Here is an 87,339-nt window from a genome sequence, read left to right as displayed (position 1 = left end):
TCGAAGATTGGATAGAAAAAAAAGCGACAGAAATCTTGAGTGGTAAAGCTTCACAAGTGGCCAAAGGGCTTGGTATCAGTGCGACAAAACGAAATTTGAGACAACGAGAGGCTATCGATAAGTGCATCAGTTATCTATTAAAAAACAAATCAAGGCTTGAATACGGTAAAGCCTTAGAGTTCGGATACCCAATAGCTAGCGGAGTAATCGAAGGAGCCTGCCGTCACTTGATTAATGACAGGCTAGATATAACTGGAGCTAGGTGGAGTCTAAAGGGTGCAGAGGCCATCTTAAAGCTACGGTCTTTGAGATCGAGTGGTGATCTTGAAAAATATTGGGAGTATCACAAACAGCAATCGAAACAGAGATTATATGAGTGTGATTAAACACGTCGGTGTAAAAGACCCACACCCAAAATCATTGATAACTGTAACCTTTGTCAGGTCTAAGATACTACTTTCTAAAGAAGATTTGAAACCACCTCTAGATGCAAGAGAATTCCATATATAAACTATCCAAAATTTCTTAATAAATAACTCATCTTTGATTTGACTTTCACCCAAACCGTTTAATTCAAAATCATCGCCTTCATTATCTCCCTCATAGTTTGTCACATTCAAAACAGTATAATTCAAATGTTTTTTTTGTGATTTTTCAACAAGTAAGGTGAAGATCGAATCAATTTGGAGAGCTTTGTAAAATGCTGTTTTTCCAGTTCCTTTATCGCCTAAAAGAAGAGTCTTTTCTGGAATAAAAAAATCTTCCATACAACGTCTTACATAAAAAAAGTTATCTAGATAATTAGAATCATAATTTATATTCTCAGCATACAAGTTGGGAAGGTTTTCTTCGAGAACCTGTAATATATCGTCTTTTATATCGTCTTTTATATCGAGTTTTGATTTATCATCTTCATCAAATATATTTTCTTCACCATTATCAATATTAGAGTCGTTCTCAGAAATAGTTGTAAAACTCTCAACAAACTTAAAAAATTTGGAGTATTGACTCGACTCTCCCTCACTGACAAAAAAATCATCTAAATCATCCAAGTCTTCATCAAACGTACCCAATGATTCGAGAATATTTTTTCGGTCAAAGTAAAACATATCAATATCTTGTTCAGATTGATCTTCTACAATACTCTTAAAACGCTTAAACCTTTTAGTTGGACTATAGCTTAATATCGATAATACGATGCATGCTGGAACAGATAATTTAGAAATAGTATGCACTACATTCTGAACACCGGGCAAATTTTGTGCGTCATCTCCTGAAAACGCTATTACTAAAGAAGATAACCGACTTAATGCACCAAAAATATTATTGAAACCCGTTCTTGAATCTACCAGAATCACATCAGGATTGAATGTAGACTGAACATTTTGAATTAATTTTGACAGAGAGGAAGTCAAGCTTGAGCTTTGTAAATCAACCCTTCCAAGACCTTCAAGATAAGATTCTAGGTCTCTTTGTTCTGAAAGAACATTTCCTGCGGACATAAGGTTGATTACCCCATTACCTGAATATGCTTTTTCTACATTATAAGTATAATCATTTAGTGAAGTATTCTCATCGAATAGCAAATCATTGAGGTACTCAACAACACCTGACTTGTTAGAGTTCAATTGAGAAGTATTAAAAAAATTGATAACACCAGGTGCTTCAAAATCACAATCTATAACAAAAACATTCTTACCTTGCCTTGCTAAATATGTCGCAGCCAATGCCATGGATGTCGTTCGCCCGACACCACCTTTATAACTATAGAAAGTGATCACATTGCAATTTTCAGGTTTTGAAATATTTGTAATATCTGAATCAAGCAAAGAATCTAAAGAGCGCCTTAAACCTAAATCTATCGAAGGAGAGTCAAAAATGTATTCAAACTCATTCTGGCTTTGATATTCTGAATAGAATTCGAAATCAACAGCATAATTACTTAAGAATATTTGTTCACATTGCAGGCCATCTCTATTTATTTTATTGAATTCACTTCTGAGAGATTCAACTGATGTAATCTCATCACTTACAATAGATACTTCAACATTATGGTTAATTGACAATTTAATCACAAACTTTCTGATTTTGTTAGATTTTTTCAGTTTTTTAAAAAAATCTTCCAATTTCTCAATATGATCTAAAGACTTTAACATTTTGCCCCTCATAACCGCGATATGTGCTTAAATGCACAAATTGCATAATCTAATAACTTAAATAAGTTAGTTTTTGTCAATCTTCCTTCAACGTCACTATTACAAGCAGAATACCAATACCTTACTTCTGCATCCCATGATTTGTATAGTAAAATAATATCTCGAGGTACCTGACTTCTATCATCTATAAGCTTTATTCCTGGGCTTTTCGAAATAAGATGGTCTTGGTACTTAGTAAAGCGATGAAATTTTATGTGTGATTTATAGCTCAGAGCAGCCGTATCAAGTTGTTGTACAGGTTTACCTCGCTCATAATTAATAACTTTATAAATTCCATACTTTATCGAACATTCAAATACGTAACCTGTTAGATAGTATAAATTTAGTAGCAGTTGTTTAGATGTTCCACTATCTGCACTCTTAGAGTCTAGCTCCTCTATACTATTTTTAATTACTTCACATGTAGTTAAATGCTTTCGTGCAGCATTTAAGTATTCTTTATACTCCATTGAAACTCTTACAACCCCACCTTTATTTATCAAGGCAATAATACTGCCAAAACTGCAAAAAGCCTACTTGGACTCGCTCAATATAAAAAATATTCTCGATATTCGATTTCTTAAAGTAAAAACCACAAACGGGTGAAAAATCATTGGAAATAAGCAGAGGTTTTGCGCAAATTTTGCGCCAGTTTTGCGCACTTTAATGTTCAGCCGTGCGATTAAACAGAAAAAACATATATAAATCAACAAGAAAATTGGTCGGTATGAGAGGATTCGAACCTCCGACCCCTGACACCCCATAATACGAACACTACAGATATTATTGCATTGTATTTAAACACTTTTTTATCTCTATAACAAGCGGGGAAAACTGGCAAATTGGGGATTTTAGGGATTATATTAAACAATGAGTTATGTGATGATCTCGCGCATTTTTGACACAATCTGACATAAACTGTCTGCCCCCTGACGTATTTTGACAGCGCTTAAGTAACTTGAATAGTTACTCAATACTCAAACAATGAATGTTTCCCTTCAAGATTGTTTACTGAGATACAGTTGAAAGAGTTTCTGCCCTGACGCTCAATCACTCATGCTTATAACTGATGTGTGGATGTAATATGTATACATTATGGGAAAATATTTGTTTGTAGAAAAGTAATCCTCTATAATTGTATTACTATGTATAACAATTGGTAGCAATATGAAGACAGAAATGCTGAGCACACGAATAGATCATGATACCAAATTAGCTTTTACTAACATTTGCGATGAAGTAGGTTTGAGTCCTTCTCAAGCAATAAAATTATTCGCTAAAGCAGTAATTAATTATGGAGGTATTCCCTTTGAGCTGCGTTCTAGAACTCCTAATTCAGAAACCCTTGCTGCAATTAAGGAGCTTGAAAGTGGTGCAGGAATAAAGGCTGATAACGTTCATGGATTATTCAAAGATCTTGGTATAAATGAGGCTTAAATGTACCATTTAGAGTATTCGAGTCAGTTTAAAAAAGACTTTAAAAAAGTAGCCAAACTAGCCATCCCTGATGTAATCGAAGTAGGACACATCATTACGTCATTACAAAAAAATAAAAAACTTGAAGCTAAATATGTAGATCATGCTTTATCTGGGAATTGGGCAAACTATAGAGATTGCCACATAAAGCCTGATTTAGTACTCATATACAAAATTGAGGATAGCACTCTGAAGTTGGCGAGGATTGGCTCCCACAGTGAACTTTTTCGTTAAACTCAAATTTAACTTTAACGGTACGAGAACATCTAACTAAAATTTTCTTTAAGCAGTTTCATCATATTACGCTTTGGCTTGAACTCTGTTTTGAGCTCTGAAATAAGCTCATGAAAAAGAGTATGATCTTTATTGGCCATTTTTTTCTTTAGCTGTTTAAGCAATTCAGTTGCATGTGCGTAAGCACCATTATTAGTCTCTGAAATGATTGGTCTTAAACTTCGATGATAAAGCTCAACCGCTTCTTTCGGGTGAGAAATAGTGATTATATCTGCAAGTTTTAATAAGTTTTCTTTCTTTGCTTGATGTTCTTTTACCCAAAGCCTTGCTTTATCTACTTGTTGCTGATCAAGATAAAACCCTAAAATTGCATCATATGAACTATATCTGAGTGAAGAGATATTTTTAAAATCATGCTTGGCATAATGTTCAACCAGTCGCTTCTCGATATTTGTCAGGTAATCATTATCACAATGCTGAGTTTCTAATTGGTTAAAAAGTTTCTGTAATTCTTTGTACTGCATGAAACTAGGTTCGGTATCAAAAAGTGTCCTGCCTAGTTTCCATGCCTTAGCATGCTCATTTAGCGCAATGTTAATTTCAATTTCTTGATTTGTGCAATCTCGTTGCTCTCTATCAAACTTTGCAGCTTGTTTTGCTTTAACCAGCCAATGCTCAGCTTCTAGTTCATCACCATTTTCTAAGCATATTTCACTGAGCTCAAGCCAATCTCTAAATTGGTTAGCCTTTATGAGTTTGAGTCTGCACTCTTCTCGCCAATCTTTTTTTTGCCTTGCTTGTTCAATCAACGGTCTAAGTATTGAAGTACTCACTGATGAGTTATTTTCACCCATTTGACGCTCAACTTCTTGAGCACATAATGATAAAAATTGCTTTCTCACCGCCGCAGAAAACTTAAACTCACCGGGTACTGATGGAAATAAGTCATGACCATGACTTTGGGTATGCTCCAATAACCAACTGGCTTTTTTGTTGATACTCCAGTCCAATTTACCAAAGAGATCGTGTAATTTTTTTGTAAGCGTTTCCTCAATTTCAATACGATGTCCGTATGAGTCATCAATTTCCTCAAGTACATGATCGAGGTGTTCTAAAGCATATAAGGATAACTTCCACTGTTTTTCTGCTTCTAAGCTATTGAGTCCTTCAAAAATTACTGAAAACTTTTCTTCAGCAAAAGAAAAATAGTCCGAAACATCACGGTAATCCCACAAGCTTTCTTCTGGTAGAGCGAGACGAATTAAACGTTTTAATTTGTCACTGGATACGGTGTTTTGGCTGGCACTCATTTTGAACAACCACTTTTGCCGTTCATTCGTATTTTCTGATAATTGCTGCCAAACAATCTCCAATAAATCACTGTGTGGCTTTTCGCTCAACCAAGTTTTAAGCTGTTCTAGCTCATTAATTTGACTTACTTCCTCATCGCTATTTAACTGGTTCACATACACTCCCAATGCCACACAATGCTTGCAAAGTTTCTGATACTCTGCCGCAGGGCAAGTGCACTGTCCTTCAATCTCATCGTCATGTTCATTAGCTATTAATGAGGTACGGTAGATAGAAGCCCCTCTTACCTCAGCCTCTACGCCATTTTCAACAAAAACGACACTATTGACGGCTCCAGATAGGACAATGTGTTCTGCTTTTTGATAGCGATCACTACCTGCTAATTTATATAAAAGATCATCATCAAACGTCATCGAAACTCAAAGAAAAATTCTGATTTGCTGGAAACGAAAAATACCAAAAAGTAAAGTGAAAAGCGAATCAAAATCTACACTTTTATTTGGTTCATCCCGCACTGGTTGCGGAAAAAGGTAACTTTAGTCGTTAAAAATATACTGTTTTACTAACATCATGAAAATAAATCATAAAAACAATATTTTTGAAGGTAACATTAAAAGTTAGATGATAGTCATAATATTACCTTTCTACCGATGAATGCCCCGCTTAATCCGATCGTTAAAGTCTATTCAATAATCATTTCTTGTTGCAAACCGTTGCATACCGTTGCAAAGGCATTTCTATTTTCTGTGAGTGCTTTACAGAATATTTCACGCATGTGATTTTCTATATACGTTTTATTTGCATGATGCTTTCAACGGATTTTAAGTGTCTTTCATTTAGCTCAAAGTTTGGAGTATGAAATGAAAGTGAACTCATTCGAACAAAGAAAAATACCAATCACTCATAACTTACGTGTACTTGGTGCCCGACTTTTTTTACTGCTGTTGTTATCACTTGCACCTGAACTCGCCTTTGCTAACCCAATTACCGAAGGAGTGGATTGGGTGATGGATTTATTGACCAGCGGTATCGCTCGCAGTGCAGCGGTGATTGGGATTGCCATTCTGGGGTATCTCGCTTGGTTTGGCCGTATTACTGGCGAAACTTGCGGCAAGTATATCGCTGGGATCGTGTTGGTTTTCGGTGGCGGCACCATTGTCGACCTTATCATTAGCGCCGTGTCGTAGGGAGTTACCATGATTAATCAGAGAACTCATCAAGATCCGCTGTTTGTAGCCGTCACTCGTCCAGCCATGAAATGGGGCGTGACCTTAGATGGCATCATCATCGCTGCTGGTTTGGTTGCCATTTTGATGATCGCGACTAAAAATCCACTAACGTTACTGCTGTATCTGCCACTTCACGCCGTGATGTATGGCTTGTGTTTGCGTGATCCTCGCAGTTTTAGGCTACTCAAACTTTGGTTTAACACCAAAGCCAAGTCGCTTGCTTGGCGTCATTTTGGGAAATCGACGGCCTGCCCCGTTATCAATACTCGCAGCCCACAGTATCAAACCGGCAGTTGGAGGATGACAGCATGAGTACCAATTTAGTCCGCCAGTTATGGCAAAAAGAAAACACCGTTGCTGAGTTCATTCCTTATCAAACCTTGTGCGATCTCAACACATTAAAAACTCACAATGGCGAATACTTGCAAGTCATTAAGCTGCAAGGGATTGCTCACGAAACCCAAGATGCTGAGCAAATCCAACTTTGGAAAGAGCAACTAAACCTTACGCTACGCAACATTGCCAGCCCAAACGTGTGTTTGTGGTCACACATCATTCGTCGTGAACATAAAGTCTTTCCTGATGGTGAGTTTAACGTCGAGTTTGACCGTAAGTTAAATCAGAAATATGCCGCTAAAGTGTGCCAAAACCAGTTGCTGATTAATGAGTTGTACCTAACGGTTATTTATTCTGATGGCATTAATGAACCACTCAACCTATTCAAGAAAACCCTGACACAAGAGCAACGGATTGCTCAGCAACAAAAGGCCATTCATGCACTTGATGAAGTGGTGGCTACGGTTAGCTCTGCCCTCTCTGAATACCAGCCGCAGCTGTTAACCACTTATTTTAAAGATGGTCACTTTTATTCAGAAGTGCTGACCCTGTTAGATTTTCTGGTGAACGGCGAGTGGCAACAGCGAGTGTGCCCAACTGTTGATGTATCAATGGCACTGCCAAGGGTTCGGCCATTTTTCGTGCAAGATACCATTGCGTTAAAGGGCGTTATTGATACTCAGTACGGTGCGTGTTTGAGCATTGCCGAATACCCTGAAAGTACGGAAGCAGGGCTGCTCAACGCATTACTGTCTGCGCCGTTCAGCTTTGTACTGACCCAAAGTTTTAAGTTTTTATCTAAACCCATCGCAACACAACTATTGATGCGACAACAAAACCGTTTAGTCACTACGGGCGATTTAGCCCAATCACAAGTTGCAGCCATTGATGATGCGCTCGATGATTTAACCTCAAATCGAGTGGTGTACGGTGAGCATCATTTGGTGCTGACCATTCTCTCCAAATCCGTAGATTCACTTAACCATCATATTGCCAACGTGAAATCAGAAATGGCCGAGCTTGCCATTATTCCGACTAGGGAAAATACAGCGCTTGCAGCCGCTTATTGGTCACAATTGCCAACCAACAGTCGATACTGCCCTCGCCCAGCGCCGATATCCTCTCGCAACTTTGCTGGCTTTTGCAGTTTTCATAATTATCCAACGGGTCATATTGATGGCAATCAATGGGGCTGTGCCGTGACCTTATTTAAAGGCGCTTCAGATTCACCTTATTACTTTAATTTTCATGAGCACAACACGCCAAAGCCACCGCTACTGCTCACAACCAAACCTTCCGCCATTAACTTAACCACAAAGGAGGACAATCAATGTGCTGATATTAAGGAAACCTTGCTCAAGGATGAGCACCATGCTTTAGGCAATACCTTAATCATTGGCGCTTCTGGCAGCGGTAAAACTGTGCTGCAAGGCTTTTTAATTTCCCAAAGTAAAAAGTTTCAGCCAACACAAATCATCTTTGATAAAGATCGCGGTTTAGAAGTTTACGTTCGTACCTGTCGGGGCCTTTATCTGCCGTTACAAATGGGTAAACCTACAGGTTTTAATCCGTTTCATCTTGAAGATAATGCTGCCAATCGTCTGTTCTTAACTCAGCTGATTGGCAAGTTAGTCGGTGGTGAGTTGACTCACCTTCAACAACAAGAGTTGGCCAATGCTGTCGCTGGCGTAATGGCATTAGATAAACCACTACGTCGATTAAGTCGTTGTTTGGAATTTCTCGACCCTGTTGATGACACGGGCTGCTCAGCCAAATTGCAAAAATGGTGTGATGGTGGTGAACTCGCTTGGGTGTTGGATAATAAAATTGATGAATTGGATGTCACTCATCAGCAACTTCTGGCTTTTGATGTCACTGAGTTTTTAGATAACCCAGAAATTCGAACACCGATTGTGATGTATTTATTTCATCGCATTGAAAAGCTGATTGATGGTCGTAGATTGCAAATCATCATGGATGAGTTTTGGAAGTTATTGCTGGATGATTACTTTGAAGACTTAGCCAACAACAAACAAAAGGTCATTAGAAAGCAGAACGGCATTATGGTTTATGCCACGCAATCCGCTAAAGATGTACTCAAATCCCCAATTGCTCATACACTGATTGAGCAATGCGCCACCTTCATTTTTATGCCCAACCCCAAAGCCAGACGAGAAGATTACATCGATGGTTTTAACCTTACTGAGTCTGAATTCGACATCATCAAGACTCAACTTCAGCCTAACTCCCGTCAATTTTTGGTGAAGCAAGGCCACGAAAGCTCAGTGAACACTTTGGATTTAGAAGGCATGGACGAAGAGCTTGCCGTCATTTCAGGTACCACTAATAAAGTGAACCTAATGCACCAATTGGTTGAGCAAGTGGGCAGCGAACCTAGAGACTGGCTACCACTTTATTATGACGCACTTGCCAGTAAGCGAGGTGAAGCATGAATAGGCGAGTTCAGATAATAGTGTGCCTGTTGCTGACACAAGTATTACAGCCACAATCAGCTTTGGCCTTCCCCGTAATTGATGCCGCTAATTTGCAGCAAAACATCATACAAGTGAAACATCTACTTGAGGAAATCAATACCTTAAAGCAGCAGGTTAAGACGGCTAAGTCTCAGCTTAATAGCATCAACGGAATTCGTCATATGTCAGGCGTAATTGATTCGGTGTATGACATGAGCGTTAAAGTCGACCCAAATCTGACATTAAAGCAAAACGGCTTACATGATAGTGAATGGCTCAAGTTAGGCGGTGATGTTGCGGGACTGTATGACCAAGTAAATCGGTATCGAGGCCGTTGGTTTGGACAGACTCAAGTATCACTGCAACAGACACAAGCCCGCTACAACCAATTGATGCAGCTCATTCGAAAAATAGACAATGCACCACAACAAAAAGACATCGAAGACTTACAAGCTCGCATTAATGCCGAAGGTGTAATGCTGGAAAATGAACAAGCCAAACTGCAACTTCTCAATGCTCAAGCTGAAGCCAGTAATGCGTTAACACAACAACGCATTACTCAAATGGCGATTGAGTCGGCGGGTGAACTACACCCAATACAAATCAACTATTAAATACTTAGTCTGCTGTCATACCCATGAAAATGGGTATCCAGAGACTTTGATGTAAACAAATAAAGGCACTAGATTACCGACATACAAAACTGTCGTTATTACCATTTCCCGCTAAAGGCATGCGGGAATAACCATCAAAAACCAAGGACGGGTACAACACAGTGAGCAGTACCCATGAAACTACAAAATCTAACCATTATCGCCATCGGCTCATTAGCCTTAACCGCTTGCTTTGACAGTAAGCATACTGCGCCTTCCGCAATTTCAGCACCTACCGTCGACTGGTACTTAAAGCACAATGCGGAGTTAGACAGCACATTAGCTCGCTGCAGTGATAATCCAGCTCAATATCGTAATCATCCTGATTGCATAAATGCGCTGCAAGCGGCCAATCAGCGCAGTGCGGGCGAGTTGCATCCGCTGCATATCGATGTCGATAAATTGCCGAAACATCACGGCTGGAATTAATCGAGGTTTTCATCATGTCGGCGCAAAGTAACTTATATCAAAGCATTTTCCACATGGTCGACCATGCGCTGAGCAGTTATGTGCAACAAGGCTCGCAGCGTTTGATTGATTTTTTATTGCCGCTGTTCAGCAGCCTAATGATTATCTGGATTGCGATTTGGGGTTACTCAATGATGATGGGCAAAAGTGAGGCGCCATTACAAGAAGGCTTTTTTCGTATCATTCGAGTCGGCTTTATTTTGGCCTTGGGGTTAACCGCCAGTCGATACAATCAAACGGTAGTGACCTTCCTATCTGACACACCACAAACACTTGCATCGCTAGTCACTGGTAGCCCAAGCCAAGATGCCGCTGGGTTATTAGATAGACTGTTCACGCAGATATTTTCCCTTGCTGATACCTCATGGCGTCAAGGTGGCGTGATGAATGGTAATTTCGGCATGTATTTCTTAGCGATTGCGGTGGTGCTGATTGGCAGCTGTCTTACTTTATTGGTGGCATTTTTTATTTTGCTCAGCAAAGTGATGGTCAGCATCCTATTAGCTATCGGTCCGGCGTTCTTTGTGTTGCTGCTGTTTCAAGCGACACAGCGATTCTTCGAAAGTTGGCTCGGTATGGTCATCAACTTTGGCTTTGTTCTGCTGCTTGGTGTGGCGTCTGGTCAATTAATGACGACAGTAGCGGCTGATTATCTGCATCAAATTTCCAGTAACCATTCCACCGTATCAACCCTAAGCGACAGCTCCATGCTTTGCATTGTGCTCGGCCTGTGCATTTTGGTGATGAAACAAATCCCCGCTATGGCGGCAGCACTGGGTGGAGGCGTAGCGATTGCCGCTAATGGCGCCATTGCTCACAGCTTGCACGCACTCAGGCCAACCACACTTCGTAATCAATATCGAAATATGCGCCGTGACATCAATTATGCAGGTCAAGCTTTGGGGATTCCGCTCAAGCCTGTTGGTGCAAGTTATCACGCCTATCAACAACGCTTTGGTGGCAACACCATCAGCGGGAGAAACCAGGAATGAAAAATCTTATCTGCGTTTGTTTTGTCTTGTTATTGACTCACTGCGCCAGTGCGCCGAAACCGCCTCATTGCAGAGATGATGGCAAAGAACTCAAGCCTGTGAACTCTGATTTAGTAAAAACTGAACTTGTAAAAGTCGATGTTGATGCGCCTATTCACGCAAAAGCTAGGGAGCATCATGACTGATATGTTACCCGATACGCTCGACAGGCCGATACCTGAAAAACAGTTCATTAAGCAGTATTTCAAAGAAGCCAGAGGTTGGGATGCCGAGCTAAGCAGTCGCATCAAACGCTCTGAGCAAAGAGCGTGGCGCTGTGTGGGATTACTCGCAGTCATTGCTCTGCTGCAAGGGGTTGGATTGGTTGCTCTGTTACCGCTGAAATCCATTGAGCCGTTTGTGATCCGAGTCGATAACAACACAGGTTTAGTCGATGTGGTATCAACTCTAGCCAGTCACGGCCAAATCAAAGTAAAAGCACAGGAAGTGATGGATAAGTACTGGCTCACTCAGTATCTCCGTCATCGTGAAAGTTACCAATGGGAAGCTCGTGCTTATGACCGAAACCTTATCGGCATTATGTCCAGTGAAACCGTGCAGTTGGATTATGCTGCCCAAACTAATCCCAAAACCAATCCAACAGCTCCAATAAATCAATACGGCCAAAGCGCTCAAGTTCGAGTGCATATTCAGGCCATCAGCTTTATTGGTGATGAAACCATTAATGGTGAGCAACATAAAACCGCACTCATTCGCTACAACAAACAAATCAAACGTCTTGGAGAACACCACCCGCTCACTCATTGGGTAGCAACTCTCACTTTTGTGTATCGCAATTCACCCATGAAGCTCGAAGACAGACGTTTAAACCCTTTAGGTTTTCAAGTGTTGAGTTACCGCAATGACCAAGCCACGGGAGGGGAATAGATGTTTGAGTTTAAACTTCCTATCTCGTCATTCCTGCGAAAGCAGGAATTTAGCGACTTTGCTTTTAAAGATAAAAGCCATTGGATACCCATTATTATGGGTATGACGGCTCTACTCATATCAATAAATACCCTCGCCCTTGAAACTCCACATACTGGCAAACTCGATAAACGAGTGCGCCACATCAATTATCAGAGTGAACAAGTAGTGAAACTGGTCGGCCATTATGGTTTTTCGACTGACATTGCTTTTGCTCAAGGTGAGCGCATCAAACAAATTGCCATGGGTGACAGTGATGCATGGTCGGTTACCCCTGTTGCTAATCATATTTTTATCAAGCCAAAAGACAAAGGCGCTATCACTAATATGACGGTACTCACGGCTTACACCAAAGGGAGTCGTGTTTATAACTTTGAACTTTCGGCACATTGGTCGCAACACGACGCACACCCTTTTCCTAACGATATGATGTTTGCCATTGATTTTCGTTACCCTGCTGAGCAAAAGCTTGCCAACGTCGAACTTCATGAAAAACAATTACTGCAGCAACAACTGAACAGAACTCAAGCGCCAAAAGTGGCCAACCAAGCTTACTTCTATAAAGGTGATGACAGCATTGCGCCAACCAAAGCCTTTGATGATGGCCGCTTTACCTACCTGACCTTTAATCGCAAGCAAGACCTACCTGCGATTTACATTGTCAACTCAGATAACAGCGAAAGCTTAGTCAACTCTAACGTTAACCCCAATTATCCCGACACCATCATCATTGAACGTGTAGTTAAGCAATTGGTGTTGCGCCAAGGCAACCGTGTCGCTTGTGTGTTCAATATAGATTTTGCCACAGAACAATCTGCAGATTATCAAACCAGCAATATTCCTCATGTGGTGCGCCACGTAATTAAAAAAGGAGGAAAGAGTGATGAATAACAATGAAACACCACCTCTTGAAACTCAAGCGGTACCTGAACTTACCACTCGCCAAAGTCGAGGACTGAGCTTGTCGAAACCGATGATGATTGTGGCTTGCTTGGTCGTGGTTTTACTTCTTGTGCTGGTTAATGGCGGTTTTAGTCACGGTAAAGCCCAGCAAACTCAAGTCAGCAATAAAGAAATTGGTAATCACTTAGGCCAGCCTCCCGCTTTACCTAAGCCTTCAAATGACCAAAACCGTACAGAGGATAAATCGGATAATACAAACTCAGGCTTGATCCATACAGGGTTCACCGATTTAGCCGCCACACCATCAACTCCGCAATACACTTCAGTGAATCAACGCAAACAATGGACACCTGAACAACGTAAACAGTTTGATGATGTGTTGGTCATTAACCGCAATTCACAACTCAACCATCAAACCGAAGCCAATCATCAACACGCTGACATTAGCAGCCATTCAGACTCACCGAACGCTCTAGCGACACAGCTTCAAGCCACCAAAGTCAAAGGCAGTGTGGCCAGTCGTATTGTCGATCCAAATCTGTTCATCACCAAAGGGGCGTTTCTCGATTGCATTTTAGAAACAGCAATAAATTCCGATGTACCGGGCATGACTCGTTGCCAACTGAGCCGAGATATCTACTCCACCAACGGCAAAGTATTGTTGCTTGAAAAAGGCAGCCACATTGTCGGCCAATACCAAAGTGGTTTGCAGCAAGGGGTGGCACGCATTTTTGTATTGTGGGATCGAATTGAAACACCCAATGGTGTGATCATCGATTTAGATTCACCGGGCACCGATACCCTTGGCCGCAGCGGCCACAGTGGTTTTGTTGATGGCCATTTCAACCAGCGTTTTGGTAGTGCCATTTTATTGAGCTTGATTGGTGATGCCGGAGAGTACGCTAAGAACCAAGCCAATGGCGGTGATAAAAATCAGATCCAGTTTGGTGACACCATCGGCAGCAGTAAAAATCTGGCGTCTATTGCGTTAAATGATGCTATCCGCATCAAACCTACCCTACTCAAAAATCAAGGTGAGCACATCAATGTGTTTGTCGCTCGCGATTTGGATTTCAGGAGTGTCTATGACTTGCAGCTTAGCCGTTAATAATCCGATATTAACCTCCAAAGACGACTGCCGTGCTGTAGCCCTGCTTGAGCACCTTAAATTGCTCACGCCATTGTTAGCCCAAGATGGCGTGACTGAATTGGTGATCAACCAGCCTTGTCAGGTACTCACGGAAAGCGCACAAGGTTGGCAACAAGTGACGGATGACGCCATCACGCTGGAATACTGCCAGCGCTTAGCGAAGTTAATCGCCACTTATTCAGGGCAAAAGCTCGATGCTACGCACCCGATTTTATCGGCCACCTTACCATCAGGTGAGCGAGTACAAATTTGCATTCCACCTGTGATTTTAATTGGCCGTATCAGCTTTACCATTCGCAAGCCGTCAACGGTCAACTTCACCTTAGACAATTATCAACAACAAGGTTATTTCAAAACATCCAATACCGATGAACTCAGCAACAATGACGTTGAAAGGCCGCTGCTAGAACTCAAACAACAAGGCTTAATGGCAGAGTTTTTAAAGCAAGCCATTGCGCTTCGAAAAAACATCATTGTTTCAGGGGCAACAGGCTCAGGCAAAACCACGTTCTTTCGGTCTTTGCTGAATTATGTTCCAGCCAGTGAACGCCTCGTCAGTATCGAAAATGTCGATGAGTTGCAGTTGTATCGCAGTCATCCCAACAGCGTCAGCTTGTTCTACTCCGCAGGTAATCAAGGCATAGCGCCTGTCACTCAAAAACAGCTTTTAGAATCCAGCTTACGCATGAAGCCTGATCGAGTGTTTGTTGCAGAGCTTATTCGAGGTGATGAAGCTTTTTATTTTATGCGCAACATCAACTCAGGCCACCCCGGTAGCATGACCACCATGCATGCTGGTAGCGCCAAACTTGCCATTGAGCAATTAGTGCTGCTGATGAAAGAAAGTCAGGCAGGCTCTTCCTTATCCCGTGATGACATCAAACAACTGCTACACCTTTGTGTCGATATTATCGTGCAATTAAAAGTGGTAGACGGTCGACGTTTTGTTAGTGAGGTGTATTTCAACGATAGAACGACGCAAGGGCAATGCCGATGAACTCAAAACCACTGCCCCTCAAGTTTTACCTCATTATCGCTATGGCTGGCGTAGTGCTCAGTCTTTGGCTCAGTGGTGCTATTTATTTGTACTTTGCTCATCTTGATTATCACAACGCCACCCCGTTAACTGTATTTCGTTACGGCTACTTTTATGGTCACACTAAACAAACTCAATTCTGGCTAGGCTTATCAGTACTGCTTGGGTTTGTGCCTGTTGGTTTGCCGTTAATTCTTAAATTCAAACCCAAGAAACCCGCTTTATATGGTGAGGCTCGATTTGCCACCCAAAAACAAATCAAACAAGCGGGATTATTGAATCCATCTGGCATCATCGTTGGTAAACAACAAGGTCTACTGCAACAACAATATTTACAGTTTGCAGGACAGCAACATGTATTGATGTCGGCACCCACTCGCAGCGGGAAAGGTGTTGGAGTTGTGGTACCCAATCTACTCAGTTGGCAAGATTCCATTGTGGTGCTGGACATCAAGCAAGAGAATTGGAACATCAGTGCCGGCTTTCGTCGTGCTCATGGTCAGCAATGTTTTCTGTTGAACCTTGCGCCACGGGATTATCAAAGCCACCGCTGGAACCCGCTGCATTACATCTCATTAGACTCAAGTTTTCGTATTAACGACATTCAGAAAATTGGGCAAATGTTGTTCCCCAATATCGATAATGAATCTCCTATCTGGCAAGCTTCTGCTCGTTCATTATGGCTTGGCTTAGTGCTGTTTTTGCTGGAAACACCGCCGTTGTCCGTCACCATGGGCGAAGTGCTGCGCCAGTTGAATAAAGGCGATGCGCATCTTATCGAACTGATTAATCAACGGATGCAAAGCGAGCATCCTTTATCAGGTCAATGCCATGCGTCACTGAGAGATTACTTAGAAACACCTGAACGAACAAGAGGCTCAATTCGTAAAAGTTTCACTTCCGCCTTAGAGCTGTTTTATAACCCAGTGATTGATGCTGTTACTGCCAATAACGATTTTGATTTACGCCAGTTGAGAATGAAAAAACTGTCGATTTATGTAGGCGTCACGCCCGATGATTTACAACGGCTAGCACCGCTTATTAATTTATTCTTCCAGCAGCTCATCGACTTAAATACCCGTGAACTGCCCGAGCATAACCCAAACCTCAAACACCAAGTTTTGTTATTAATGGATGAGTTCGCCGCCATCGGTAAGGTCGATATTCTCAGTAAAGGGATCAGTTACATTGCAGGTTATGGCTTGCGTTTGCTCACCATTATTCAATCTCCATCACAACTTCGGGAAATATACGGTCATGATGGCGCTGAAACCCTCATTGAAAATCATGCACTGCAAGTCGTCTTTGCGCCTAAAAATCCCAAAGTCGCTCGTGAAATATCGGAGGTTTTGGGCACCAACACCATTAAGCAACGCAGCCACGGCAGGCAACTCACTGGCAAAGGTGGACGCAGCGAAAACACCAGTGATCACAGCCGAGCGTTAATGTTGCCGCAAGAAATCATGCGCCTTGGACAACAACAAGCGATATTACTGTTAGAGCATTGCCCACCCGTTAAGTGTCGCAAAATCCGCTGGTTTCAAGACAAAGCATTCATGCAACGTGGAAACGGCCGAGAGCAGCAACTATGGCCAACGCCCAATATTCCTAAAGTCAGTGTGAAAAACCCAATTGCTGTCGCAAGTTCGCCAATCAAATTGGCCAATGATGATGCGAGCGAGTCTGTAGCTGAACCCAAACACAAGCCGGGGATTCAGCCACAAGCTAAAACCAAAATTAAGGCCACACCAGCAGCAACCGTTACCCCAAATACCGTTGATGAATCTCAAATTGATGCTTTCGTTGATGACTACCTGAAAAACTTGCCCGTGGAGAACGCTAAATGAATGATGACACCACACTTGAGCAACCGATTTTTCTCGCCATTCCTTATGACCAAAAGGAGCAAGCAAGAAAAGCCATTGGGCAATTAACCGATGGACGCAGTGCATTGAGTTACGATGCTCAGCAAGGTTTGTGGTTAGCCAAAGCTGGCACACCACACTCTAGAATTGAACCTTGGCTACCTAAACCTGAACAATTTGATACACCGACACATCAAGATCCCAGCATGGAGTTAACTCAAGTATTAGAAGCTGCGGGTTTTATTCTGCCTGAAGCCCCTTTGTTTGATGGTCAAAAACATCGGGTTGCGACTCAAGATGATAAACGAGGCCAAAAAAGTGCGGTGTATTGCGCTTACAGTGACGGCCACCCTGCTGGCTGGTATCAAGATCACAGAACTCACAGCGAACCACAAAAATGGGCAGCCAGCTTTACTCACAGTGATCCACTGGCCAAACTCCACATTAAAGCACATCAAGCGAACCGCAGAGCACGACGAGAAATCGAAACCACGAAACGCTACCAAAATTACGCCAAGCGTTGCAGCCAAGCTTTTAAACTCATGCCACCCGCCAACATTGACCATCCCTATTTGATGAAAAAGAACGTGCAGGTATTTCCTGATGTCAGGCAAGACAAAAAAGGCCGTTTGGTGATCCCATTAATGGATGAAAACCACAAGGTGCATTCGTTACAACGGATCAGCCTCAATGGTTTTAAATGCTTGAAGAAAGGCGCACAGAAAACAGATCACTTCTTTGTTGTTGGCTACAAACCGTTAAAAGATGGAGAGCCGATTTTATACGCTGAAGGTTATGCCACAGCCGCCAGCATTGCTGAAGCAACTAATCGCAGCGTAGTGATGACCGTTGATGCGGGCAATATGCCCAAGGTTGCAGAAAAGCTTAAAGCGCATTATCCCAACAGCCATCATCTTTTTTTGGCTGATGATGACCGCAACAATAAAGTGAATAAAGGCATCGAAAAAGCGCAACAAGCCGCCAACCTAACCCGTGGTACTTGGCTTTGCCCTAACTTTATTCAAGAGCAGATTGAAGTCGGACTTACCGACTTTAACGATTTACACATGAGCAGCGGTTTAGGTGTCGTCCAGCGTCAAATTGAATATAAATTGCAATCTTGTTGTCCAACTCAAGCAGAAAAACCAAGGGCGATAGAGTACAACGTCATTGAGCCTGAAGCTGAAAACATACCAAGCTTCACCAAAACAAAAGCTGCGAACCAGCAGCTTAACGATCAGTTTAAGCCGCTCACTAAATTGGCGAGCAGCAAAGCGGTTGATGATAAAGTTTCAGCAACAAAGAAAGTCACAGCTCAACAACCTAAATCACCATTATTTCCTGAGCATATCAACCAACATTATCTTGCCGTTGATAATAAATATTACTTCAGCAATCGCCCGAAAACTCTGGCCTTTATCGATAAAGGCAACAAGCTGCAGACCAAACTCAGTCATGCGCAAGTGATTGGTGATTTATTGAGTATTGCCAAGCAACGCAACTGGCAAGAAATTCGATTATCTGGCACTAAAGCTTTCAAACAACAAGCATGGCTTAACGCATCCGTTCAAGGTATGCGAGTGCGTGGTTATCGCCCGAATGAAGATGAAATTAAACAGCTCAATGCACTAAAAATGAAGGAGGGTTCAAAGTCTGCGATGCCACAAGAAGCAACACCGATAAACCAAATTGAATCAGTTATCGATGACAATAAAAAATCATTAGATAAAACTTCTGTACTGCAATCCGCACAAGAATTTTGCAAAGCCTTACCCGTTGAAGCTCAGCAACGCTTTTTAGATAAAGTAAAAACGAAACTGGAAATTTTTTTTAAGCCCAGCACTCAACTACCGAGTCAATCACCAAAGCAAGTGAATCCTTCAAATACAACTCAACACTCAATTTATCAAATCAAGGAGCCGCAACATGAACAATCAATTGAACACTGAACCACAACCACAGGCCAGCCCAAGCGAATTAGATGAAAAGCTATTTCAGTTAAACATTCTCGGCTCAGTCATTGAAGTCACCGAATCCGAAGCTGATGAACTCGGCGCATTTGAAGAGGATGCTCTGAGCGAAGACGAAGCATTAGCAGCTACCGAACAATTCACCGACAATGAGGAATAATGCATGGCTGAGACAAAACAAAAGACACCGTATCATGAACAAATCGCCAATAAACTCATTGAGCAATTAAAAGCAGGCACTGCACCGTGGCAAAAACCTTGGCAACCGGGTGAGCCAAGAATGCCACACAACCCAATAAGCGGTACAAGATACAAAGGCTCCAATGCTATTTGGCTAGCCATGCAATGCCGTGACGATCCCCGTTGGATGACTTACAAACAAGCCAACTCAATTGATGCCCAAATCCGTAAAGGTCAACACGGCACTATGGTTCAATACTGGAAGCTGTTTGATAAGGTCGACAAAAAAGATGCTAACGGTAAAAAGATACTAGGCGCTGATGGCAAGCCGATTAAGGTCAATGTCAAACTGGATAAGCCAAGAGTGTTCAGCTCAGTGGTGTTCAACGCTGAACAAATCGATGGCTTACCAGAGCGTGAAAACCACACACTACCCGACTGGCAACGCCATGAGCGTGCTGAAAAAATCCTGCAAAACTCAGGCGTACCCATTCGTCATGACCAATACGACAATGCCTTTTACTGCCCTTCTACTGATGACATACATCTACCCGCCAGACACCAGTTCGACAGTGACGACAAATATTATGCCACCGTACTTCACGAACTTGGCCACAGCACTGGCCATTCAAGCAGACTCAACAGAGACATGACTGGCCGCTTCGGAGATGAATCCTACGCTAAAGAAGAATTACGGGCTGAAATCGGCTCATTGATGCTCGGTGATGAACTGCAAATCGGCCATGAATTTGGTCAACATGCTGCCTACGTCGAACATTGGATTAAAGTGCTGCAAGATGACCCGAAAGAGATTTTACGGGCATCGAGGGATGCAGAAAAAATTCAGGAGTTTGTAATGAAACTAGAGCATGATAATCAAAACAAAAAGTTACTGGTTAATTCTAGTCTGAATGAATCTTCTATAAAATTGCGTACTTCAACAAGCCAAGAATTCGAATTTGCTTAAAATAATTATGGCTAGAACTAATCGCACGATTTAATCATTTCAATCTTTTAGTGCGATAAGCTATAATCAAACTGTTATCAATAAATGGAACATGAAGATGCATACACTAACAGCTAATGATGCAAAGCGAAACTTTGGTGAGTTACTTATGAGTGCCCAACGTGAACCAGTAAAGATCAGTAAAAACAGCAAAGATACTGTTGTCGTTATGTCTATTAAAGACTACGAAGATCTTGAGTCCATGAAAGCAGAATATCTGAAACATTGCTTCGAATCAGCAAAAGAAGATCTCTCAAAAGGCAATGTTGTTGATGGTCATAACTTCTTAAACAGCCTATAAAAATCTCATGCCAAACAAACAATATAAACTGAGTAAACTCGCTCAGGCACACTTACAAAAAATTAAAAGCTACACCATTGATAATTTTTCCGAGCTTCAATGGCATAAATATAAAGAAATCCTTCTATCTGGGTTCCAAATGCTTGCTGAAAATCCAGAATTAGGAAAATCTTGTGATGACATTTACGCCAACGGGTTCTATTTTCCTGTTGGAAAGCATATGGCATATTTCATCAAAGAAGACGGCTTTATTTTAATTGTTGCAGTCTTAGGCCAATCACAGTTACCGCAAAAGCATTTGAAGTAAAAACGTACCAACAAACATATAGCCTTCTCACTCACTTCTTGACAGTTTTGAGTTATAACTCAATTTCGATTACTTTAGCTAATATCGAATAATCATATAGTAAATAGATATGAACAAGCCACACCAACGGATTGGAGCAAAATCTAATACCCACGTAGGCAAGGATTTTGAAATCGCTGCACAAAAGTTTTTTGTGAAGAATGGTCTTAATTTAGAAAGAAATATCAAAATTCCTTTAGGAGTTTCAAGTTACCAAAAAGAGCATGCCTTTGATTTAGGCTGCGAAGATAAAGAAGTGATTGTTGAATGCAAGTCCCATCGCTGGACTTCACCAAATTACAATATGCCTAGTGCTAAGTTAACGGTTTGGAATGAGGCAATGTATTACTTTCATTTATCTCCAAACCACTATAGAAAAATCATGTTCGTTTTACGGGATTTCAACCCTAAGCGGCGAGAAACCCTTGCTGAATATTACCTTAGAACCCGTAAAAATCTAATACCTGAAGGTGTGGAGTTTTGGGAGTATGACGATACTCAGCAAACAGCAAAACGGTTGCTTTAGCTAGAACTGAGTACCGTCTAGAATAAAAAACCTAAATCTTTCCTCCCACCCCTTTAAACTTCTCAACAAAAGCAGAGATTTTTTGAAAAACGCTTTGTTTCTTAGTTTTGTATTTAGGGTTAAGAGGGCTCATTTTAGGTAAAGCTGAATTCAGCTCAGTACCGTTTTCACTGGCATATTCACGTTTTAGTGATACAGCAATATAGCGTTTAGCCGCTTCTTCATTTAATTGTTCAGAATCAATAATGTCATCAGCTTCACGTTTTTGCTCGGCTTGTGCGAACTTGTAAAACGCATCGATAATACTGGCTATATCATCAAACTCATCCAAATTTGTTTGATTGATAAAATCAACAATCAAGCTTTCTTTTGCTCGGTTTCCAAGGCTACTTCTAATCAGGCGCCGTATTTCTTCAACTAAGTCTTCTTTGCTTTTCTTCTTCTTGTTGTTAACGAAAATCAACTCAAGAATGTAATCCAAATTAATCTCTTGCGATTTAAGTAAATCGACCTCAAAAACGATGTCATCCCAGTCGACTTCTGGCTCATTTTTGCCCTTACCCATGCCTTTATCATCACCATTGCCTTCTTTCTGACGGCGTAACCATTCACGGGTGTCATTGTAAGTGGAACGATAATCCTGAATAGCTCGTTCACTTGGCATTTCAACTTGTTGCATTTCTGCAATATCATCATCGCTCAAATAGTATTTAGCTTTGAATTCTTCAACGGCTTTTTCATCATCCGTATCAAGATCTTTTGAAGCTTTTAGCGCAGAGAACTCATCATAGTTCTGTAGAATGTTTTCCGCTCTCAGGTATTCACCAAACAACTTGGCAAAGTCCTTCTTGTCTTGTTCTTTAACAATTTCTTCAGGGTTAGGGAAACGTTCCCGCAGCTCATTAACAATATCAACAAAACCACGACGAGCTTTATTTGCTTCCTTATCGTTAAAACCTTCCATATATTCTTTGTAGCTTTTTTCCAGCACCACGTTTTTGGTATTTTTATCACCAAAAAGTGTGATGGAATCAATGGTGGCTTGCTCTAAATCTCGGAAAGTAACAATGTTGCCAAAGGTTTTGGTGGCGTCATAAATACGATTTGTACGTGAGTAGGCTTGCATTAAGCCGTGATAGCGCAAGTTTTTATCAACAAATAACGTATTCAGTGTTGGCGCATCGAATCCGGTTAAAAACATTCCAACAACAATAAGCAAATCGATGTCTTGCTTTTTCACTCGCTGAGCAAGATCACGGTAATAGTTCTGAAAACCATTGCTGTCCACGCCAAAGTTGGTTTTGAACATACCGTTATAATCAGCAATAGCCTTATTCAAGAACTCTTTTGCCGAACTGTTCATCGCAGAGACTTCAAAGCTTTCATCTTCAATATCGCCAATAGCATCTTGCTCTTCATTGGCTGCAAAAGAGAAGATAGTGGCAACTCTCAATGGTTTTTTAGCGTCTGCCTGCAAGTTCGAGAACATTTCATAATAAGCTTTAGCCGCATCCACACTGCTTACCGCAAACATAGCATTAAAGCCTTTGGCTCCCATAAAAGCACGATGCGTCTTTTGATTAAAGTTATCTAAAATATACTGGGATATCCCACGAATTCGCTCTGGATGCAAAAACGCTTTTTTAATCTCAGCAGCTTTCAGTTTCTTCTCGTCTTGTTCGGTTTCAATATCTTTAAACTTAGGGCGAACATCGTTGTAATCCACCTTAAACTTAAGCACTTTTTCATCACGAATGGCATCAGTGATCACATAGGTGTGAAGCTGTTGACCAAATACCGTGCCTGTTGTTTCTGCACCAAGGGCGTTATCGGGGAAGATTGGTGTGCCCGTAAAACCAAACTGATAATATTTTTTAAACTTTTTTGTCAGGTTCTTTTGCGCTTCACCAAACTGGCTGCGGTGACATTCATCAAAAATGAACACCACTTGCTTATTGTAGATAGGCAGATGGCTTTCACTCTTAATCAAGTGATTGAGCTTTTGAATCGTAGTCACAACAATTTTGTTGTCATCTTTATCAAGGTTGCGTTTAAGTCCAGCCGTACTGTCTGAACCATTAACACTATCAGGAGAAAAGCGCTGGTATTCTTTCATGGTTTGAAAATCGAGATCTTTACGATCAACCACAAAGAAAACTTTATCAACAAATTCCAAATCAGTGGCCATTCGTGCGGCTTTAAAACTGGTCAAAGTTTTACCTGAACCTGTGGTATGCCATATATAACCGCCACTTTCAGTGCTGCTCCAGCTTTTGCTGTTGAAGGCACTTTTCACCTTCCACAAAATGCGTTCAGTCGCTGCGATTTGATAAGGGCGCATCACTAACAGCGTATTACTGATATCAAATACTGAATAACGCAAAATTACTTTAAGCAAGGTTTCTTTTTGAAAGAAGGTAGCCGTAAAATCTTTTAAATCTTTAATCAAGTTATTGTCTGACTTCGCCCAATTCATAGTGAAGTCAAAACTGTTTTTATTGCGTTTTGTAGTGTTGGCAAAATAACGAGTGTCTGTGCCATTGGAGATAACAAACAACTGCAAAAACTTGTATAAAGAGGTTTCAGCGTTAAAACTCTCTTTACTGTAACGGTGGATTTGATTAAACGCTTCTTTAATGGCTACGCCACGCTTTTTTAGCTCAACCTGCACCAATGGCAAACCATTAATTAAAATCGTCACATCATAGCGATTCGCATGACTGCCTGTTTGAGAAAACTGCTTGATTACCTGCAATTTATTGCGGGCAATCATTTTCTTATCGAACAAGTAAATATTCTCGATATGACCATCATCAAACACAAAATCGTAAATATAATCACTGTGAACCTTACGAGTTTTATCAAGGATGTTATCGCTTGGCGTATTTAAGTATTGCTCTTGAAAACGAATCCACTCTGCATCTGTAAACTTAGTTTTATTGAGAGCTTGCAGTTGAACACGAACATTTGCCATCATCGCATCTGGCGATATTATCTTAGGTTCAAAATCATAGCCTTGGTTTACCAAATCCTGAATCAGTTCACGCTCTAAATCGGCTTCAGTTTGATAATTCTCTTTAACCTGCCACTCCTTGGTGTACTTATCAAGGACGATAAAATTCTTAGATTCTGCAATGGTTTTATAATCAGGCATTTTGAGCTCCTTGCAGCTTGAAACCATAGTTGTTCAGTAAATGCTCTAGCAGAAATTTGACAGTTTGCTTTTCTTCTGGTCTTAGGTATGACGACTGAGCATTTGCCAAATTATCATGGCTAGAAAATTGAATGATTCTATTCAGATAGGCTTGTTTATTTTCTTCATTATCACCCGGCAATAATTCTGACCATTGAGGGAAACCTAGGAAGCTAGCAGTTTTCTCATAGAGATTTCGAATCAATAAAAAATCTGTCCTTTGAATATTATTTTCTTTAATTGCTAGTTCCAACTTTTTCTTCAAATCTAGGTGATAAAAAAAACTGGTATTTGAGTCACCTTTTTTTTCAGTCAATGAAACTGAGTTACCTTCAAAAGACTCTAATAGATAACAAGATTTTGATTTTAATTCATTATGGAGGCAATTATAAAAAGTAGTATCATGAGTTGAAATAATGAACTTGAGACTTGATGTAGACTTTCTGATTAAAGAAGCTAAATCAACAGCAAGTTGCATTAAATGATTTTCATCTAAAGAGCTTACAGGATCGTCAATAAAAACATATTGAAGCTGATTAAACTGTGCGGTTTCTCTTTTATGAGGTTTGGTTACATTAAGAACATCAACTACCTCGGCAAGCAAACTATAAAAAATACTCCAAATAAAGTTACTTTCTTCGCCTTTTGATATCTTTATATTTTCCTCAGCCTCTTCGTTACCACGCTCGAATGAAAAGTTTACTTCAGAAAACGCAGGAACCGTTACTAGCTCATGATTACTATTAGTGTGAGTGTATTCCTCATTGAAATGCGGAGTAAGCTTAGGATTGGTATACCGTTGGAAATGGCCAATGACATTTTGATCTTGCCCTTGTTCCTCAAGCACCCATTTAGTAAAAGCATTAGGATGTATTTTCAGCTTACGAGTTTCATCACCATCTAAATCGTTATCCCAGTAAAAGAGGTCTTCCGTAAACGCATTGTAATAGAGAATGTTTTTACGAGATAACTCTGAATGTTCGGTATTTTCGCCATCGTCACCCTCTATTTCAGAAGCAAGCAGAGCTTTAAAAGCTCTAGACAATCGAGTTTTTCCGGTACCATTAAAGGCATAGATTAACTGAGCTTTTTTGGGATTGTTTTTTAGTTCTTGTGCAATTTCCGTCAGCGACTGGCTCATTTTATACTTCTACTTCTACTTCTTGTGGTTTTGGGACTGTGAATAATAAATCACGGTAATATTCGTATTGTTTTTGGCGTAGTTCGATTTCACGAGGGAGAGCTTTCAAAAGTTCGTCGAACTTATCGAGGATACGGACAATTCGCTTTTGATCAGCTATAGGTGGTATCGGTATTTCAACCTTTTTGAGAGAATCCACGGTTAAAGACACATTTGCGCCACCTCTCATCAAGGGGACTAGCAGTACATCTTTTTTATCAAAGAGATAATACCTTAGAAATTTTGCTGATAAAACTCCACTGTCGTTTGGGATGATTGCACACAAAATATTACCAAGAGCAAATTGACCCTCTTGAAAATATATCCGATCTATACTTGCTATCCCATGTCCCCTTGATGATATTAATGGTACACATACAGCAGCACAGTCAAATTGATATTCAGAAGATGACTGCCTTTCTTCAGTTGTGGCAACAAGTGGATATTTACCTGGTGTTGCTTTTTTAATTGGCGTTGAACCTTTTTTGATATCACAGCACTCTCCAATTTTTAAATACTGAGTCGATTCTGTAAATTTAAACATTTCAAACTGATAGTGACTATACTGCTTTTTGCGCATATTAAATTCGGCTTTCAGCGCAGTAGTCAGCTCGGTAAACGTATCTAAAATTCGCACTATCTCAGCTTGGATTTCCAATGATTTTTTGGGGTTATCTGGGCATGGGATAGGGATTTTTATGCTATTGAGACTCTTTTTGTTTAACTTTGGCTGTGCAGCACCAGAAATATATGCAGTTAAATCAATACTATTTAGGAATATTTCGACAAATCGACGTTCTTCATAGGTTTTGAATTTTAATACATGGGCATGGTTGTTCACCCAACTTTTGCCACTTATACTAAATGCAATAGGTGTATTCCTAGCGATCAAATTTGCTCCATCTTCTGACACAAGTAAATAATCGCCGTCAAAAATATACTCTTTAACATAGTCAACAATACCAGACGCCCCATAATATGGAATATTTCCTGACTCCCTCAAGCCGCTTTTTATTGGCTTCCTCATTGAATCACAGTTTTCAGCTAACTCACCCAGCATCACAGATTCAACCTCAACACCATCCAACAATTTTTCAATAAAATGTAAATGGCTCATGCTGAAGCCTCGCTGGCTGGCTTTGGCTCACCTTCAATCTCTGAAACAATGGCATCAATATCTATTCTAAGTTGGTCAATTTTGGCGACTGTGGTTTTTATATCGCTGTTCAGCTGCGTAATATCTACGATTACTCGGGTATCTTTAGCTTCAACATAACTGCTGACTGACAAGTTGTACTCATTGGTTGCAATAGCATCAAGGTCAACAGAATGTGTAAAGTGATCAAGGTTTTCTTTGCTGGCGAATACCTTCATGATTTGCTGTATGTGGCCAGGATTTTCCTCGTCTTCGTCGTCTGTCAGTACGTTGTTATTGGTTTCTTTTTTAAACAAGCCGCTGGCATCAATAAACTGCGTTTTGGTATCTGATTTGTGTTTTGACAGCACCAAGATATTGACCGCAATCGTAGTGCCAAAAAACAAGTTTGGAGCAAGGGAAATCACGGTTTCAACATAGTTGTTATCGATAAGATATTTACGGATCTTTTGCTCAGCACCGCCTCGGTAAAAAATACCGGGGAAGCAAACTATTGCTGCACGCCCTTTACTGGATAGATAGCTGAGAGCGTGTAACACAAAGGCAAAATCCGCCTTTGATTTAGGTGCCAGCACGCCTGCTGGCGCAAAGCGTTCATCGTTAATTAAGGTTGGGTCACCGCTGCCAATCCATTTAACTGAGTATGGAGGGTTAGAAACAATGGCATCAAACGGTTTATCATCACCAAAATGTGGTTCGATTAAGGTATCACCCAACTGAATATTAAACTTGTCGTAATTGATGTTATGCAAAAACATGTTCATACGGGCTAAGTTATAGGTAGTATGGTTAAGTTCTTGCCCAAAAAAACCGTCTTCAATAATGTGCGCATCAAAGTGTTTTTTGGCTTGCAGTAGAAGTGAACCAGAACCTGCTGCAGGGTCGTAAATTTTATTTACGCTAGTTTGCCCGTGCATGGCAAGTTGAGCGATTAATTTTGAAACATGTTGCGGAGTAAAAAATTCGCCTCCTGACTTACCAGCATTTGCTGCATAGTTAGAAATTAAGAACTCATAAGCATCACCAAACAAATCAATTTGGTTATCTTCAAAGTTGCCGAAGTTAAGTTTTTCAACGCCTTTTAAAACGGCTGCTAATCGTGTGTTTTTACCTTCAACCGTATGGCCAAGACGATTACTGGTTGTATCAAAGTCTGCAAATAAGCCTTTAATGTCTTGTTCAGAAGCGTAACCATTTGCTGAGTTTTCAATCGCTGCAAAAGCAGCCGCAAGATCAGTGTTCAAATTTTCATTTTTATTGGCTTTGCTGGCGACATTACTAAATAGCTGGCTTGGGTAAATAAAATAGCCTTTGGTTTTAATGGCGTCGTCTTTAGCAAACTCAATATTTTCATCACTATCGGCCATTGCTGCATAGTCGACACTTTTGTCACCACCGGTAATGTAATTGATGAAGTTTTCACTGATAAAGCGATAAAACAGCGAGCCAAGCACATACTGCTTGAAATCCCAACCATCTACTGATCCACGAACATCGTTGGCGATAGCCCAGATTTGGCGTTGCAGTTCAGCACGTTGTTGAGCACTTGTCATTATTAAATCCTATGAAATTACTGAGTAACTATTGGTAAAAATATAACAGGCATTATAACGAGCAAAATCAAGCTGGGCTAACTCAACTTGATAAACATGACCACATTATTTGATATTGCACGTAAGGTGCTCATTATATGAGTCAATCTAGTCTATGTGGACTCAATAATATAGTATTGTGATTTGTGTAAATAGTGATAAAAGAATAAGGACATTATCTTGACTCAATCTCTACAAACCTTTCGCCGTGCAATCGGGGACGCAGCTGAGCTATTTCAGTGTTATGAGAATATGAATGCTGTACCTGAGCAAACACCACCTAATAGCCTAAAAAAAGCCAGCTTGGTTCTTGCGCTTACTGCATGGGAAACTTACGTTGAGGATGTAGCAACTGAACTTTTCCAAAATAAGTTCAGTATTCTAAAAGGTTCTACAGTGGGCAACTTTGTTGAAAAGCAGTTTAGGGACAAACTAAAGCAATTCAATACGCCTAATTCAACTAAGACACAAATGCTATTCAGAGAATTCTTCGGTTTTGATGTTACTGAACATTGGACACTACAGCATTACATTCCCAAAACAGCAAAACTCAACTGGACGATTTTATCAAGTTGAGAGGAGAAGCCGTGCATCGTGCAGTCGTGGACATTAACCAACCAGATGTAATTAAAAAAGGCGAGCTTAAAAAGTGTATCCGCTTTTTTGAAAATTTAGCGAAAGTAACGGATAACGCCCTAGAAAAATACAATTCAGGAAATGTGTAATTTGTCTGAACAGTTATTTTATTTACGTTAAAGAGCTGTTTTATCACCAACTAGGTAGGTTACCAGTCAAGAGTGTAATTAATCTGAAGCGATGATTTATCTGTGTATGTTTACTCATAAACTTTGAACAATATGAGTGAATACAATGAAATTAGCAGAATTTTTTATAGGCTTACCCTTACTTTTTTGTTTCGTAACATTGATAAAATTTGTTCGCGAAAACTGGCACACTATCGTTGATTTTCTGATGACTTTGTTGACTTTGGTAGGGTGGTCAATATTGGGTATCTCTATTTTATTGACTGTAATGTTGATAGTAGCTGACTTAAAAAACTGATTTTGGTCTTTGGACGTTTTCCACTGACTTTTAAAATACTCAAAAAATAATAAGGACATAAGCATGTCGTTTTCCCTAAATGTGGAAATGCTTGAAACGCATAACCTAAAGCAAAATTTTGAAAATAATTGGTTTGAGAAACAAGTTACAGCTTTTAAGGCTAAAAATGCTCAACTGGTTGATACAGAAAACCAATTAGAAGAATTTGAACCTTCCATTGAACAAGTTGAAGAATTTATCAAAAGCGGCAACCAACTCCAAGCTGCAATTTTTCTTAGTGAAATGGATGACCTTCAATATGAAAAACTAGACGGTTTATCCGGCTTTGAATATGCCATTGCGGTTGAGCTTCCCGAAATAGTATTTGCTTTATTAGCACTTGAAAGGAGTCAAGTTTTTTACAAAAATTCTGCTTTACCGTTTGCAGTGGCGATGAATTCTCCGCTTTGCTTTAATTTGTTACTTCTTTCTAAACAATTTGATGTCAATACCGATTGCTTTATCGAGTCCGAATATATCGATCTTGCAGGATTTTGTGGCTTTCATCACTACGGTAAAAGTTTTATCCCCCATATTTGGCTACAGAAGCCTGAATATCACGCATCACACCGGTTTTTAGATATTGATTGGGAGTTAGGTTTTGGTGAATATGACGCCCCTATAATGTATCACGCTTATCAAAACGATAATTATGAAATGATGAATCGTCTTGTTGGGTTAGGAGCAGAAATAAACCCGAGTTTGACCAGTGGAGACTGCGCTAATTTATTTCACCAAATGCTATGGGATTGGCAGGATGATAACCCTGATACGCATAAAGGATTAGAGTGGTTTGCTAAGTTTAGTGATTTTTTAACTTGTGATATTGGAAGTGAATCTCCAGCTTCACTCTTTGTTCTTAACCGTGAGGGTACATCAACAACACAAGCGGAATTATTTGATTTTGGCATCCAATATGAAATTGAGTCAGATAAGCAAGAGTTACGTGATGAACGAATAGAATTACAAGATAATTTATCAGACTTGCATAGAAAATTAGGTTCGTTCGAAAAGGAATTATTCGAAGTTGCTGATAAACGTGTGTTAAGGCAATCTTCATCAGTCTCGATTTATGCAGATCTTCAGAGGCTAAAAAAGGTAAGTGTTAATCAATCAATTACCGATATTCAAGTCTCTGTAAATAAAGATGACTTCACATTGGCTGTATGGAAAGATAAAAGTGCTTTCCCTGTTTCAGCTTCATTTCCTATCAAATTGATTCATCAATATTTAGATTCAGAATTTTCTCAGCTCTTGAGCATTAATCCAGATGAGTTATCGCCACTCCAACTACTGGCTCTTTGTTTGCATGTTAAGCCAGAAATTTGGCTCTCATTTAACTTAATATTTCAGGAAAAACAAACTGTAGTTTTTGATTCTATTAAAGGTTGTGGGATCAGTGATGCCTCAGATTGGAGACTTTTACAAAAGATGTACAGCCACTCATCTGTTGATGACCCATGCTCTTACACATTTGACAGAGAAATCTTAAAGTACAATGAACTGTTCTTATTCTTAATTGAATCGGGGATACTTTCAGCAGATAGTAACTATTTATATAACTTCAATAAAAGCAATAAGACGCCTGTTTCATTAAATCTTGCTGAGGTATCAAGTCCACACTTAATTAAGGTAAGTGCCGCTGTTGATGAAGAAAAACTTCATGAAGTTTCAGTACTTATAGGCCACAAAGAAGCACTAGATACTTCAGAAACTCCTGCACCTGATTTAATTCGAGAGCTATTGGATGTATTCCAACATGCAGCACCGTTTGCTAAAGCCTGTAATGACTGTAAAGGCATAAAGCCATTTTTTGAGTTAGCTGATGGCGTTGAGTGTATGGTATGTATCAACAATGAAATGGAGTTTTAGTCTCAATTTGGTGTTTACGTTAAGAGTGAGAGAATGATTAAACAAAACGCAAAATGGAATGAACGATTACGCAAAAAGTTATTTATCGATGAATACAGTGTCTTTGGGCAAGAGTTCGGTCTCAAACTTGTCGCAGATCCATTAGAACAAGACAAATTTGTGGACGACTTGTGTGAGCTATTAGGTGATATGGATATGTATTGCTCTGGCGGCTTATGGTAACGGGCAAGATGCAAGCTTTTTAGTTTGCTGCCATGGCCGTTACGATCTACCAAGTGAAAAACAGGTGCAAAGCATCAAAGGCTTATTAGATCAACATTCGGCTATTATTGAGTTTGGAGACTTTAAACCAATAAATTTACATTACCCTGATAGCCAAAGGTTTTAAAACTATGGACAGTTTATTAGTCAATCTACGTAAATATCGACCGAGAGAAAATACTGATCCTTTAGAAAACTTCGTCACTGAAGCTTTTGCTTGGGTGCTAAGAAATAATTCAAGTTGTCTTTCTGCTTTTACAAAACTGTTAAATGAGAAGTTAAACCTTAGTTTAGATATTGAATCGCAGCCCTCTGTCATATCAACACAAGAAAACTTTGATGGTGTATATCCAGATATGCTGATCCAATATGATGACTTCGCATTAGTTTTTGAGCATAAGGTGAACTCTTACCTTCATACCAATCAGCTACAGAATTATCGTGATAAGTCTAAAAGTCATAATGGCTTTAACGACTGCAAGTTGGTACTGATCACTCGTTCAAGAAAACAGCATGAACAGAAACCAGATTTGAGCTTATGTTGGTATGAGATTTATCAGTATTTCCAAACAAACTTAAGTGAAGATGAAAAAGAAAATAGTTGGGCGATTAAAGAGCTGTTTGCTCTATTTAAAAAGGAAGGGCTTGTGCCAGCAAAACCAGTAAATATTTCAGTGATGAATCAGTATTTTTCTGCTTTGAAGATAGCTAACCAGATGGAAAACTTGATTAATGAAGCCAAGTTAGAAGACTGGTATTTAGTTAGAGAGTGTGGCTTTCTACATAATGCTAAAAAGCAGCGATGGGGAAGAATTGGTTTAGAGTTTGGCACTCAAGATAGCCAAGGAAAAAGGCGTTGGTCACCGGGGATTTTTTGTGGATTTATCGTTGATGGTAACGATCACCGAGTTTGTTCGATTATTGAAGATGAACCACTAACAACTTTGATCATTGAATTTAATGATGATGCCCAAGAAAAGCTAGGTATTAGCGCAAAGGGAATTTCTAACCCTGAGTTACATAATCAGCTAGTCAGTGATATTAAAAGCATGTTATTAGTTAAAGACTTTGGCTGGCAGGTGATTGATACTCTTCAGCATAAGACCATTAAGTTTAATAAATGGCGTCCAGTTATGCTTATGTGTCCAACTTCTAAATTCTTTGATGATTGCACTTCAGCTGATGATCAAAGAATTAACTTCTACAAGCAATTTAATGAATTATCCAAAGCAATTTACGAATTAGAATCTTTTAAAACGATATGTGAACAGCTTCAAGAATAGACAAACAAATTATGATTCAATTTTTCAGGCAGTTATAATGTTTAGAGATTAACTATTTCATCTAGATGCTTAATTTTTCTGAATCTTTATCCATCTGTATTACAGTAATTTTTTACTCAAAAGAATCACAAATCAATGCGTAATAAATCTGAAGTTACTTTTTTCCCATGTATATTGATAATCAAATTATATGGAGTTGTAGAATGAAAAAAATATACTATCAACAAAATCAAGATTTCGAAATCGTAGGAACACCAAAAGAACAGCAAGGCTTTGCTCTCTACTTCAAAGCGTTTATGCAAGATGCTTTCATTCCACGACCAATCGGTCTTCTTTCTACTAATAAAAAACCATTTTTTGCATATGTTGAAGACAGCAAAAGTGTAACTATTGACGTGGAGGGAACATTAATAGAGCTTTCACCTATGCAACAAGGAGTCATAGGTACATATCGTTATGCTATTTTTATGAAGAATAATCAGATGTTAGATTCTCTTGATAAAGGCGTAAATTCAATTTTAACCGATTCTCAGATAAACTTTTTACTTCCCAAAGCCAAAAATCTACTATTCGACTTTCGCACATTTGCAAGAAAACAGCGTATAGAATACTAAATTTGTCCAAGACTGTATATCAAAAGAGACTCATTAATGACGTATTAAATTGGTTTGGTTGCATACAATTTTGGTACTGATAACTTGGGTCTCAATGCTCAACTACATTTAAGTCATTTGCTGAAAGAGCTGAAACATGCTGACTTATTTTCTTTAAACCCGATGAAGCCTCTGCTGCTATACCAACCCTCTCAAGCTCAACGGCAAACTGCTCATGCCATACTTGCGGTAAGCCTTTTCTTACATGAAAGCGCTTTCCATCAAAGCCAAGGTTTTTAATGGTGAGGTGAACGTGCGGGCTGTCTGTGTCGGTATGCAATGCAAACACATACTGGTAATTGTCAGCGAAGGTCTTTTTAGCAAATTCTCTTACTGATTGTTTTACCGCTTTTGGTTCAGTCCCGTCAGGCATTGAGAATATGAGGTGCGTGCTGTGGCGGGTTCGTTTACGTTGTTGAAAGTCTGATTCGTTCCAGTCTTTGGCCAGTTGTTGAACTGCATTTTGTTCTTGGTAAATCAACCCTGTTTCGTCTTCTAGTTCGAGTTTTCCGTTGCGGCTGATGTAGTCGAAGTGGTTTGCGGTGTGGGCGTTGTTGTAACCAAAACCACTGACTTTAACCATGACTTCAGGTGCACGTTTTGTGTAGTGGTTGCTGTTCTTAATTCGGTTGGATTTAGTTTTAACATCACCGTTGAGTAAACCAGAAATTGAGTCGTTTAACAGTCTGCTCATTAATACTCCTTAAAAGCTAACATTAAGAAGGCGCTGGATACCCGCTTTCGCTGACATGACGAAATAACATCATTCTTCTTGCTCTAACTCCCAACGTTTGCAGTTTTTGTTGATAAGGTCATTAATCATGGCCTTGTGCTGTTCAAATTTACCATCAAGTACTTCTATCATTTCTCTGGTGAATTTGTCGCTGTAGCGATAATCGATATTGAGCACTCGGGCGATTTGATTGAGGTTACGGCCTACTGCGGCAAGTTGTCGGTTGGATTCTCTCAAAGCGTGAATTTCATCACCTGTTAATACTGGCTCTCTATTTAAATTAGCCATAATAGAGGCTCTAACCCAGTTACTTTGGGAAACGTATCCTTCTGCGACAGCTTGTTGTTGAACTTTTTGCAGACAATGCTTAGTTAACCTTACTGACACTCTATCTGTTTTCAGTTCATTTATTTCGTTATCAATTCCTGCTTCTGGTGTGACCTTATTTATCATCATCCGCAGCATATTCGATTGGCTAATGCCACTGTCCTGGCAAAACTGCTGCCATTTAAGTTTTTCATTTATTGATAAGCGTGTTTTAACAACACTTTCATCCATACTGTACTCCTATAATCAGCGAGGATTAGTCAGTTCTTTATTTCACTTTTTCGGCTAAATTTCAAGCAATGGATTATCATTTTCGAGGTGAAACTTTCTGTGGTACCAAATGCAGACAAAGTTGGTACCAAACGTCACCAGCTTTGGTACCAGTTGTCACCAGCTTGCGAATCCTGCATTAGTAAATTAAGTGGTGTATTTCATTTTTAGCAGTGCTTTTACTGTTTAAGATCAAAAATCATAAATCACACCAAATACGGCTAAAATCAACAGTCTCAAACCGATGGCAAGAATCTTTCATGTGTTAAAAATCACGAATTGTGATAATTTGTCTCGACAAACGAGTACAGAAGTTAAATTTTACTATTTTTTGAGTATTTATCAGTTTCGCCTACTCTTTAACTTGTTAAAGTAATAATAGATTTAAGGCTATTTCTTTATGGATACACTTGCAGAACGGCTCGATTATGTCATGAAAGAAGCAGGAGTAAATCAGTCTGAGCTTGCTGTTAGTGTTGGTATCAGACAGCAAGCTATCAGTCGTATGCTCACTGGCGTTACTAAAAACTCTCGCTACTTTCTGCCTATCTGTAATGAGTTAAACATCAGTCCGAAATGGTTGATGGAAGGTATTGGCGACATTTATTCAAGAGATCTCAAATCCAAAGCAGTTATTCGTAATGTGCCATTATTAACATTCAAGCAAGCTATCAACTGGCCACAGAACAAAGAGCAAATTACTGATGATTTAATTGATGCTTGGTGGGAAGTATCAAGCACTAATGTTGGTGAAGATGGATATGCTATTAAGGTTCGTGGTGACAGTATGGAAGGCCAAGGTCATCGCTGCATATCTGAGGGATGCATCTTAATTGTCGAGTCTACATCAGAATATGAGTCCGGTGACTTAGTGATTGCTAAACTGCCAACGTCATCTTCGGCCTGCTTTAAACAGATTGTCGATGAAGCTGATGCAACCTATTTAAAATCCTTTAACCCAAACTATCCTCTTATCAAATTTGAAAATGGTGAAGTTTTAGGTGTCGTTAGACAAGCAATTTACGAATACTATTGATCTGTCAGTTAGCATATCGTGAGACATATTTTATTCTTCAATATCTGCTGAGCACGCCTAACTGTTTGCTTTTCAGAGTAGAATGGTTCAATTATTATCTGTTTTGACTCTAACTGCTTTATTCTTGATGAGTTAAGTACAAACCAATCAGTGAAGTAAATGCCATCTATTACTCGCCATTCACAACCTTGGTGATCTTCAATCTTTATGTTGTGTAATAGATCTGCGGCGATATAGGTTAAGACTTCAAAGAATCCGTCAAACTCACCTTCCTCCCCTTGCCCATCTGAACATTCATAACGCTTAATTGCTTGAGTTAAACAAACCTCAAATAGTGGCACATCGAAAATTCGAATGGTATCAGAAAGGTAATATGCAAAAGTTTTAAGATGAATTTCTGCCTCTGGGGATTTGATTAAAAACTGAGTGAATGTAGGCGAAAAACTTGGGTGTGTTGCTAACCAGCCGTTTATCATTTCATAAACGCTTCTGGTTGATGGTTTTAACTGGATAAGTTGTGTCATAGACCACCTCGTTATTTCAATTCAATAACGAATCCATTCAATTTGTCCTATTAATTCGCTGCATCTCAATCAAGGAATGACCTCGCCATAATGCAGCAAGGTATATTCGACTGTTACTTTTGCGAAAGCAGGAGCCTAGTGACTTTTTTCCCTAAAAGTCACTGGATACCTGTTTTCACTAGTATGGCGACTATTATCTCGACTAAAATGTAATTCGTTAAAAAAATATCTATAAATCAAACTGTTTGACCATCTCAACATAAACAAAGATTCATTATCCGTTGCTTGACGAATTGGAATGCTAACTTTTAAGCTGCTTCACATAAGCAAAGGTACTAAAAACCATTAATAATCTTTTGATTACTGGGGTGAATTTTCTTTGTTATCCATACTAAGCAATGAAGCCGTTAAATTCATGTTAGTTAAATTTGTAACAAATATTAAGACTATTAAAGGAATAAGACTCTTAACAAAAACAAGGTAATAGTTGTGACGACATCGAATTTCAAAGTAGATCTACACCCGAACAACATCACCTTCAAAAAAGCCTTTGCCATCGTTTTTTTACCTTTCGCCGCCGCCTTTATACTAAGTTGTCTATTTAGAACCATGAATGCTGTTTTAGTCCCGACTCTGGTACGTTTAACGCAGGCTTCGCCCTCTGAACTTGGGATATTAAATGCGACTTACTTTCTCGCTTATGCTCTATTTCAAATACCGTTAGGCACATTACTCGATAATTATGGTGCGAAAAGAATACAGTCTTTGCTATTTCTCATTGCCGGCTCTGGACTGGTGTTATCAGGGTTGAGTGATCAAATCGGTACGATAGCAATTGGCCACGCTTTACTTGGTGTAGGGATGTCAGGTGGATTAATGGCAGCATTTAAAATGATTGTTCAGTGGTTCCCAAGCGAGAAAATACCAATGCTGAATGGAATAATGATGACGTTTGGCGGGATTGGAATACTGTTATCAGCAACGCCAACTGAGTATCTGGTAACTCAGTTTGGATGGCAAGATTTGAACATTTGCTTTGGGTTATTGGCAATTATTACTGCACTGATCATTTATGCAGTTGTTCCCGAAACAAAAACTGCGACAGTAAACTCCAATTTTTCAGATCAGCTGAATGGCATTGCAACCATATTTAAGTCTAGGTACTTTTGGACTATTGCACTTATTACCACAAGTGTTTTACCAAGTTTCATGGCAGTACACGGCTTATGGATTGAAAACTGGCTACAAGCTGTTTCAAACAAACCGCAAAGCACGATTGATAATTACTTAGTTTTGATGGCCATTGCGATGACAGTGAGTCTTTTATCAACTGGCTATATCGCAAAAATAGCAAAGCATTATAAAAAGCCACTGGAGAATATACTGGCTTTGTTGGTTGTCGTTTATATTGTTATTGAACTTGTTATTATCATTGCTCATGGTCGTAATGATTGGGTGTGGTGGATTTTATTAAGCTTGATCTCACAAATCTTTAATTTGTCGTATGCGGTATTAACTCAACACTTCCAAAAGACACATTCTGGTAGAGCAAACACCGCATTGAATGTTGTAGTATTTACCTCAGTTTTTTTAATTCAATACCTGATTGGGTTGATTGTCACTGTCTCAAGTCAGTACTTTTCTGTAGCAACAAGCTATAAAATCAGCTTTATATTACCAGTATTAATTCAAGTGATCTTTTTTTACTTATTTTTGTTCTTACGGAAAAAGAGCACTTGTAAAAACTGTTTTTAGAACTCAATATCTGCAAAATTGATAAAATTAAAAATTATTTTCTTATCAGTATGCTGCGGCATCTTCTTTTAAATATTTCAAATAATGCTAACTCGTAAATGCCCCTAAATGAGTCAGCAACGAACACTCACTACAATACTATTTCTAATGTTTACTCGTTAAAAGTCATGTTCTTTGGAACGACTATTTTATGACAAAGCAGACCTAATGATTAACTTTTATAGTGGTTCGTGCTATAAATTTGCTTCAAGTGCTGATGTAGTGAAAATCACCATTTGTTAACTGACTTAAACCAGTCATCTTTCGTCAAGATAATATATTCTTTTGTGACATTAGCGGTGATTTAACCTGAAGTTACTTTCTGAAGTGCATACAAGATACGTTATGGTAAATGCCGTGAAATTACTGGCCTTGGATAATGCGTAAGCGTGTTTACACCAATACAAAAATCAAGGTATTATTTTAAAGTTATAAAACATATTAAAATAATAAGTTATGCGCAATCTTAGATTGAATGTCAATCCGTATCAATGAGCATGATTAAAATGTTTTGAGTTACAAGCAAGGAGGTCGCATGCCGATCAAGAAAACAGGAAGTTTCGATTTATCAGCAGGAATATTAGGTACAACCAAAGCTAAACTTGCTGAATTTCTAACTGAAGATGAAGTTTCAAGAACTGAAATAATTATTAACGATGGCAAGTTAAGTTTTAATGCTGACAATTCAATTTTAGATAAAATTACAGCAGAATTCGGAAAACCTCGAGAAAGGAACTAATTAATAAATGTCCAAACCTTCTAATAATAAAAATTTTGTAGTTAATGGCTCACAGATCAACAAAAATACACCTCTAGAAACTCAAGCGATCTTAGCTAAATATCAATTTTTTTACTCAACTATGGGGTTATTCTTAGGGCTTTCAGCCATTATCGGTGGAATATATCTCTTTATTCAAGGAGTGAGTGGTTCATCTGATTGGTATGTTAATTTTTTAGGTGCGGAGTCTAAAATAGCTCAAGCGGCTCCTGGTGTTATTTTATTTATTGTTGGTTTATTCATGGTATTTGTAACTCGATATAAATACAAACACATTGTAGCCAAGTAACTCATAACAATTAAGGGTAATATGAGATTTTTAAAATTAGTTGCAGTGTTTTTTCTGCTTACAGGTTGTGTTGCAACAGCACCAACTTCAGTTGAAAATGCTTCAAGTCAAATTGAAGTTGAGCATGATAAGTTTAACGGAACAACTTGGATTAGAACTCCATTGTATTTAAGTCGTCAGGGATTTACTGATACATTTCCAGTCAAACTAATGTATAGAGCTAACTATAAAAAAGGTCGTTTGGAATTTATACAATTATATGTAACTGCTACAAATGTAGAATGGGGTTTTTACCATTCAGCAAACGACCAAAATGGTAACTCTCTGAATTTTGTCAACGTCGACAATGTTGTGGGCTCAGCAGCTGGGATGGTTACAACAGTTGAACATTTTGGTCTTGATATATCTAAGAATTATCTTGCTAAAATGGCAAATGAAAATTGGCAAATAAAAGTATACGGTAAGCGTAAACGAGGTGTATTTATTGTCCCGCAGGCTGTTTCTTTAGCCTTTTTCGAAAAGCTAAACTGCTTTGAAAGTAAGAAGTGCTAATAATATAAGCGCGTTAAGTGGGAGCTATCGCAAACCTATTTACCATAACCGCCGTTGTACGAATTTCTGTTGTAAGCCCAAATTTAAATTTTTAGGGCTAGTCGAGGCTCACAGTAATTTGATGTTCATAATTTGGTTTTAGAGATACTTTTTCTAATGCAATCTATTGATTATTAACTGAAACTGAAACTCGTTTTTGTCCAAATTCGAGTCAGCAGTCGCTGGTTAGGAATGGAAAAAATCTATAAATCAGTAAATTAACCATGATATTCGGATAATATTTCGCTAATGATTTTCCAAAATTCGCCAGCCTGCTCCAACATTGGCCAATGTCCTGCTTCTTTAATTATTACTCGCTCGTACTCAGCCTTTTTTAAATGCTCTAACTCCAGCCTAGACATCGTGTACTCACCATGAATATATAACTTCTGACACTTCAAACTTTTATATAGCAAATCAATGTGATTAGCTGCCAACAGTTCAGTAGATGATTTAGCCCAATCATGAATGATATTGGGGTCTGACCTTTTAATATTTTCAAGATAGCGCTTCACAAAAGCGTTAGACTCTGCTCCAGTCTTTAATCGAGAACACATGTATTCAACAAACTTCACGGAATCATCAAATTCACTAGCTTTTGTTAGTGATCGGGCATCACGATCATCTTCAACCAGCATTCCTTCTACATTTAAGAACAAAACAACATTATCTAGCTTTGCCGTTAGAATGGTCGCAATTGTTGCTCCCAGAGAATGACCAAGGATTATTAATGGTCGCCCTGATGAATAGACTGAAATCAATTGTTCCAGCAGTGTAACGATGTTATTTAAGTCGAAATATTTTTCTTCAAAACGGCTTTTTCCGAATCCTGGAAGATCAGGGATGAACACATTGCATTGTTTAGCTATTGATGTATCAAATATTCCCTTTAAGCTATCACTGCATTCGGTAAAGCCATGAATTAGCCATATGTCTGTATTAGCATTATGGTTTTCCAAGTAGACAATATTTGTGCCTGTATTTTCATCAAGCATCTCCGATGGCATACCGGTTCCCTCATGTTCTTTAAACATCACTGTGACTCTCAATTTCTTTGATTTTTAACATCTGATTAGCCCCTTTTGTAAAGTGATAATCAACTTCAACAATGTTATAATTTACGGGCAGCTCATCAAGTGCTTTCAGGACGAGCTTTAACTGCTTTGGTGTTTGTCTATCATTACCAATAAGTGGGAAGATTCTTACCTCTTTTGCCACTCGAACCAATTCAAGTATCGAATTGATGTGAAAGTCTGCCGATAAAATTTCAGAATATAAAAATAAGAAGTTTCCGCATAATGCGATATCAAAGCTATTATCGTCAAATGGCAGTTTTGGTAAACTGGCATTAATGTATTTTCCACTGTTTCTTTGTGTTGAATAGTCATTCAAGAAGGTTTTTGATGCGCTGAGTCTTTGAGTTTTAAGCTTTTGTGGAGAGCTAAAGTAATCCCAGTTAAAGTCATTCACAGAATTTAATATTTTGGGGTAAATTAATTCGCAAGAAGTGCTGACTTTCTCACCAATTGCATCAGGTTGTAGTCTGTACAGAGGATCGCAAGATGTTACATCTAGCCCTTGTGATTTAGCAGTTACATTGAATGATGATGCGCCGTCAGCACAACCCAAAATCTTCTTACTGAGATCTTCCTTTTTCAATGAGAACATTCTTTGATATTCATCAAATGAACGACTCCAAATTAACACATGTTCTAATACAAAAGGCATAGAATTTATCTCGCTGTAACTCGTTACAAAGCAGGCTTGTCGAGCTGTATTGATGGGACTGTTAAGTTATCGAATATAAAATCAATAAAGCATCTCATTCGCTTGGGTAAATTCTTGTTTGCGTAAGGATGAATAAGGTAAATTGAATTTGTGATGGTTTTGTATTGGCTCAAAACTGGCACTAATAAACCTGCGTTAATTTCATCTGCAACAATAAATGTTGGCGCATAAATCAAAGAAACTCCGCTCAAAGCAAGGTGTTTGACGAACAGAGCGTTATTGGTAAATATATTGGTTTTTACTGGGATATTGTACCCTTCATTACCGTCAAAAAATGTCCAAACTCTTTCGTCAGGTTGAATGCCATGATGGCAGTCTAAGCAATTGTGTTTTGAAAGATCTTTAAGGTCTGTTGGTATTCCATTACGTTGCAAATATGATTTACTGGCACAGACTGTATAATCATGAGTAAGGACTAACCTTGATATAGCCGAAGAATCTTCTAATCGACCACATCTAAAAGCAATGTCATATTCATCGATTGGTGGCAGTGCTCCAAGTGCGCCATCAAGTGTTATCTCAACTTCAACATCGCTGTACTCTTGTAAAAACTTCTCCAACAAGCCAGATAAAATTATATTACTGAAATTTTGTAATGCAGATATTTTTATCTTTCCTTTGGGGTTACTGTGAACATCTATAACCTGCTCACAAACTGAGCTTAGCTCTAGCTGCATATTAGCGCATTGGCGGTAAAGAATTTCACCAGCCTCAGTTAGAGCTAATGTTCGCGTTGTTCTCTTTAAAAGCTTTACTCCTAATGAAGCCTCTAACTGAGAAATACGTTTGCTCACAGCGCCAGCTGTCTTTTCATTTTTATCTGCTGCTGCCGTAAAGCTTTTGTACTTAACAACATCAACAAAAAGCATTATGTCATTTACTGGAAGCATGGGTACTCCAACCTGCGGGACGATTGCATTGGGAAAAGCTTACTCGCATTAATAAAGTTTATTAGCCCTAATCGTGAGCGACCCTAATAAACTTAATCCAGCAAATAGCATCAAATAGTAGGCTGGCATCAAAGGATTATTGGTTATTTTTATAATATATGTGGCAATGAGTGGGGTGGTTCCACCAAGCGCAGCAATAGCAACGTTATAGGTAAGCCCTACGCCTGTATATCGGACTTTGGAGGGAAATAATTCGGCAAGCATTGCCCCATAACTCGATGCTACTAATGAAAATGAAACACCAAGAATAATGAGTGACAAAAATACCGCATATTGTGATCCATTGAGCAACGCATTAAATGATGGGTAGGATAAAACTAACAACAAAAATGAACCGATAACAACCAACTTTTTTCTACCCAAATAGTCTGAAAGGTAGCCAAATAACAGCATGAACAATGAAAACAGACCTAAATTTACCGTGTTAAACAATTGAATGTGTGAGGTTGTCAGTGAATGGCTAACTCTAAAATTCGTCAGATATGTCGGCATATAGACAAAGAGTAAAAACATACTCACAGCACTCAAGCATAGAATCGATACTGCTTGAATAAACTGCAATAAATAGTTCTTAACTAGAAATAATGATGGAATGTACCCTTCTTCTTGTTTAACTGATGTTGTTTTGAATAAAGGAGTCTCTGACAAATTTTTCCGTAAATTTGCGCCAAACACACCTAATATAGCTCCGATAAGAAACGCCACTCGCCAACCCCATTGGGTAAATTCTTCTGTTGTTAGCACTTGATGAAGTAAAGCAATGATGCCTTGACCAAACAAGGTAGCCAAGCTGAGTGCAAAGAAGATTAATACAATCGCCCTACCACGCTTGTTCGTGCCAACATGTTCAAAGGTAAAAGTGATTGCACCGGGGATTTCCCCACCCATTGCAATCCCTTGTACCACTCTGAGTAAAACTAAAAAAACGGGGGCTAAAACACCAATCTGTTGATAATTAGGTAATATTGCAATCAGTAAAGACGGAATTGCCATTAAAATTATCGAAAAATAGAATGCGTTCTTTCTTCCTCGTAAATCACCGTAGTGACTAAATATCAAACCACCTATTGGTCTAGCGAGATATCCCACGGTAAATGCACCAAACAATCCTAATAGCGAGTTTATATGTTCTGTTGCAGGGAAAAATTGCGGGCTAATTGTATTTGCAAGAAAGGCAAAGATCATAAAATCGTAAAACTCTAATGCTCCACCAAGCGCAGAGATACCAACGACTTTGAGTTCTGTGATTTTGAATTTACGTGTTTTCACAATAGCAAGCTCATTGATATTACTTCACTTTCAAGTTGAGTAGTTCGGCATATTGTATTGAGTTTTTTGGAGTACATAGCTTGCGAAAATACCATAAAGCCAAAACCAGAAATATATCCAGTTAATTCAGCTTTATACAAAATGTACAATGTTAAAAAACAAAAAACACTAATAACCTTAATGCCTTACTCTTATTCACTGTTAGTGCTAAGGCTAATTTCTACAACCTTAACGTGAGCTGTCTCAAACTCATTCTCTTTACAGTAAATCAAGGATTTCACCCGCTTTTGCGGAAATGAAGCTGTTTCTGGTAAAAGTTAACTTTACAAACAAATCGGTGTCATGTACTCATATAAAAATCATAAATACAATTTAACTTGTATTAAGTTGTAAAAGGTGATTTTTATGAGTGAAGATTTATCAGATGCAGCAAAACAAGTCTGGTTCACCAGTCATCAACTGTGTAGGTTGCTTGGAATTAATAGAACCACATTCTGGAGGTGGAGAAAGCACAGATATTTTCCAGAGCCAGACATAACAATCGTTGGACAAGATCGATACGATATTAGAAAAATCAAAGTCTTTTTACAAAGTAAATTGTAGAGAGCTCTATTTCAAGCTTAACGATGGAGTGTCTGTATGTATCCAGAGTTACAAAAAGAAGTGCTTAGACGGTTACCTCCAGATTATGATTTTAAAAGTCAAACCGCCGATTACTTGCAACAAGGGCTATGCCCCAGTTGTGGTAAACGAGAGTTGTACACGCATAGGCACGCCCCTTGGATTCTCCGTTGCGGACGCTTAAACAAATGCGGTCATGAGATCCATATCAAACAAGTTTACCCTGAGCTTTTCAACTCTTGGAGTGAGCGTTTCCCTGCTACCATTCAAACTAATTCTGATTCAAGCAACACTAATACTGCAGATGCTTACCTAAAGTACGCCCGAGGTTTTGATCTCAAGTTAATCAAAGACTGGTATCAACAAGGCGCTTACTACTGCTCTAAACGTAATATTCATTCAGCCACGATAAAGTTCACGCTTGTAAATGGCTCAACTTGGGAGCGCTTGATTGATAATCCTGAACGCTTCGGTTCAATGAAAGCCAATTTCAAAGGGAAATATAAAGGATATTGGTGGCAACCACCCAATTTTACAATTGCTAAAGTCATTGATGCGTGCGAACTGTGGCTGACCGAAGGAATATTTGATGCTATCTCCCTACTACAGATAGGTATTCAAGCCGTGAGTGTCATGAGCTGCAACAACTTTCCTAGTCAATTGTTATCTGACTTAGAGTCAAAGTGTTTTGCTAAAAAAAAGCCTACATTGATATTTGCATTTGATACAGGTACAGCAGGAGAATTAAAAACTCAACAATTCGTTACAAAGGCTAGAGAGCTTGGCTGGCAAGCAACAGCAGCGCAGCCTCCTAAATCAACATTAAAGTTAGACTGGAACGAGCTACTTACTAGAGAACGACTGACCACCGAGCACCTTGAAAAATACCGATATCTCGGGAAACTACTTGTCGCAAATTCAGCAACTGAGAAAGCAATACTTATTTACAATAGACAAGGACAAACCGAGTTCCCATTTGAATTTAATCATTGCCTATACTGGTTCTCAATAGACGTAAATAACAGCAGAAAAATTGCAGAAAGAATCGCCGATGAACGTTCTTGCAATTGCAGTGATCAAATTGTAGTCGACCAAGCAATTAAAGAGTCTTCTAAGGTAAAGCTATTATGTAAGTGTTTCCCACAAGCTTTGTACGCACGGAAAGTCCACTCATCGGAAGATAAAAGTTATTACTTCAAGATAGATTATCCACACCAAAATTATGTCACCAAGGCAACGTTTACGGGCAGTAATTTAAGTTCAAGTTATGAGTTTAAACGACGTTTACTCAGCATTACTGGTGCTGTATACCGAGGTAATACAACACAACTAGACCGACTAATCGAACAGCAGCTTTACAATATAAAACAAGTCTTGGCATTGGACTTTATTGGTTACAGTGTTGATCATCAATGCTACATATTCAATCAGCTGGCCGTTAAACAAGGCAGACTATATCAAATCAATGAAGAGGATTTTTTTGATATTGCTTCATTGAGTATTAAATCTCTACTGCCAATCAAAATAGATATTAATCAAGAGCTTAAAAGTATGGATGAGACTTGGTTCGACAAACTATGGCAAGCCTTTGGCATTAAGGGCATGGTCGCCCTGCTCTTCTGGTTTGGCAGTCTGTTTGCTGAGCAAATTCGGCTAATCCAAAAAACGTTTTTGTTTTTAGAGATCACAGGTGAGCCCGGTGGCGGTAAAACCACATTAATTGAGTTTATGTGGAAGTGTTGTGGTCGTATAGAATATGAAGGCTTTGACCCTAATCGTTCTTCGCCTTCAGCAAGAGAAAGAATCCTTGCTCAAGTCGGTAATCTACCTGTTGTTCTTAGTGAAGCTGATAGAGTATCAAACCGTGATCCTAAGCAGGCTAGGTTCGATTGGGAAGATCTAAAAATGCTCTATAACGGTCGTGCGACTGGTTATAAAGGTGTAATGAGCCATGACAACCAGACACGAGAACCCAAGTTTCGAGGTTCAATTTTAATTGAACAAAATGAAGATGTGGTGGCCACCTCTCCCATTTTACAACGCATTGTTAAACTGGTTATCGATCCCAAACATCATACTAATGATAGCCTTATAGCTGCTGAATGGCTTGAGTCAGTTGATATGGAGGATGTATCTGGCTTTATTTTGAAATCCATTTTGAATGAAAAAAATATCATGCAAATACTCAAAGATAAAATGCCGCAATACATGAGAGACATTAAGCAAAAACAAAATATCCGTATCAATCGCATTGCTAAAAACCATGCTCAACTTTGTGCGCTCATGGACGCACTTGCAGACACGTTTTCAGTGACGCAAAGCAAGTCTGAAGAAATCAAAGATGCGCTATATAAAATGGCATCGCAACGCCAAACCGCAACCAGTAAAGATAATTCGTTATTAGAAACCTTTTGGGATGTATATGATTTTTTAGAAATGGAAGAAGTAGCCTCTGTTAATCATTCTAGAGATCCCAAACTCATTGCTATCAGTCTTAACCAGTTTGCCGAGGTAGCCGCATCACGTAAGCAAAAACTTCCTGAATTAAATGATTTGAGACGTCAACTAAAACTTGGCAAAACACACCGTTATATTGGTCAAAAAACAGTGAACAGTGCCGTTCATGCACGCCTAAACAAATCATTCCCTACGATGAAAAAGGCAGCTTGTGTTAAGTGCTGGATTTTTAAGAAAGGAGAACGTAAATGAACGATAAACTTATGAAAGCTTCACTTTGGGCAAGACGAGAGTTTGATGTTGATTCAACTCCAAGCCCAAAAACTATCCGCAGCTGGATAAAATCTGGCATTATAGAAGGCCGCTTTATTGATGGTAAAGCCTACGTTTTCACACAAGAGAAAGCAGGGTTAGCACCAAGTATTTCCAAAAGTGTTGGTGAATTATTGAGGGCATAATGGCTGACGTTCGCAAAAGCAAACATACCAAGTCATTACCAGAGCATTTGTATTTCGATGCTCGACGAGGCAACTATCGGATAAAACTTGTCGATGGTCGCTATAAAGATTTAGGTAAAGACAGAGAAGAAGCGATTTCGATAACCAAAGAATACAATCGAATCGCTAGACCTAAAATTGCTGCTTCTGTCGAGAAACTGTTACGTATTGATGAACAAGGCACCGATACTTGTTTCGGGTTTCATATCCATTCACTACTGAAACGGATTTTAGAAGAAGAAAGACCATCAGAAGAATATAAAAAAACACTAGAAAAAGATGCTCAAAGGGCTAAACAATTTTTTATAAATGTGCCTGCTTGTGAGATTGGGCTGCATCACGTCAATAATTACCTTGCAGAGTTTCACTCTGATGTCAGCGCCAATGTGCAAAACAGAAAAGTTGCTTGGCTAAAAAAACTGTTCTCTTATGCCATTGATGAAAGCTTAATGATGGTTAATCCAGCCACACTAAAAAAACGTAAAAGAAAAGAAGAAAAGAAACGTCAAAGGCTTAAATTAGATTGGTATCAAAAAATTCATGCTGTAGCACCATTATGGTTACAAACGGCTATGGACTTAAGCTTACAGACAACTCATGCAAGGTTAGAAATATCTCGCATTCGGTATCAGATAAAAAAGCCCACCTCAAAAACCTGTGGCTGTTTTTGGTTTAAAACACCAGAAATCTCTGCTCAAGGTAAAACTTACGGCACGCTCTATATTCATAGGCAAAAAGTCGCCCATAAAGAAGCCTCTCATGTTGCCATCCCCATCGGTGAAACATTAAAACAAATTATTGACCGGAGCCGAGATAACTTAGTCAGTAATTTTGCAGTACACCGTCTACCAGAACGATGCAATGATAAACTGGGTAAGGATGTCACTCACCTAACCCAAGTCGCCCCAAACTATATTAGCCGAGCATTTTCAAAATTACGTGATGAAGTTGGCTGCTGTGATCACTTAGAGTTCTCGCAACGCCCTACATTCCATGAGATAAGAGCACTCGCCGCCCATTTATTTGATACTCAAGGTATCGATCCACAATCTCGTATGGCACACACTGACGCCAAGAGCACCAAAATCTACACGGAAAATCACATTGATTGGGTTAAAGTCCCCTACGCAGAGATCAAATTCAAGTAATTAAATACTTCCTGATATAATGCATGAGTTGAGTTATTTTAAAGGTAATCTACAACCTTTTTATAACCGCAAAGATTACCTTCTAACATGAAAGCAAAGTCAAAGCTTAACAATGAATTAGAGAAGTTTTGACTCTGTAATAACCAAGGTTACCTTTTTCCGCAAGTGATGCGGGATGTGTGCTCACACTTTATAAGAGCTTTTACCTGCTATCTCACTTTTGGACAGGAACAATTTAGAGCTAAGGCACTAAAGGTGAGCGTTTGGATTAGGATATTTAGGTCACCAGATATGCTAATTAGGTGCATTTAGCACTAAGCCAGCCATTCACTTAATTTAGTAGCTGTGTTTGTATGCTGATCGTATACCATCCATAAAGATTTTGGTTCACCTTTCATTTTTCCCCACACTATATGCCTATACAACCCCAAATACTCTTGCTGCGCCCAAGACTGTTCATAATTGAATGTTGCCGCCGGCAATAAAGCTACATTATTAGTTGATAAACTTTCATCACCTATACCAAGCTCCCACGGAACCCACTTTGAATCCTTACTGTTTGTAGTAACAAATACTATAAGTTTACGGCTGACTTTAATTTGATTTTTCAATATTGCAGCTGTTTCAGGGTTTGGATTATCAGGGAGCCTATTATCTCCTAAATCACAATATACGGATGCCCCGTGAGATTCTAAAAGGTTAATTACTCCGGGTAAATACTCAGCATCTTTTGATGAATGAGACAAGAACGTATCTTTGTTACTCTTTGCTGAAGAATTGGATTTAAGTACGGCCCTTTCATTAAGCGTTAACTTATCATTAAACCTTTTAAGATCTTCAAATGTTGTAAAATCTACCATGTGACTCTTATAACTCCTAACCAATGGCTACTGTTTTTGTGACAAAGATTAAGACAGCAATAGATACGTAAAAACCCCAAACTGAAAAGGACTTTAAAGACTCCCATTGTAAGTATGAAAGATTCCCTTTGGGTGCAACACTATATAAATCAGTCTCCGTAAGAACTTTAGAGTGAAGCTTTGAAATAAAGTCGTTATATGAGTTTCTAAATGCTTTCTCTAAAGCCAAGTAATACGCATCTAAAGCGGCAAAAACTATTGTAGGTAACATAGCAATATATGCATACTCAGGCTTTCCTTTATCTGCAACAATAACAAGAACTGCTGAGACTAAAGTTACACACCATGCTTTGCTAGAAGAACTATTTACTGCCATACGTTGAATCACATTTTGTAATATGCCCAAATGGGTTTGTATAGATGGTGATGCAGAATCAATCTTTACGACTGGATCTTCCATATTTAATTTGCCTTATTAGATATAGCGTGACTAATCCAATTGGACATGTTTTCTGCTATATCACCATATGCATTGATAGAGCTAGGATCATAGCAAGGAACATAGTCTGACATTTTTTTACCATTTGCGAATTTAATCTGATCAAACGGATTTTTACCTTTACGACTAGTACCATTTCTAGGGCATTTAATATTGTGTATATGAATCCCTAAAATAGCTTTCCCATCATTCCATGCTTTAATTATTTCGTGTTCAACCCAAGGTCTGCCAGCTGTTTCGCTACCGATCAAAACTATGATGCATCGTTTGTATTTCATGTTTTGATCTATCCAATTTTCTACAGATTTTTTACCTGTTCGCTTTAATGTTTCCCATTCATTTGGTGTGGTTGGCGCATTTCCTTCAATCGAACCAATATTTCTTATTTGTTGAACTCTCATAACATCATTTCCAAAATGAAAGCTATAAAAAACAGGTGTTTTTGCCATTTTTTTGTCCTTGTTATTTGATGATATTCCAGTTAAACCACCGATTATACTACCTCCGACAATCCCTCCTATACCTGGAAATATTAAATTTCCGGCAATGGCTCCAACGACTACTGGAATTGCAGTTTTGACGGTGAAGTTATCGGTATCCTTATTAAATTCTTTTTTCGGTGCCTTTAATTTACTCACTGCTTAAATAAAACTCCATATGCACCTATCTAGGGAATCCTCAGAAAATTGCTTTTACAAACCATGGCTAGACACGCATGGTGCTGTTTGAACTAATCAATTTCGCCAAAAATAACACCATGCGCGACATTACAATACTACATCAATCTCTGGGTTCGCAATGCCCTACGATTCACAAAAAACGCTTTAGTTCTCTTATGGTTGCCATAAAATCATTACTAGATGGCAATCAACTCTCATTAACACAGCTAAGTCGTAACATCTCTGGCAATGTCGCAGCAAAACATAGTATCAAAAGAATGGACCGCGTACTCGGTAATCACCATCTCAATAATGACAGAATGGCTCTATATCGATGGCATGCGCAGCACCTTTGTGCCGCTAATCCTATGCCTATTATTCTTGTCGAGTGGGCAGATGTTCGTGAACAATTAAGACTAATGACTTTGCGCGCTTTCATCAGTGTCAAGGCCGAAGCGTGACCCTTTATGAACGCACATTTCTACTTGAAGATTACAATGCCCCGCGCAGCCACAACCGCTTTCTAGAGGAATTGGCAACCATTTTACCAGGGCATTGCTGTCTTTTAATAATGACTGATGCGGGCTACCAGAATACTTGGTTTACTCAAGTTGCCGAGTGTAGTGGTCAACAAAAACTGGCCATGCTCTTAGAGCTTTCCCAATACAATCGCTCGGACTCATTTAGGCTCTTTGTTCTAGAAGCTCATCACCAACGGTTGGTCAAAATTATCCTGCTACTTATGAGTTTTTTATTCGTCATCGTTTACATTCTACTAGTTTAATTTACAGTGCCTAGAAAGAAGTAGGATCAGGATAGACTTATGCCAGGAAAAACTAAAAGGAAATTTGTGAGCGAAACCATTAAGTACAAGAAGTGTTACCGAGCGCCAATTCTTAAAGTTATGACAACAATGCCATACGAATACGACCCTGAAGCTTTGTTGCAGAAGTTTCAGAAGTTTTATCCCAAGAAGTGGAAGGAGTTAAATGAACGCTACAAACAGTACCAAGGTCTCGACGAATTTTTAGTCAGATGTGGAAAAAAGCGAAGATATAAACACCTAAGTCCTCCAAATTTTTTCAAAAACCTGCCAATTGTTAAAAGTGTATGTTCTGTTAAATACAAACAGCAGCGACAAGCTACTTTCAACGAAGAGTCTATTGCAAAGGCGGAGGAGAGCATGACAAATACCATTAATTTACTCCAACCTTCCCCCCTTCTAATGCAAGAGGTAGACCCTTATTACTTAGAGGTTTACATTGCTGCATATCACAAACGCGGTTCAACACACAGTGAAAAGCTTGAAATCATAAGCGAGTTGCGAAAATTTAATACAGAAAGAACGCAACTATTCTTCCAAAAATTGAATAGCTCCGAAAGAAATAATCACATTAGAAATATCGCATTTAAACATCTACAAGAACTAAGTGCTTTTGTTCGCAAATGTAAAGGGTTTAAAGGTAAGAAAAAACAATACCACTTGGAAAAAGTCAATTTTGAAGTATCACCCCAGGACCTAGCCAACCTCCTTAGTTCAAATAGCTTACAGAGTACGAAAACCTTTGATTGTTTTGTATCACATAGCTATAAAGATAGTCTGCTAATTAGTGACTTGAAAAAACAACTGAACAAGCATGACATTCATATTTACTATGATTGGAGTAGCGATAGTGACTTTTTAAAACGAGAGCTTACGAGTGAATTCACCAAAATTGTGCTTAAAGAAAGAATCAAACAATCGCATAGATTTCTCTTCGTCCAGACCAATAATTCTGTGTCTGAAAGACTCGAAGTTAAGTCTCTTTGGGTACAAATGGAACTAGATTACGCCGTTGAAATTGGTAAAGAAATACACTGCTTAAATTTGACTGAATTTCCACCTCTTTTTAGTGCGCTAGAACTTCAAAACGATAACACAGAGCTAACTAAAAGTTCTGTAAGCTTCATTAAAACTTCTATCAAATAAAATGGTAGCTCTACACGCACTCAGTCTTGTACCAAGACTATCTATTAAAGAAGGGGCTGTTCTCCGATTCATCCATTTGTCTCGCCAACTAGTAATGGGGCAGGAATGTGCCAGTCGATTATGCTGGCACAGGTTTGGACATAAATGATTTAGGTGGACTGCTTTAAATTAGCTACTCCAGACTAGAAAAAATTAAGCAGTGGCCAATACCCCATTATAACTTATGTCTCTGTACATCTCTCTTTTAAAGTAACATGTCGAAGTCTAGTATGTTTTTGCTGGAAATCTCAAGTTAACATTCTTTTCAGTTCCAATAGTATATGCTGGAATATTAAAAATAAGGTTTGAAGTATCTAACGCTCTATCTCCTCTAAATTTAAATATAACCACTTCTTGAGGATATATTTTCCTATCTTCACTGGCATACAGTCTGAAGTGATTTCCATACTGGTCATTAAGCGTCAATCCGTTAACCACGAAAACACATTCAGTTCCTCCAAATTTTGTATCCACCAAAGTACATTTGGTGAAATTAGTTTTTAATATTTTATTTTTTTGTATATTTTTTATTGATATAAATAAAGTGGAGTTAGTATAGTCTATTAACTTAATGACAATCTTACTGTCTTTGTACACTGTTCCTTTATTTGCTAGATAGCTAGCTCGTCTGTTCTTTACTTTATCACTCGCAATTTGCTTCTGTTTAATTTCTGCATTTTTACGCTTTAAAACTATTTGTTGGTACTCCTCACCTTTATTCACTTCAGTGATTAGGTTTGGTATCGTCACATTTATGAGCCCTTTAAACACTTCAACCTCAAAGGCTAATTGTTTAGATACCGATTTACTTCTATAGCTGTTATTAAAAGTACACTCAGCATCCTTTATGGCCTTAATTTCTCTTTCTTTCGACTTTATTGTTTTTTCTGCTAATTCAGTTGCATATAGCAATTTTTTTCGCGCTTCACTAGGGTTTCGCCCTGTTGTTTCCAGCTCATTTTTTGCGCCAGTCCTGTAGTTTTCAACCTTGGCGAAGGTAGTTCTGTTGTATTTATTACTAAGTTGAAGTATTGCAGTCCCTGTATATGGTTTTTCTATTGTTGGTATTACTTTATCGAAATCATTCCAGTAAACCCCAGGTCCAATTTCTTCCTGAAAGCGTTTAATTAATGCCTCAGTTTCTTTCGTGTTTTTGTTATTTATACAGCTTGGTATATTTGAAGTCGGTTTTGGTATATTTGGTGTCGGTTTTGGTTTTTGTACACAGGCACTAAGCGACAATGATACCAAAAGAATTAAAATAATCGTTTTATTCATAAAAATCTTTATCTCACGTAAGTTATCTGTATAAACGAGCCTATCTTAACAAGGGCATCAGTTATAAACACTATCACTAATCACATAATAAACCTCAAACTTATACACAAAAGACAAGACGAGCACCGGATCAGGACCTAAAAGACCGGAATTACACCCAACCTACTCCCATACTAATGCTGCCACCGGTAACCTACATCTCAATACCAGCAAAACTAACAATCTTCAAAGTACAGGACGGTGTTGGATCTGTTGGGAATGAATGAGGTTGCATTGCGCACAGATTCTGCATGCCAAAGGACAAGATATGGACCAGAGCTTAGAGAACCCCACATATTTTTGTGTTAAATAATTCCGAAAGTACTGCGATAAATACTGTGGTTTTTAAGGTAACGATAAAAGTTTTCCATTAATGGTAGCGCCCATTCTTCTTTCATCGTCGGTAAAAGCTCATAATAGATGCAGCCTTGGCGAAATAAAGAGTAGCTTCTTGTCTTTGTTGTATTGGCTTTAATTGTCTTTTCTAAATCAGCATCTTCACTGTGTTTGGGTACTAGAACCGTGCAAGCTATTACAAATCCGATTTTAAAATTTTGTATGGTTTGATTTAGATTTTGGAAGATTTATTGTGAAAACATTTCTTTGAAATTTAAATCCCAATGTTTCTTCTAAAGTTCTTGGATATGGAGTTACAGCGATAAGACCTGAATTTAGTTCAATAATTTTTTTGGCCATATACATGCCGAGACCATCACCTGCTTTTCCTATTTTAGTGGGAAGATTACCAGACACTCCCTCAAAAAATATTTGTTCTATTTCATTTTCTTTTATTTCTGTACTAATCATATCCATTGAAATTTGTGTGTATATACCATTACTACCTATATCAACGTTTAAAATAGAATCAGTTTTAATAAACTTAGCTGCATTTTCAATTATATGATACAAGGCAACATGAACTGATTCGTAATCAAAATAAGCCATATTCGTACTCTCGTCACCAACAACAACCTCCACATTCTTATCGGTAAAATCAGAGAAAAATAGATAAAACATATTCATTAATACTTTGTGAATATTATGCGTTCTTCTTTGCAATTCTGGATTAGTAACAAATAGTTTTTTAAATACTGAAAACTCTACCTTCATAGATGCGTTATTTTTAGCAATCCTCAACAATGTAATTGCTGTTTCTTTAGGTTCTTTTTTGACAATATTTTCAGCGAAGGATATTTGTTTTTTCATATTTAGACTAACCCCATCCTGAGGGATTAATGAGTATATTTCTTGAATGTTATGGGCATTAATAGTAGTTAAATTATGAATTAGTCGGCTTGTGTTTTTATTTATTGATTTATTAGCACTATCAATTATTTCATCTATTGAGTCCGTAGAGTTTAAAATTACATTTAATTGGGTTCTAAACTTTTGTGAACTCTTTAAAAAGTCTTTATTTGAACTGAATCCATAAACTGTAAATGAATCATTTCTTAAAACACCAGCTCTTATACCTACATCACCAACTTTCTGAGATTGAGAGGCTACGTCTTTTATTAAAGTAACTTCATAAGGTAATAAACCACAAAAAATCACTTTTCCTTTAGAGTTTTGAATTCTATAACGGACAGTCATAAATTAAGACTCTCCTCCAATAGTAAAATCTTCAACAAGTCGTTGGAATTCGTAAGGATCTGCATTTTTTGCTAAGAATGAATCAGCTTCCCTTAAGGCTTTGTGAAATCTGTCACCTTGAGTTTCAGCAGAATATATTACTACTTTTTTCTTTGGATATTTTTGTTTTACAGCAAGAGCTAAACCTAATCCTTCATCATTAAAGCCCATCGCTAACCCAACGCCCTGAACATCAATAAATAAAATTGATGCATTAATAACATCTTGCTCATCTAATGCTTCACAGTCCTTAATTAATTTTGTGTGAACCCATCCGCTTCTAATTAATATTTTTGAAACCTTGAAACGCATATCATCATCGATAAATAAGATCCTAGTTTCATTTTTAAAATCATCTAATGTTTTGTTTTTTACTGGCTCAGCATTGAGTTCTTTTTTATTATTTAGTGCTTTATACTCAGTGGAGGATTCATTAGCTGGCTTAAAATAAGCCTTAATTCTTTCAAAGAAAAAAATTATACAACCTAAAAAGGTTACACCGATTCCACTAAATAACCACTCTGCATTTTCTACTACCCAATCCATATATTTTTCCATTTTATAAAAATAGGCCAACTTAAAAAGCCCAAACAGTATTTGTCCTAGTTGACTGCCTAGCTACTTATTGAGCACCTACCCAGCACAGTAATAGACCACTATGTTGTAGGCACCTCAGAAAATTCAATGATACTCTACAATAAGCTACCCATATTACTGCGGAATCGATATACATACCAGAATGATGTACGTTTTCACCATTGATGTTACAGGCGCACTTGTTCATCAGAAAATCAAAGACTCGCGAGAAGAACTTATTGAATTATTGATTCTGACAACCATTGTAGAGCTAATGATCTAACTTGGTTTGGGGCAATTCCGAGTTTGCAGAAAAACCAAGTTATACCACTTACATTCTTTCAACTGCTCAAAATTAAGAATATACATTCACTTTTAAGGACTAAAAGGCATTTTTGATTGTAAGAGAAAAGGAAGGATTGGTGCTACAAAAGCGTGCTACATCTGGGTGAGGCGTCGCGCTAATCTCGCGCAAATCTCGCGCATCTAATTATTTTAGCGTGCGATAAAAGTTGAAAAAGCTTTATATATCAACAAGAAAATTGGTCGGTATGAGAGGATTCGAACCTCCGACCCCTGACACCCCATGACAGTGCGCTACCGGACTGCGCTACATACCGACAATAATGACTCAATCACTTCCAATAAAGAGGAAAACTTGAACTAGATCACAGCTAACTCTAACAACTGAATTTTATTTCATCAAGTCGTTTAAATTACTAGCTAAAGCGACGTTCAAAAAACAAGCAAACAAACTACAAACAAAACGATGCTTAAATTACATCTTTTGCTTCATATTTAACCATTTTGTCATCTTAAATTAATTTTAGAGTAATCATTCTGATCTAAAGTTTTCAAACTTCACTTTTAATCAAAATTAATCAAACTTTAAATACAATATTTATATACATAAACTTAACAAATTTGAATTTTTAGTCACTTTTTTAGCTTGTTTTTGTGTGATGCAGTTCACATACACCTACTTTTATTTACTTGATAATCACATAAGTTATTACATATAACGAATAATAATTTATAGGGGTTATAATGATTTTTGGTAACAAGTTACAATTAAAAACTAAAACTGCAATTGCATTAGCAGTGGCTGCATCACTTGGTTTAACAGCTTGTAACAGTGATGATAATGACAAGAAAGATCATAAGGATCAGATAAAACTACGCGTGATGGAAACATCTGATCTTCACACCAACATAATGGATTATAACTATTACAAAGATGCTGAAGACCAAACAATTGGGCTTGCTCGTGTAGCCAGTATTGTTCACAACGCACGTGCCGAAGTAAACAACTCTGTTCTTGTAGACAACGGCGATCTTCTTCAAGGCAGTCCAATGGGCGACTACATGGCTGATGAGTTCAAAAAGAACAACAATGAACTGCAAGGTACTCACCCAGCCTACAAAGCCATGAATCTACTCGATTATGATGTAGGTAACATTGGTAATCATGAATTTAATTTCGGACTTGAATTTTTAGATCAGTCTATTGCTGGAGCTAACTTCCCTTACATCAATTCAAACGTTATTTGTGATACAGATTGTGGTAAAGACGATTTAGACCAATATGATCATCGTTTCACTCCATATTTAATCAAAGAAAAGACCGTCGTTGATACTGATGGTGACGAGCACACAATTAAAATTGGCTATATTGGTTTTGTTCCTCCACAAATCATGCTTTGGGATGCCAAAAACTTAAATGGTCGTGTTACCGCAAACAGTATCATTGATTCAGCAAAGATATTTGTTCCAAAAATGAAAGCTGAAGGCGCCGACATCATTGTTGCGATCCCTCATTCTGGCATCGGTAACCCTGATGACAAAAACCCTGATATGGAAAATGCAGTATACAAACTGACTCAAGTTGATGGAATCGACGCTGTAATGTTCGGTCACAGCCACCAAGTATTCCCTAGTGATAAATATGCTGATTTAGAAAACGCTGACGTCGAAAAAGGCACTATTAACGGTACTGCATCAGTAATGCCAGGCCGTTGGGGTGATAACTTAGGTATCATCGATTTAGTGATTGAGAAAGATGGAGAGTCTTGGAAAGTTGTAGACTCTCAAAGCAGCACACGTGCTATTTTCGATGCAAGTGAGAAATCTCCTCTTGTCGATGCAGATAAAGATATCCATGATGCAGTGGAATTGGAACACAAAGGCACCAGAGAATACGTTAACGCTCCAATTGGTAAAGCTTCTGCAAACATGTATAGCTTCTTATCAATGGCACAAGATGACCCTACGGTTCAAATCGTAGCAGATGCTCAAATGTGGTATGCCCAAGATAAATTACCTGCAGACCTAAAAGAACTACCAATCTTATCTGCTGCTGCACCGTTTAAGGCTGGTGGTCGTTACTCTGATAGTGATTCAGATCAATATGTACAAGTTGATAAAGGCGATTTAGCGATTAAAGATGCCGCTGACTTGTATTTGTATCCAAATACAATGGTAGCTCTGAAAATTACTGGTGCAGAACTGAAAGAATGGCTGGAATGTAGTGTAAACCAATTCAATCAAATTGATCCTTCAAAATCAGAAATTCAGCAACTGATCAATCGTGATGGTCACCCTACTTATAACTTTGATAGCATCGACGGTGTAACTTATAAAGTTGATGTGACTAAGCCAAGTAACTATGACCGCGATTGTGTAGTTCAAAATGTTGATGGTGGCAGCCAAAGAATCATCGATCTTGAATACAAAGATCAGCCAGTAGTAGCTGACCAAGAATTTGTTGTTATCACCAATAATTACCGTGGGTTTGGTGGTAAATTTGCTGGCACTGGTGAAGACCATATTGTTCATGATTTTGCTGTTGAAAACCGTCAAGTACTAACTGACTATATTAAAGAGAAATCTGAATTCGATCCTAAGACTGGTGAGTCAGCAAAAGAAATTAATACTGAAGCAAACTACAACTGGAACTTCAAAAACATTGAATCTTCTGTAGAGCTAAATATTACTTTTGAAACTCAAGATAGCGAGAAGGCACATAGCTTTGTTGAAGCTAATAAACAACGTGCAATGAAAAAACTTGAGATTGAAGACAGTGTTCCTGGTTTTGCGATTTACAGTATCGATATGACTCAAGAGTTAGAAGATTAAATAAAATAATAATCTCGTACCCTGCCAAGCCCTCTTGATTGAGGGCTTTTTCGTTTAAAAAAGCCATCCATTTATGCTTTAGCAAGACAATGTGAGACACCATGATTATTTTTACTCATCGCTTTTAAAACAGCATCAGCTTCTTTAGCAAGCGTTTGCATGTTGCTTAACATTGTTTTAAGTTGTTTCGCAGAAAAATGAACAGGTGAACTGGAATTCATCGATACAGAGTTTTCATTTTATACATCACTAAAATCACCGATATTTGTACCACTTGTACCTGCGGTAATCACTTTAGATTGCTTTCCTAGAAGTTGATCTAACTCATTCATAAAACTGGCCTTATCTTTTTTGTAGTGACCACCAGTTTTATTGTCTGCAGTTTTACCCATGCTTTAAATGTCTGAGCGGTTGCCAAACTGAGCATGGCCATTACTGTCATATCGATATGAGGTAAGCATTCACCAGAGGGGTATTGACAATCTCAAACTCCCGTTTATTGGCATTTATAACTACAAGCTTGCCATTGTTTTGTGACACAAGTACCACCCCGCAAGTAAGTTTCACTGTTTATTTGAAAAGTCAATACGGGGCTGGTCAATGGTTACGATATGAGCGCCAGCATTATTTTTTTACGAGATTAGGGTCATTGACATAAATCGCACTTGGTAGAGGTTTTGTTGTATAAATTGGGATAGAAGACATTTGAGACTCCTCCTAGTTAATTTTCTTCTATTTAAAGATACTTAATCGGTGAGTTCATTGCTTTTAGTTCTATATAACTTACCCCACAGTTAGTCTACCCACTAAAAAGCCCGCTATATCAGCAGGCTTAATTTCATGTGTTTTGAAAGGTACTACTTATTGATTTCTCAACGCTTCAATACGCTTTTCAAGTGGTGGGTGACTCATGAAGAACTCAGCGGCTGAGCGCTTACCATTAATACCAAGAGCTGACATTTGTGCTGGCATTGCATTACTTTCAGGTCCTTGACGTAAACGCTCTAATGCTGCGATCATTTTGTTTGCACCAACCAGTTTGGCTGCACCTGCATCCGCACGGTATTCGCGAATACGTGAAAAGTAATGAACAATAGTCGAGGCTAAAATACCAAGAATCATATCCAGAACAAATACGACAGCCATGTAGGCAAACACGCCCATACCTTCGCCCTCTTCATCATTGCTTGATACAAATGTATCAATTGCTCTTGCAATTGCGCGTGCCGCAAAGATAACAAAGGTATTCACTACACCCTGAATAAGCGTTAATGTGACCATATCACCATTGGCAACATGACTCACTTCATGAGCTAAAACGGCTTCAACTTCATCACGACTCATACCATGTAAAAGGCCTGTGCTTACCGCAACAAGTGAATTATTCTTACTCGGTCCAGTTGCAAAAGCATTTAATTCAGGAGAATGATAAACAGCAACTTCTGGCATTTTAATACCAGCTTGCTCTGCCTGACGAGCAACCGTTTCCACTAACCATTTTTCATCACTATCTCTCGGGTTAGTAATTACTTCACAACCCATTGTTTTTTTTGCCATCCATTTTGAAATTTTTAAGCTCACGAATGAACCACCAAATCCAATCAAGGCCGCAAACACTAACAAACCGCTCATTGTCGATGGGTTAACACCTAAAATCGACATAATTAACGATGCAACTAACAGTACAGCAATATTGGTTGCTATTAACAAAAACACACGCTTCATCGGGTACTCCTAAAGCAAAACCGTGTCAAATTCACATATCTAAGAAGACATAATATGTCTGTTTTTTGAGATTTCAAGGGTAAACCAGCAAATACCTTACTGATGGTTTAAATAACCACCAGTCACTACAACAAAATTGCGATATTACGCTATTCCGTTTTCAACAAGCTTTGATACACTGGATTCAATTAAAAATATTGGAAAATCAAATGTCAATCAATGCTCTACTTCTTAGCAGCTCGCGTGAAGGTTCAACTCCATACCTCAGCCACGCATTGCCGCTCATTAAACCATTTACCAAGACCGCTAAGAAATGGGTCTTCATCCCTTTTGCCGGTGTCAGTTTTAGTTACGATAAATACCTTGAAATTGTTGCTGCTGCTCTCTCTGACCTGAATATTGAGATCACCAGCATTCATCAACACAAAGACCCTAAAAAAGCCTTAATCGAGGCTGAAGGTGTAATGATTGGCGGCGGCAATACTTTCCACCTATTGCATGAGCTTTACAAATATGACTTAGTTTCTCTTTTAAAAGAGCGAGTTAATGACGGCATGCTTTACATTGGCTGGAGTGCGGGTTCTAACATTACTGGTAAAAGTATTCGAACAACTAATGATATGCCAATTATCGAACCTCCTTCTTTTGCTGCGTTAGGGATTCTGCCATTCCAGCTAAACCCGCATTACACTAATTACCAAGCTCCAGGTCATAATGGAGAAACCAGAGCTCAAAGATTACTCGAATTTACCAAGGTTGACCCTGAAACTCCTGTTGTAGGGATCCAAGAAGGATCAGCACTACTTCGTCAGGGAGATAAACTTACATTAGTTGGAGAGAAGGAAGCATTCTTATTCAGTGGCACTCAACAAGAAATCACCATTCCAATGAATAGCGATTTGTCACATCTGTTGTAATAAGACTTTTATATCTAGATAATCGGCGGCAGTTTTAGCCGCCGAACTTTTTAAATGTGGAACAAACCCTAAAAACGGAGACTTCATCATTAATTTCAGGCTTTCAAGGTTTTCACTTTGAACATCCATATTTTCGTCAACACCATTCGCCACCCAACCAGCAATCTTTAACCCATCATTAATAATTGCTTCTTGTGTGAGCATTGCATGGTTTAAACAGCCTAATTTCATTCCAACAACCAAAATTACTGGCCATTCCAGTTCAGAAATAACATCTGATAAAAACTCAGTGTCATTTAAAGGTAAACGCCAGCCACCAGCACCTTCAACTAAAGTAAAATCAGCATATTTCAACATATCTTGGTTGATATACTGCTTCACGACGTTTTTCGATAGTTCAAAACCAACTTGTTTTGCAGCAATATGGGGGGCTATAGCTGGCAAAAAACTAATTGGGTTTACAACTGAATACGGCAATTCTTTCGTTGAATGAGCCATCAAAGATAACGCATCACTGTTTCTTAAACCTTGCTCTGTCTGCACACATCCTGAGGCAATAGGTTTGAAACCGATAACCGTTTTAGCCTCACCAATTGCCTGATAATGTTCAGCAACCGCAGCTAAAAGGGCTGAGCTCACAAAGGTTTTACCGCTATCCGTATCAGTCCCTGACACGAAATAATGTTTAGGTTGAAAGGTTTTGATACTAGACATTGCAGTAAGAGACATAGCTACCCCAGTTTTTTGGCTTTAATTTGGACAATGTTATAGGTCAAAGGTAAACCTTTATCGGTTCTTAAAAGTTCAGCTTGTTCAACAAGCCGGAACCAGTGTTTTTTACCTTTTAAAGATTGATTTTGATGGTTCTGTTCTACAGCTTTAATGGCTGAAGCGCCAACACCTTTGATTGAATACAATAACGACTTTAAGTCATCAAAATAAATAATCTCACGACGAACTTGGCACTCAAGCTCGCTCCAGAAGTTATTTTCAAAAGCGGCCTGAAACTCACTAACCGTATTAAATTGATTAGCCTTCAGACCAAGTTTAGATAACTCAGGCAAACTATTAGCGGCTACCAGTGATATGGCTACTTCACCTTCGGGTTTAAGTATGCGATGAAGCTCAGCAGTCACGGCAGAAAAATCATCACACCATTGCAACGCTAAATTGGAAATCACGGAGTCAACGCTTTCACCCTGCAAAGGTAATTTAGCTGCGTCGCCATTTATCGCTTTATAGTCAGGAAAATTTGTCTGTAATTCTTTGAGCATACCTAGTGCAATATCTACACACACGACATTTTTTGCAGCAGTGTTGTAATGAGTACCTGGGCCAGCACCAAGATCCAAGATCTGACCAGAGAGCTCAATGGCATTTTTAAGCTTATTAGAACATCGATCCTGCAGCTCACTGTATTTTCGGTAATGTTTGGATGCTTTAGAGAAAGTATCGCCAATTACATTCGTGTCTCGATTAAACACTTTAATTTGCTGTAGACACCTTTCAGCCAGCATAATGACCTCCAGATTTACATAAATTGAGTTGTTCTAAGACATTTGAAAGAGCAGTAACACAGGACTCTATTTGCAACTGACTATGGGAAGCCGTAATCGTAATTCTCAGTCTATCCGTTCCTTTTGGTACGGTAGGTGTTCTAATTGCACCGCACCAAACACCATGCGATTTCAGTTCGTCGGCAACTTGCAAAGTAGATTTAGGATCACCAATTACAACACCTTGAATAGGTGTTTCTGAATCCATTAACTGAATACCTCTACTTTTCGCTAGTTCTCTGAACTGTTTAATATTGTTTTGAAGTTTATTATTGAGCTGCGTATCAGTACATACTTTTTTTACTGCGGCTAGTGCAATTGCCGCATTTAATGGCGATAACCCTGTTGAGTAAATATAATCTCTTGAATGATTAACTAAATAATCGATAAGCATCTGAGAACCTAAAACCGCAGCACCTTGGCAACCCAAAGCTTTACCAAAAGTCACTATTTGCACGTTTGCTATTTTTGAAGTCACCGCAGAATTTTGATTCAGCACACCAAACCCATGAGCATCATCAACTATCAAAGCAACGTCATATTTGTTACAAAGTTCGGATAGTTTACTAAGCGGTGCTTTATCTCCGTCCATACTAAAAACAGATTCTGTGATCAATGCAGTTACTTCAGAAGCACTGAGCCATTTTTCAACCTGGGCGATATGGTTGTGAACAAACCGCTTAAAACGGACAGCAGAGTGACGTAACCCATCAATGATTGAAGCGTGGACGAGTTTATCTGCGATAACATAATCATTCTCATCCAGAAGCCCCGTAATCAAACCATGATTTGCACTAAAGCCAGAGCTAAATAAAATAGCGGCTTCATGCCCTGTTACCTTACAAAGCTCTTGTTCAAGTTCCCTATGAATATCTTGATATCCAGTGACAATTGGGGACGCACCACTTCCAACAGCAAGCGTATGCGAAGCAGAACCCAATGCTTCGGCTTCATTATAGTGAGACGCTAATCCTAGATAATCATTACTGCTGAAATTGATGTATCGCTTGTTATCAACAGTAATGGTGCCATCAGAGCTTTGCTGGCTACACTCAACAACGTTACGCTGTCTGAGCAAAGATTGTTCAGCTAAAGATGCAAGCTTACTCTCAATTTTGTTGTGCAACAATTGAGGCATAAATTACAACGCACTCGCATCGTAAAACTGTGAAGTTGCTTTGCTGTGTTGAGCCGATGCTTTATCGATCATTTTCGATTCTTGTTCAATTTTAGCCGCAACACCTTGCTCAGGTTTTAGACCTAAACGTCTGAATAAACTCATATCATCATTTTCTTCAGGGTTTGGCGTAGTCAACAATTTACAACCATAGAAGATCGAATTTGCACCAGCAAAGAAACACATAGCTTGCAGTTCGTCAGTCATGTTTTCACGACCTGCTGATAAACGAACACGAGATTTCGGCATGATGATGCGAGCAACTGCAATGGTGCGGACAAATTCAATTGGGTCTAAGTCATCGATTTTCTCAAATGGTGTACCGGCCACTTTTACCAACATATTGATGGGTACAGATTCTGGGTGTTTCTCTAAATTAGCCAGTTGATGCAGTAATCCTGCTCTGTCTTTGGCCTCTTCACCCATCCCCACAATACCACCAGAGCAGACTTTCATACCTGATGCACGAACATTGCTTAAGGTATCAATACGGTTTTGGTATGTACGAGTGGTAATAACGTCACCATAATATTCTGGTGAAGTATCAAGATTGTGATTGTAATAATCTAAGCCTGCATCCGCAAGTTCACTGGCTTGATCTGGCGACAGCATACCTAAAGTCATGCATGTTTCCATGCCCATTGATTTAACCTCTCTGACCATTTTGGTCAGATAAGGCATATCACGCTCCTTTGGGTTACGCCAAGCGGCACCCATACAAAAGCGCGTTGCACCCGCCGATTGAGCACTTTTCGCTTCGGTTAAAACGGTTTCCATTGCAAGCAAACGTTCTTTTTCTAGGCCAGTATCGTAACGTGCACTTTGTGGGCAGTACTTACAATCTTCAGGGCAAGCACCTGTTTTGATCGATAACAGGCGACTGATTTGAACTTCATTTGGATCAAAATGTTCTCTATGAATCGTATGAGCTTTAAAAAGCAGGTCATTCATAGGAAGCTCGAATAACGCCTCAATTTCAGACTTTGTCCAGTCGTTACGGCATTGGAGCTGCGACATAATTTATCCTTTAATTTCAATAAAACTTTGGCTAGGATAGCCACACACAGAGCACTGTCAACGCCAACCAGTTTATTAGTTTTACAGGTGATTAAAATATGAGCATAAGTAAAGCATTGCAAGAAGATAGTTTAGATTATGCGTTCGATGAACAGCACATCTGGCATCCTTACACTTCAATGACACACCCTTTCCCGATGATAGGAATAAAGTCTGCCGATGGATGTGAACTCATTACTGAAGATGGAAAGCGCCTTGTTGATGGAACAAGCTCGTGGTGGTCATGTGTTCATGGTTACAATCACCCAGTTTTAATCTCTGCAATTGAAAAGCAACTTCACCAGCTTCCTCATGTTATGTTTGGTGGCATTACTCACGAACCCGCTATAGAACTCGCCAAAAAACTTGTAAAAATAACCTGCCCAGAACTGACAAAGGTCTTCCTCGCCGACTCAGGTTCTATTGCTGTAGAAGTGGCTATGAAAATGGCATTGCAATACTGGCAAGGCAAAAACAACCCAAACAAACAAAAGATTGCCACAATTAAGCGTGGGTATCACGGAGATACATTTGCAGCTATGAGTGTGTGTGATCCAGATAATGGTATGCACACGATGTTTGGTACATCCGTGGTTAAACAAGTTTTTGCGCCTTCTCCGACCTCTGCATTTGATGATTCAAATGTTGAATCAGATTTAGCAAATTTGAGAGCAACTTTTGAAACACATCATCACCAACTTGCTGCGTTTATTATTGAACCAATTATGCAAGGCGCTGGGGGCATGTATTTTTATAGTCCCGAGTACTTAAAAGGTGTTCGTGTATTGTGCGATGAATTCAATATTCTGTTAATTCTTGATGAAATAGCGACAGGTTTTGGACGCCTTGGGAAATTGTTCGCTTACGAGTTTGCCGATATTGCACCAGACTTAATGTGCATAGGCAAAGCGTTAACAGGTGGTTACATTAGCTTAGCTGCCACAATGTGTAGCGATAATGTTGCGCAAGGTATTTCAGATTCCCCCGCTGGCGTATTCATGCACGGGCCGACGTTTATGGGTAACCCTTTGGCCTGCGCCGCAGCAAATGCTAGCTTAGAGCTCATTGCAAAAAATGATTGGCAACAGCAAATTCCTGCTATTGAGATGCAAATGCAGCAAGAGCTTAAAGGAATTGAAAAACTAGACGCAGTGAACGACGTCAGAGTACTTGGAGCCGTTGCTGTTATCGAAATTGACCGCTCGCTAAATGCTGCTCAGTTACAGCCATTGTTTACTGAACAAGGCGTGTGGATTAGGGTGTTTGGTCATGTAATTTATATTATGCCACCTTATAGTATTTCATCACAGCAGCTTACTAAGCTCACTACTGCGATGAAATCTGTGGCGAAGTTTTTAAATCAATCAGAAAATCAAACCGAATCTACTTTTTTAAGTCACGGTTAAGCGAACTCTTCTTGCTCACTCAGAATCTGTTCAACTAATTTGGGAACAGATTCAGTGGCACAACCTTCATATTGTTTGTCAAAAGCCCCTGAATAGCATGGATTAAGGTTTACATCGATTGTTTTTGCGCCAAATGCTTTAGCTAATCGAACAAAACCAGCCGCAGGATAGACGGTTCCAGATGTGCCAATCGCAATAAACACATCGCATTCAGTTAATGCTCGTTCAATATGTCCCATTCCGAGTGGCATCTCGCCAAACCATACAATATGTGGTCTTAAACGATTCCCAGGAACACAGCAATGACATTTATTTTCAGCGGAAAAATCGCCTTGCATATAAAAACTTTGATGTGTGGCAGGACAGCGAGCTTTTCTCAATTCACCGTGCATGTGGAGTACTTGCTTGTGCCCGGCACGCTCATGAAGATCATCAACATTCTGAGTAATGAGGAACAAACGCCCTTCATGCTGTTGCTCTAGTTGAGCGATAGCAAAATGAGCAGCATTAGGTTCTGTATTTGAATAATCGAGCTGAGCCCGCCTTTCATTATAAAAGGCTTCGACTAACTCTGGGTTTCGATCGTAAGCTTCTGGTGTTGCAACTTCTTCGACAGCATGTTGCTCCCATAAGCCTTCTTGTGAGCGAAATGTCTTTAAGCCTGATGCAGCAGATATACCGGCACCAGTGAGTACTACGATATTGGCATTGCGGTAATTTTTCATGGCGTTCCTTCTTATCACCGTACAACCTTGGTGAAATATGTTGTTATCCTTAACGCTTAATGGCTCTAACTTTTGCATACTATCATGTTGTTAATATGACAAAAAACCTCATATAAAGTATGCTTAATCCGTTGAATTAGTAGTCAAATTATCAGTTTTGTTCAAAAAAACAACTGTTTTTACTTAACAAAGTTACTTTAAAGGTTTATGTTTTAATATTCTGTCTTTATAATAATTTTTTTACCATGGATGAACCGTAAGGTTCTGCAATCAAGAGATTAGCGATGACAGATGGAAATCAAGCACTAAAAAAAGCCGGCTTAAAAGTCACTCTACCACGAGTCAAAATCCTAGAGTTGATGCAAGAACCTGAATGCCAACATATCAGTGCAGAAGACTTATACAAACGTTTACTAGAAATCGGCGAAGAAATCGGTTTAGCAACTGTTTACAGGGTATTAAACCAATTCGATGATGCAGGCATTGTTACAAGACATCATTTTGAAAGTGGTAAAGCTGTATTTGAGCTTTCAACGCAACATCACCACGATCACTTAGTTTGCCTAAGCTGCGGTAAAGTTATCGAATTCACTGATGATGTCATTGAAAGGCGTCAAATCGAAATTGCAGAAAAACACAATATCAAACTGACCAACCACAGTTTATATCTCTATGGTCACAGCACTGGTGAAGAATGTAATCACGGTGACTAACTTATTTTTTGCGGTAATACAGCCAGCGTTAGCTGGCTTTTTTATTCATGTTTTCAATGTTCCGGTGATATACACTTACCGAGTACCCCATGAACATCGTTTTCTCTCTGAGTGTTAAACCTGACTTTTTGGCCACACTCTCAGAGCCTAAATTGCCCTCTAAGATCAGCGCAATCACTTCCTCAATGCCATATTTAGGTAATAGTGGCAAAATGGCATTCGCAGCTTCACTTGCGATTCCTTTTCCCCAATACTCAGGAAAATAGCGATAACCAATTTCAATTTCATTGAGCTCTTCAATAAATTTAGGCCCACAAAACCCAATGACTTTTTTATCTTGCTTGTGATAAACCGCCCAACGCCCGTATCCGTATCTCGCATAATTTTCGAGCACAACAGTATTAAAAAGATCCTCAGCTTGTTCCCGAGATTGAAACGGTTCAGTAGGTATATAAGTTAATATCTGAGGGTCTCGATTCATTTCAAATAGTGCATCAATATCTTGCTCATTAAACTCTCGAATAATGAGCCTTTCTGTCTCAATGATCATTATATTCCCTTCCATAGGGGTGAAAACTTAAAACCAAGTAGGTTATGTATTTGTTTTTAAATCAAAATAACACGAACAACCAAAAAGAGTAACTTAAAGCAGATAATATTGTTGAGATCACAACGGCATTGGCTGTTTTAGTTTCTTGCGCATCAAGCTCTTTTGCAACGAAAAAGGCATTCACGCCTACTGGCGCTGCCGCAAGTAATACGACCACTTGCAATGCGACATCAGATAGATCAAATACATATCTTCCAAGTGTGTAAACCATTGCAGGTAAGACAATGACTTTGATTACAGATAAAATGGATGCTTCTCTCAAACTCCCTTTCAACTGCAAATGAAATAAATTAGCCCCAAGAACAAAGATAGCCCCAGCGATTGCCGGCTCTGAAAGCAGTTTTACGCTTACCATTAAAATATCAGGAATGGGTAAGTGCAAGAGATTCACAATAAGCCCAATGGTCAGGCTTGAAATAACAGGGTTAATCAAAACCGTCTTAACTGTCTTCTTGATGGCTTTAATGTCTCCAGCTAACAGGTACGTCAGCGTGAACAACATAACACTATGAAATGTAATAATAATAAAGACTAAATCAACACTCGACTTACCAACTGCATAAATGACTATCGGAAGCCCTATGAGGATAGTGTTTGAATAGGTGGCAGTCAAAGCCATGACAGCAGCTTGTTTAAGGCTCTGTCGTTTACATCTATACGTGAAGGCAACTGCGACAAAAAGTAGTAGTGCTGAAATATAAAAACTTTGCATCACCGAAAGTGATTGCATCACATCAAGCTTGGCTGTTGCCATTCCACTGAAAAGCAAACAAGGGATACACAGATAAAAAATGAATTTTGAAATTGCAGCGATCTGCTCTTTAGAGAAAAAAGCTTTTCTTGACGAATAGTATCCAACAAATAACACCAGCAAAATGGGTGTAAGGACATTAAAAATAATCATGAATTCCAGCGATGTTTAAACATAAATCAGCTAAACAAAAAGGCAGACTACAAGCCTGCCCTTCATTAAAATCAGCCTACTTAAAATGGCTTGTTCTTTTCAGCTAAGCGATTGAATACTGCGTTCACTGACATAGAAACACCTTTAGCCAGTTTGTCAGATAGCTTTTTCTTTGTTTGGTACTGAACTTTATACACAGTACCTTTTTGAGCCAGCTTCATTAATAAGTCATCACTGGTACCGATTACATCTACTAACCCTAAATCAATAGCCTGTTGTCCATACCAGTGCTCACCCGTAGCCACTTTATCAAGCTCCAACTGTGGACGATACTTACTTACGAAGTCTTTGAACAATACGTGAGTTTCTTCAAGCTCTTCTTGGAACTTTTGACGACCTTCATCCGTGTTTTCACCGAACACCGTTAAAGTGCGTTTAAAGTCACCTGCCGTATGTTGTTCATAGTCAATATCATGCTTTTTCAGTAGACGACTAAAGTTAGGCAGCTGAGCGACAACACCAATAGAGCCAATGATCGAAAATGGTGCAGCATGAATTTCATCCGCCACACAAGCCATCATATAACCGCCACTTGCAGCGACTTTATCTACACACACTGTGAGCTTAACTCCAGCTTGGCGAATACGATCAAGTTGACTTGAAGCCAAGCCATACCCGTGCACCATTCCACCGCCACTCTCGACAGTAACCACAACCTCATCAGTTTTATCTGCTATAGCAAGAATAGCGGTTACTTCTTCTCTTAGAGAGCTCACTTCATGGGCATCAATACTTCCTTTAAAGTGAATAACAAAGGTTTTAGGCTCAGTCTTATCTTCAGCTTTTTCTTTCGCTTTCTTTTCTGCTTTTAACGATTTTTCGTAAGCTTTATATTCTTTTTTACTTAAGAATTCATGTTTTAAGTGATGTACAAGCTCTTTAAACTCTTCAGATAAGTTAGTTATCTTGAGTTCACCTCTTTCAGGCTTATGCTTTGCTGTCGATGTAACAACAATAATAATGGCAATTAAAGCCACAACTAATGTCACCGCTTTTGCGAAAAATAAACCATATTCAAATAAAAATTCCAAAAGAGCTCCGTAAATTATTTCAGTTAATAAATTAAAACGACAAATAAGGGTAATTTTGAAGAGGAAATGCCAAAAAGGCAATACAAAGAAAAAATGGCGTAAATACGCCATTTTTGTCTTTAAGCTTTCAATTGCTTATTCACTTGGGCAAGTTTGAATCAAACCGTCTTTTGCTGTTTCAATTTCAGGTTGACCTTTACCCGCAGACGAGGCAAAAACAGAAGCCATTGCCTGCATATCTTCTGTAACCAACACAGCAGTATCACTGTCTAAACCCGTTGCTGCTGAAGGGTCAATGAACGATGAATGTTGTCCTTTTAAGAATCTGACTGCACCAGAACCTTGCACTGGTGTACCAGCAACAGGTGACGCACACGGAATTCCTAATGCATCAATTAACGGTTCTGTACCTGCAATAGGGTAGCCTTGAAGTGGTAAAACCTCGCCTCCTCCGATTGGCAGTCCATTAAATCGATTAGGCAGAACTTGATCTGATGGATTTGAGCCACCTTGATCTTTATCACCAACAATTTCAACCAAATGAACAGACACATGTTTATTTACATCTTCAGAAGAATTTAAATCTTTAATGATAGTGGCAAAGTTTACAGGATCAATCGCATCAATTGCGGTTTGAACTGCAAACCCAAATGGAGGAATAAACTGTTGATATACTTTCCTAACAACTTGAGCATATCCTTGAGGGTTATCATTCGGATCGATTCCTTGGGCTTTAGCTGCGGCTTTAGCTTGTGCTTGGAAAATCGGAGTTTCCGTTATCGACTTAAACAAAGCTGGACCGAAGTTTGCCGAACCAGCAAAGGCTCCTGCTAAGGAGCCTGCAGGCGACATAAGAGACACACCTTTAATTTGGTATGGATTTTGAGCCACTGGCTGCCCACTAGCATCAACAAAGCCACTATTTGCTAAAGCGGTGAAACTAGTAGAAATCATTGCACCTAAACTCAAACCAGCAACGGTCACCTGATCGGTATTAAACACACCTTCTTTTAGCAAACCAGCGTCAGCTTTAGCATACCATTCTGGATTCGCTGTGAGTAAGTTCTTAGAGATTTCAGGAATTAATAGCCTTAATGCTATCTGATCCATTGCCGCTTGACGGAAGTTTGAACGAATGGTCAATGGGCTCTGAATCCTAACAAAGTTGAGTACATCACCTTTTGCATAAGTTGCTAGATTTAAACCCAAACGACCCAGTGAATCATCACCTTCTGTAGCTGTAACATCATACGGGCCAGAATCTGCAACTCTAAAAGAACGTTCACCATGTAGCGGCATATCAATTGATATAGTCGCTACAGGGGTTTTATCTTGAACTTGTAGTCCTTGTAACTTTAGGAGACCTGCTAAGGAAGCTGGGAAATTAGCTGCAAAAGTGCCTGCATAGGCTAAACTCGTTTGTCTTACTGTGCCTATACCATGCATACCAATAGATACTTGATACCCTGTATCAGGTATCTCATACCTTAAAGGATTATCTGGTTCTCCATTATCAATTGGGTTATTGATATCTCTAGGAATAGTAATTTGAACATCAACGGTTTCATAAACAGGCACTACTATTCCTTCTGCATTGAGTTTAGTTTGCAATGCAGGTAACGGATTATAACGAGTTAATAGCTTGTATGGGTCAACAGGAGAACCATCTGGTAGGGTAAAATGTCTACCAACCAATAAGCTTGGATTACTCAGTGCATCTTGTGGGTTTACCCCTTGATCGCTAGCTTGCTTTAAAAAATCAGCTTGAGGTAGCGTACCTGATTGAACAGCTGAAAGAACTGCTAATGGGCTATCTCCAGCAGCTTTCCAACGTCCGTCTATATCAAATGTTTTGCCATCTGCTTTTAAACACTTAGTAGAAGAACATGCGCTGTAGATTGGCAATTTAATTTTTGCATGGTACAACAAAGCATCGCTTAGTATTTGATATTGAATACTATCTTCAGAATCGGGCCCAAGATTTACAATATCAGCTGCACTTTTTTGCTTACCATTTTCGTCTAATACAGGCTCAACGTATTTCGGTGTGGTTCCGTCTAAGGTACCGAGTTGTACTAACTGAGGAGCATAAAGTCCAAACTTAGTGTCATCTCGATGACCATTTGGGAAACCCTGAGCATAATCAGCAGCCATTTTGGCCTTTGCTATATCCAACACATTAGAAATTGATTGTGTGGTAAACATACTTGAGTAAATCACCGTTTGAGGATCTACACCATTGTTTTCAAGGCCTTCGTCATAACTATGAACCGCCGCCTGCAAAGCTTGTTGATCCGGTGAAGGTAAACTTGCATCTGATTTTAGGACGTTAAATGTTGCTGAAGCAGCAATGGGTCTGTCATAAGTATCTAATACTTTATTGGTGATAGCGTATAAATAAGATTGGTTCTGCTTAAGAGGTTTTAAAGGAACAATAACAATCTGATTACCAACAACTTGCGTAGTAAAATCTACCCCATATTTTAGTTCTTGTTCTACTCGGCAAATTAACAGTGAATCATTTGGGTTTGTAGTTGCACACTGTTTGTCAAAAGCAAGTGGACCTCGCTTCTGAACCGCAAATAACCTTACTGTCCCATCTTGAGTGACAGATTGAGGCAGAATACCTAAATCTGTTACGGGATTCTGCTGACTATCATATTTAGGAAAGTTAACAGGGATCGTAATCGACTCTGTTGTAGACCAACCATCAAGCGCACCAATAGAAAAATTAGGATCCGTTAAGTTTTCCGGAGTTTTATCAGGAATACTTAAACTGCCGTCTTTTGTGCCACTAAATAAGATATCACTTGGTAATGGAATTGCCGTGTCTGTCGCACTTGGATCAGGCTGAAATGCTAAATGTGCTTGTGGGACTGTTGGCACTGCATCGTCTTTATGATCATTTGAACTTTTACCGCCACAAGCGGTCAGACCTAACGTCGACGCAATTACCACGCTCAATAAGAGTCTTTTCATCTTTTTTTCCTCAAATCTTGTTGGAACGATTTTGTTTTCCCCAAAAACAAGTCATAATACGTAAATGTAAATATTGTGACTGAATAGAACATTTAAATGTCCTTTTATGATCCACAACTTAACCTATAAATGTGATCTAAGCCATAAATTTGTGATTCATAATTAATCAAGGTTAGTCAATTATTAAGTCAACCGTTTAAAACGCTAGCATCCGTTTCCCTAAAGCGTACAATAGACGGGCATTTATAAAATTTGGAGGTAATAGCTCATGTTAGAGTTTGAAGCGGAAAAAAATTGCTTAGCAGGCAAAACGATTTTAGTTACTGGAGCAGGAGCAGGTATCGGTAAAGTCGCCGCTTTAAAATACGCAGAGTATGGGGCTACAGTAATTTTACTAGGCAAAACAGTAAAAAAGCTTGAAGCAACTTATGATGCTATCGAACAAGCAGGTTACCCAAAACCAGCCATTATCCCTCTCGATATGAAGGGTGCGACAGAGCAAAACTATAAAGATATGGCTGACACTATCGAGCAACAATTCAGTAAGCTTGATGGTTTACTCCATAACGCCAGTGTCCTTGGTGTGCTTGGTCCTTTCGAACACATTGATATCGATTCTTTGCAAGATATCATGAAGGTAAATGTCACCTCACAAGTTATGATGACTAAAGCACTACTGCCTGTTATTCGCAAAGCTGAATCGGCTTCGATTGCGTTTACTTCAAGTGGTGTAGGTCGTACAGGAAGAGCTTACTGGGGCCCTTACGCAATATCGAAATTCGCAACTGAAGGCATGATGGAAGTACTGGCTGACGAATGCGATGGTACTCAAGTTAGAGTTAATTCAATTAACCCAGGTGCTACACGTACGGAAATGCGTGCCAAGGCTTATCCTGGGGAAGACCCATTAACGCTAAAAACACCTGAAGATTTAATGCCAACTTATCTATATGTAATGGCTGATATTTCAGTTAATGTAAATGGTCAAAAATTAAACGCCCAATAAGCCATTATTATCAATAAAAGGAGCAATTAAGCTCCTTTTATTGATAATAATTAATCTATCGTTAATCTAGAATTAATCTCTTTTGCGCGTATTCTTAGCTTTTGATTTAGAAACAACTTTATTTTTTCTAACCGCTCTTCTGATTTTTGCACTTTTCACTTTATTACGTGATTGGCTGTGCTTATCAGTACCTAAGAAAGTACGATTCTCAAGTTCTAAACCTGCAAGTTGACGCAAATAGTTGACCTGTTCTAATGGCAACTCAACCCAACCGCCTCTTGGCAATGTTTTTGGTAATTCAACCATACCGTAACGAACACGAATAAGACGGCTGACTTGAACCTCTTGAGACTCCCATAAACGTCTAACTTCACGATTACGGCCTTCTTTAAGCGTTACATGCCACCAAGTATTAATGCCTTCACCACCTGCTGCTTTGATTTTGTCAAAACTAGCAAGACCATCTTCCAGCATGACGCCAGTACGAAGCTTTTGAATATTACCGTCTGTGACTTCACCAAAAGTTCTAACCGCATACTCACGTTCAACCTCGTTTGATGGATGCATCAAGCGGTTTGCTAAATCACCGTCAGAAGTAAACAGCAATAAACCAGAGGTATTAATATCTAATCGGCCTACCGCAACCCAACGTCCATCACGAACTTTTGGCAAACGGTCAAACACGGTTGGACGTCCTTCCGGATCTTTGCGACTACAAATTTCACCTTCAGGTTTATGATAAGCCAACACACGACAAACGACGTCTTCAGCGGACTTCAACGATACTAAACGACCATCAAGACGGACTTGGGCTTGAGCCTCGACTCTATCACCGATGGTTGCAATTTCTCCGTCTATACTAACTCGACCTGCAGCAATCCATGCCTCCATCTCACGACGGGAGCCATGACCTGCACGGGCCAAGACTTTCTGCAATTTTTCACTCATTAGTAGACTCTTTTATAGTTTCTAGCGTTGTTTGTGTATTACCAAACAATGCCTGTAATGCTTCAGGATCAGATAGTGGAGGTAACTCTGTCAAACTATTGAGTCCGAAATAACTTAAAAACGCCTTTGTTGTCACATAAAGCGCAGGTCTTCCAGGAACTTCTTTATGACCGATAACTTTAATCCAGTCTCTATCTGTAAGTGTTTTTATTATGTGACTACTCACAGCCACCCCTCTAACTAACTCGATATCCCCCCGAGTCACAGGTTGCTGATACGCAATAACCGATAATGTTTCAAGCGTTGCCCGAGAATATTTCGGTGCCTTTTCTTGCCATAGAGTCTGCAATAAAGGACTTAAAAATTCAGCAGTTTGAAATCGATAACCACCGGCGACATTCACTAACTGAATACCTCGCTCTTGATAATCAATTTCCAGTTCTTCGATAGTTTTCAGCACCGTCTGCCGTGATACATCATAATCTGCCAGAACAGATTCTTTCAATTGCGAGATGGATTGAGGCTTTCCTGCGATAAATAAGCTTGCTTCGATAAGTTGTTTCAATTGCAGAGCATTTATTTTCATCAATTAGCCTTAACATAAATGATTGAAAGTGGCTCGGCTTGTACTAACTCAACAAGCATTTCTTTCACTAGTTCCATTAGAGCAAGAAAACTCACAACAACACCCGCTTTTCCTTCTTCAACAGCAAATAACTCCTGAAACGGTGTGTAAGAATCTGCATTTAGTTTTTCTAAAATTTGCACCATGCGTTCTCGTGTCGAAAGCACTTCCTTCTGAACATGATGATGTTCATAGGCTTCAACACGTTGTAAAACAGCAGTAAACGCTTGGGCTAGTTCAGCCAGTGAAACATCAGGAGGTACAATTTCAGTTTTAGCCTCACCTGCTACACTCACTTGTCCAACATGAAAATCACGCTCTAATCGAGGTAAATTATCAATGTCAGCAGAAGCATTTTTAATTGTTTCATACGCTTTTAACTGACGAATCAACAATGCCCTTGGATCTTCCTCGCTATCACCTTCCAATTCAGGTTTAGGGAGCAACAACCGAGACTTGATTTCGGCCAATGTTGCCGCCATCACCAAATAATCAGCTGCAAGCTCTATTCGAGCATCTGTAAGCATTTCAATATATTCAAGATATTGAGAGGTTATTTGATGAATAGATAGATCCACAACATCTAACTTCTGTTTGCGGATCAAATATAAAAGAAGATCGAGAGGTCCTTCAAATGCTTCGAGAAATACTTCTAATGCTTCTGGCGGAATGTACAAATCCGCAGGAATATCACTGTAAGCCTGACCCCGAACAACTGCTAGCGGTAAACTTTGCTGAGCAACTTGCATTAGAGCCTTTCTCCTCTTCGAAATTCCAGCCGACGATTATAAACAAGTTCATTACTCAAAGATAGACGTATCGCCAGCACCTTCGCGGACGATATCAAAGCTTCCTTCAGACATATCAACCACTGTTGTTGGGTTTTCACCCAAATAGCCACCATGAATAATTAAGTCAACTTGATGCTCTAATAAATCGCGCACTTCTTCAGGATCTGATTCTGCGTATTCAGCATTCGGCATAACCAGACTGGTTGACATTAATGGTGCTTCCAGCTCTTCCAACAGTGCCAATGCAATAATGTTTTGAGGCACACGAATACCGATGGTCTTCTTTTTAGTTGATTGCAGTCTTTTAGGTACTTCTTTCGTCGCTTTAAAAATAAAAGTGTAAGGTCCAGGAGTACAAGATTTAAGTAGGCGGTATGCTTGGTTATCAACTCGAGCGTATGTCGCTAACTCTGATAAATCACGACACATCAATGAAAAATGATGATCGTGCTCAATTCTACGAATGCGAGTAATTTGAGTCATGGCATTTTTATCGCCAATCAAACAACCCAATGCATAACCCGAATCAGTGGGATATACGATAACACCACCCTGCTTCAAAATATTGACCGCTTGGCTGATTAGTCTCGCTTGAGGATTTTCCTCGTGAACATAAAAAAACTGGCTCATTGTAGGGGTTCTGCCTTAATTTCTTTTTTCCAATTCTGTGATTCCCAAACCCAGTTGACGCCTTTAGGTCTAAATAGATTCTTACCTAATTCGAGCCAGCCGCCGGGAAAATGAAAGTCGCTTCCTAATGAAGCGTAGAGCTCATTTTGATGACTTAAAGCAATCAAGTTACTGCGTTCATTAATAGACTGCTGTCCCAGCACGACTTCTATAGCGTCACCATTGGCTTCTTTAAATTCTCGAACCAACTTTTTCAACCATTTTGATGAAAACTTATAACCACTAGGATGTGCCAATACCGCTTGGCCACCAGCCTGATGGATAATAGCAACAGCTTCTGGAATACTTTTCCAATTATTCGGTACATAACCTGTTTTGCCTCGGGTCATGTATTTTTTGAAAACACTATTTCTACACTTAGCATAGTCATTTTTGACTAACCAGCTCGCATAATGACCTCGGCTTAGGGCGGCGCCATTAGCAAAAGACTTTGCACCTTCATAAGCTCCGATTACACCAGCCTTTTCGAGTCGTCGTCCAATTTCCGCGGCACGTTCTTCACGAAGTACTCTTTGTGTCTTTAAATACTCGTCTAGTTGTGGGTTTTCAATATCAACATTTAACCCAACGACGTGAATGTCGTGACTTTCCCATCGGCAAGAGATTTCTACACCATTAATCAGAGTTAAAGGTGTGTCTTTTTTATTATTGTATTCATGAGCCTCAAACAAGCCCTGAACGGTATCGTGATCGGTGATCGCCAACACATCAACATTTCTAGTTAATGCTCTATCAATAATTTCAGAAGGGGTAAGTTGTCCATCCGAAGCAGTTGTATGGCAATGGAGATCGATTAAAGTGGATTCTTCATTCATGTGAGTATTGTAACTGAATTAAAATTAAAAAGGGCAACTTCAGCTGATCCCAAAGATATATACCATTATGATACCTGAAGATGCTCGATTTCAGCGAGAATGCATTTTCAGGTATCATGGGTATAAGTAAACCAAAACAACGAATAGAGACTGTAGATAGAAAACAGCCCCAAATGATCTAAATTTCGATTATTCTTTTTACTGCCTTTCATCATTGATGTTTGTTTATAACTACTGCTTGACATTTTTACTAAACTGATGTCTTCTATATAGCAATATTTTTGAGTACAAATGGCTAATTAAATAAAAATGAAATTACGCAGCACATTCCAAAACATCAACTGGTGGTGGTACTTCCCTCTTTCGCGGGTGGTGTGAAGCTATGTACTCAAAATAAAATGAGACAGATTCAACAAAAAAGCCCGCATGATGCGGGCTTTTTTGTTGCCTGAAAAGAATTCATTAGTTAGCAAGTCTAGGGTCTGCTTATCTTTCAGGATTAAATTTTGTGCTATTTGAGCATTTATCTGTTCAAGGCGTGAGCAGTGAAGCTTAGTCATCTAAGTGAGCTGGGCACAACACAGAACAATGAATGCTCAATAGCATCGAAGACAGCGTAAATTGGTCATTTCTACTACGTTAGAGCTTGATTATTTGGAATAACCAAATTATCGCTGCAAAAACAATCACGAAAGATAAACAGACCCTAATTGATATTAAAAATCAAACGGCGTAGGAAGAAAGGTAATGGGACAAATATCAGCAGTATCAACTTCGAAAACGAGTATTCGTTATTTCGATGATCCGCTCAGTCTTTATCGAAAGCTAACTCAAAACAGCCAACATACTATGCTGCTTGAGTCTGCCGAAGTTGAAAGTAAAGATCATTTACAGAGCATTTTAATTACTCACAGCGCATTACAAATTCAATGTGCAAGTAACCAACTCACTTTCACAGCCCTGACAAAAAATGGTAAAGCACTGTTTAACACCATTGAACTGTATTTTACTAACGAGCAAGTTGATACCAGTGAAAACACCGTGGTTGTAACCCTGTCAAAGCCTTCAGAGCTTCTTGATGAAGACGAAAAGCTTATGACGACCTCAACACTGGACGGATTAAGAGCGCTCGTTTCTACCTTAAAAGATACTGAAAACAATCAACCCATCTTCTTAGGTGGTGTTATGGCTTTCGACTTAATCGAAACCGTTGAGCCATTGCCGAAAGTGAAAGAAGGTGAAAATGATTGTCCAGACTATTTATTCTATGTTGCCGAAACCTTAATCAATATCGACCACACCTCAAATACAGCAACGTTAACATCGTATCAATTTGATTCAGAGATCGAGACACAATCCTTATTAGCCAAACAATCGATTGATATTATTGAACTAGCTGAAATAACAGAATTCAAAAAGCAACCATTCAACCCAGTAGATGCTGAAGTATCAGTCAATATCTCTGATGACGATTACAAATCCAAAGTTGTGGATCTTAAAGAGCACATCATCGCTGGCGATATCTTTCAAGTCGTTCCATCTCGCTGTTTTAGTTTACCTTGCCCAAACACGATTGGTGCATACCGTAAACTAAAAGAAACCAACCCTAGCCCTTACATGTTTTATTTCAATGGTCCTGATTTCACTTTATTCGGTGCTTCACCAGAAAGCGCATTGAAATATGATGCAACAACCAACCAAGTTGAGATTTACCCCATTGCTGGAACTCGTAAACGTGGCAAAAAAGCCAATGGGGAAATCGACCAAGATTTAGATGGTCGCATTGAGCTTGAATTTCGCTTAGATAAAAAAGAACTTTCAGAGCACTTAATGCTCGTCGACTTAGCCCGTAACGATGTGGCACGTATCAGCCAAAGTGGTACTCGCAAAGTGGCTGAATTATTAAAAGTAGATCGTTATTCTCATGTGATGCACCTTGTCAGTCGAGTAACAGGCCAATTGCGTGAACCACTTGATGCACTCCACGCTTATCAAGCATGCATGAATATGGGCACATTAACAGGCGCACCTAAAGTGCGTGCCGCACAATTACTGCGTGAAGCAGAAGGTGAACGCAGAGGCAGCTACGGCGGTGCCGTTGGTTACATTAATTCAAAAGGCGATATGGATACCTGCATTGTCATCCGCTCGGCCTACGTGAAAAACGGGGTTGCTCACATTCAAGCAGGTGCTGGTGTCGTGTTTGACTCTGACCCACAAGCTGAAGCCGACGAAACTCGTCACAAGTCACAAGCGGTTATTTCTGCAATCAAATTAGGAGGCGGACAATGAAACTGTACCTTTTAGATAACTTCGACTCCTTTACTTATAACTTGGTCGACCAATTTCGCAGCTTGGACTTTGAAGTCGTCATTTATCGCAACAATATTGATGCAACGTTTTTAGCCGATAAACTATTGTCGGAAGACAACACGGCATTAGTGCTATCTCCAGGTCCTGGGGCACCGCATCAAGCAGGTTGTATGATGGAATTAATTTCATTGGTAGCAGGCCAAGTACCGATTCTTGGAATTTGTTTAGGCCATCAAGCTTTGGTTGAGCATTATGGTGGTACAGTTGACCGTGCTCCTACTGTTGTACATGGCAAGGCCAGTCCAATTTCACATACAAAACATCGTATTTTTGGTCAATTACCGTCACCGTTACCAGTGGGACGCTATCACAGCTTAGTGGCAACTGAAGTACCAGAAGAATTAGACGTTGTGGCAATTACAGACTCATTACCTATGGCTGTTGTTCATAAACAGCACAAATCAGTGGGCTTTCAATTTCATCCAGAATCAATATTGACCACACTCGGCAGTGAACTCTTGATCCAATCAATTCGTTACCTAACAGATAGCTCTGACCTTGAGGATCAAAATCATGCCTGAGCAATTACAACAACTCTTTGAAAAAATCTATCAAGGCATTTCACTCACACGAGACGAAATGAGCCAAATTTTTTCAGCCATCATTTCAGGCCAAATTGATGAAGTTTCTCTTGCAGGAATGCTAACAGCACTTAAAGTCAAAGGTGAAACGGTTGCTGAAATCTGCGGTGCAGCCGATGCATCCCTAGCAGTAGCTAAACCATTTCCATATCGAAGTACTGATTTTGGTAACAGTGGCATCGTCGATTTAGTCGGTACTGGCGGTGACGGCTTCAACACCATTAATATTTCAACCACTTCAACGTTTGTTGCCGCAGCAGCGGGTTGTAAAGTGGCAAAACATGGTAGCCGCAGCGTATCGAGTAAATCAGGCGCATCTGATGTGTTATCTCATTTAGGCGTAGACTTAACAATGGCGCCAGCATTAGCCAGTCAAAGTCTCGCAGAGAATGGCATCTGCTTCTTATTCGCACCACACTACCACAGTGGTTTCAAACATGCAGTACCTGTAAGACAAGCACTGAAAACTCGAACTATTTTTAATATTTTAGGGCCATTGGTTAACCCTGCTAGGCCATCATTCATGTTACTCGGCGTCTATTCTCCAAAATTAGTACAACCCATAGCCTCTGTTTTGAAAGAAATGGGCGTTAAACGCGCACTTGTTGTTCATGGCAGTGGCATGGATGAAATTGCGGTACATGGTGACACTCAAATCACAGAGCTGAAAGAAGGTGAACTCCGCCATTACACTCTGTCCCCTGCTGATTTTGGGATCAGCACCCATTCAGCAGACGACTTAGTTGGTGGCACCCCTGCCGACAATGCTGAAGCGACCCGCAACATTTTGTCAGGACAAGGTAAACCCGCTCATATCGATGCGGTTGCCGTTAATGCTGGCGCCGCCATTTATTTAAGCGGCTTAGCGGATTCACTAAAAGTAGCGACTTCGATAGCGAAAGAAATCATGAACTCAGGTAAAGGGTTAGAAAAATTTAAACAACTTGCAGCAATTGGAGAGGTGAAGTAAATGCAAGATATTTTAAAGCGCATTGTTGCAACTAAAGACGAACATATTGCTCAGTTAAAAGAACGTTTTCCAGAAACGGGCTTAAACCCGAAAGTTTCGAAAAGAAGTTTGTACCAAACACTAAAGCAACCTAATGCTAGTTTTATTCTTGAATGCAAAAAAGCCAGCCCATCAAAGGGCTTAATCCGTGAAGACTTTGATTTAGGCGCTATCTCCAGTGTTTATCGCAAATACGCCTCAGCGGTTTCAGTATTAACGGATGAGCAATTTTTTCAAGGTAGTTTTGAATACCTAGCTCGTGTAAGAAGCTTGGTCGATCAACCCGTTTTGTGTAAAGATTTTTTTGTCGATGAATATCAAATTAAGCTGGCAGCTCATCAAGGCGCAGATGCGATTTTATTGATGCTATCTGTACTTTCAGATAAGGAGTATCAAACACTGTCAGCAAAGGCTACTGAGTATCAACTCGATATTCTTACTGAAGTATCAAACGATGAAGAATTGAATAGAGCCATTGAGCTAAATGCACAAATTATTGGTATTAATAATCGTAATTTGCGAGATTTGACAACTGATTTAGCAACGTCAGAAAAATTAGCACCTCGTATTCCAAGAGACCGAGTCGTGATCAGCGAGTCTGGCATCTACACAAATCAACAAGTAAAGCGTTTAGCACCAATTGTTAATGGTTTCTTAGTGGGCAGCTCATTAATGGCCGAAGCGGATATAGACCTTGCCTGCCGTACATTGATTTTTGGTAATACCAAAGTGTGTGGTATCACTCGAATTGAAGACAGCTCAGCAGTTGCGAATGCAGGTGCGAGCTATGCGGGCTTAATCTTCACACCTAAATCTCCAAGGTGCATTGGCGCTCAGCAAGCGAAAAATATTACAGAGCATCACAAGCTATCTCACTTAGGTTTGCGTTTTGTTGGTGTGTTTGCCGATCAAAACATTGAAGAGATCTCATCGTTAGCCAAAGACCTCGATTTATTTGCGGTTCAGCTTCACGGTAGCGAAACTGAAGACTACATTGACCAGCTTAAACAAGCACTCCAAGCGTTAGGTTCAGACACTGTCATTTGGAAAGCTGTTGCCGTAAGCACAGACAACAATGATGTCGCCCCAGCTCCTTCGAATGCTGACCGAGTATTATTCGATTCAAAATCGAGCGTTAATTTTGGTGGCACCGGTCAGTCTTTCGATTGGCAACGCCAATTAGAGAACAAAACAGCATCATGGCTTGCAGGTGGACTGTCACCTGAAAATGCAGAACAAGCGATGAAACAAAATTTTTACGGATTGGATTTTAACTCTGGCTTAGAAATCAGCCCTGGCGTGAAAGACAAAATCAAAATCCAACAAGTATTTAAAGCATTAAGAAATTACTAAGGCAAAACAATGTCACAGTTTAAGTTAAACCCGTATTTTGGTGAGTTCGGCGGTGCTTTCGTGCCACAAACACTCATGCCAGCACTCAAGCAAATGGAACAAGCGTTCATTGATGCGACAAACGATCCTGAATTTCAAAAAGAGTTCATCGATTTATTACAGAACTATGCAGGACGCCCTACTGCATTAACGCTGACCAAAAATTTCAGTCCAAACCCATTAGTTAAAATTTACCTAAAACGTGAAGATTTACTGCACGGTGGCGCCCATAAAACTAACCAAGTGTTGGGACAAGCATTATTAGCAAAACGCATGGGCAAAAATGAAATCATTGCTGAAACTGGTGCCGGACAACACGGTGTGGCAACTGCCCTAGCCTGTGCCCTGCTTGGCATGAAATGCCGTGTTTACATGGGTGCAAAAGATGTTGAACGTCAATCACCAAACGTATTTCGCATGAAGCTGATGGGCGCAGCAGTCATTCCAGTAACATCAGGGGCAGCAACCTTAAAAGATGCCTGTAACGAAGCCATGCGTGACTTCACAGGTAATTACGATTCTGCACACTATTTACTTGGCACAGCGGCTGGTCCTCACCCATACCCAACCATTGTGCGTGAATTCCAAAAAATGATTGGTGAAGAAACTAAACAGCAATTAAAAGAACGTGAAGGACGCCTACCCGACGCTGTTATCGCCTGTATTGGTGGAGGCTCAAATGCTATTGGTATGTTCACCGACTTTATTGATGAAAAAGACGTGCAATTAATTGGTGTTGAACCAGCAGGAAAAGGCATCGACACTCATCAACATGGTGCACCGCTTACTGAAGGTAAAACCGGTATTTTCTTCGGTATGAAGTCACCACTTATGCAAGATAAACATGGTCAAATAGAAGAGTCATACTCTATCTCTGCGGGGTTAGACTTCCCGTCGGTTGGGCCACAGCATGCTCACTTACATACTTCTGGCCGAGGTACTTATGTATCCATCACCGATGACGAAGCACTTGAAGCCTTCCAACTTCTTGCCCGCTCTGAGGGGATTATTCCTGCATTGGAATCATCTCACGCATTAGCTTACGCACATAAAATGGCGAAAGAAGCGACTGAGGAAGCATTGCTTGTGGTCAACTTATCAGGCCGTGGTGACAAAGACATTTTCTCTGTTTCTGAAATCTTAAATGGAGAGGCATAATAAATGACCATTTCAACACGCTATCATGATGCTTTTTCACGTTTAGCTGCAAAAAAGCAAGCCGCCTTTGTGCCATTCGTTACGGTTGGCGATCCCGATCTTAAGCAATCAAAAGCCATCATCAAAACACTTATTGATAATGGTGCTGACGCATTAGAACTGGGTTTGCCATTTTCTGATCCGCTGGCTGACGGCCCAGTAATTCAAGGTGCGAACCTTCGAGCTTTGAATGCTGGCGTAACGCCTGATGCTTGTTTTCAGTTAATTTCTGAAGTTCGAGCAGAATATCCAGATACGCCAATCGGTCTATTACTTTATGCCAACTTGGTTTACAGCAATGGCATTGATACTTTCTATCAAAAAGCCAAGGCCGCTGGTGTTGATTCAGTGTTAATCGCCGATGTTCCAGTTGAAGAATCTGCGCCATTTAGAACCAGTGCAAAGCTTCATGGAATTGCGCCCATTTTTATTGCGCCACCAAATGGTACTGAAGAAACTCTGGCGAAAGTGAGTGAATACGGCGAAGGTTATACTTATTTATTATCTCGTGCTGGCGTGACTGGCACAGAGAATAAAGCAGGCACACCACTTGACCATATTCTAAAATCGTTAAAAGAACATAATGCCCCACCAGCGGTATTGGGGTTTGGTATTTCTCAACCTGATCAAGTTCGCAGCGCAGTTGCATCTGGTGTTGCTGGCGTAATTTCTGGTTCAGCGACGGTGAAGTTGATTGAGAAAAATCTTGATAATAATGAGGCGATGTTGAAGAATTTAGCTGAGTTTGTGTTTGAGATGAAAGCTGCAACTCAAAAGTGATTTTGTGAAGTCATCAGGTTTAGGCCTGATGACTCTTTTATTAAAATGTGACGATAATTCAAAATCACAAGGAAATATTATGCTAATAAATGAAGTGAACAATTAGACGAGTTTTAAGTTTTTTTGCCAGATATTAAGTGAACCATTTGTGTACTGCCCAGAATCAAGGTTTAGAATACTATCAGCAACAGCTGACAAACTAACTGAGCTCAGAGTACAGCCAAATGGTAATTTTCTGTATTGTTCGGAACCCATCAAACTTGGGTAACAAATTAAGAGGATAAATCTGAGGAGAAAAGCTTTATTTTTGAGATAATAAGTCGACCAAGACAACTATCAAAATAAAATGGCGATTCTAAACAAAACACCTCTCAACTCCTCAGACAAGCATGATCTTCTCTTAAAAACGCTTTCATGCCAAGCTCATGGTGACATTTCTTTATTAGCTGAAGAGTTTAATGTCTCTCGTAAAGCGGTTTACACCGCTAAAGCTTGTGCGAACAAGGCCATCCAACAAGTTGTTATCCCTGATAACACCCCCGATGTTATTACCACCGCCCATGTTGATGCCGCACACCTTCGTCGTGCAATTGTCGCCCTCTCAATA

The 87,339-nt window shown here is 39.3% G+C and carries 82 protein-coding genes, 1 tRNA gene and 3 pseudogenes; 48 read left to right on the top strand and 38 right to left on the bottom strand.

Features of this window, described 5'->3' with window-relative positions; translation table 11 throughout:
- Positions 1 to 386, top strand: a pseudogene (locus tag JQC92_RS01025) (hypothetical protein); the annotation flags it as partial.
- Here the strand turns inward: JQC92_RS01025 and JQC92_RS01020 are convergent.
- Together JQC92_RS01020 and JQC92_RS01015 are read right to left on the bottom strand one after the other, a co-directional pair.
- Positions 369 to 2,156 carry a KGGVGR-motif variant AAA ATPase gene (locus JQC92_RS01020; RefSeq protein ID WP_204997890.1) on the bottom strand — a complete coding sequence of 596 codons (1,788 nt, stop codon included), beginning with the start codon at positions 2,154 to 2,156 and terminating at the stop codon, positions 369 to 371. The pseudogene JQC92_RS01025 and the gene JQC92_RS01020 sit on opposite strands and share 18 nt — an antisense overlap.
- A gap of 8 nt (positions 2,157 to 2,164) precedes the next feature.
- On the bottom strand, positions 2,165 to 2,665 hold the full coding sequence (locus tag JQC92_RS01015; protein WP_204997889.1) for a hypothetical protein: 501 nt from the start codon (positions 2,663 to 2,665) through the stop codon (positions 2,165 to 2,167).
- 697 nt (positions 2,666 to 3,362) lie between these two features.
- On the opposite strand from JQC92_RS01015, the gene JQC92_RS01010 reads away from it, so the two are divergent.
- Both JQC92_RS01010 and JQC92_RS01005 read left to right on the top strand, forming a co-directional pair.
- Positions 3,363 to 3,632: a type II toxin-antitoxin system RelB/DinJ family antitoxin gene (locus JQC92_RS01010; RefSeq protein ID WP_204997888.1), complete on the top strand. Its 270-nt coding sequence runs from the start codon at positions 3,363 to 3,365 to the stop codon at positions 3,630 to 3,632.
- Positions 3,633 to 3,905 (top strand): type II toxin-antitoxin system RelE/ParE family toxin, encoded by a 273-nt coding sequence (locus tag JQC92_RS01005; protein WP_204997887.1) that lies wholly within the window; start codon positions 3,633 to 3,635, stop codon positions 3,903 to 3,905.
- 32 nt (positions 3,906 to 3,937) lie between these two features.
- Here JQC92_RS01005 and JQC92_RS01000 read toward each other — a convergent pair whose 3' ends face one another.
- On the bottom strand, positions 3,938 to 5,629 hold the full coding sequence (locus tag JQC92_RS01000; protein ID WP_204997886.1) for an SWIM zinc finger family protein: 1,692 nt from the start codon (positions 5,627 to 5,629) through the stop codon (positions 3,938 to 3,940).
- 447 nt (positions 5,630 to 6,076) lie between these two features.
- Here JQC92_RS01000 and JQC92_RS00995 point away from each other — a divergent pair, with 447 nt between their 5' ends.
- From JQC92_RS00995 to JQC92_RS00910, 18 genes are all read left to right on the top strand, one after another.
- The gene (locus tag JQC92_RS00995; RefSeq protein WP_204997885.1) at positions 6,077 to 6,403 is read left to right on the top strand and encodes a TrbC/VirB2 family protein; all 327 of its coding nucleotides are present in this window, start codon (positions 6,077 to 6,079) and stop codon (positions 6,401 to 6,403) included.
- Between the two features lie 9 nt (positions 6,404 to 6,412).
- The gene (locus tag JQC92_RS00990) at positions 6,413 to 6,757 is read left to right on the top strand and encodes a VirB3 family type IV secretion system protein (RefSeq protein ID WP_204997884.1); all 345 of its coding nucleotides are present in this window, start codon (positions 6,413 to 6,415) and stop codon (positions 6,755 to 6,757) included.
- Positions 6,754 to 9,234, top strand: a complete 2,481-nt coding sequence (locus tag JQC92_RS00985; RefSeq protein WP_204997883.1) for a VirB4 family type IV secretion/conjugal transfer ATPase — start codon at positions 6,754 to 6,756, stop codon at positions 9,232 to 9,234. Before JQC92_RS00990 ends, JQC92_RS00985 begins: the two co-directional genes overlap by 4 nt.
- Entirely contained in the window at positions 9,231 to 9,869 is a 639-nt protein-coding gene (locus JQC92_RS00980) for a type IV secretion system protein (protein WP_204997882.1), read from the top strand. Before JQC92_RS00985 ends, JQC92_RS00980 begins: the two co-directional genes overlap by 4 nt.
- 174 nt (positions 9,870 to 10,043) lie before the next feature.
- Positions 10,044 to 10,337, top strand: coding sequence for an EexN family lipoprotein (locus JQC92_RS00975; protein ID WP_204997881.1), 294 nt, complete (start codon positions 10,044 to 10,046; stop codon positions 10,335 to 10,337).
- Between the two features lie 14 nt (positions 10,338 to 10,351).
- Entirely contained in the window at positions 10,352 to 11,368 is a 1,017-nt protein-coding gene (locus JQC92_RS00970) for a TrbL/VirB6 family protein (protein ID WP_204997880.1), read from the top strand.
- Positions 11,365 to 11,553 (top strand): hypothetical protein, encoded by a 189-nt coding sequence (locus JQC92_RS00965; protein ID WP_204997879.1) that lies wholly within the window; start codon positions 11,365 to 11,367, stop codon positions 11,551 to 11,553. Before JQC92_RS00970 ends, JQC92_RS00965 begins: the two co-directional genes overlap by 4 nt.
- Positions 11,546 to 12,295 carry a VirB8 family type IV secretion system protein gene (locus tag JQC92_RS00960; protein WP_239480255.1) on the top strand — a complete coding sequence of 250 codons (750 nt, stop codon included), beginning with the start codon at positions 11,546 to 11,548 and terminating at the stop codon, positions 12,293 to 12,295. Before JQC92_RS00965 ends, JQC92_RS00960 begins: the two co-directional genes overlap by 8 nt.
- Positions 12,296 to 13,225 carry a P-type conjugative transfer protein VirB9 gene (virB9, locus tag JQC92_RS00955; protein ID WP_204997878.1) on the top strand — a complete coding sequence of 310 codons (930 nt, stop codon included), beginning with the start codon at positions 12,296 to 12,298 and terminating at the stop codon, positions 13,223 to 13,225.
- Complete coding sequence (gene virB10, locus JQC92_RS00950; protein ID WP_204997877.1) at positions 13,218 to 14,345, top strand: type IV secretion system protein VirB10; 1,128 nt, start codon at positions 13,218 to 13,220, stop codon at positions 14,343 to 14,345. The genes virB9 and virB10 overlap by 8 nt, the downstream gene beginning before the upstream one ends.
- Complete coding sequence (gene virB11, locus JQC92_RS00945) at positions 14,323 to 15,384, top strand: P-type DNA transfer ATPase VirB11 (RefSeq protein ID WP_204997876.1); 1,062 nt, start codon at positions 14,323 to 14,325, stop codon at positions 15,382 to 15,384. Before virB10 ends, virB11 begins: the two co-directional genes overlap by 23 nt.
- Positions 15,381 to 17,270, top strand: a complete 1,890-nt coding sequence (locus JQC92_RS00940; RefSeq protein ID WP_204997875.1) for a type IV secretory system conjugative DNA transfer family protein — start codon at positions 15,381 to 15,383, stop codon at positions 17,268 to 17,270. The genes virB11 and JQC92_RS00940 overlap by 4 nt, the downstream gene beginning before the upstream one ends.
- Entirely contained in the window at positions 17,267 to 19,237 is a 1,971-nt protein-coding gene (locus tag JQC92_RS00935; protein WP_204997874.1) for an LPD7 domain-containing protein, read from the top strand. The genes JQC92_RS00940 and JQC92_RS00935 overlap by 4 nt, the downstream gene beginning before the upstream one ends.
- Positions 19,215 to 19,418: a hypothetical protein gene (locus JQC92_RS00930; RefSeq protein WP_204997873.1), complete on the top strand. Its 204-nt coding sequence runs from the start codon at positions 19,215 to 19,217 to the stop codon at positions 19,416 to 19,418. The genes JQC92_RS00935 and JQC92_RS00930 overlap by 23 nt, the downstream gene beginning before the upstream one ends.
- A 3-nt stretch (positions 19,419 to 19,421) precedes the next feature.
- Complete coding sequence (locus JQC92_RS00925) at positions 19,422 to 20,405, top strand: ArdC family protein (RefSeq protein WP_204997872.1); 984 nt, start codon at positions 19,422 to 19,424, stop codon at positions 20,403 to 20,405.
- Between the two features lie 97 nt (positions 20,406 to 20,502).
- Positions 20,503 to 20,745 carry a type II toxin-antitoxin system Phd/YefM family antitoxin gene (locus tag JQC92_RS00920; protein ID WP_204997871.1) on the top strand — a complete coding sequence of 81 codons (243 nt, stop codon included), beginning with the start codon at positions 20,503 to 20,505 and terminating at the stop codon, positions 20,743 to 20,745.
- 7 nt (positions 20,746 to 20,752) lie between these two features.
- Entirely contained in the window at positions 20,753 to 21,052 is a 300-nt protein-coding gene (locus JQC92_RS00915) for a type II toxin-antitoxin system RelE/ParE family toxin (protein WP_204997870.1), read from the top strand.
- A gap of 109 nt (positions 21,053 to 21,161) precedes the next feature.
- Entirely contained in the window at positions 21,162 to 21,617 is a 456-nt protein-coding gene (locus tag JQC92_RS00910; protein ID WP_204997869.1) for a hypothetical protein, read from the top strand.
- 31 nt (positions 21,618 to 21,648) lie between these two features.
- Here the strand turns inward: JQC92_RS00910 and JQC92_RS00905 are convergent, their stop codons facing one another.
- Genes JQC92_RS00905 through JQC92_RS00890 form a run of 4 tightly spaced genes read right to left on the bottom strand, consistent with a single transcriptional unit; the run spans position 21,649 to position 28,699 of the window.
- Complete coding sequence (locus JQC92_RS00905; protein ID WP_204997868.1) at positions 21,649 to 24,771, bottom strand: type I restriction endonuclease subunit R; 3,123 nt, start codon at positions 24,769 to 24,771, stop codon at positions 21,649 to 21,651.
- The gene (locus JQC92_RS00900; RefSeq protein ID WP_204997867.1) at positions 24,764 to 25,951 is read right to left on the bottom strand and encodes an AAA family ATPase; all 1,188 of its coding nucleotides are present in this window, start codon (positions 25,949 to 25,951) and stop codon (positions 24,764 to 24,766) included. The genes JQC92_RS00905 and JQC92_RS00900 overlap by 8 nt, the downstream gene beginning before the upstream one ends.
- A 1-nt stretch (position 25,952) precedes the next feature.
- A complete protein-coding gene (locus JQC92_RS00895; RefSeq protein ID WP_204997866.1) occupies positions 25,953 to 27,107 on the bottom strand; it encodes a restriction endonuclease subunit S in 1,155 nt (384 codons plus the stop codon).
- Positions 27,104 to 28,699, bottom strand: coding sequence for a type I restriction-modification system subunit M (locus JQC92_RS00890; RefSeq protein ID WP_204997865.1), 1,596 nt, complete (start codon positions 28,697 to 28,699; stop codon positions 27,104 to 27,106). The genes JQC92_RS00895 and JQC92_RS00890 overlap by 4 nt, the downstream gene beginning before the upstream one ends.
- Before the next feature lie 291 nt (positions 28,700 to 28,990).
- Here JQC92_RS00890 and JQC92_RS00885 point away from each other — a divergent pair.
- From JQC92_RS00885 to JQC92_RS00865, 5 genes and pseudogenes are all read left to right on the top strand, one after another.
- A pseudogene (locus JQC92_RS00885) lies at positions 28,991 to 29,463 on the top strand (HEPN domain-containing protein).
- Between the two features lie 400 nt (positions 29,464 to 29,863).
- Complete coding sequence (locus JQC92_RS00880; protein ID WP_204997864.1) at positions 29,864 to 31,711, top strand: hypothetical protein; 1,848 nt, start codon at positions 29,864 to 29,866, stop codon at positions 31,709 to 31,711.
- A 33-nt stretch (positions 31,712 to 31,744) separates the two neighbouring features.
- Positions 31,745 to 31,933, top strand: a complete 189-nt coding sequence (locus JQC92_RS00875; RefSeq protein ID WP_204997863.1) for a 50S ribosome-binding protein YggL — start codon at positions 31,745 to 31,747, stop codon at positions 31,931 to 31,933.
- A gap of 170 nt (positions 31,934 to 32,103) precedes the next feature.
- Positions 32,104 to 33,255: a PD-(D/E)XK nuclease family protein gene (locus tag JQC92_RS00870; protein ID WP_204997862.1), complete on the top strand. Its 1,152-nt coding sequence runs from the start codon at positions 32,104 to 32,106 to the stop codon at positions 33,253 to 33,255.
- A gap of 203 nt (positions 33,256 to 33,458) precedes the next feature.
- Positions 33,459 to 33,869: a hypothetical protein gene (locus tag JQC92_RS00865; protein WP_204997861.1), complete on the top strand. Its 411-nt coding sequence runs from the start codon at positions 33,459 to 33,461 to the stop codon at positions 33,867 to 33,869.
- Positions 33,870 to 33,960: 91 nt separating this feature from the next.
- Here the strand turns inward: JQC92_RS00865 and JQC92_RS00860 are convergent, their stop codons facing one another.
- On the bottom strand, positions 33,961 to 34,602 hold the full coding sequence (locus JQC92_RS00860; RefSeq protein ID WP_204997860.1) for a relaxase/mobilization nuclease domain-containing protein: 642 nt from the start codon (positions 34,600 to 34,602) through the stop codon (positions 33,961 to 33,963).
- A gap of 69 nt (positions 34,603 to 34,671) precedes the next feature.
- The gene (locus JQC92_RS00855; RefSeq protein WP_204997859.1) at positions 34,672 to 35,199 is read right to left on the bottom strand and encodes a plasmid mobilization protein; all 528 of its coding nucleotides are present in this window, start codon (positions 35,197 to 35,199) and stop codon (positions 34,672 to 34,674) included.
- Positions 35,200 to 35,638: 439 nt separating this feature from the next.
- On the opposite strand from JQC92_RS00855, the gene JQC92_RS00850 reads away from it, so the two are divergent.
- Complete coding sequence (locus JQC92_RS00850; RefSeq protein WP_204997858.1) at positions 35,639 to 36,274, top strand: LexA family protein; 636 nt, start codon at positions 35,639 to 35,641, stop codon at positions 36,272 to 36,274.
- 8 nt (positions 36,275 to 36,282) lie between these two features.
- Here the strand turns inward: JQC92_RS00850 and JQC92_RS00845 are convergent, their stop codons facing one another.
- On the bottom strand, positions 36,283 to 36,798 hold the full coding sequence (locus tag JQC92_RS00845; RefSeq protein ID WP_204997857.1) for a hypothetical protein: 516 nt from the start codon (positions 36,796 to 36,798) through the stop codon (positions 36,283 to 36,285).
- Positions 36,799 to 37,287: 489 nt separating this feature from the next.
- Between JQC92_RS00845 and JQC92_RS00840 the strand changes: the two genes are divergently transcribed.
- From JQC92_RS00840 to JQC92_RS00825, 4 genes are all read left to right on the top strand, one after another.
- Positions 37,288 to 38,553, top strand: coding sequence for an MFS transporter (locus JQC92_RS00840; RefSeq protein WP_204997856.1), 1,266 nt, complete (start codon positions 37,288 to 37,290; stop codon positions 38,551 to 38,553).
- Between the two features lie 574 nt (positions 38,554 to 39,127).
- Positions 39,128 to 39,331 (top strand): hypothetical protein, encoded by a 204-nt coding sequence (locus JQC92_RS00835; protein WP_204997855.1) that lies wholly within the window; start codon positions 39,128 to 39,130, stop codon positions 39,329 to 39,331.
- 7 nt (positions 39,332 to 39,338) lie between these two features.
- Positions 39,339 to 39,659 carry a hypothetical protein gene (locus tag JQC92_RS00830; RefSeq protein ID WP_204997854.1) on the top strand — a complete coding sequence of 107 codons (321 nt, stop codon included), beginning with the start codon at positions 39,339 to 39,341 and terminating at the stop codon, positions 39,657 to 39,659.
- 21 nt (positions 39,660 to 39,680) lie between these two features.
- Positions 39,681 to 40,211 (top strand): hypothetical protein, encoded by a 531-nt coding sequence (locus JQC92_RS00825; RefSeq protein ID WP_204997853.1) that lies wholly within the window; start codon positions 39,681 to 39,683, stop codon positions 40,209 to 40,211.
- Positions 40,212 to 40,468: 257 nt separating this feature from the next.
- Here JQC92_RS00825 and JQC92_RS00820 read toward each other — a convergent pair whose 3' ends face one another.
- From JQC92_RS00820 to JQC92_RS00805, 4 genes are read right to left on the bottom strand one after another with little or no spacing between them, the layout of a single operon-like run.
- A complete protein-coding gene (locus tag JQC92_RS00820; protein WP_204997852.1) occupies positions 40,469 to 41,284 on the bottom strand; it encodes an alpha/beta fold hydrolase in 816 nt (271 codons plus the stop codon).
- Positions 41,277 to 41,978, bottom strand: coding sequence for a class I SAM-dependent methyltransferase (locus JQC92_RS00815; protein WP_204997851.1), 702 nt, complete (start codon positions 41,976 to 41,978; stop codon positions 41,277 to 41,279). The genes JQC92_RS00820 and JQC92_RS00815 overlap by 8 nt, the downstream gene beginning before the upstream one ends.
- Positions 41,979 to 42,001: 23 nt before the next feature.
- Positions 42,002 to 42,928 carry a LysR family transcriptional regulator gene (locus tag JQC92_RS00810; RefSeq protein ID WP_204997850.1) on the bottom strand — a complete coding sequence of 309 codons (927 nt, stop codon included), beginning with the start codon at positions 42,926 to 42,928 and terminating at the stop codon, positions 42,002 to 42,004.
- Positions 42,929 to 42,976: 48 nt separating this feature from the next.
- Positions 42,977 to 44,257 (bottom strand): MFS transporter, encoded by a 1,281-nt coding sequence (locus tag JQC92_RS00805; protein ID WP_204997849.1) that lies wholly within the window; start codon positions 44,255 to 44,257, stop codon positions 42,977 to 42,979.
- A gap of 639 nt (positions 44,258 to 44,896) precedes the next feature.
- Here JQC92_RS00805 and JQC92_RS00800 point away from each other — a divergent pair.
- The 3 genes from JQC92_RS00800 to JQC92_RS00790 are packed head-to-tail and all read left to right on the top strand — an operon-like array spanning position 44,897 to position 48,980.
- Positions 44,897 to 47,587: a toprim domain-containing protein gene (locus JQC92_RS00800; protein WP_204997848.1), complete on the top strand. Its 2,691-nt coding sequence runs from the start codon at positions 44,897 to 44,899 to the stop codon at positions 47,585 to 47,587.
- Positions 47,584 to 47,793, top strand: a complete 210-nt coding sequence (locus JQC92_RS00795) for a hypothetical protein (protein ID WP_204997847.1) — start codon at positions 47,584 to 47,586, stop codon at positions 47,791 to 47,793. Before JQC92_RS00800 ends, JQC92_RS00795 begins: the two co-directional genes overlap by 4 nt.
- Positions 47,793 to 48,980 carry a site-specific integrase gene (locus JQC92_RS00790; RefSeq protein ID WP_204997846.1) on the top strand — a complete coding sequence of 396 codons (1,188 nt, stop codon included), beginning with the start codon at positions 47,793 to 47,795 and terminating at the stop codon, positions 48,978 to 48,980. The genes JQC92_RS00795 and JQC92_RS00790 overlap by 1 nt, the downstream gene beginning before the upstream one ends.
- 314 nt (positions 48,981 to 49,294) lie before the next feature.
- On the opposite strand, the gene JQC92_RS00785 is transcribed toward JQC92_RS00790, so the two are convergent.
- Genes JQC92_RS00785 through JQC92_RS00775 form a run of 3 tightly spaced genes read right to left on the bottom strand, consistent with a single transcriptional unit; the run spans position 49,295 to position 50,977 of the window.
- A complete protein-coding gene (locus tag JQC92_RS00785) occupies positions 49,295 to 49,840 on the bottom strand; it encodes a toll/interleukin-1 receptor domain-containing protein (RefSeq protein ID WP_239480250.1) in 546 nt (181 codons plus the stop codon).
- 16 nt (positions 49,841 to 49,856) lie between these two features.
- Positions 49,857 to 50,300, bottom strand: coding sequence for a hypothetical protein (locus JQC92_RS00780; RefSeq protein ID WP_204997845.1), 444 nt, complete (start codon positions 50,298 to 50,300; stop codon positions 49,857 to 49,859).
- Between the two features lie 2 nt (positions 50,301 to 50,302).
- Entirely contained in the window at positions 50,303 to 50,977 is a 675-nt protein-coding gene (locus tag JQC92_RS00775; RefSeq protein ID WP_338049475.1) for a TIR domain-containing protein, read from the bottom strand.
- A gap of 119 nt (positions 50,978 to 51,096) precedes the next feature.
- On the opposite strand from JQC92_RS00775, the pseudogene JQC92_RS00770 reads away from it, so the two are divergent.
- Positions 51,097 to 51,611 (top strand): annotated as a pseudogene (locus JQC92_RS00770) (transposase family protein); the annotation flags it as partial.
- A gap of 210 nt (positions 51,612 to 51,821) precedes the next feature.
- Positions 51,822 to 52,967, top strand: coding sequence for a TIR domain-containing protein (locus tag JQC92_RS00765; protein ID WP_204997844.1), 1,146 nt, complete (start codon positions 51,822 to 51,824; stop codon positions 52,965 to 52,967).
- Between the two features lie 264 nt (positions 52,968 to 53,231).
- On the opposite strand, the gene JQC92_RS00760 is transcribed toward JQC92_RS00765, so the two are convergent.
- The 4 genes from JQC92_RS00760 to JQC92_RS00745 form a co-directional block, all read right to left on the bottom strand.
- On the bottom strand, positions 53,232 to 54,284 hold the full coding sequence (locus JQC92_RS00760) for a hypothetical protein (protein WP_204997843.1): 1,053 nt from the start codon (positions 54,282 to 54,284) through the stop codon (positions 53,232 to 53,234).
- Positions 54,285 to 54,869: 585 nt separating this feature from the next.
- Positions 54,870 to 55,916, bottom strand: a complete 1,047-nt coding sequence (locus tag JQC92_RS00755) for a histidine kinase (RefSeq protein ID WP_204997842.1) — start codon at positions 55,914 to 55,916, stop codon at positions 54,870 to 54,872.
- Between the two features lie 3 nt (positions 55,917 to 55,919).
- A complete protein-coding gene (locus JQC92_RS00750) occupies positions 55,920 to 56,501 on the bottom strand; it encodes a DNA-binding transcriptional response regulator (protein ID WP_204997841.1) in 582 nt (193 codons plus the stop codon).
- Positions 56,502 to 57,074: 573 nt separating this feature from the next.
- Positions 57,075 to 57,151: transfer RNA gene (locus tag JQC92_RS00745), tRNA-Pro, on the bottom strand.
- Positions 57,152 to 57,578: 427 nt separating this feature from the next.
- Here JQC92_RS00745 and JQC92_RS00740 point away from each other — a divergent pair.
- Positions 57,579 to 59,666: a bifunctional 2',3'-cyclic-nucleotide 2'-phosphodiesterase/3'-nucleotidase gene (locus tag JQC92_RS00740; RefSeq protein WP_204997840.1), complete on the top strand. Its 2,088-nt coding sequence runs from the start codon at positions 57,579 to 57,581 to the stop codon at positions 59,664 to 59,666.
- 71 nt (positions 59,667 to 59,737) lie between these two features.
- On the opposite strand, the gene JQC92_RS00735 is transcribed toward JQC92_RS00740, so the two are convergent.
- From JQC92_RS00735 to htpX, 3 genes are all read right to left on the bottom strand, one after another.
- Positions 59,738 to 59,887, bottom strand: coding sequence for a hypothetical protein (locus JQC92_RS00735; protein WP_204997839.1), 150 nt, complete (start codon positions 59,885 to 59,887; stop codon positions 59,738 to 59,740).
- Between the two features lie 18 nt (positions 59,888 to 59,905).
- Entirely contained in the window at positions 59,906 to 60,058 is a 153-nt protein-coding gene (locus tag JQC92_RS00730; protein WP_204997838.1) for a hypothetical protein, read from the bottom strand.
- Between the two features lie 469 nt (positions 60,059 to 60,527).
- Positions 60,528 to 61,391 carry a protease HtpX gene (gene htpX / locus JQC92_RS00725; RefSeq protein WP_204997837.1) on the bottom strand — a complete coding sequence of 288 codons (864 nt, stop codon included), beginning with the start codon at positions 61,389 to 61,391 and terminating at the stop codon, positions 60,528 to 60,530.
- A 209-nt stretch (positions 61,392 to 61,600) separates the two neighbouring features.
- Here htpX and pepE point away from each other — a divergent pair, with 209 nt between their 5' ends.
- Entirely contained in the window at positions 61,601 to 62,308 is a 708-nt protein-coding gene (gene pepE, locus JQC92_RS00720; protein WP_204997836.1) for a dipeptidase PepE, read from the top strand.
- On the opposite strand, the gene bioD is transcribed toward pepE, so the two are convergent.
- From bioD to bioB, 4 genes are read right to left on the bottom strand one after another with little or no spacing between them, the layout of a single operon-like run.
- Positions 62,294 to 63,037 carry a dethiobiotin synthase gene (bioD, locus tag JQC92_RS00715; protein ID WP_239480248.1) on the bottom strand — a complete coding sequence of 248 codons (744 nt, stop codon included), beginning with the start codon at positions 63,035 to 63,037 and terminating at the stop codon, positions 62,294 to 62,296. The genes pepE and bioD overlap by 15 nt on opposite strands.
- Positions 63,038 to 63,039: 2 nt before the next feature.
- Positions 63,040 to 63,825, bottom strand: coding sequence for a methyltransferase domain-containing protein (locus tag JQC92_RS00710; protein ID WP_204997835.1), 786 nt, complete (start codon positions 63,823 to 63,825; stop codon positions 63,040 to 63,042).
- Positions 63,815 to 65,002 (bottom strand): aminotransferase class I/II-fold pyridoxal phosphate-dependent enzyme, encoded by a 1,188-nt coding sequence (locus JQC92_RS00705; RefSeq protein WP_204997834.1) that lies wholly within the window; start codon positions 65,000 to 65,002, stop codon positions 63,815 to 63,817. Before JQC92_RS00705 ends, JQC92_RS00710 begins: the two co-directional genes overlap by 11 nt.
- 3 nt (positions 65,003 to 65,005) lie before the next feature.
- Positions 65,006 to 66,058 (bottom strand): biotin synthase BioB, encoded by a 1,053-nt coding sequence (bioB, locus tag JQC92_RS00700; RefSeq protein ID WP_204997833.1) that lies wholly within the window; start codon positions 66,056 to 66,058, stop codon positions 65,006 to 65,008.
- Between the two features lie 98 nt (positions 66,059 to 66,156).
- On the opposite strand from bioB, the gene bioA reads away from it, so the two are divergent.
- The gene (gene bioA, locus JQC92_RS00695; protein ID WP_204997832.1) at positions 66,157 to 67,503 is read left to right on the top strand and encodes an adenosylmethionine--8-amino-7-oxononanoate transaminase; all 1,347 of its coding nucleotides are present in this window, start codon (positions 66,157 to 66,159) and stop codon (positions 67,501 to 67,503) included.
- Here bioA and cobB read toward each other — a convergent pair.
- Positions 67,500 to 68,228, bottom strand: coding sequence for a Sir2 family NAD+-dependent deacetylase (gene cobB, locus JQC92_RS00690; RefSeq protein WP_204997831.1), 729 nt, complete (start codon positions 68,226 to 68,228; stop codon positions 67,500 to 67,502). The two genes, bioA and cobB, sit on opposite strands and share 4 nt — an antisense overlap.
- A gap of 284 nt (positions 68,229 to 68,512) precedes the next feature.
- On the opposite strand from cobB, the gene fur reads away from it, so the two are divergent.
- A complete protein-coding gene (fur, locus tag JQC92_RS00685) occupies positions 68,513 to 68,941 on the top strand; it encodes a ferric iron uptake transcriptional regulator (protein ID WP_204997830.1) in 429 nt (142 codons plus the stop codon).
- Positions 68,942 to 68,969: 28 nt separating this feature from the next.
- Here the strand turns inward: fur and JQC92_RS00680 are convergent, their stop codons facing one another.
- The 4 genes from JQC92_RS00680 to JQC92_RS00665 all read right to left on the bottom strand — a co-directional run bounded on the left by JQC92_RS00680 (position 68,970) and on the right by JQC92_RS00665 (position 74,525).
- Positions 68,970 to 69,491 (bottom strand): GNAT family N-acetyltransferase, encoded by a 522-nt coding sequence (locus JQC92_RS00680; protein WP_204997829.1) that lies wholly within the window; start codon positions 69,489 to 69,491, stop codon positions 68,970 to 68,972.
- Between the two features lie 61 nt (positions 69,492 to 69,552).
- Complete coding sequence (locus tag JQC92_RS00675; RefSeq protein ID WP_204997828.1) at positions 69,553 to 70,455, bottom strand: AEC family transporter; 903 nt, start codon at positions 70,453 to 70,455, stop codon at positions 69,553 to 69,555.
- 80 nt (positions 70,456 to 70,535) lie between these two features.
- Positions 70,536 to 71,546, bottom strand: a complete 1,011-nt coding sequence (gene sohB / locus JQC92_RS00670) for a protease SohB (RefSeq protein ID WP_204997827.1) — start codon at positions 71,544 to 71,546, stop codon at positions 70,536 to 70,538.
- A 135-nt stretch (positions 71,547 to 71,681) separates the two neighbouring features.
- Entirely contained in the window at positions 71,682 to 74,525 is a 2,844-nt protein-coding gene (locus JQC92_RS00665; protein WP_204997826.1) for a VolA/Pla-1 family phospholipase, read from the bottom strand.
- Between the two features lie 268 nt (positions 74,526 to 74,793).
- Between JQC92_RS00665 and JQC92_RS00660 the strand changes: the two genes are divergently transcribed.
- Positions 74,794 to 75,531, top strand: a complete 738-nt coding sequence (locus tag JQC92_RS00660; RefSeq protein ID WP_204997825.1) for a YciK family oxidoreductase — start codon at positions 74,794 to 74,796, stop codon at positions 75,529 to 75,531.
- 72 nt (positions 75,532 to 75,603) lie between these two features.
- On the opposite strand, the gene rluB is transcribed toward JQC92_RS00660, so the two are convergent.
- The 5 genes from rluB to rnm are packed head-to-tail and all read right to left on the bottom strand — an operon-like array spanning position 75,604 to position 79,400.
- On the bottom strand, positions 75,604 to 76,479 hold the full coding sequence (gene rluB, locus JQC92_RS00655; protein ID WP_204997824.1) for a 23S rRNA pseudouridine(2605) synthase RluB: 876 nt from the start codon (positions 76,477 to 76,479) through the stop codon (positions 75,604 to 75,606).
- A complete protein-coding gene (gene scpB / locus JQC92_RS00650) occupies positions 76,472 to 77,065 on the bottom strand; it encodes an SMC-Scp complex subunit ScpB (protein ID WP_204997823.1) in 594 nt (197 codons plus the stop codon). Before scpB ends, rluB begins: the two co-directional genes overlap by 8 nt.
- The gene (locus JQC92_RS00645) at positions 77,065 to 77,853 is read right to left on the bottom strand and encodes a segregation and condensation protein A (RefSeq protein WP_204997822.1); all 789 of its coding nucleotides are present in this window, start codon (positions 77,851 to 77,853) and stop codon (positions 77,065 to 77,067) included. Before JQC92_RS00645 ends, scpB begins: the two co-directional genes overlap by 1 nt.
- Positions 77,854 to 77,904: 51 nt before the next feature.
- Positions 77,905 to 78,525, bottom strand: a complete 621-nt coding sequence (locus JQC92_RS00640) for an L-threonylcarbamoyladenylate synthase (RefSeq protein ID WP_129947036.1) — start codon at positions 78,523 to 78,525, stop codon at positions 77,905 to 77,907.
- Positions 78,522 to 79,400, bottom strand: coding sequence for an RNase RNM (gene rnm / locus JQC92_RS00635; RefSeq protein ID WP_204997821.1), 879 nt, complete (start codon positions 79,398 to 79,400; stop codon positions 78,522 to 78,524). The genes JQC92_RS00640 and rnm overlap by 4 nt, the downstream gene beginning before the upstream one ends.
- A 747-nt stretch (positions 79,401 to 80,147) precedes the next feature.
- Between rnm and JQC92_RS00630 the strand changes: the two genes are divergently transcribed.
- The 7 genes from JQC92_RS00630 to JQC92_RS00600 form a co-directional block, all read left to right on the top strand.
- Complete coding sequence (locus tag JQC92_RS00630; protein WP_204997820.1) at positions 80,148 to 81,692, top strand: anthranilate synthase component 1; 1,545 nt, start codon at positions 80,148 to 80,150, stop codon at positions 81,690 to 81,692.
- A complete protein-coding gene (locus JQC92_RS00625) occupies positions 81,689 to 82,294 on the top strand; it encodes an aminodeoxychorismate/anthranilate synthase component II (protein ID WP_204997819.1) in 606 nt (201 codons plus the stop codon). The genes JQC92_RS00630 and JQC92_RS00625 overlap by 4 nt, the downstream gene beginning before the upstream one ends.
- A complete protein-coding gene (trpD, locus tag JQC92_RS00620) occupies positions 82,284 to 83,324 on the top strand; it encodes an anthranilate phosphoribosyltransferase (RefSeq protein WP_420851282.1) in 1,041 nt (346 codons plus the stop codon). The genes JQC92_RS00625 and trpD overlap by 11 nt, the downstream gene beginning before the upstream one ends.
- Positions 83,325 to 84,716 carry a bifunctional indole-3-glycerol-phosphate synthase TrpC/phosphoribosylanthranilate isomerase TrpF gene (trpCF, locus tag JQC92_RS00615; protein WP_204997817.1) on the top strand — a complete coding sequence of 464 codons (1,392 nt, stop codon included), beginning with the start codon at positions 83,325 to 83,327 and terminating at the stop codon, positions 84,714 to 84,716.
- Between the two features lie 9 nt (positions 84,717 to 84,725).
- Positions 84,726 to 85,913, top strand: coding sequence for a tryptophan synthase subunit beta (gene trpB / locus JQC92_RS00610; RefSeq protein ID WP_204997816.1), 1,188 nt, complete (start codon positions 84,726 to 84,728; stop codon positions 85,911 to 85,913).
- A gap of 3 nt (positions 85,914 to 85,916) precedes the next feature.
- Positions 85,917 to 86,732 carry a tryptophan synthase subunit alpha gene (trpA, locus tag JQC92_RS00605; protein WP_204997815.1) on the top strand — a complete coding sequence of 272 codons (816 nt, stop codon included), beginning with the start codon at positions 85,917 to 85,919 and terminating at the stop codon, positions 86,730 to 86,732.
- A gap of 346 nt (positions 86,733 to 87,078) precedes the next feature.
- On the top strand, positions 87,079 to 87,339 hold a 261-nt coding region (locus JQC92_RS00600), incomplete at its 3' end, for a hypothetical protein (protein ID WP_204997814.1).

It is taken from the genome of Parashewanella hymeniacidonis (assembly GCF_016900895.1).
In the GTDB taxonomy this organism is placed as follows: Bacteria; Pseudomonadota; Gammaproteobacteria; order Enterobacterales; family Shewanellaceae; genus Parashewanella; species Parashewanella hymeniacidonis.
Note: the sequence above shows the minus strand (reverse complement) of the source record. Positions and strands in the feature narration are given on the sequence as shown.

Coding starts and splice junctions, on each gene's coding strand:
- JQC92_RS00740 (WP_204997840.1), top strand. CDS start 57,579: ATGATTTTTGGTAACAAGTTACAATTAAAAACTAAAACTGCAATTGCA.
- JQC92_RS00675 (WP_204997828.1), bottom strand. CDS start 70,455: ATGATTATTTTTAATGTCCTTACACCCATTTTGCTGGTGTTATTTGTT.
- rluB (WP_204997824.1), bottom strand. CDS start 76,479: ATGAGTGAAAAATTGCAGAAAGTCTTGGCCCGTGCAGGTCATGGCTCC.
- trpA (WP_204997815.1), top strand. CDS start 85,917: ATGACCATTTCAACACGCTATCATGATGCTTTTTCACGTTTAGCTGCA.
- JQC92_RS01020 (WP_204997890.1), bottom strand. CDS start 2,156: ATGTTAAAGTCTTTAGATCATATTGAGAAATTGGAAGATTTTTTTAAA.
- JQC92_RS00705 (WP_204997834.1), bottom strand. CDS start 65,002: ATGCCTCAATTGTTGCACAACAAAATTGAGAGTAAGCTTGCATCTTTA.
- JQC92_RS00975 (WP_204997881.1), top strand. CDS start 10,044: ATGAAACTACAAAATCTAACCATTATCGCCATCGGCTCATTAGCCTTA.
- JQC92_RS00645 (WP_204997822.1), bottom strand. CDS start 77,853: ATGCAAGTTGCTCAGCAAAGTTTACCGCTAGCAGTTGTTCGGGGTCAG.
- JQC92_RS00835 (WP_204997855.1), top strand. CDS start 39,128: ATGCCGATCAAGAAAACAGGAAGTTTCGATTTATCAGCAGGAATATTA.
- pepE (WP_204997836.1), top strand. CDS start 61,601: ATGTCAATCAATGCTCTACTTCTTAGCAGCTCGCGTGAAGGTTCAACT.
- JQC92_RS00905 (WP_204997868.1), bottom strand. CDS start 24,771: ATGCCTGATTATAAAACCATTGCAGAATCTAAGAATTTTATCGTCCTT.
- JQC92_RS01015 (WP_204997889.1), bottom strand. CDS start 2,665: ATGGAGTATAAAGAATACTTAAATGCTGCACGAAAGCATTTAACTACA.
- bioB (WP_204997833.1), bottom strand. CDS start 66,058: ATGTCGCAGCTCCAATGCCGTAACGACTGGACAAAGTCTGAAATTGAG.
- JQC92_RS00735 (WP_204997839.1), bottom strand. CDS start 59,887: ATGAATTCCAGTTCACCTGTTCATTTTTCTGCGAAACAACTTAAAACA.
- JQC92_RS00800 (WP_204997848.1), top strand. CDS start 44,897: ATGTATCCAGAGTTACAAAAAGAAGTGCTTAGACGGTTACCTCCAGAT.
- JQC92_RS00880 (WP_204997864.1), top strand. CDS start 29,864: ATGTCGTTTTCCCTAAATGTGGAAATGCTTGAAACGCATAACCTAAAG.
- JQC92_RS01005 (WP_204997887.1), top strand. CDS start 3,633: ATGTACCATTTAGAGTATTCGAGTCAGTTTAAAAAAGACTTTAAAAAA.
- JQC92_RS00760 (WP_204997843.1), bottom strand. CDS start 54,284: ATGAATAAAACGATTATTTTAATTCTTTTGGTATCATTGTCGCTTAGT.
- JQC92_RS00625 (WP_204997819.1), top strand. CDS start 81,689: ATGAAACTGTACCTTTTAGATAACTTCGACTCCTTTACTTATAACTTG.
- JQC92_RS00855 (WP_204997859.1), bottom strand. CDS start 35,199: ATGGATGAAAGTGTTGTTAAAACACGCTTATCAATAAATGAAAAACTT.
- JQC92_RS00790 (WP_204997846.1), top strand. CDS start 47,793: ATGGCTGACGTTCGCAAAAGCAAACATACCAAGTCATTACCAGAGCAT.
- JQC92_RS00845 (WP_204997857.1), bottom strand. CDS start 36,798: ATGACACAACTTATCCAGTTAAAACCATCAACCAGAAGCGTTTATGAA.
- JQC92_RS00970 (WP_204997880.1), top strand. CDS start 10,352: ATGTCGGCGCAAAGTAACTTATATCAAAGCATTTTCCACATGGTCGAC.
- JQC92_RS00680 (WP_204997829.1), bottom strand. CDS start 69,491: ATGATCATTGAGACAGAAAGGCTCATTATTCGAGAGTTTAATGAGCAA.
- JQC92_RS00765 (WP_204997844.1), top strand. CDS start 51,822: ATGCCAGGAAAAACTAAAAGGAAATTTGTGAGCGAAACCATTAAGTAC.
- JQC92_RS00850 (WP_204997858.1), top strand. CDS start 35,639: ATGGATACACTTGCAGAACGGCTCGATTATGTCATGAAAGAAGCAGGA.
- virB9 (WP_204997878.1), top strand. CDS start 12,296: ATGTTTGAGTTTAAACTTCCTATCTCGTCATTCCTGCGAAAGCAGGAA.
- JQC92_RS00640 (WP_129947036.1), bottom strand. CDS start 78,525: ATGAGCCAGTTTTTTTATGTTCACGAGGAAAATCCTCAAGCGAGACTA.
- JQC92_RS00730 (WP_204997838.1), bottom strand. CDS start 60,058: ATGGGTAAAACTGCAGACAATAAAACTGGTGGTCACTACAAAAAAGAT.
- JQC92_RS00960 (WP_239480255.1), top strand. CDS start 11,546: ATGACTGATATGTTACCCGATACGCTCGACAGGCCGATACCTGAAAAA.
- JQC92_RS00910 (WP_204997869.1), top strand. CDS start 21,162: ATGAACAAGCCACACCAACGGATTGGAGCAAAATCTAATACCCACGTA.
- trpB (WP_204997816.1), top strand. CDS start 84,726: ATGTCACAGTTTAAGTTAAACCCGTATTTTGGTGAGTTCGGCGGTGCT.
- rnm (WP_204997821.1), bottom strand. CDS start 79,400: ATGAATGAAGAATCCACTTTAATCGATCTCCATTGCCATACAACTGCT.
- virB10 (WP_204997877.1), top strand. CDS start 13,218: ATGAATAACAATGAAACACCACCTCTTGAAACTCAAGCGGTACCTGAA.
- JQC92_RS00785 (WP_239480250.1), bottom strand. CDS start 49,840: ATGGTAGATTTTACAACATTTGAAGATCTTAAAAGGTTTAATGATAAG.
- JQC92_RS01010 (WP_204997888.1), top strand. CDS start 3,363: ATGAAGACAGAAATGCTGAGCACACGAATAGATCATGATACCAAATTA.
- JQC92_RS01000 (WP_204997886.1), bottom strand. CDS start 5,629: ATGACGTTTGATGATGATCTTTTATATAAATTAGCAGGTAGTGATCGC.
- JQC92_RS00940 (WP_204997875.1), top strand. CDS start 15,381: ATGAACTCAAAACCACTGCCCCTCAAGTTTTACCTCATTATCGCTATG.
- bioA (WP_204997832.1), top strand. CDS start 66,157: ATGAGCATAAGTAAAGCATTGCAAGAAGATAGTTTAGATTATGCGTTC.
- JQC92_RS00830 (WP_204997854.1), top strand. CDS start 39,339: ATGTCCAAACCTTCTAATAATAAAAATTTTGTAGTTAATGGCTCACAG.
- JQC92_RS00795 (WP_204997847.1), top strand. CDS start 47,584: ATGAACGATAAACTTATGAAAGCTTCACTTTGGGCAAGACGAGAGTTT.
- JQC92_RS00750 (WP_204997841.1), bottom strand. CDS start 56,501: ATGGATTGGGTAGTAGAAAATGCAGAGTGGTTATTTAGTGGAATCGGT.
- JQC92_RS00990 (WP_204997884.1), top strand. CDS start 6,413: ATGATTAATCAGAGAACTCATCAAGATCCGCTGTTTGTAGCCGTCACT.
- JQC92_RS00895 (WP_204997866.1), bottom strand. CDS start 27,107: ATGAGCCATTTACATTTTATTGAAAAATTGTTGGATGGTGTTGAGGTT.
- JQC92_RS00920 (WP_204997871.1), top strand. CDS start 20,503: ATGCATACACTAACAGCTAATGATGCAAAGCGAAACTTTGGTGAGTTA.
- JQC92_RS00875 (WP_204997863.1), top strand. CDS start 31,745: ATGATTAAACAAAACGCAAAATGGAATGAACGATTACGCAAAAAGTTA.
- JQC92_RS00890 (WP_204997865.1), bottom strand. CDS start 28,699: ATGACAAGTGCTCAACAACGTGCTGAACTGCAACGCCAAATCTGGGCT.
- JQC92_RS00965 (WP_204997879.1), top strand. CDS start 11,365: ATGAAAAATCTTATCTGCGTTTGTTTTGTCTTGTTATTGACTCACTGC.
- JQC92_RS00900 (WP_204997867.1), bottom strand. CDS start 25,951: ATGAGCCAGTCGCTGACGGAAATTGCACAAGAACTAAAAAACAATCCC.
- htpX (WP_204997837.1), bottom strand. CDS start 61,391: ATGAAGCGTGTGTTTTTGTTAATAGCAACCAATATTGCTGTACTGTTA.
- JQC92_RS00985 (WP_204997883.1), top strand. CDS start 6,754: ATGAGTACCAATTTAGTCCGCCAGTTATGGCAAAAAGAAAACACCGTT.
- scpB (WP_204997823.1), bottom strand. CDS start 77,065: ATGAAAATAAATGCTCTGCAATTGAAACAACTTATCGAAGCAAGCTTA.
- JQC92_RS00860 (WP_204997860.1), bottom strand. CDS start 34,602: ATGAGCAGACTGTTAAACGACTCAATTTCTGGTTTACTCAACGGTGAT.
- JQC92_RS00930 (WP_204997873.1), top strand. CDS start 19,215: ATGAACAATCAATTGAACACTGAACCACAACCACAGGCCAGCCCAAGC.
- JQC92_RS00810 (WP_204997850.1), bottom strand. CDS start 42,928: ATGCTTCCAGTAAATGACATAATGCTTTTTGTTGATGTTGTTAAGTAC.
- trpCF (WP_204997817.1), top strand. CDS start 83,325: ATGCAAGATATTTTAAAGCGCATTGTTGCAACTAAAGACGAACATATT.
- JQC92_RS00925 (WP_204997872.1), top strand. CDS start 19,422: ATGGCTGAGACAAAACAAAAGACACCGTATCATGAACAAATCGCCAAT.
- JQC92_RS00995 (WP_204997885.1), top strand. CDS start 6,077: ATGAAAGTGAACTCATTCGAACAAAGAAAAATACCAATCACTCATAAC.
- JQC92_RS00865 (WP_204997861.1), top strand. CDS start 33,459: ATGAAAAAAATATACTATCAACAAAATCAAGATTTCGAAATCGTAGGA.
- fur (WP_204997830.1), top strand. CDS start 68,513: ATGACAGATGGAAATCAAGCACTAAAAAAAGCCGGCTTAAAAGTCACT.
- JQC92_RS00755 (WP_204997842.1), bottom strand. CDS start 55,916: ATGACTGTCCGTTATAGAATTCAAAACTCTAAAGGAAAAGTGATTTTT.
- JQC92_RS00825 (WP_204997853.1), top strand. CDS start 39,681: ATGAGATTTTTAAAATTAGTTGCAGTGTTTTTTCTGCTTACAGGTTGT.
- JQC92_RS00780 (WP_204997845.1), bottom strand. CDS start 50,300: ATGGAAGATCCAGTCGTAAAGATTGATTCTGCATCACCATCTATACAA.
- JQC92_RS00820 (WP_204997852.1), bottom strand. CDS start 41,284: ATGTTTAAAGAACATGAGGGAACCGGTATGCCATCGGAGATGCTTGAT.
- JQC92_RS00710 (WP_204997835.1), bottom strand. CDS start 63,825: ATGCTGGCTGAAAGGTGTCTACAGCAAATTAAAGTGTTTAATCGAGAC.
- virB11 (WP_204997876.1), top strand. CDS start 14,323: ATGACTTGCAGCTTAGCCGTTAATAATCCGATATTAACCTCCAAAGAC.
- JQC92_RS00980 (WP_204997882.1), top strand. CDS start 9,231: ATGAATAGGCGAGTTCAGATAATAGTGTGCCTGTTGCTGACACAAGTA.
- cobB (WP_204997831.1), bottom strand. CDS start 68,228: ATGAAAAATTACCGCAATGCCAATATCGTAGTACTCACTGGTGCCGGT.
- bioD (WP_239480248.1), bottom strand. CDS start 63,037: ATGTCTCTTACTGCAATGTCTAGTATCAAAACCTTTCAACCTAAACAT.
- JQC92_RS00665 (WP_204997826.1), bottom strand. CDS start 74,525: ATGAAAAGACTCTTATTGAGCGTGGTAATTGCGTCGACGTTAGGTCTG.
- JQC92_RS00915 (WP_204997870.1), top strand. CDS start 20,753: ATGCCAAACAAACAATATAAACTGAGTAAACTCGCTCAGGCACACTTA.
- JQC92_RS00630 (WP_204997820.1), top strand. CDS start 80,148: ATGGGACAAATATCAGCAGTATCAACTTCGAAAACGAGTATTCGTTAT.
- JQC92_RS00660 (WP_204997825.1), top strand. CDS start 74,794: ATGTTAGAGTTTGAAGCGGAAAAAAATTGCTTAGCAGGCAAAACGATT.
- JQC92_RS00935 (WP_204997874.1), top strand. CDS start 17,267: ATGAATGATGACACCACACTTGAGCAACCGATTTTTCTCGCCATTCCT.
- JQC92_RS00815 (WP_204997851.1), bottom strand. CDS start 41,978: ATGCCTTTTGTATTAGAACATGTGTTAATTTGGAGTCGTTCATTTGAT.
- JQC92_RS00870 (WP_204997862.1), top strand. CDS start 32,104: ATGGACAGTTTATTAGTCAATCTACGTAAATATCGACCGAGAGAAAAT.